This window comes from Mariniradius sediminis (assembly GCF_021491425.1).
Classification (GTDB): Bacteria; Bacteroidota; Bacteroidia; order Cytophagales; family Cyclobacteriaceae; genus Mariniradius; species Mariniradius saccharolyticus.
The window spans coordinates 1-115,343 of the sequence record NZ_JAKEVZ010000010.1; the positions used below are offsets into that span (position 1 = coordinate 1).

The window sequence follows — 115,343 nt, forward strand, 5'->3', positions numbered from 1 at the left end:
CGGCCCTGTCGAGCGCCCCGGTGAAGCCTACCACCTCACCGTTGGCAAGCGTGCTGCCGACCGCAGGCACCGACACAAAGGTCAGCGCGGGGTCGACGTCACCGTAGGTCTTGGACTTCGCATCCGCCGTCACCGTCACTGCAAGCTGGTTGATGGTCAGCAGCGCACCCGTGTAGCTTATCGCATAGTTGCCGTTGGCAACCGTGTTCTGGTTGATGGCATAGGTGCCCACGTCTTCGCCCGCGGCCCTGTCGAGCGCCCCGGTGAAGCCTACCACCTCACCGTTGGCAAGCGTGCTGCCGACCGCAGGTACCGACACAAAGGTCAAGGCTGGATCAACATCACCGTAGGTCTTGGACTTCGCATCCGCTGTCACCGTCACTGCAAGCTGGTTGATGGTCAGAAGTGCCCCTGTGTAGGTTTCAAGGTAGTTCGCTCCAAAGGTATATGTACCTTTGTTTATAGCGTAGGTTCCCACATTTTCGCCGGCTACCCTAATCAGGGACCCTGTGGCCACATCGCCACTTACTATCGTGCCTGCCGTTACTTGTGCAGTAAGGGCGGGATCGAGGTCTCCATAAATTTTTGATTTCGTATCCGCGGTTATGGTAATTGGTCTTTGGGTAACCTCCAATTCCGACCCTGTACTACTGGCTTGTGGAACTGCAAATAATCCGGAATCCCCCGCAAAAGAGGTCGTGATTTCGTAAGTTCCAACGTTTAATTTTCCCAAAGTCGGAACTGCTGTTAAATCCAAGGTCAATGAAGCAACACCGCTGGCATTGGTATTTGCGGTTCCGACCGCAGTTCCATCTAGATAAAATGTTATGGCTTTCCCTGAAATACCTGTACTTGTCTGGAAATTAGAGTAAAAAGTAGCCGTTAAAGTTACTGAACTGCCATAAATGGCTGATTTATCAGCAGAAATCAAAGCGCCGTAATTGGCATAAAAAAAAGTCTCCTGATTTCCAGGACCACTGTTAAATGACGTTGATAATGTTGTACCAGTATTGATTGTGTAGTTTAAAATTGTGTATATTTTGCTATTAATCTCAAAGCTAGAAGGAGTGTAGGAAATCCCCGAGATTGTTCTATTGTTGATACTTTGAGTCCCAAAATTTGGTGTCGTAAAAGTTCTAGATTGATTTCCAGAGCCCCCTCCACTTCCTGAAACATTGTAATTGACTGTAATATCTACACCATCTGGCAATCCTCTGGCATACAATCTAAAATTCCCATCGGTGAAATACGTTTCAGCAAAAAGACCTGAAGACTGGCCTCTAGCCATAAGATGAAAAGTTGTCCCCAGTTCCTGTTCAGAAACAAACCATTCAAAATAAATCTCCCCTTTAACATCCGCTGTAACATACTTGTATACGTGTTCGTGATCTGGTATAAAATCACCAATGTGCTCGAAATCGAGTTCGACGATTTCTCCCGGCGACCAGCCGGTTCCGGTTATGATTGCGGTTTCACCAGGAACATAGTCATCCTTGTCGGTGGTGACCGTGGCGGTTGATGTCTGGGAAAGGGCTGGAAATCCCCATAACATCAGGATCGAAAGCATGACCATGCCTTGGATCAAACTCTTCCATGGATTGGGTAAATCTGGTTTCATAGTAAAACAATTTTGGGTTATTAAAAATATAGGCGGTGATCTTTTTACTCAAAGAATCGTAACCAAAATTCGACATTTTGATGTCGTTTGTAGTAAATAAAATGCTTTTTGTTGTCAAAAAAAAGAACTACACCGGAAAATTTTTAGAAGTAAAACTCATGTGAACCGAAAAGTTTAAAATATTATTTTGCAGTATAAATTTAAAATAACCTTATTCATTCAATTCTTGAGATTAATAATCTTATTCATATATTAAATTATATTTATCCTAACAATAAAAAAAAATTGGAGTTCCTAAACCCTCGATATTATAAAATCCTTTGTGGTCTTTCGCAGTGATTTTTTCTCTCCTTTTGGAAAAACAACCTAACAAGCCCTGATATTTTTTAGACAACCAACATATGACATTAACACAGCATTGTCAGTACATATATTTATAGCCAAAACGAAGCACATAAAAAAAGACCTGCCACATGGCAGGCCTTTTAAATTTAACTAAAGCCCATTTGTTAATCTGAAATTCCGGATAATGTGTGCCAGGAAAGTAAGTAATCGCCTCACATATTGAACCTGTCAGAATTACCATTTACAAACACTCTGAATAAGTGGCCGGTCAACGGGCGCACAACATATCCCTGCCCCTATTTCTTTGTTCTAGGTGCTTTGAGGATGTCGTTTGATTCCTTTTCCCATGCATCGGGATTCACCCTTGTCACTGCCGAAGAATTAAATTCATTTGACATTTCATTAAAGACTGTAATCTCTTTTGTGATGCCGTCAAATTCAAATACTTTCCAAAGCGTCCCCGATTGCTGGGGAGCATCAAAAATTGCGATTTGCTCATCGCCGCGGAAGACCCTGACCTTTGCATTTGAGTTTGCCAAGCCGTTTGCCGTATTCGCGAAATTGTGTACCGAATACCTATAAACACCTTCAAAAGTCTGGTTTATTGTAATGGTCTCCGGCCCCGGCCCAAATAAATCGTCAATATCCAAACTTGCAAATTCTGTGAACTGGGTTATCCAGTATACATGGAATCTGAAGGGTGAATTTGGAATCGGCCCAGTAAGATGGGAGTCCAAGTCGATCGTTGGATTCCAAGTCAATACAATTCTCAATTCACCCGATTGCAGGATTGGTGAAAGTGCTATCAGGCCAAGGTTATTCGTTGCATTACCCTCAACGGCAAAATCAGGCACCGAGCTGGCGATGTACCCGGTCTTTTGGACGGTCACCTCATAATTGCCCTGCGGTACATCGATTGCAAAGTGTCCGTCGGATTCCGAGAAAACCTCAAATTGACTGCCGAAGGCAACCCGTGCCCCTTCGATAGGATTGCCGCTCAATGCATCGACGACCCGTCCGATCACCTGTCCATTTGATTCGACTACGGTGACATCAATAGAAACCGACACATCAAAAGATCTCAAGGTTACCTTGGTAGTCCCGGCTTTCAGTGCCTTTAGTAGGCCATTTTGGTCAATGGTGGCTACCGATTCGTCCTCAACGCTCCAATCTCTCTTTACGTCAGTCAATTCCTCATCAAAGAAATTGAAAATTGTCCCCCTTAATTGTATCTCCTCACCGGGTACTAGACTTGCCTCCCCTGGCTCTATTAGGATCCTTGCGGGACAAATTTTGTCTTCGATCCTGAACGCAATACGGAACTGCTGATTTTGGGCTACAGGTATCAGGCCATTTCTCAAGGTGTGCTCGGGATTGGTAACGATTCCCACATCGGCATAGCCCAAAACCTTATTTGCCACCACGACCCGAATACGATAGATCTTACCTACAACGGCCTGGGTTTCACCCGGATCCCAATTTACATAGTAGGTCTCTTCTGCTGGGCTCATGTGGACCTTGTTGGATCCACCTGCCTTTTCACCAAAAGCGGCATGAATCTGATTGAAGCTCAGATCGTCCGAGATCTCCACTTTTGGATTCAGGTTTGGATTGAACCTCCCATGGTATTTTGGGTCCTTTCCCACGGTTGGGCCTAGGAAGTAAAACTCGTCGATGCCGTCATTGGCGGCATCCTTGACACCGATTCTTCCATGTTGAGTTGCCAATGATTGGGCCAAAATGTCCAAGTCATCCACTAGATTTGTTTCATCGCTGTGATCACAGGACGACACCACTACAAATGCTAGACAAAACAATGCAGCCGTCAAAAATCTGAATAGTTTGAGGGCTGGACTAAGGCTTTGATGTTTCATACAAAAACAGGTTAAAGGTTGAAAATTTGACTAATGATTAGCCAAATTAGACCTTCCCCTTTAGGTAAAAAATACCCCAAAAGTAGTAAAACAGGACTTATAGCTACATCTAGCTATTCCAAGTCGAGCGTGCCAACTCCCAAAAAAATCCAACTACAGGGAATAGATTTAACCCGGCTCAAAATAACAAAAGTAGCCTTTTAGTTTAACCTCTGCCAATTGATGCCGCTCTTTTGCACCAAGGAAACAATTCCTGCAAGGTTCCTGACACCAAGCTTTCTGAAGATGTTCTTCCGGTGGGTCTTGACCGTCAAGGGGCTAAGGTTGAGGATATCGGCGATTTCGCCGCCTTCATATTGGTTGATGATCAAGCGGATGATCTCCACCTCTCGCTTGGATAGGCCATAGGCCCCGAATATTCCACCAAAATGATCTTGGTTTACCGAGGGCATTGGCTCTTCCAAGGGTTCATTGAAATACTCATTTCCCTTCAGTACCTCCTCTATCGCGGTCAACAGCTCCGAAACAGAAGAGTCCTTACCGATGTATCCCTTGGCTCCAAACTTGCGGACCATCTCCATGGTGCTTGGGGAATGGTGCATACTGACTACCAATACTTTGAGCTTGGGATGGTTTCGGTGCAAATGACCGAGCAACTGGGTTCCGTCCATTTTTGGCATATTCAGGTCCAGGACCATCAGGTCGATTTGCCCGCCCCGATCAATATATTCCATCACCGCTACGCCGTTTTTGAATTTCTCAACGACCTGATAGTCTTGGTTGGCACGGATCAGTTTTTCGAGCCCATCTGCAAAGAGCTCATGGTCATCAGCTATCACTATTTTTGTACTCATGGGAAATTGAAATTTGTTTGACTGGTACTGTCACGATGATGGTCGTCCCATCACTGTGTGAATCTATATGGAGGTGGCCCATCAAGTAGTCCACGCGTTTTTGCAGGTTTTTGAGGCCCAGGCCTTTTTGTGGGGATTCCAGGATGTCTTTTGGGATTCCTTTGCCATCATCAGTCACCATCAGCGTGACGGTATCATCCATTTCGTCCAAAAAAACCTGCACATCGGCTTCCTTGGCTTGTGAATGTTTGATGATGTTGTTGAGGAGTTCTTTGATGATACGGAAAAGATTGATCTTGGCTTCCAAGCCCAAAAAAGGCAGTTCCTCAATGGTATACGTGATCTTGATTTGTTTTTGCATTTTGACCAAATCAAGGACCTCCTTCACCATCGTCCGGAGGGTTTTGTCATTGGCTTCCATGGGCATCAGTTCATGGGCAATAAACCTCAGGTCCTTGCAGGCCATATCGAGCAGTTTGTCTGTCTCTGCCAGTGCAGCACGCCTTTCCGCATCCATGGTGTTTTCCTCTTCCATGCGGATGCTACCCACTTTCAGTTTGATCAATGCAAGCAAACCGCCCAAATCGTCGTGGAGATCCTTGGCAATGCGCTGCCTTTCGTTTTCTTGGGCTTCGATGATGTTGCGGTTGACCTCGCGCTCTTGCTGGATAAGTTTTTGCTCCACATATTCTTTGTCCTTTTTGAGGAAGTAGTACCGGTGGATGATACCGACCGTCAAAAGCACAACGTTGAAAATAGACCCGACCATCAAGCCGTTAGGCTTCAGCGGGTGCCAATCAATCAATCCTTGGAGGTTCAAAATGTAATTGGTAAACCCAAAAATGAGCACCAGGTTGGCCAATAGTAGATATAGCGAAATCTCCCTATTTTCGCGGATTTGCGAAATATTGACTCCCAAAACCAACAGGATATTGATCGTAGACGCAATAAATCCAAACTGCTGAAAAACCAGAATGGATCCAAAACCAATATCCAAAACTCCCGAAACCAGCATCATCGCAGTAACCAGAAAAACCCCACCAAAGTATAGCCTAACCCCCCATTGCAGCCGCTTGTTGGTTGACTTGATAAAGAAAAACTCATTTATAAACAGCAACAGAAATGTGGACATCATGACTGAAAAAAACGGAATCACCCAAGGCGTGATCCAGCCAATCTTGCTCCCATACACCCATAAAAAAAGATACCCGTCCTCTTCCAATACCAGGGCCAGGGACGAAAGCAGGTAGCCGACAAAAATCAGGTACATCTTTTCGAAGAAATAAAACCAGAGAAATATCCCCAGTAAGGTCGCCATCAGAATAAGCCCTGTGACCGTCCCAAACTTACTGGCCCGCATCGTCTCATACTCCCAATAAGAATTGGGCTCATCCAAGAAAAATGGAATGTAGGTATTCATTCCCCTGCTGTCAACCCGCATCAGGTAGGTAAATTGCTCATTCCTGGGAAGCTTGAGCTGAAAGGAATTGATCCTAGATGCCAAATCCCGCGTGGTACCTGTGTGGTCAAATCCCGTTGTCTGTGTCCTGACTAACCTCCCCTCTTGATCAAAAGTATACAAAGTAGCATCTCTGATCGTAGCGCCCGCAGGGCTAAAGATCAGCGTAATATCGGTTTCCAATCCATTCTCTATCCCAAAACCAAACCACCAAATCGACTCTGTAAAACCTTTGTTGAAAAGCCGGGGATTGTCCAATGGTAAAAAGTTTCCACTCCTGTATGCGGATAGTGCCGCTTCAGGCCCCAGTTCACCGGGACGGTCTTCCAGATACCTAATGTATTCGCCCACAGGATAATCAGGCTGATCGGTAGCAAAAAGCGTCTCCTGCGTGGCAGGAAAAAAAAGCTGTACGAAAACCAAAATCAACAAATGGGCCATAGGGTACGAAAAAGAGCAACTATTTTCCAAAAGGGAACTCAAAACATGCAGCCTCCGACGATAAATCCCGATCTCGGAATACAAAATCAGTCCTCATTAAATACAAAACGGAACTAACACTATCTAAACAAATTTATCGTTTACTGACCAAACCGAAATAGCTAATAATAGCTACAGTCCAAACTGCAATGAACAAAACAAAACACCAAGAATGGTTATGCATCAATTTACCAACTGTTCGGTTTCGTTTCAGTTTCAGATATTTCGGGCTTTTTTCTTGAATTTTCAAGAATTTTTCTTCGAATTCTTCAAAAAAATCAAATTTGGAAATCAGCTGTCAAAAACAAACCCCGATATCCTCCCGACCTGTCTTCTTAAATATTGAATTTCCGGCAAAAAAATAGGCAGGTGAAAAATCCCTACCTAATAAAATAGATTCAACTCTTGGAAACAAAAAGTCAACAGAAAAATGGCCAGATAATCTTCAATCAAATCAATTTGCTCCGGTGGGCCTTGGCTACAGCTTCACCCAAAGAATGGACGTGGAGTTTTTCGTATATCTTTTTGATGTGGTTGTTGACCGTAAAATAGCTGATGCCCAACTCGTCCGCGATCATCTTGTAGCTAAGTCCATCGGCTAGCTTTTTGAGTACCATCGATTCCTTTGGGGTCAACTGATAATCTTCCCGCTTTTCGCCGGGATCATTTCCAAAATACCGAATCACCTTCATCGCAATGGAGGGACTCATGCTTGCCCCGCCTTTGGACACTTCGTCGATACTTTGGGTGATTTGGGTCACCGAAGCGGATTTGAGGATATACCCTTCGGCCCCTGCTTTCAAAGCCGCAAACACTTTTTCGTCGTCATCAAAAGCTGTCTGCACAATGATCTTGATCTCCGGGAAGTTTGCTTTTGCTAAGCGAATACCTTCAATTCCGTTGACAACGGGCATTTCCAAATCCATCAGGATGATGTCCGGGCGCGCTTTTTTCAAATCCTCCAAAATGCTGCCGCAATGGCCATATGATCCCACACATTCCAAATCCGACTGCAAAGCCAGAACGGTCTGAAGACTATCTCTTCGTACAGGATTATCGTCATAAATCGCGACCCTTATCATCGTTTAAAATTAAGTCTATGCAACCCTTCAATCAAGGCTAAATCTAGCTATTGGAAATTCCAAAATGATGGTGGTACCCTGTCCCTTTTGGGAAATAACCTGTGTCTCCCCACCCAAATCCTTGCCCCGACGCTGGAGGTTCTTCAGTCCGTTGCCTTGGTTGACCTGCTGCATGTCAAACCCAACTCCATTGTCATGGATCTTGAGAACCACGGTTTCCCCGTTTTGCATCAGGTCCAAGCTTGCCTCTGTCGCTTTGCTGTGCTTGGCGATATTGTTGAGGGATTCTTTGATCATCAGCAGCAGGTTTTTTCGGACGTCGGGCTGCACGATTTTTTCCTCAAGTTCCTCTCCTATCGAAACATGCAATTGGATGCCCTTAGTCGTCAGCAATTCACTCGCATAGTTCAATATGCGCGAAGCCAAGGTATAGTTACCATCCTGTGGACGCTTCATACTCCATACAATGTCGCTCATCCGGGTCAGCAACTCTTTGGACTGGACTTGGATTTTGTCCACGAGCTCTTTGCCCTTTTCCGGTTCTTCGCTAAGCATGTTTTTGGCCAATTCACCATAAATCTGAAGGCTACTCAACGTCGCCCCCACATCGTCATGCAGGTCCGCAGTGATCCGCTCCCGTTCCTTTGCGAGCGTTTTTTCCTTTTCAGCCTTCAAGCGAATCAGCTCATTTTCATAGGCAAGCTTCGCAATCCTCCTTACAAATACCATCCTGGCAATGATCGCCACAACCCCTGCAAAAGCCAAAAAAGCCAATATCCTGAACCAAATCGATTGGTACCAAGGAGGGTGGATGGTGAATTCATACGAAACGGTTTCCTGCTGACTCGCAATCCTGAATTCAAATCGGTAGCTCCCTGGGCGCAAAGTGGGATATTGCACCAAGTTGGAGTTGTTGAGGTCTTTCCATGCATCATCCACACCTGCGAGTCGGTATTGGAAGGTCTGTTCGGCAGCGAGCCAAATTGGAGTTGCTGAAAGATGAAAGGTCAAGTAGTCCTGATCATAACTGAAATCACCCGGCGTGGTGTTATCCACCATGCGGTTGTTGTTGCGTACCATCGCCAAAATGGGCTTAGGCGCCGAATTGGTTTTTGGTACCTGAGCCGGATAGAAATAATCGAGGCCGCTGACACCACCCATCAGCATCATGCCATCTTCCAAGACCATGGCCGAGTTGCGATTGAACTCGCTATTGATCAAACCGTCAGATTGCGTATAGTTGGTGAAAGCCTTGGTGGAAGTATCCATGCGCGAAAGCCCTTTTCCCGTGCCCAACCACAAGTCGCCCTCCAAGTCAAAGGCCATGGAATATATCCGGTTGTCGGGCAGCCCATCGTTTGTATTGAGCACCCGGCTGAAGCCTGTCTTTTTATCCAAGTAGGCAAGGCCATTTGCCGTTGCGACCCAGAGGTATTTGTCTGAAGCTGCCAAGGCGGCATAAGTCCTTTCCGAAGGAAGGCTTTTGGGATCATTTGGCATGGGCAGAAATTGCCTGATTTCTCCAGAAGGAATATGGAGCGACAGCAAGCCCTCACTTTCGGTACTTATCCAAGCAATATCCCCATCATAGCTGAGGCTGATGGGGGTCAACTTCGGAAAGATCACCCTATTGTCCTCCAGCCTGATGAGTCTCAGTCCATAATCAACCAAGTATCTGTATTCCTTTCCATCGTGGACCGCATACTCATTAGTCCAGATATTTTTTGCATTTTGATTTTGTGAAAAATCAAGGATTTCTTTTCCAAATCTTATGGTCCAATCCCGCCATTCCAAATAAGGCAGATAATTGAAGCGGGGCTTGGTGCCCACCATTTCCGCAAGTTTTTGAGTATTGATGATCTCGGTCTTTTTGGTTCGTTGATTTATCACTGTAAATACAGAGTCCGAGAAATCATGTCGGATGATCACCCGATCTTTCTCGAATGGGTATATGCCTATCATGAAGTCACGATGCAATTCTCCATTTGCAGCGGTCATGCTTCTGAAAAAATCCTTTTTAAGGTACAGCAGGTCCAACCGCCCTCGTCTGAAACCATAAGCGAATTCCCCGTGCCTTTGTGATTCCAAAAAGCCTCCAAGGTGCGAATCGGCAATTCCCAGGCGCTGCATTTCCACGTTGACGTCAACGGGATTCTCCTTTCCCAGTTCCCAAAGGAAATATCCCGCCTCGGTCTTAAAAAGGCTAAACTGCTGGGTCGTATAGACTTCCTCTACTTTTTGACCTCCCAGTTTTTGCATCACCTCAGCGGTACGGTCTCTATTCCGAATCGTGTCCAAGACCGCCCATTTGCTCCAATCCCAGGCGTATCGGCACCACATGTTTCCATGGACATCGATAAGGGTACGAAAATAGCCTTGCCTTAACAAGGTATCGGATATAACCACATCTTCATTTACCAACCTGTACTCACCAAGGTTCCCGCCCCTTTGCACTTCTTTGAACCTTTCTGAAAGAAGAGAGTAGAACTTGCCCCCCGAATAGGTAAGAAAAAGGTTTACGTCGGGACGAATCTTATCTCCTTGTTTATCAACAATCACCATTTCGACAAACCTGTTGCTTTCGGGATCAAAGAGTACAGGTGGTAAGTTGATCCTATTGAACCATATATCTCCCTGATATTCCCAGATATTGAAAAAATACCCTTCTGCCTCCCCAGAATCTATGGGGTAAAATAAGTTTGAGAACGGATCCAATCTACCCAGTTTGGTTCGCCCGATAATGATCCAATAGCGTCCCTTGCTGTCTGGAAAAATGGCGTCGATCGACCCGGTGATTGGTTCTTTGGTCGCATGATGCCTGATCTCCACCGGATACGCCTGAAAGCCGTCAAAGCAATACAAGCCGTCATAGGTCCCAATCCAAATCAGGTTTCCACGATCTTGGCGCAAACTCAAAATCACAGGACTGTTTAGCCCCTTGTCGCTGTCTATGGATAGTATTTGCAGTTGTGATTGGGAAAAGGCCAATAAGCTTGTCAAGCTCAAGATCAACTGAAACAATAATAGCCTAGACCAATTGGGCATACGGTGGAAGATTGAGATTCTAAAATATGGTTTTGGCTGGATTTATACCATTTATAGGTGATTGAAACCAATAGAAACTGCCTTTTTCATAAAAAAACCGTCCCGGATTCGGGACGGTTTTAGGGTTATGCAGAACGAGGAGTTACTGTTTGATGATGCGGCCCTGGAGCGTTTCGCGGTCGACCTGTACTATCACCTGGTACATGCCCTGGGCGAAGTGGCGCAGGTCGACCTTTCTGGTGAAGCTCAGCTCGTGCTGGCCTTCCTCCTGGTACACCAGCCTGCCCGCCGCGTCGAAGATGCGGATCGACACGTTCGCCCCCTCCGGTATCTGTACCATCAGGTTGGTCTCCTGCATCGCCGGGTTCGGGTAGATCAGCAGGTCCGTTGGCCTGTCGGTCTCCCTGTACAGCGTGATCTGCCTGCTGATGGTCTGTCCCGCCCTGTCGGTGCTGTGTACCTTCACCGTGGTCCTTGCCTCAGGCATGTGGTTGCCCTTCCATACCAGCACGTTGTTTTCCAGGTAAACGTCCGGATGCTCGTCCATGCTGTAGCTGTGGATGTCGTCCGCGGGGTCGACCGTGTGCAGCCCGGTCAGGATCTCCCCTGCCCTCACCTTGTGCGATACCCTGTCCTTGGCGGCGAAGATGTCCACCGGAAGCGGCTTGTTCAGCACCAGTACCGGCAGGCTGATCGCAGGGCCGTTGTCGCCTTCCTCCAGGTATTCCGCCGGCAGGCTGCCCTCCATCTGGTAGAAGCCCGGCTTCAGCGGGTCGAAGTCGCTGATCGACCACTTGATCTGCTGGGCAAGCTCCATGTCGCTGCCCTCCTCGAAGTACACGTAGTCGGAGGCGATCTTGGGCAGCGGTGTGTTCCATGGCACGGTGACCAGGCTCTCGGAACCCTCGAGTTCCTCCCTGCCGTTCTTGGCGGGCTTCCTGCAGCCCACCACCAGCAGCCTGAACCTCATCTTGCCCTTGCCCACGTTGCCCGATGGATCCTTGGCCTCGAACTCTATCCAGCCGTTCTGTGCCTTCCTGAACACCTTGCCCGGCTCGGGGCACTGGTGCAGCTCGAAGCCACAGTTGTCGCTGGCCGTCACCCTGTTCCTCAGGTCCGGCATCACGAACGTATCTCCCCTGCGGATGACCTTCACATAGGGCTGCTGCGGCACCGTTACCTTCGGCTTGGTCTGGTCGACCACCCTGATCGTCACTTCCGTGGAAGCCTTGGTGCCTACGGCGTCCACCGCCGTGAAGGTGATCTTTTGCTCACCGATGTCGGCACAGCTGAAGTCGCATTCGCTCAGCTTCAGCACCACCGGTCCGCAGCTGCTGGCCGTGCCGTCGTCCACCATGGCAGTGGTCAGCCTGCCCCTGCCGTTCTTGTTCAATACCACCGTGATTTCCTGTTTGGTTTTTATCTGTATCGTGCAGACCGGGGTGACGGCGTCCACCGTCACCACCTGCAAGGCCGTTGCTTCGTTGCCGTTGACGTCGGTAGCGGTCCATTTCACAACCGTCATCCCCACGGGGAACACGGCAGGTGCGTCGTTCACGATCGAGGCTATGCCGCAGTTGTCCGTGGCGACCGCATTGCCCAGGTCTATGGCCGGTGCGTCACCGCCCTCGCCCTCGGATACCGCAATGTTGCCCGGAGCCGTTATCTGCGGTGCCTGCCTGTCGGCCACGGTCACCCGCTGTACCGACGTGGCCGTGTTGCCGTTGGCGTCCGTCACGGTCCAGGTCACCGTCGTCACCCCTACCGGGAACTGGTCCGGAGCGTCGTTGGAGACGCTGGCCCCCGTACCCGTGAAGGTCGGGCTGCCGAGCTCAAGGCCTTCGGCGAAGCAGTCGCCCTCACCGGCGTCGGTCGTGATGTCCGCAGGTGCATTTATCGTCGGAAGCTCCTCGCGGGTCACGTTCACGCGCTGTTGGGCCGTTGCCGTGTTGCCGCTGTTGTCCGTCGCCGTCCAGGTCACTACGGTCAGGCCGAGCGGGAAGACGTTCGGAGCGTCGTTTTCGATTTTCTCAATCCCGCAGTTGTCGGATGCCTGTGCCTCGCCGAGGGCAACGCCTGTGGCACTGTCCGCGTCAGGGGCGATCTGGACCGTGACGTCCGCAGGAGCGGTGACCAAAGGATCCTGCTCGTCGACCACCGTCACGGTCTGTGTCGCCGTGGCAACGTTGCCGTTGTTGTCCGTCACCGTCCAGGTGACTGTCGTCGTACCCAATGGATAGGTTTCGGGCGCATTGTTCGTGACTGTGGCAATGCCGCAGTTGTCCGAAACGGTTGCTTGGCCGAGGGCCACGTCGACCGCGTCACAACTGGTGGTTCCCGTGCTTGTCTGTACGGCAGCCGGAGCGGTGATTGCCGGAAGTTCCCTGTCTGTCACCGTTACCTGCTGGGTTGCGGTGGCGGTGTTGCCGTTGCCGTCGCGGACCGTCCAGGTGACGACCGTTGTACCAATCGGGAAGGTCTCCGGCGCGTCGTTGCTGATGCCGTCGGCAGGGATGTCCTCTCCCGTCACGCTCGGTGTGCCGAGGTCAGCAAGGGTAGCGAAGCAGTCGCCCTCACCGGCGTCGGTCGTGATGTCCGCAGGTGCATTTATCGTCGGAAGCTCCTCGCGGGTCACGTTCACGCGCTGCTGTGCCGTTGCCGTATTGCCGCTGTTGTCCGTCGCCGTCCAGGTGACCACGGTTGTGCCAATCGGGAATGTCGTCGGAGCGTTGTTCGTGACGGAAGCCACACCGCAGTTGTCGGATGCCTGTGCATCCCCGAGGGCTACGCCTGTGGCACTGTCCGCGTCAGGGGCGATCTGGACCGTGACGTCCGCAGGTGCGGTGACAATTGGATCCTGTTCGTCGACCACCGTCACGGTCTGTGTCGCGGTGGCAACGTTGCCGTTGTTGTCCGTTACGGTCCATGTCACTGTTGTAGTGCCCAATGGATAAGTCTCGGGTGCATTGTTCGTCACGGAGGCGATGCCGCAGTTGTCCGAAACGGTTGGTTGGCCGAGGGCAAAGTCGACCGCGTCGCAGGAGCTGGTTCCCGTGCTTGTCTGTACGGAAGCCGGAGCTGTGATGGTTGGAAGCTCCCTGTCTGTCACCGTTACCTGCTGGGTTGCGGTGGCGGTGTTGCCGTTTCCGTCGCGGACCGTCCAGGTCACGGTGGTTGTCCCTACCGGGAAGGTCTCCGGTGCATCGTTGCTGATGCCGTCGGCAGGGATGTCCTCGCCCGTCACGCTCGGTGTGCCGAGGTCAGCAAGGGTAGCAAAGCAGTCTCCTGCATCGGTGTCCGCATTGATGGCCGCAGGTGCCGTGATGGTGGGAAGCACTTGTCGAACCACAGTAACATTTTGCGTGGCTGATGCAGTCTTACCCCCCTTGTCAGTAACTGTCCAAGTTACAACGGTAACACCAAGAGGGAAAGAAGCTGGTGCGTTGTTTTCGATCTTTTCAATTCCACAATTGTCTGTCGCCTGAGGCTCGCCAAGTACTACACCCGTTGCGTTTTCAGCACCTGGAGCAACAGAAATAGTCAAATCGTCTGGTGCTGTGATCTCTGGATTCTCTTCATCCGCAACCACAATCGTCAGTTCAACGATACCCGCACTACAACCGTCTGAGGCATTTGGAGTAAACACATAGGTTGTTGTTTGTGAATTATTCACAATAGCAGGGCTCCAAGTACCAGTTATCCCATTCTTAGAAGTAGTTGGCAATTCTGGGACCGCTCCCCCAAAGCAAATGGGGTCGATAGGGTCAAATTCAGGAACGATTTCAGATAATCTGATCTCTGCGCTGAAGATGATTCCTCCTGGTCCACCCAGTTCTGTTTGATTGACATACAACGTATTCAATCCTTGGACCAACAACGGCGCAATGTCGTTTCTGGTGATTGTTGCTACCGAGCCAAATCCGTTGCCTCCGTCAGTTTTACCTGTAAGAGGTTGCCCATTCAAGTAAAGTCCCGGCAGCGGATTGCCGAGTTCATTATCCACAGCAAAGTTGAAAATCAGACTTGCCTGTTCAAATGGTTGGTCAATGAAAAAATCAAAAGCGTGTAAAGTCGTGTTTCCGTTCCCATTGCTCCCGGTATTGTTTATCCATTTTGCCTCAGGATCAGATGACAAACCAGTGAGCCAAGCACCTGGGAATGGAGGAATGACGAACGGACTTGACCCATTTCGGGCTGCTTCAAAATCCGAGCTTGTAAACGGAACAGTGAATGGCCCGTCATCAGGTCCCACCAACATCCTGATGGACCTGTCCACATTACCTTCGGCAGGACTTCCACTACGCAGCTTGATGATCCCATCAATTTTCGCATAAACGGTAAGTAGCGAATCGCAACCTGCTTTGTTGGTGAGTGTTTGGGTGAAGATACCGCTCTCTGTGTAGCTGGTACCATTTACTTCCACACTCTCGCAGCCCACCACATGCACTACTCCACTGGTGGCTATACAGCCGTCACCTGAAAACACCGGCGTACTTGCCGTACCAAAGGTAGTTCCATCCAAAGCAGCTCCTGTTGACGTCGCTTTGTTTTGTACTGTAAGCCCAGCCCCCGCTCCACTGCGGTTCATGTCCCAATAGCCCACAAGTCCGGTTTCGTTGCCGGTAAGTTGGCTGTTCATGTTAGCTACAATTTCAGATTGTGTTCGCACCGTGTTCCAGAGGCGGATTTCATCAAGTGTGCCATTAAAGTGGAACCCATCCTGCCGCTTACCAATGAGTAAAGGGTTGGTATTGTGCGTTATGTTGCGGGTGGTTGCCTTGCTTTGCACCAATACACCATTTTTATAGATGCTCATGGTGGTGCCACTGTATACCGCAGCAACGTGTAACCATTCATTAAGGTCTGCATTCGTCAATGGAATGGTTACCGCATCCAAACCATCATTATCCGAAACAAAAAAGTTTAGATTTGATGAATTTGGGCTGGTGGCATCAAGTCTTAGCTGATAGCCATCGCGGTCAATGCCCGGACCGATTGAACCACCTTTCTGAATGACCTGATTGACTAGGTTAAATGATGCTGGATTAATCCAAGCTTCGATGGTGATGGCCGATGTTAGGTTATAGGCGCTGTTGTTGCCGGCGTCTATGTGGTCAGTGGAGCCATTCATTTGAACATTGTTGCCGAATTGGGCGCCATAGTTCGGCGGAGTGAATTCGGATCCGTTCAATTCAGCTATTATTTGCTCAACACTTAGCGGAGTATTGAAAATTTTCACCTCGTCAATAACCCCATTGAAAAAACGGCCACCATTTGCAGTACCAATTCGTACTGTTCCAGATGGTGCTACCGGGGTGGAAGAATTTGTGAAAACTGTTGGTATACCATTAATGTACATTTGACTTACCCCATTCTTTCGAACTAATGCAACGTGGTACCAAATGTTTGGCGCAGTTAAATTACTGCCGCTGTTGTACCAGGTTACTCCACCAATACCGCTCATTAGGGCATTACCGGGGCCGGTTCCGTTTCCGTTATTTATTCCAATTGAATAGCCATTTGAAGTATTTACCGTGTTGTCAAAGCCGTTCAAAACAATATTACCCAATTGGGGCAAAACACTTGGCTTTATCCACGCCATCATGGAGTAGTTATCAGTTTGAGTAGTGGCTACGTTGGCTGTTTCTATAAAGCTGCTTGTGCCATCAAAACTATACGCACTGTTGGGATTTCCGAAACGGTCGGTTGTAAGTGTGGCTCCATTTACCGTACCATTGTTACTACCCGCTGCATCATTGGCGTTACCATTAAATGGGTAATATGCAATTGGAGAGGAAGACGGCGGCGGCGGCGTGGTGCCATTGAAATCCGCCAACACCTCTCCGTCTGAAAGTTGGGTATTGAAAATTTTGACTTCATCAATCGCGCCATTTAAATGACCCGCACCTCCCCCCGCACTTCCGAAGTGAAAATGTGTTCCTCCACTCCAGGGATCACCAGAAATATTGACGGTTGTTCCCTCCAGTTGCCCATTTACATACAATTTCATTTGGCCATTTCCGGTTGCTGAAATCGCAACATGGTACCATTGATCTTGTACAATGGAAGTCGAACCTGGCAAAAAGTACAAATTCCAGGTATATAAATAGTGTAAAAAGGAGCCACCACTCGTCCTCATCTGATGGCTCCAGCCGCCATTCGGTGCGCCCGCATCACCGCCTGGTGCCAAAACTATAACGCTCATGTCGCTCGGGTTACTGCTGTTGAACCTTACCCATGCGATGACGGTGTAAGACGAAAAGGAAGCCGATGGTACCGAAATGAAATCATCCACCCCATCAAAACTGTACGCGCTGTTGGGATTCCCAAAGCGGTCAGTCGTGAGCGTAGCACCGTTAACCGAGCCATTGTTACTTCCTACCGCATCATTGGCGTTGCCGTTGAATGGGTAGTATGCAACCGGTGTTTGTGCATGCGCTAGGGCAATTGCACAAACCATCAGTATGGTTAGAAAATAGCTTAACGTTCTCATTTCTAGTGAATTAAAAATGGAATATTCAAGTGAAAATTACGCTCGATTGACGAACTACTATAGTTGAAGTTTTTCATGGGTCTGAGGTTTAATGGTGAAAAGATGAAAGACTCGAAAACGAATTTACCCGCGCCTGCCAGCGAAAAAAATACCCCAAAAGTAGTAAAACTGCCTTTATAGCTACATTTAGCTATACCAAGCCGCATCGGTGAATTCCCTCGAAATCTTATGTTACAAAGGGATTAAATCTGAATTTTTTGGCCTAAATTCCAGACAAAAGAACAATTTCCATCCCCCTTTTGAAATCGGTTTAACTTACGGTTCTGCCTATGAGATACCCCGTTCGACTTTTCGTTTTCGCGATTGTTATCCTACTTGTCTATTGTACAAAACCATCAGAGACCACGACTGAGAAAAGTGATGTGGAAAGCCTCGAACACAACCCTCCGCGGATTACCCGCCTGTCCGACCTTCCCGATTCGCTCCAACCCAAAACCGTGTCGCTTGGCCAGTATCCCCCTCCCCGGATAATCCCCATTCCGAAGAAAAAGGGGGAATATGTCTATGACAAAATCAACATTGCAGGGGAAAAGCAAACCATTGAAGTGGAACCGCCCCAAGTTCACCAGTTTGAAGTCCTGAAAAACGAGGACGGGGAAGTGGTAAAAAACGCAGAAGAAAAGCCCTATGTCATCGGCAAAGGCGGAAAAAGCCAATTTACCAACTACACTTCGGAAGATGGCTTGGCGGCCGATGCTATCATCAGCATGCAGATTGACAAGCGGGGCGAGCTTTGGATAGGTACCTATGGTGGCGGTGTGAGCAAATTTGATGGCAGGAAATTCACAAACTTCAAGACCGAACACGGACTGCCTGATAATGCGATTACCAAGATTTTTGAAGACAGCAAAGGCAATCTCTGGTTTGCTTCCAACAACGGAGGAGTAAGCAAATTTGACGGGAAGCAATTCACCAAGCTGAGAAGCTACGAGGGAATGCCCTCTGACATTGTCTGGAGCATCGATGAGGACAACAAGGGTAATATGTGGTTTGGGACCTTCGATGCAGGCCTGGGCAAATACGACGGCAATTCCTTCACAAACCTGAGTGCAGCCGAGGGACTTCCGGGTGATTTCATTCTAGGAACAGAAAGCGATGATTCGGGAAATATGTGGTTTGGGGGGATCAGTGGACTTACAAAAATCTCCGGTGACAAGCTCACAAACTTCTCGATCGAAGACGGCCTTCCCTCCACTGCCGTGCTTTCCATTTTACAAAAAAGGGACAAAAGCCTTTGGTTTGGTACCGTCGAGGGATTGTCCAAATATGATGGAAAATCATTCCAAAACTTTACGGTAGATGATGGTTTGGCTGACAACACGGTTTGGAACATGGCTGAAGACGGAAAGGGGCAGCTCTGGTTGGCGACCTATTTTGGGCTGAGCCATTATGATGGGTCAAAAATCACCTCTTATACCAAGTCCGTCGGCTTATTGGAAAATGGTGCCCGGGATGTAGAAATTGGGAAAGATGGGACTGTTTGGATTGGAACCGAGGAAGCTGGATTAAGTAAATTTGCCGGAGAGGCGTTTACCAATTTTACCAAAGACTTCGGATTTGAACACACCGCCGTCATCAACGATATATTCCAAGATCGGGACGGGAATATGTGGTTCTCATCACTGATGGGCCTGCACAAGTATGATGGTTTTGGATTCACGATGTACAGCAGAAACCATGGAGGGCTGTTGGAAAACTCTATCGAGCGTACCTACCAAGATGATAAAGGGATTCTTTGGTTTGCCGGGGCAAAGGGCATGACCAAGTTTGATGGAAAAAGTTTCACGCATTTTGGCTTGGCGCAGGGCCTTCCCGACGAAAATATAGTAGACATGCTTCAGGACAAGGATGGGATATTCTGGTTGGCATTTAACACCCAAATCGCCCGATTTGATGGTGTTTCTTTCACATATTTCGGGTCCGAACATGGCATTCCGAGCGACATCAAGGAAATGTTGATCGACAGTTTCGGGAATTTTTGGATCACATCTTTCAGTGGTTTGACACTTTTTGAAAATGATTCATTTGTACAATACGGTCCGAAACAGGGCGTTTCGGGGGTTGTCACAGATATTCTACAGGATGAAAAGGGGAATCTTTGGCTCGGATCATACGACGGGATCCTCTTTCTGGATTCCAAACAGCTCAGTTCAATAAGCACAAATTTGGAAAAGAGGCTGAACTTCAAAACCATCACCCAAAAAAATGGCCTGGTGGATAGACACGCCTACCAACTTTTGTTTTTGCCTGAAGGAAAATTGGCCGTTGGATCGCCCAAGGGCATCCAAATTTTCGATGTACCCGATTTGGGTTCAGGTAATTTTTCGAAAATGAGTGCCAGCGAATGGTACCATACCAGCACCGGATTTCCGGTGAAAGACATAAACCCAGTCGGAAAAACCACGCTGTTTTTGGATCGGGATGGAATCATCTGGGCCGCAACGGAAAGCGGCAATACGGGCCTCGTGCGGTTTGATTACAGGAAAGTAAATAAAAACAAAACCACGCCGCAGCTTCGACTAAAGGACATCAGGCTGAACGAAGCACCTGTTTCCTGGCAAACCATTATTGACTACCCACTTGTCATCGAGCCCAAGGACACAGCCAACACCGTCCCCGCCCATGTGGAAGAAATGCTGAAGTTCGGGAAAAAGCTGAACGACGCAGAACGGGATTCCTTGGCCAGCCACTTCACGGGAGTCAAAATGAAGGATGTGACGCCATTTGATATGATTCCGCAGGAGCTTGTCCTACCCTATCGCTTCAACAGGGTGACGTTTGAATTTGGTACCGATGAACTGACCAATCCTGATTTGATCGAATACCAATATTATTTGAAAGACTATGACAAGGATTGGAGTCCCGTGACCAAAGAATCCAAAGTCACATTTGGCAACATCCGGGAAGGAAGCTACACTTTCCAAATCAGGGCAAGGTTTACCGGCGTCAGCGAAAAAGGCGCCGATGCATGGACCGAGCCGCTGGAATTCTCTTTTCAGGTTTTACCGCCTTGGTACAGGACTTGGTGGGCTTATTTGGGATATGCCCTGATATTCTTCGCAATATTCCGCAATTACATCAAACAACGGGAATGGGCATTGAGAAAACGCCAAGAGGAATTGGAGGAAACTGTGTCGATCAGAACCGCCGAACTTCGGGCGGAAAAGAAGAAATCCGATGACCTTTTACTCAATATTCTCCCTGAGGAAGTGGCGGAGGAACTGAAGGCCAAAGGCAATGCGGACGCACAATTGATCGACGAGGTGACGGTACTTTTCACAGATTTCAAAGGCTTCACCCAATTATCGGAAAAGCTGAGCCCAAAGGAACTGGTCGCCGAGATCAACGAGTGTTTCTCTGCTTTTGACTTGATCATGGAGAAGTATGGGATAGAAAAGATCAAGACGATCGGTGATGCCTATATGGCTGCCGGCGGCTTGCCCACACCCAATCAGACACATGCGATTGATGTGGTAAAGGCCGCCATGGACATTCAGGAAGTTATGAGAAAGCACAAGGAAGACCGGGAAGCACGGGGTGATCTGTTTTTTGAAATCAGGATTGGCATCCATACGGGCCCTGTAGTGGCGGGCATTGTGGGCGTCAAGAAGTTCCAGTATGATATCTGGGGTGATACGGTCAACACAGCAAGCCGGATGGAAAGCAGTGGTGAAATCGGGAAAGTCAATATCTCTGGCACCACTTACGAGCTGGTAAAAGACCGAACAGAATGCTTTTATCGTGGAAAAATCTCAGCCAAAGGCAAGGGCGATATCGATATGTACTTTGTGGAAAAGGTTGATTAGAAGATAAAAGTGAGATGAAAATCACCCTGCTTCACTACTTGTGATAAAGGAAAACAATGACTGACGAATAACTCCCTTGTCTTTTGAATTCAATAGGATCGACATTCAGACTTTTTGGATTGAGTCTAATGATCGACCCAAAACAAGGCACATGTAGAAGACAAAAACCCCGAAACCAGCCGCTTCGACTGATTCCGGGGTCTTCATGTTCTGTGTTTTGTTCAAAAAGGGGGTTTCTCAACCCACAAAGGTATATTAGGGTTCTATTCCGAGGTATTTGCAGACAGCTTCATAATCCTCCACATCAACTGGAAGATGGATTCGGGAGGATTTGCCGCCTTTTACGATGATGTACCGGGTTTGGGAATTTGGAAATGCCTGTCCAACTGCATTCACCGTGGTTAAAGGAACCCCGGTAAACAACGTAATGGAACCCGGTTGCAGCAGGAATTCAAGCCTTACGGAAAAAAAGCGCGTAGTACCATTGATAAAATCATGGGGAAGCGGGAAAGATCCAGTTGCCGTCGACGAAGTCCTCCAATATACCATGACCAAATCCTCCAGAATCGCGGTCTCTGTGATTTCGGCTGCCAGCACCGTCGTTTGGGAGCGCCGATCGGGAAAATTCGTCCAAGTGTTCGTAATCCATGCTGAAGCAAATACATTGGCAAGGCCGGGTGCACCTGGGTTTCCCGCGGGACCGGCCGGACCGGCCGGACCGGCAGCACCTTGTGGACCTTGGGGACCTGTCGCTCCTTTTGGACCTTCGGGACCTTCACAGGAAGTGATAAACAATACTGCCAGTAATATGCCTGGTATATAAATGGTCTGCAAAAGCTGCTTGATAAAATCTTTCATAAGGTTGTTGATTAAGATAGCCAATTGATTAACCGAAGGAGATCAAGGATTTATGCCGAAGTACGCGCAAACCGCTTCATAATCCGAGAAATCCAGCCGTCCCGCCGGAGTCACACCCGGAATAACCATATACCGCACCTGACTGAAGGGAACGATATTGGTAGCATCCGAACCCGCTACTCGGGAAGGCCCGTGAAAAAGGATCAATTTTTCCTTGATGGCTTTATGCTCCAAGGTGAACATCCAAGCGGCAGTACCTCCTTGATAGATTTGGGCGGGATAGGGTTTTGCCCAATTCACTGTCGCATTGTCCCGATAGTAGGCAAGGACGACTCCCTTGTTGAGAATATCGTCAGTAATTTGCGGAGCGGCAATCGTATCCCAAACGAAGTTGTCGGGCATCTTCGTCCACGTATTGGTAATCCAACTCGAAAAAAACACATTGTCAGTACCCGTAACACCTTGCGCACCGTCAGGGCCTTTGTTACCCGCCGGCCCTTGCACGCCGGCTGTCCCTTGCGGCCCGGCAGAACCGGTCGCACCTGCAGGACCCTCGGGACCTTCACAGGCGAAAGTGATGATACACAGACCAGCCAAAAGCAGGAAGCGGCTGAGGGATATATTTCTAATTTCTAATTTCTTCATAATAAAAGTTCGTTTGAATATCGCATGTTCATTTAAGGCTCGATGCCAAGGATCTGACACACTGACTCGTAATCATCCAGATCGGGAAGGCCTACCCTACCGGATAGGGCAGCGGGAACGACGACATATCTGAATTGTGCCTCTGCCAAAAGAACATTGGGTTCCAAAAGCGGATCGATGGCAGAAAATCTATTCTGAATCACACTGACCCTTCCCGCGCTGACTCCCATCAACAAATCATAAATCATTTGGTTTTCATGATAGACTGTTCTAGGAACCCGATAAACCTCGCCGGAGGCAGGCCTATCCTTCATGTAAATCAAAATCAAATCTTTGCTGACAACCTGTTCTGTAAAAGAGGAATTTTCGAACCTATGTCTATAAGTATTGTCACTGTCGCTACCTAAAACCCACGTGGCTGTAACCCAATCACTATGGATGACATTGGCAATACCTACTGGACCTTGCGGACCTTGGGTGCCCGTTGGGCCTTGTGCACCTGCGGGCCCCTGTGCACCTGCTGGGCCTTGCGCACCCGCAGGACCTGCCGGACCCTCTGGCCCCTCGCAGGAAACATACATCAACAAAACCAGCGACAAGGCCAGTGTTGAGAAAATACTCGACTTGAAAATGGATGAATTCATAATTTCCAGTTTAATAGTTAGGCTCTAGTCTTTTAGAGATTATCGTTTCGATAAATTTCTGGAAAAGGCCAAGCGAAAAAAATACCCCAAAAGCAGTAAAAATGTGCGATTATGAAAGTTTTTTACTGGAAAAATCTAATAATTCATATGACTCGGGTGGGGATTTTGATACATACACCTCCGATCGGTGATATTCTTCGATTGCGTTCAATGGGCAAAAAAAAAAGGGCCTTCCGGCCCTTTTCTTAGTTTTTGCTGGTGACTTTGTCGACCTCGGCTTTGGCCTTTCGGGCCAGTTTGTCGACCTCGTCGCTGACGTTGGAGACCTTTTTGGTAAGGTTGTAGATGTAGCCGTTGAGCTTGCCCGTCACTTCATCATAGTATTCGCCTCCTTTCTTCGCGATTTTTTTGCGGGTGTTTTCCCCCTTGTCGGGAGCAATCAAAATACCGATTTGGATGCCGACCACAGCCCCTACCAATGCGCCTAAGAGAAATTTTGTTGAGTTCATATGCTTTATCTATTTATGGTTAAACAAAAAACTGAATCTAGTTAAAACAAGCAAATAATGTGCTTGAAACCATTACAATCTACTCAAATTAGACGAAAACAAGAATTTTTTGTTCCCAAAAAACAATTTAAAATCGAATTGAAGGCGTGGGAGAATAGAGATTCGAAGAAAATGAAGGGATAAAAAAGAGCGGGTAATCGGTCTCGAACCGACGGCCTTCAGCTTGGGAAGCTGACGCTCTACCAACTGAGCTACACCCGCTTTTTGTATTCCAAATCTAACCAAGTGCCTGCAATTTCCAAAAAGGTAAACCCGCAAATCCTAAAAAATAACAGACTCGGCTGTTGATCCCAAATTAACAATCAGCGCACCGAACTCCGCACCACAATCGTGCGCACGGGATTGATGGGATCGTTGCTGAAAATGGTAATGTGTTTGTGGTCAATGCCCCTCCTACCCTTCGGATCAAAGGTGAAGGCCAACTCGGTCCTTTCGCCGGGTTGAATGGTGTCCTTGCCAAGCGTGGTCACGACGCAGTTGCAATTGGTGCTGACCTTGCGGATATGCAGCGGTTCCTGCCCTGTATTGGTCATCGAAATCGTCCGGCTTACTTTTTGGTTGGCGGATATTTCCCTCAAGTCAAACTCCGTCTCCGTAATGCCCAACCTTGGAACCATATTTTCCATGCTTTTTGGAACCGGCGGGAAATATTCATACACCACAGCCAAGACACGAAGCCCAAGGTCTTCCCCTGATGCCAATTTCAGGGAGATTTTTTCCTCAAAAAACCCAAGGTCCTTTTTAGCCTCACCGTTATACTCCATCACAAGAAGCCCTCGCTGACCCGGTTGAATCGCTTCCGGCGCAAAGGAAAGCGACAGATAATCCGAAATCCGGGCGCTTTCATCCGCCAAGCGGATCTCATCGGTACCGAAATTATGGACCTCGACATATTTGATCTTGGGCTCGTTGGTGAACACATATCCAAAATTCACCGCACTCAGCCGCATGCCGATACTTCCCATCCGATGGGGGAAGTCCATTTCGGGATTTTCGGAAAGCGGCATATTGATTCCCTCCAAAAACAGGGTGTCTCCGTAGATATCCTCGTTTGTTCGGACGATGATGCCTTTGGAAAATTCACCACCCCTTTGTTCGGGGTTAAACTGCACCTTGATGCTTCCGATTTGACCTGCTGGAATGCTGTCTTTGGAATATCCCACGGTCGTACAACCACAATCGGGCACGACGTCTGTGATCAAAAGCGGAACCTGGTTTTCATTTTTTGCAAAAAACTCCACTTCAACAGGACCTTTTTCATCCAACACAGGTCCGATGTTGATCTTTTTGGTTTCCCAGGTAAAGGTTTTGCGCTGAACAGTCTGTGCTGCAAGGTTTTCAGTGGCAAAAACGGCTAAAACGAGCGAGGCGATAAGGGTAATTCTGTTTTGCATACGGGCAAATAACGTGAAAATTCAAGCCAATTGTACCTCGAATTGTATTATTTTGCGGCAAATTTTACAACCATGGCAAGAGTCCTGACAGGTATACAAAGCTCCGGAAAGCCCCATTTGGGCAATATCCTCGGGGCTATCATCCCTGCTATCGAATTGACAAAAAAGGAAACAGACGAGTCGTTTATCTTTATCGCTGACCTGCATTCCCTCACCACCATCAAGGACGGTAACGAAAGGAAAAACAATACCTTGGCCGTCGCCGCAGCTTGGTTGGCATTTGGCTTGGATATCCAAAAGACGGTTTTTTACAGGCAATCGATGATTCCGGAGGTCACAGAACTGACGTGGTACTTGAGTTGCTTTACCCCCTACCCGATGCTTGCCAATGCCCACAGCTTCAAGGACAAATCCGATCGCTTGTCAGACGTAAACGCGGGATTGTTTACCTATCCAGTACTCATGGCTGCGGATATCCTGCTTTATAGCGCACACATTGTGCCCGTCGGCAAGGACCAATTGCAGCATTTGGAGATCGCGAGGGACATCGCACAGACTTTCAATAACAGGATGGAGGAGGAAATCCTCGTGGTGCCCGAAGCACGGATTTCTGAGGAAGTCATGGTCGTACCCGGTACCGACGGTTTGAAAATGAGCAAGTCCTACAACAATTACATCGACATTTTCCTTCCTGAAAAAGAACTGAAGAAAAACATCAACAGCATCGTTACGGACAGCACGCCACTTGAGGAACCCAAAAACCCGGATACTTGCAACGTGTTCAAACTCTATTCATTGGTAGCCAGTCCCGCACAAACGGCGCAATTGCGGGAGAAATACCTGGCGGGAAACTTCGGCTACGGCCACGCCAAAATGGAATTCATGCAGGTGATTCTGGAGAAATATGGAGAAGCCCGAAAGACCTATGATTACTTCATGAACCATCCGGCCGAGTTGGAAGCCAAATTGGCGGAAGGGGAATCCCGCGCCAAGGTGATTGCACAGGATGTATTGGGAAGGGTTAGGAGAAAGTTGGGGTTTGTGTAAGAGGTGAGACACGAGACTTGAGACTCGCGTACGATGTACAAAGTACCAAGTATCCTTAAATCAACCCCAAGAATCGAAGTGTTACGGCCGTGGATTATGGACTATTGACTATTTGAGTACCAAGTAAGAAGTACGAAGAACCAAGTATCGGGAATCCGAATCGGGTATTGATGTTTGATTGCCGAGGCTATGGACTATCGACCATAAACTATCGACTTTCTATGGACTATCGACTATAAGCTATCGACTTTCTATGGACCATGGACTATAAGCTATGGACTCCCCACCATTAACTCAGTAACCTAATAACTATTAACTATTCTCCCCTTCCCCATGAACAACCGCCAACTCTTTCTCTCCCACCTTGCCCAGACGACGGATTTTCCGCTGATGATCGAGGTGGAAAAAGCAGAAGGAGTCCATCTGTACGGACCAAACGGGGAAAAATATATCGACCTGATTTCGGGTATCGGCGTCAGCAACGTTGGCCATCGGCATCCGAAGGTGCTGCAAGCGATCCAAGAGCAATTGGACAAGTACCTGCACCTGATGGTCTATGGCGAATATGTGCAATCCCCCCAAGTCCAATTGGCCAAAGCGCTTTGCGAAACCCTCCCTCCCAGTTTGGATAATGTCTACCTCGTCAATTCGGGCAGTGAGGCCGTAGAAGGTGCGCTCAAATTGGCGAAGCGCTATACCAACCGCAGGGAAATCATCTCCTGCGTCAACGCCTACCACGGTTCTTCGCATGGTTCGCTTTCCGTCGGCGGCAACGAGATTTTCAAACGGGCTTACAGACCACTTCTCCCCGGAATTCGAAACATCCGCTTTGGGGAATTGGAAGATTTGGAGTTTATCAATGCCGATACCGCAGCCATCATTTTGGAAACGGTGCAAGGAGAGGCAGGAATCAGGATGGCTGACTATGCATATTTCCAAGCACTCAGAAAGCGTTGCGACGAAACGGGCACGCTATTGATCTTGGATGAAATACAGGCAGGCTTTGGACGGACGGGCACTTTTTGGGCATTTGAGCAATTCTGCATTATCCCCGACATTCTGGTTTGTGCCAAGGGAATGGGCGGCGGTATGCCGATTGGCGCATTCATCGCCAATAAGGAAGTCATGGGTGTTTTCAAAAATAACCCACTATTGGGCCATATCACGACCTTCGGCGGACATCCGGTGAGCGCTGCAGCTTCTTTGGGAACAATTCGCGTAATTCAAGAAGAAAACCTTTTGGCTGGCGTCGAATTAAAGGCAAATCTTTTCAAGGAACTCCTCAAACATCCCAAAATCAAATCCGTCCGCAACAAAGGCCTGATGATGGCGGTGGAGTTCGAATCTTTCGAAGTCCTCAAGCCCATCATTGACCGTGCAATCGAAAAAGGTGTGATTACGGATTGGTTCCTATTCTGTGATGACGCCATGCGAATCGCACCGCCTTTGACGATCTCGGAAAAAGAGATTCGGGAAGCCTGTGCGAAGATTTTGGAAGCGATCGAAGGCTGAACGGGATCGAGTACTTCAAAATGATTCTGTCAAAGCTTCCTATATTTCAAAAAATTATCTAATCAAAAAATGCGAGAAGCCTTGTCCCTATGGCTGCGAAAAGCTCCCAGAAACGTATTTTTGTTCGATGGTGCAGGCGCCGCAGTGTCGGGTATGCTCATTTTAGGACCGCTAAGGTTCTTTTCCGAGGAAATAGGCGTTTCAAAGGACTCGCTATCAATGCTGGGGTTCATAGCATGCCTTTTCTGCCTATACGATCTGATCTGCTTCGTTTCAGTGAAAACGAAGAAACCGACTTTATTGAAGGTGATCATGCTGGCAAATCTCTCCTATGTTTTGCTGACCATGTGGATCCTCTTTATTCAACGAAGCGAAGTGACTGCCTTAGGCTGGATTTATTTTATCTCAGAATTCCTTGTGATTGGATTCGTGATCAAAACCGAAATGGATATCCTCAAACGTTGGACAGGAGGAAAATCCGAAAATCGAGAGGCAAAATGAGCAATCGGGTGAATCTTTTTTATAGATAGCCCGTGTTTTTTGAAAAAAGATACCACTTCCGATAAATTCCCTCGGGTAGGATTTATTAACCGGCAATAAACGTCTCATCATTCAATGGGAAAGTCGCCATTTTGTGAACCATGAAAAAGAATTGACCATGATTCAAACCGTACACCTATTTCCAATTCTAGACGAAAAATTGCTTCAAGTCCTGCGGTCCCTGAATTCCGAAGATTGGGAGAGAAAAACCATTTCCCCAAAATGGACCATCAAGGATATTGCAGCGCACCTGCTTGATGGCAATATCCGCTCCCTGTCGATGCTGCGGGATGGGTATTATGGGGAAAAACCAGAGAACGTCAATTCTTACGCTGATTTGCTCGATTTTCTCAACGGGCTTAATACCCATTGGGTAAAAGCGATGAGACGTGTGAGTCCTCGGTTGTTAGTCGATTTGCTAGAAATGACGGGAAAGGCATATTGTACGCATATTGCATCTTTGCCTCCATTTGAACCTGCCGCTTTCTCGGTTGCTTGGGCAGGTGAGAATGTTTCCCTAAACTGGTTTCATGTCGCTCGGGAATACACCGAAAAGTGGCACCACCAACAGCAAATCAGGTTGGCAGTCGATCAGGAATCCGAATTGTTTCAGGCTGAACTTTACCGTCCTTATCTCGAGACGTCGATGCTGGCCTTGCCGCACCATTATCGGAAAATGGAAGCTGAAGATAATACCTTGATTAAAATTCAGGTAAGGGGTGAAGGCGGAGGCGATTGGTGGTTAATACGAAAAACCGATGCCTGGGAATTGGTTATCCATCCAGACAAAATGCCGGATGCAACGGTTTCCATTCCTGGGGAAATTGCCTGGAGGATTTTTACCAAGGGAATTACAAAAGAAGAAGCAAAGCTGCTTGTGGAGATATCAGGTCAAAAACACTTGGGCGAACACATACTGAGCATGCTGGCAGTAATGGCGTAGGTTCGTGCAGTATTCCGACTCAATTCAACCTTTCTTCCAAATACAGGACTTGTCCGTCCTGCTTCAGCTTCTGCTCTAACACTTCAAAAGGTAAGTCCTGCACGGCCCTTTTTTCATCAATTGCCATTGCAGCTGCCGTCGCTGCGGATTGTCCCAAGATCATGAAAACCGGCTCCATGCGAATTGACCCAAAGGCCGTGTGGGAACTCGAAACGCAGACAGGCACGAGGAGATTGGTACAGTCTGATTTTTTTGGAATGATGGTTCCGTAGGAAATTCGATAAGGCTCCTTTGGTTTGACGCCGATATCTCCTTCGTTCTGCACGTAGCCGTTGGGGCCAACAATCCGCTGAGCATTGTGCGAATCCAAATGGTAGGAACCCATTCCTACAGGCCTTGGAACCACTTTATCACCCAAAACATCATGTTCGGTCATGACATAATCGCCGAGCATCCTCCGTGCTTCACGCACATAAATCTGATGCGGCCAGTGCCCGTTGTCGGTGAATTCATCTTTTGCCAAGCCATATTCATTGATCTGGGCCCGGACTTCTTCAGGTACCTTGGGATCATTTGCCAAAAAGTACATTAAGCCTTTCTGGTAATCCTCATGTTCCTTGATGATTGCCCTACGTTCCTCATAGCTTGCCTCGGGATAGGCATAGTTCTTTCCAATATAGTCTGTACTGAACGGACCATGGTTGTTGGTATCGGTCTTGAGGTTTGGAATCGGGTCATATTTGTCAAAGGTTTCTCCCCATCCTGCAGCATAAACCCGCGCCAATAGTTCGTAACGCGCTGGATCGTAGTTTTCTGGCTTTGGAAACGGTACCCTGTTATTTGGGTGCTTGCTGAGACACATTCGGAAATTATAGGCTTGGATTTTGGTGTCACCCGTGCCGTTTTCTGCCACAGGCCCATCCGAAATCTCAGGCAGAAGTCCAGAACTCGGATCTCCCGCCACCACATAGGGCGAAATGCTATCCCTGAAATAATGGCCATGCTGAAAAACGCCAAACTGTACACCGTTCCACTTTTCCCCATAGGTGGCATTGGATTCCCTGCCAACATGATAGGGTACACCCGCGGCCGCCATCAAATCACCTTCGTAGGTGGCGTCGATGAACATCTCTCCTTTGAATACTTTACCGGAAAGCGTTTTGAAGGAAACGATCCTTCCTTCCTGTTTTTCAACACCGGAAGCTCTTTCTAGCCATTCGTCTCTAAAAACCTGAATATCAAATTCTTTTACAAAATCCTCAAAAACCTGCTCGGCGGCATGGGGCTCAAAAATCCACATGGTCCGGGCATCGCCATCGATCGCCGGCGTACCCTGGCCGACGTTTCCATAGTCGGCCTTTGCCTGCCATTTCCAGGATTCTTCTTTTTGGTAGTGCAAATAGATCCGATGGTAAAATTCCCTCGCCAATCCTCCAATCACCGACTTGTCACCGGTATCCGTAAAGCCCAATCCACCCGCAGAAAGCCCTCCCAAATGCCTATCCGGTGATACCACCAAAACCGACTTTCCCATTTTCTTGGCCTGTAATGCAGCGATAATTCCTGCCGAGGTCCCACCATACACGATGATGTCAGCTTGATATTCGGATTCGTTGCTTGGTTTCTGACATGCATTGAAGATCATCGCTGAAATCAAGAAAAGACATAGCATCGTGAGTTTATTCATGGCTGAGGTTGGTCGGTTGCAGATGAAATTACGATTTGATGCTTGAATGGGGAACAATTCTATGACCAAAGGCTTGTAGTTTTTTTGAATTACGGTCCGGCTGAATGTGATGAAAAACGAAAAATGAAAAAGCCGATCTGGCGTATCCAAATCGGCTTTTTCGATGGGTTGAACGAGAAAGCTATCAGACGATGTATTCGTTCAACAAATTCTCATAAAGCTCCTGCTTGCCGCTGGTTTGCTTAGGCTCGCCGACAGACAAGGCATGGGACCTAAGGTCTTCCAAAGTCAATTTGCCTTGCTCAAACTCTTTGCCCTTACCTGCATCGAAGGAAGCATAACGCTTTTGACGGAGTTCGGAATAGGCGGAATTCGTAAGGATTTCATTCGCGATCAACATGGCCCTTGCAAAAGCGTCCATGGAACCGATATGGGCCAGGAACAAATCTTCCAAATCCGTTGAGTTTCTGCGCACTTTGGCGTCGAAATTAACACCACCACCTTGGAGACCACCACTCTGCAGGATCACGAGCATCGCCTCGGTCAATTCCTGCAGGTTGAGCGCAAATTGGTCGGTGTCCCAGCCGTTTTGATAATCTCCCCTATTGGCATCGATTGAACCCAACATGCCGGCGTCAGCTGCGACTTGCAGTTCGTGTTGGAAAGTGTGTCCGGCCAATGTAGCATGGTTGACTTCTACGTTGATTTTGAAGTCTTTGTCCAATCCATGGTGACGTAGGAATCCGACTACAGTCGCGGAGTCATAGTCATACTGATGTTTGGTTGGCTCCATGGGCTTTGGCTCGATAAAGAACGTACCCTTAAAACCTTGCTTGCGGGCATAATCCCTTGCCATGGTTAGAAACTTGGCAAGATGTTCTGTCTCACGTTTCATGTCGGTATTCAAAAGCGACATATAGCCTTCGCGTCCACCCCAAAACACATAATTTTCGCCTCCCAATTTGATGGTTGCATCGAGTGCATTCTTCACCTGTGCCCCTGCCCAAGCCACCACGTCAAAGTCCGGATTGGTCGATGCACCGTTCATATAGCGCGGATTGCTGAAGACATTGGCCGTGCCCCAAAGCAATTTCACGCCCGTTGCCTTCTGCTTCTCCAAAGCATAGTCCGTGATGATTTGCATGCGCTTTTCATACTCCGCAATGCTTCCACCTTCGTCGATCAAATCGATGTCATGAAAACAATAATAAGGAGCACCGATCTTGGTAATGAACTCAAAGGCTGCATCCATTTTGTCCTTCGCCCGCTGAATTGGGTCGGGGTTGGCATCCCAGGGACGAACCATGGTACCCGGACCAAAGGGATCTGCTCCTGTCGCGCAGAATGTATGCCAATAGGCAATGGCAAACTTGAAGTGTTCCTTCATGGTCTTGCCAGCCACGACTCTGTTTTCATCATAGTATTTGAAAGCGAAAGGGTTTTTAGATCCTTTTCCTTCAAACTTGATTTTTTCGATAGTTGGAAAATAGGTTTTTGACATGTTACAAATAGGTTTTTGAGTTATTGTTTTTAAAGTTGATGGTATATAGTCCATAGACCATAGCCCGCATTTCGATATTCATGATTCGGAGTTCGATGTTCTTCATTAATTTTCTTCCGACCCGATGTTACTTTATCTTTTCCAAAGCCGCGAGCCACTGTGCATACACCTCTTGGTACTGCTTGATTTTCTTGCCACTTGGCTCTAGTGTAGATATCCGGCTTAGGCCTTGGAATGCCTCATCCTCATTTGCGTAGATTCCCGCACCAATGCCCGCACCTCGCGCTGCTCCTTGTGAACCATCGGTATCATACAATTCCAGCGATACTTCATTCATATTGACAAAAGCCTCTCTGAATAAGGGACTTAAGAACATATTGGCATGTCCAGCTTTTACCGTATTGAGGTTCATGCCCATGTCTTTCATGATCTGAAATCCATAAGTCAATGCGGCAACGATTCCCTCTTGGCCTGCACGGAGCAAATGTCGCTTGTCATGCTTCAGCAGATTCAATCCTGAAAGATGTGCGCCCACGGGTTTGTTTTCCATAATCCGCTCTACGCCGTTACCAAAAGGAATGAATGACAGTCCGTCTGATCCGACCGGAACTTCCGCTGCCAGGGCATTCATATCTTCGTACCCTATGCTGTCGCCTCCAATCAGCCTCTTCAACCAAGAATTCAAAATCCCTGTGCCATTCACGCAAAGCAATACTCCATAGCTCGGGGCCTGCCTGCGATGATTGACGTGCACAAAAGTATTGACCCGAGACTTAGGGTCATATACCGCTCGTGTACTCACACCGTAAACCGTACCTGAAGTGCCGGCGGTCGTTGCCAGTTCACCTTCCTTCAATACCTTAAGGGAAAATGCATTGTTGGGTTGATCTCCTGCCCTGTAGGTCACAGGCACCCCCACATCGATTCCCAAGAGCGATGCTGATGCCGCCGATACTTTCCCCTGTTGGGAAAATGAAGGTACGACATCCGGGATCAGCGAACGCTCGAACTTGAAGTGATCCAAAAGATCCTTTGAAAGGCTGTTTTTTTGGAAATCCCATAAAATCCCTTCAGACAGCCCGGTCTCAGAGGTCATGGTTACGCCGGTCAACTTTAGAGCGATATAATCACCTGGAAGCATGATCTTGTGTATCTTCTGATAGACTTCAGGTTCGTTTTCCTGCACCCACTTCAACTTGGAAGCAGTGAAGTTGCCAGGCGAGTTCAACAAATGGGGAAGGCAAAACTCAGCCCCGAGCGACCTGAATGCTTTGTTTCCGATACCTACTGCGCGACTGTCACACCAGATGATCGCTGGACGAAGCACCTTGTTGTATTTGTCGACACAGACCAAGCCATGCATTTGGTAGGAAATACCTATCGCTTTGAGCTCCCCTGGTTTGATTTCTCCCTCCTTTACGAGCGCCTGGGTGGCGTCTACTACATATTTCCACCACATGTCCGGATCCTGTTCCGCCCAGTCTTTTTTCGGTGCGTCGATGGGCATTTCTACTTTCGGCAACGCCTTTGAACAGACAACCCTTCCCGAATCGGCGTCAAGCAAAGTGGCCTTTACGGACGAACTACCGATATCGTACCCAATCAATAATCTTCTTATTGCCATGATCTTACCAGAAAATGATGTACAAAGCAGCGATGATACCGGCAATTAACATAGCGCCGATCTTGAAAGTGGTACTTGTCCTGAAAAGCTCCTTGTTGACTTCGATGCTCTTGGGATGGTCTTTACCTTTGCCCTCGTAAAGACTGATCGCGATGATCAATGCAGAAATGATCAAGAATACCACGCCCATCCTGTCAATGAACGGCAGGTTTGGAAGCCCGAATTTCAACACAGTGGACAATGGAATTGTCAAGATCGCAGCGGTAAGCGCAGCATTGGATGTCGTTTTCTTCCAGAATACACCAAAGAAAAATATCGCAAAAACACCGGGTGATACGAAGCCTGTGTATTCCTGGATAAACTGGAATGCCTGATCGAGATTGCCCAATGCAGGAGCAACAACGGCCGCAACTACAAAAGCAACCAGTGCGGTAATCCGACCTACTGCTACTTGTTTGGTTTCCGAAGCGTTCTTATTGATAAATTCCCTGTAAATGTCCATCGTGAAAATTGTGGAAGTACTGTTGGCCATCGACGCAAGGGAAGAAACAATCGCCGCCGTCAAAGCAGCAAAGGCAAGACCCTTAAGCCCTGTCGGCAAAATCTGCAGCAAAGTTGGATAGGCTCTATCGGACTTGATCAATCCCGTAACTGGATCGTTCATCGAAGCGATGAAATTGACATCAATACCGTTCTTCACGATCACCCAAGCCGCAATACCAGGGATCACGACGATCAAAGGCATCAAAAGCTTCAGGAAACCTGCAAAAATCACCCCGAGTTGGGCTTGGTTGAGGTCTTTGGCGGCCAAAGCCCTTTGGGTAATGTACTGATTGAAGCCCCAATAACTCAGATTGGTAATCCACATTCCACCAACCAATACACTGATGCCGGGAAGATCGAGGTAGGCGTCCCTTACCCCGCCTTTGCCGTCGGAAATCATCATTTCTCCTTTGGAAAAAATCATTGAAAAATGTCCGGGTACTTCTTTTCTCAACATTCCCAATCCTTCCCAAGCATCCCCCCCTCCAACTATTTGTAGGGCAATATAAGTCGTAGCCAAGCCACCCGCTATGAGAAAAATGACCTGTACAACGTCAGTCCATGCAACTGCCTTGAGACCGCCGTAGATCGAATAAACCATAGCAAATAGCGCCAACCCGATTATCGCAGTCGTCATAGGAATGTCCAAAATGGTATTCAAGCTCAATGCGCCCAGATACAATACCGAAGTCAGGTTTACGAACACATACAGCAAAAGCCAAAAAATTGCCATCGTCGTCCGCACCCGTGAGTCATACCTATCGAGCAAAAAGCCCGGCATGGTGTAAATGCCTTTTTTGATGTAAACCGGGAGAAAAAAGATCGCCACAACCAAGAGCGTGGCCGCTGCCATCCATTCATAGGTGGAAATCGCCAAACCCATCGCAAAGCCGGATCCCGACATCCCTATGAACTGCTCCGCCGAAATATTGGAGGCAATTAGGGATGCTCCGACTGCCCACCAGGGCAGCGCTTTGGAGGCGAGGAAATAGTCTTTGGAATCCTTGACGTGGCCCTTTTTTTCTCGCGAAACAAAGAGGCCCATCCCAATGATCAGGCAGCAATACCCGACAAAAACAATTAGGTCTAATGGTTCTAATAGCATGGGTTATGGTTTATTGTTTTGGTTTTTTGTTCGGAATCGATTGAAAAGAATATTTTTCATTTCTAAACCGTAATGTTTCCAAATATAATGTTTTCGGCAAATCCGCTAACTGTTTTTGTATATTTATCGGGAACCAAACCTGTTGAACGGAATGAAGCAATTTACCCTCAGCTTGGCCTTTTTCCTGTGCTTTTCGCTGACATTCGCAAACGACGGATATAAGCTTTGGCTGCAATATTATCCCTTCGAAAATGCAGAGCATGAGGCCTCTTGCTTGCCCTATTTTTTAAAGATTTCGGTCGTCGGGAATTCACAGACTATCTCCGTGATAAAGGAGGAAATTGAGATTGCTGCCGAAGGATTCTTTGCCAAAAAACATAAACCTGAATTCCAGCAAAACCCCGACGCACGCCTTTGGATCGGAACAATCGAATCAGTTCCCGCAAACCTTCAAGCAGCTTGGAAATCTGAATTGTCGCAAATCACGGAGGAAGGATATTGGATCAAGTCGCATGCTGGTAGGCTGTTTATTATCGGAAAAACAGATAAGGGCCTTCTCTACGGGACATTCGGCTTTTTGAAAGCGGTCCAGACCAGAACCCCGCTTGATGGATTTGAAATATTGGAAAACCCCAAAATCCAACTCCGCCTGCTCAACCATTGGGACAATCTAAACCGTACCGTCGAGCGCGGCTATGCTGGATTCAGCATTTGGAACTGGCACCGACTACCGCGCCACATTGACCAACAATACATCGATTACGCGCGGGCAAACGCCTCGATTGGCATCAACGGTGTATCGGTCACCAATGTCAACGCCAACGCCTTGGTCCTGACGCCGGAATATTTGGAAAAAGCGAAAGCGCTTGCGGATGCGTTTCGACCCTATGGCATCAAGGTCTATCTGACTGCAAGATTCAATGCGCCCATGATTTTGGATAACCTGCCGACAGCAGACCCGCTGGACCCCGCGGTGCAGCAATGGTGGAAAAATAAGGCAAAGGAGATCTACGGATACATCCCTGATTTTGGCGGCTTCCTCGTCAAAGCCGACTCCGAGGGCCAACCCGGACCACACAACTATGGCAGGACCCAAGCCGAAGGTGCCAATATGCTCGCAGAAGCCGTCAAACCTTTTGGAGGAATCGTCATGTGGCGTGCATTTGTCTACAATGAAAAAACCCCGACAGACCGTATCCGACAAGCCTATGACGAGTTCAAACCCTTGGACGGGAAGTTTCGGGAAAATGTGATCGTTCAGGTGAAGAATGGCCCACTCGACTTCCAGCCCCGTGAACCTTTCCATCCGCTATTCGGTGCGATGCCAAAGACCCCTTTGATGATGGAGTTTCAAATTACCAAAGAATACCTGGGACAAGACACCCATTGGGTGAATTTGGCAAGCATGTGGCGGGAAATACTTGACGCAGATACCTACGCCGAGGGAAAAGGCAGCACAGTCAGCAAGGTCCTGCAGGGCAAGGTCCACCCCTATTCCCTGACCGGCATTGCAGGAGTTGCAAATATCGGCACCGACCGCAATTGGACCGGGCATCCGACGGCGCAGGCCGATTGGTATTCCTTTGGCAGGCTCGCTTGGAATCCCGACGCTGATATCGATCGAATCGCCACAGATTGGCTAAAGATGACTTTTACGCAGGACCAAGATTTTGTCAATACCACAAAGGAAATCATGATGAAATCCTATCCGATTCTCGTAGATTACATGACGCCCTTGGGATTGCACCATATCATGGCGCGGAGTCACCATTGGGGGCCGGGACCTTGGGTAACGGGCGGAGGAAGGGAGGATTGGACAGCGACCTACTACCACAAAGCCTCCAAGGACAGCATCGGGTTTGACCGTACCGCCAGCGGAAGCAATGCCTTGGCCCAATATGCGCCGGTATGGACAAAAGCATGGGGAAATCCCAACACAATCTCCTTGGATTACCTGTTGTGGTTCCATCGTGTCCCCTGGGATTTCAAATTGCCCACAGGGAATATGCTTTGGAATGAAATGGCCTTGCGCTATCAGCGGGGCGTCGAGGGGGCCCGGTGGATGGAGGGGCAATGGATGCAACTCGAGGGCAAAATTGATCCCGAACGATACCAACACATCGCATCATTTCTGCGGATACAGGTTGAGGAAGCGGTATGGTGGCGGGATTCATGCCTGCTGTATTTCCAGCAGTTTTCGGGAATGCCCCTACCGCCCGGAGTCGAAAAACCACTTCGAGACTTGAACTATTACCTCAACTTCAAAAGGAATTTTGTACCGGGGATTTAGATGGTCGGAAATGACAGGAAAAATTTTGTTTTACCCTTTTCTACCGTGATCGAGAATTGCTTTCCGATATCGTAGATCACCGAGTTTTTGCGAAGCTCAAGTTCCTTTGGGTCGAGCATTTGGAAGGCATGTAATATCGATGCCTCGTAGTTTTCTGGCCAGTATTCTTCCAATTCTTTGGTTTCCTCGTTCATCTTGACCCAGCTCATTGCATAGTATACCACGTAACGCTCTCCATCCACCAATTGAAGAGATACTTCATTCAATTTCTTGGGCTTGCGAATAAATTGTGCGTCATAGTAGGCGTGGGTTGACAGCTTTACTGAATATCTACGCCGTTTCAAAAAACCCCTTTCTTCGATGCCACGCACTTCAAAAAGCGCAAAATCGGATGGTTTGTGGCTATCAAGCACATTCACCTCCTCTTTCTGTCCATCGATCTCCAACTCCAACCCCTTGGATTTCTTCCAATTTTCAAACACCTCATTAGAAATGACCTGCTTTTGGGGCGGGGTTTGATACAAAAACCAAACCTTGGATGCCCGGTCAGATCCTTTTAATTCCAGCAACTTTTCATATGCCAATCCCTCAAGGAAGGGGAACGCCGTGACGCTACCCTTTTGGTCGGCGGGAACTTGGTCATAAGCCCGTTTCAATGCGCCAATATCCAAACGAGATAGGCTCAGAATATAAGGATTTTCGGGTTCCATTGCAGCGGTTAGGATTGCTTCATAGTCGCCTGCTTGTTCAGACAGAGCCGTACCTTGCAGATTCCATGGCCCATCGTATTTTGCCGGGGTGAGCCCAAGTAAAACCGTCAAAACAAATATCGCAGCACCAAGCTGAAGCCACTTTATCCGAGCTGGGTTCGCTTGTTTCCCGATCATGATTAGTCGCCTTTTGGTTTCGGAAAAATGGAAAGCACTACCAAACCCGGCGGAGTAAGTATCATTCGCATTTACCTTGGAAAGCAAAAGCCTTTGATAATCTACCACCTTTCCGGATTGCCTGATAACTGCATCGTCCGCGAGGTATTCGTGATTAAGTTGGATATACCTTTTGTAGAGGAGAAAAACAGGGTTGAACCAAAAGACCACTTTCAAAAACTCTATCAAAATGATATCCAAAGTGTGCTTTTCCCGGATGTGGCAAAGTTCGTGACTGATAATCTCAGGCTCAAGCTGCCCGTGTTCATAGGCATCTTTGGAAAGAAACAAATACTTCCAAAAAGCAAATGGCTGAATCGGAATGCTCATCAACACAATCGTGTAGCCAGACTGATTGAGTTTCTCGGCAGTCCTGATAGTCTTTGAAATCGTGAATAGCTGGTAAGCAAATCTTCCGAAAAAGAACCCCAGACCCAACAGATAAACTCCTATCAATACTTGCGTCACGTCTAGACCAGGGCCTGGCTGGTTTATTAGTCGGTGAACTCGGTCTTCGGGAACAGATATTCCCGCGCTGCTTGCTTTCTCAAATTCGGGGGCGGCAAAACTGTAGATATTTGCTTTGAGTATTTCAACAGGCCGCTGCGGGGTGAAAGATTTTGGTAATTCAACAAATGGAATCAAAAAACCCAATGCCAGGGTAAAGAGTAGAAAATACCGATTGAACACAAAAATCTTTTCCTTTTCCAGCACCAACTGATAAAACAAAAGGAAAAGGACCAAGGCCAAGGTTGAAATGAGAATAAAGGAAATCATGGCTTCTTGGATTTAAGTTGTTCTTCGATAATGGCCTTTAGGGACTCCAACTGCTTGGTGTCCATGGCTGTCTCCCGTGTAAAGAAAGAGGCAAACTGACTAGGGGAACCATCAAAGAAGTTCTTTACGATCTCGTTGACCTTTTTGGAGAAATACCCGGATTTGTCCACAAGCGGGTAGTATTCCCGAGAATTGCCAAAGGTGCGGTAAGAAATCGCCCCTTTTTCAATCAGCCGCTTAAGCAGCGTCGCAATGGTGGTAGGTGCAGGCTTTGGCTCAGGATAGTCATCCACTATATCCTTCATAAATGCTGAACCCCTACTCCAGATAAAGTTCATCAACTGCTCCTCGGCGTTTGTTAAGTTCATGTTCTACACGTATAGATGTTATTCTACAAATATAGAATAAACATTAAACTTATTGGTGTCAGATTGAAAATTTCTTCAAAACTTTGAAAAATCAAATTAAATATAGATAATTATATACCTTTTGAAATATTCAATTAGATAGATGAATATTTTATACCAAATCATAATATTATTTTCTGATTTTTTACCCTCAATCAAATGGAAGAAGAGCAAAAAGAACACGTAGCAAAGGAATTGATCAATTCTACGAAGGAATGGATCGTCGGAGATCCGCAAGCAGGTCCAGTCAAAGTGACTTTTCTCTCGGGATTTTCGGCGGTATTCAATGGCCTTGGAGTAGGACTGCTACTCGGCATCCTGTTGGGTCTATCAGTTTCGCCAGTCGTCAGCGGCGTAATTGCGACGATTTCTTCACTTTTGGCTGTTTTGATCGGGCTTAATGAAAAGTTCCTCGACTCCCTCAAAAGCCTCCGAATCGGCTCATTTGGGCTTTTTTCAGTCGTTGGTATTTTGCTAGGTCTTTATCTGAGAGCCAACGACCCCTTTGCGCCAAGCCTCTTGGACAAAATGGAAGAATACAGGTCGATCGGCTACAGCGACGAAGAAGCCAGGGCGATGATCACGGGATTTATCAAGGCCGATTCGGGAAAAGTCGTAAGGCAAGCAAGTGTACTTTACTCAGGTACGATAGAAGCACAGGACTGCGATTACCTCAGTGGTGCTAATTCAGGCACGGAAACAAGTGAGATTATCGAAGCTTTTAAAGCGCCAGGAGGATTCTGGGCTGATTTCGCTGAGGAAGTTGATAGAAGCATCCCTGAGGCAGATAAGGGCCAAGTGCTGCTCACGATCAGAGACATCCTTTGTGTGGCGCCTCCTGCGGATTTCACAAAATTCAAATCGTCATTTGTTTCCCTCGTTGCTGGAAAGACCGAGGCTGGCTCGATCGAACAGGCCCTTTTGGGCGACCAAGCAAACTTTGGAATCCTCGTCAACCAAATGCAGCAGCGGTTCTCCGAAGAAAAAAGACTCGTCATTTACCAACTTTTAGCCAAACTCTTCAAATCATGAAAAAGCTACTCTTTTCGATTTTAATTATTTCGGTTTTCCAAATGGAGGCCGCAGCACAGTCCTTTGATCCGGATAAAGCAATCAATTCTGTCGTTCACATTTGGGTAACGGATGTCAACGGTACAAAGCAAAAGAATGTGTTGACAGGGTTTGTTTGGAAACAACCAAATCAAATCGTCACCGCTTTGCATGGCATGAGACCAGGCTGGAAGATCGAGGTAAAATATGCGAAACAGGCGGCATTCAGGGAAGCAAGAATCAAGAAAGTCCTACCAATGGCTGACCTTGTACTTCTGGAATTAGTGAGAAATGATCAAAATTTCACCAACGTAGCCCCTATTTTGAATGCCAATACCGAAAAAATCACGGCAAGCAAGGAAGTACATTGTATTGGGTTGCTGGAGGGATCTTCTGGAATACCGACCCGTACCCTGATTACTGGGCGCATACATCCAAAAGAAACACTGAATAACCTCTTGCCGGATAAAATAAAAAGGGATTTGATGGCGTCTTCAAGCCTTAACCTAGATTTGGATATTCTGTTTTTCGGTACTGGAAACCTCCTTCCAAGCAATTCTGGTGCTCCAATATTCGATAATCAGGGCAGATTGGTTGGAATCGGTAGCGGTGGTTTGGAAAAAGGTACAGTCAATATAAGTTGGGCCATCCCTGCGAAGTATATAGCGGACTTGGAAAGTTCTAGTATTACTCAGTTGCCTTCGAATGTAGCGGGCAACCGAAGCCTATTTTCATCAACTGTATTTACTAGCGAAGATGGGGATTCGATAGAAGAAATCTATCAAAATTCCAACCAGCTTCGCCCAGTGCAGACCAAGGATTTTGAGTTCTATCTTACAAAAAACAGAAGTATCGACGAACTCACCGAAACCTCGGAAGACCCCGAAAACATCATGATGCTCAGCGATGAGATCACTCGGCAGTACAACATCAACATGAATCTCAGCAACATCCGCCTCGATATCTATGAAGATATCCAAAACGGAGTTGTGGTGGTGGTTCCCGAGGGTCTCAATCTGGAGGTCATCAATGCGAGAACAGATGAAGAAGCCCTTCAGGTAAGTTTCAGGGACAATGAATTCACCTATTTGGCATTTGCCGTGGCAAAAAATGATGCCGTGGATGATATCAATTCCATGGACATCGAAGAAGTCATGACGTTTTTGGATGAATATTTCTACACCGAATTGGCCCAGGCTTTTGGTATTGCGGGATTCGAAATTGTTGAAGAGTATTCCTTTGCTGACGATGGATATGATAGTGGCAGAAAAAAATTCAACATCATGGCCAACGGTGCCGAATTGCTGGAGAGTCCAAACGACGGTCGGCAATATGGGATATTGACCTATGTTACGCTATTGGCCGATGAGGAAAACGTGATTCTGACTGCGGCCGTAACCGCCCTCCCTGTCGATTTGATCACACGTGCGCAGACTTATGGGCTCAATTGCACCGGTTCTGCAGGAAACAGTGAAGATTGCATCCGCATCAGGGATTTTTACACCGCCTTTACCGCTGCCCATTTGAGCACCTTCGCTTATTGAACCAGGGTCAAAAAAATAAAGGGGCCAAATTCTCAATTTCCCTGCAAAAGCACTTCGTCAAAGCCCAAGCCTGCGGCATTGAGCATCTTGGCGTAGGCAGCTTTTCTCTTTGCCGCAAGGTCGTTGAGCGTAGTCTGTGCGGCTATTAGGCTGACTTCCCGCGCATTGACGAGGAAAAGCGAACTCTCTCCGATTTCAAACCGCGTCATTTCGCCGGCCAATAGTTTCCTGAGACCGACGACATTTTGGTTGTATACTCCCAACTGTGATTGCACGGTCTCAAAGTTGTAAATCTCAGATTCGAGTTTGTTTTGTAGTTGGACGAGCTTGAGGTCTCGTTGGTACTGCTTGAAGTTGATTTTGGCTTTGGCCATTCCAAGGTCTCCCCTTTCCCTTCTCAGAAATAAAGGCATCGCAAAGGTGAAACCTGCTTTATAGTTGTTTTGCAGGAATACTGCCTGATTGAACTCACCCAGCGACTCCGTTAGAAAATTGTAATCAAACTTCAAGACCGGCAGCAAAAGGTTTGCTTTATACCTTCTATCTACCTGAAGGGACTCGATATCGAAGTCGGTGAGCCTGAGTTGTGGGTGATAGAAGATATAATCCCTGAGGGCACCCTTATCGTAGGCAAACTCAACTTCATCCAAAACATTCTCCGGAATGATAGTCTCCAACAAATCCAATGGACTGTCATTCTCATCCCACAGGAAAGTATTGAGCATTTGGGTGGAGCGGAAAAATTGGATTTGGGCAGACTGCAGCCTGTAAATCCTGTCCATGACCTGCGTATAGGCCTCAACCGTATCGATTGCAGGAAAATCCCCTTGAATGTAACTTTCCTTCACCATCTCGAAGCGCTCCTTGGCCAAATCCACGCCCTCCTCCAGAATCTTCACATTTTGGAAATCCGCCGACCATACCCAATAGGACTCCGTGGCCTCCATATAGAGGTCGTTAAGAATCTGAAGGCGCTCCGCCTTGGTGGCTTCGGCGTAGATTTGCGCCTGCCGCAATGCCAAGCGCCGCTTGTCCATGATGAGGTTTTGTCCCAGGTTGACAGAGGCACCGACTGCGAGAAGTCCCTCTGGCGGCAGCGCCTGCTCTGGATTTAGAAAGTTACCTGTATTGTATTCGTACAAGCCCTTCAACTCTACACCTGCCCAAGTCGGCACGCGAACACCGGTCTGTCGTTTATCGTAATAATTCGCTTCCTTAAAACGTTTCGCGTCGTAGTCAAAGTACAAAACGGGATCAAAGCCTCCTCGTGACGCCCGCAATGTTTGATCACCAAAGTCGAGCGTAATCTCCGCCTGTTTGGATACAGGATGATAAGCCTTCACCCAAGAAATGAAGTCATCGTAGCCCAAAACCGTTTGGGACCTGGCGATACCGATGGTGAGAAAAAAGAAAACAAGAAGCAAGTACCTCATCTTATTTTGCAGCTTTGAGTTCGGCCTTTTCTCTTTCAGTGTAATAGTCTGGCGGGAATCCATTGAGCTGCCGCCAAATCTCGTACCAAAGGGGCACATCATTCAACAAGGCGATGCCATCCGCACCTGACCCTATCCGCAAAGCCGGCGGCCAGGGTTTTTCCTCCGGGTCTTCGATCACCAAAATCCTGTAGCGGCCGTCGGGACCGGAGAAATTGTCGATTGCCTGTACAACACCTCCAAAGGTGCCATTGGTGATTTGCGGCCAACCTGAGAACACAATCGCGGGCCAGCCATCGAAAATAAATCTGACCTTGTTTCCGATACGCATCAACGGAAAATCTACCGGTTCGACGTACATCTCTACAGCCAATTGGGCATTTCCCGGCAAAATCGAAATAATCTCTGCTCCTTCTTTGATCGTCTCACCAATACCAACCTGGATTGCCTTTGTGATATAGCCCTCCTGGGGAGCCAAAACATGTCTGTACCCGGTCCTCACCTCATAGTTCGAGTATTGGTTTTCCAACTTGGTAACTGTCGCTTCGGTATCAAACTGCGCGGACATGGCCTCGTACATATCGGCCCTTGCCTTTGCCATTTTGTCCCGGAAGTCGTTGTCGATGGCGTTGAGTTCGATCTGGGCTGCTATTCTCGAATTGATGCTTTGCAACAACTTGTTCTCCGAAGCGATCAAACTCGCTTGTACTTCCTGAAACCGTAGCTCCCGTTGTTCGAAATCCGTCAAGGACCTCAAGCCTTCTTTGTACAGTTTGTCGGCCCGCTTGAGCTGCTCCTCCCCGATTTTGTAATTGACCTTCGCCTGTTCCAAACGGATACTATCTGAAGTCACCTGTAGCACGGCCATTTGAAGCCTATTTTCAGCCTGTTCTTTTCGAAGCACATTGTTTTCCTTCAGCGCCTGGATTTGGATTTCCAAAGCCTTCACTTTTTCAGCATAGGATTTTGCGGAGAGTGTTTTTGCCGCCACCTGCTGCTCCGTCCGCTCCAATAGCAAGGGATCAAAGTAATCATCTTTGATTTCGGAAATGGCCAAGACCGTATCGCCTTTCTGTACATAATTTCCTTCCGCCACATACCATTTCTCGATCCGCCCCGCAATGATGGAATGAACCGTCTGTGGACGTTGGTCGGGCCTCAGGGCGGTCACGTATCCTTTGGAGCGCACATTCTGAGTCCAAGGCAAAAACAAAAACAGGAAGGTTCCCAATAGAAACCAAATCAGGATTTGTACCCTTTTTTTACTCTCTTCCTTGGGAATGGTCATGTCGATGCTTTTGAATTCCTTGAAGGAGACGTTCGCACCAATCGTATTTTTCGATATACCTAACATAGACTTTTCCTTTTAAGCTTTGTTCATAGAAACATAAACACCTGCATCCCCATCATAGATAACCTTGCCATGGTCGAGTTTGATAACCCTTGGAAACTTCGCAATCGTATCCAAATCCTGTGAAATCATCATCACCGTCCAAGCCCCCTTGAGGATATAATCGATGATTTCCGCCTTTTCCTCAGGCTCAAGGAAGGCAATCATATCTTCCAGAAAAAGCGCCTTTGGCTGGGTCACGAGACACCTTGCCAAGATGATCCTGCTGCTGATGGATTTGCTCAATCCTGCGCCCTCGGGCATAAGCACTGTGTCCCAATCCTCGGTGAGCTGATAGATAAAGTCTTTCAATCCCACCAAGGCCAAAATCTCTCTTACTCTTTGGTCATCGACGTCCCTACTGAGTGTGACGTTGTCATAAATACTGCCATGGAAAATGGACTGATGGGAAAGGCTATCCCCAATGTAGCTGCGTAGTCTTTCCAGATTCATCGTGTCGATCGGAAGGCCATTCACAATGATCCTGCCTCGGTAGTCCGTGAAAAGTCCCGACATGAGATACAGCAGGGTACTCTTGCCACTGCCGCTTTTTCCAGTCAATACGGCTTTGTCTCCGGGCTTAAGTTCAAAGCTTACATCGTCCAAAATCTCTTGGGTGGTGTTTTTAGACCTAAAACTCAGGTTGCGAATCTGGAATTGGAGACTTTCATTGTTGGTTTGGAGGAATTTCTCTGTACCCTCCTGTCGTTCCATCGGGATATCCATGATTTGGCCGATCTTCTCCGTCGCAGTCAAGGTATCGTAGACAGCGTCCAAGGAAAGAATAATCTTTTCCACCGAGCTCACAATCAAGATAATGATGACTTCAGCCGCTACGAACTGGCCGATGGATATTTGGTTATCGATCAAAAGCAAACTACCCACAACCAACAATGTCGTCACGATCAAGGCTTTGAACGCAATCATGACCTTGTACTGGAACACCAGCACGCCGAAGTGTTTGTTCCGATAGTCCACATAGGATTGGAGCAACTTATCGATAGCCTTGAAAGGCAACTTGGAGTTCCCGGCCAACTTGAAGGTCTCCATCGTCCGCGCGATCTCCTCGAGCCAAAAAGCCGTTTTGTACTTCATTGTGGACACTTTCAGGTTTGTTTCCATCCCCTTGGGGCTGGTGTAGTAGAAAATCAGGATGACCAATGCAATCAGCCCAAAACTAAAAATAACGAAGAAGATATTGTACAAGGCCAATAAGATCATTCCAAAAATGATCTGAACGGTCGAAAAGGAAAAGTCGATCAATATCTTGGATATGCCTTTTTGGAGATTGACCGCATCAAAGAATCGGTTGGCCAATTCGGGAGTGTATTGCTTGCTCAGCTCATCCAACTTCAAGCGAGGAAGTCGATACGCAAATCCAAACCCCGTCTTGGTGAATATCCTCTGCTCCAATTTCTCAGTCAGGTAGAGCTGCGACACCTGCAAAAAGCCACCGAAGACAATTCCCAGGGCTACGACCATCACCATGATCAACCATGCGGTACTCACCCGGCCTCCAAGCACAAAGTTGACGATCGCCTGTATACCCAAAGGATAAATCAAGGAAACGGCACCATTGAGTATCGAATAGAAATAGATGGAATAAACCTCCTTCTTCTCTTCATTGAGAAGTTTGAAAAACCTTTTCAAGGGGGTTATTGCATAGTCAGCATTCATGGGATATAGATTTAAAAACGAGGTTGTGGAAAAAATCCATCCGAGCATCGCCGCCGGCTATACCGTCGGTCAGGCCAGGAAGATGCTTGGCATAATAGGATTGTGTAAGACTTGATTCCATCACCGTGGACACCAGGGTTTTGGGATACTGATAATCTGGATTGATTTCTTTGATAATCTCGGCAATACGCGCACCAAGCTTGTAATATTGATCGAAAAAACCCTTTTGGTCCTCCTCATCGACTTCCTTTGTCATCAATGCTTTTGCAGCTTCGTCGGTCAACAACTGCCTCAGCGCACGCGGATCAATGAAGTCATTTTTGGTAAATATGGGTCCATTTACCAAGACTTCGATTGCAATGGCCAACTTTTTCTTTGGATCATCCAAGTTGGCAGTTGCAAAGACCAGATTCTGTTCCAAAAAGCCCCAATACCAAGCATGGAGATACAGCAGCAGCTTGTGCTTGTTGTCGAAATACCTGTAGATCGCGGACTCGGTACAGCCCACAGCCTGAGCCAACTTTTTGAAAGTGAAACTCTCAAATCCCAATTCGATCAACAGCGCGACACTTTTTTGGATAATTTCCTTGCCCAAATCGGAGCTGAAAGGATCCTTCAGAAAGATATCCCCGTTGACTTCTACCCTGAGCTTTTGTAAAATCCTTTCCATAAAAAGATCGAAAAACAGATACTCTAACTGAGGCTTTGGAAAAAAGGTTTATCGAAATCACAAAAAGTTTGTAATACTCACAAACTATTTGTCGAACGGTAATTGAAAGCAGGAAACCCTGTCCAACTCTTCCATAAAAACAGTTATTCTTTCGCTGTCGGGAAAAAGGTTTCAGTTTGACATTATCAATTCTTACCTTCCAACTTCCATGCGAGTTTAAACCCAAGTAAATCACATCCACATCTACCCAATGAAAAAAAACCTACTTACAGCCTTGGCTTTTTTGGCAGTAGTCTTTGCCTATGCCCAAGGTACAATGCTCCTCAGGGAGCCGACCATCAGTCAAGACCACATCGTTTTCGTCCATGCCAATGACCTTTGGAGAGTGGCAAAAACCGGAGGTGAAGCAATCCGCTTGACAAGTAACGAAGGCAGTGAAAGCCTTCCCAAGTTTTCTCCCGATGGCAAGTGGATTGCCTTTACAGGCCAATACGACGGCAATACGGACGTCTATGTCATCCCTACGGAAGGCGGAGAACCGAAACGCCTGACGTGGCATCCGGGCCCCGATTTGGTCAGTGGTTGGACACCTGACGGTAAAAACATCCTTTTTACTTCCAGTCGGGAAAATGTGCCAACCCGGGAATCGAAGTTTTATCAGATCCCGCTTGCAGGGGGTATGGAAGAATCACTTCCAATCCCTAGGGCAGTCAATGGCGAAATCTCTCCCGATGGTAAATCCATCGCCTACCAACAGATCGCCTTTTGGGATCCCGAGTGGAGAAACTACCGGGGCGGCCAAGCCAAGCCGATTTGGATCGTGGACTTGAAGGACTTTTCCCTCAAAATGACTCCCCAGACAGACAATGAACGCCATACCCAGCCGATTTGGAACGGCAATAGGGTGTACTTCTTGTCAGAAAGAGACTATGCCAACAATATTTGGTCCTTTGACCCCAAGTCAAACGATCTCAAGCAGGAGACTTTCCATGCCGATTTTGATGTCAAAAACCTCGATGGCAACGGCACCGAAATCGTCTACGAGCAAGGCGGCTTCCTTCACCTGCTCAATCCCGCTACCGGCAAATCCCAAAAGTTGGAGATCAACGTCCGCGGGGACTTCCATTGGGCAAGAGAGAGATGGCAAACAGTCAACGGCAGAAGCCTGACAAATGCGAGCCTTTCTCCGACCGGGCAGCGCGCCGTATTTGAATTCCGAGGTGAAATCATCACTGTGCCGAAAGAAAAAGGCGATGCCCGCAACATCACCAACACCTCCGGCATTGCCGACAGGTCTCCTGTCTGGTCGCCCGACGGGCAACAAATCGCTTGGTTCTCAGACGAAAGTGGCGAATACCAACTTATGGTTGGCGATCAGGAGGGCCTCAGCAAGCCAAAAGCGATCAAGCTCCCGAACAATTCCTTTTACTTCAGACCCGAATGGGCACCCGACGGCAAGCACCTCGCTTTCACAGATACCGACTACAACCTATGGATTGTCAATGTAGCCACGGGTGCAGCCAAGATTGCCGATACGGACCGCTTCGCCCATCCCAACAGGAGCCTGAACCCCGTTTGGTCACCTGACTCAAAATGGGTAGCCTATGCCCGCCTTTTGGACAACCAATTCAAGGCAATTTTCACCTACCAGATCGAGACTGGTAAGAAAATCCAAATCACGGATAGCATGGCTGACGCCATCACACCTGTGTGGGATGCCAATGGTGAGTACCTGTATTTTCTTGCCAGCACCAACTTTGGCCTGAATACAGGCTGGCTAGACATGAGCTCGTATGACAGGCCCGTGACGCGAAACCTGTATTTGGCTGTCTTGAATAAGGCAGGGAAATCACCGCTGCTCCCCGAAAGCGACGAGGAAAAACCAAAGGAAACAGAAAAGAAAGAGCCTGCGAAAAACGGTGAAACCAAACCGGTGGTGATCGACGAAAATGGCTTGGCCAACCGTATTTTGGCAGTTGACATTCCCGCGCGAAATTATATCGGATTGGTGGAAGGGCCTGAGAATGTGGTATTTTATCTGGAAAGTATTCCCAACGAAAATGGGCTCACCCTACACCGCTACCAATTCAAGGATAAAAAAGCAGAGGCTTTCATGCCCAATGTCGGCTACGCCACTGTCTCCAAGGACCGGAAGTCGCTCTTGTATCAATCCAATGGCAACTGGGGTATTGTCGATACGGGAGGCGCACCCAAGAAACCTGGTGACGGCAGTCTCAAGGCATTGGCCAACTTCAAAGTCAAAGTCACACCCAAGGAAGAATGGGCACAGATCTACCGCGAAGGTTGGAGGTTCCAAAGGGACTTCCTGTATGTGGACAATGTACACGGCGCACCTTGGAACGAAATCTATGGCTGGTACAAGCCTTGGGTTGCCCATGTAAAGCACCGCACCGACCTCAACTACATCATCGACATTTTGGGCGGTGAGGTAGCAGTTGGACACAGCTATACCTCTGGAGGTGATTTCCCGCAGGTCGAATCGGTGAACATTGGACTCTTGGGAGCTGATTATGAAATCAGCCAAGGAAAATACCGCTTCAAAAAGATCTACAACGGCGAATCCTGGAACCCAAACCTCCGTGCGCCGCTTTCAGTACCGGGTATCGATGTGAAGGTGGGTGATTACCTGCTCGAAGTCAACGGACAAGCTGTGGACGGAAACGAAAACCTGTACAAATACTTCGAAGGCACGGGCAGCAAGCAGACCAAAATTAAAGTCAGCTCCAAAGCAAACGGCGAAGATGCACGGGTTTTGACCGTGGTCCCGGTTGAAAACGAGGGTCAGTTGCGGATGATGGACTGGGTGGAAGGTAACCGCAGAAAAGTGGATGAACTGTCAAAGGGCAAACTCGCCTACGTCTACGTCCCCAATACCGGCGGTCCTGGCTACACGTATTTCAACCGCTACTACTTTGCGCAGCAGGACAAAAAAGGAGCGGTGATCGATGAAAGAAACAATGGCGGAGGCTCCGCTGCCGACTATATGGTCGACATAATGGCCCGGGAACTGCATGGCTATTTCAATAGCCGCGCCAACGACCGAAGGCCCTTCACCACCCCGATGGCTGGTATCTGGGGACCCAAAGTCATGTTGATCAACGAGCGCGCAGGATCCGGCGGTGACCTTCTCCCCTACCTTTTCAACAAAATGAAAATCGGTCCGCTGATCGGCACCAAAACTTGGGGCGGATTGGTCGGTACTTGGGATACGCCACCCTTTGTGGATGGTGGACGCATGGTCGCGCCGCGTGGGGGATTCTTTGATATCAATGGCGAATGGGCTGTGGAAGGGGTCGGCATATCGCCCGATATCCCTGTCGAGCAGACGCCCAAAGACGTGATCGCCGGCAAAGATCCCCAATTGGAAAAAGCCGTGCAGGAAGCACTCAAACTCCTCGAAACCCAAGGTGTCGAACTTAAACCAGAACCCAAAGCGCCGATCAGGTATGCGAGGCCGAAGGGGAAATAGGGAGGTACGAGGTTGGAAGGACGAAGTTGGAAGTACGAAGTACCAAGTACGAAGTACGAAGTATGAAGTTAGAAATACGAAGTTGGAAGTTAGAAGTATGAGGGCATAATTGAACAAAACAGATCGTTCAAAGACTTTGAATGATATGGCCTTTTAAAACGTAGCTGGAAAATACCCGGAGGAATGCTTCGGGTATTTTTTTTGATGGAAAATAAATCAGAGCCACAAGTAAGGTCTAGCTATCCCCTAGTTTGGTACTACTTTGCTACTGCTTTGCACCTAGACTGGTATTACTTTGCACCTAGACTGGTGCAGGTTTGGGGTTAGGTAGGTGGTACTTTGCAAAAAGGTCGGAATCTCGCAGGCTGCGATAATAGAACTATGTTTCTTGGCCTAGTCCAAAATATCTTATCCCGGATGTCAACGAGATCTTTCTTTTCTATTCTGCACAAAATCCAACAAAACATCGTTGGAAATCAAATTGACGGTGCCAAGAGAGCAATGTCTTCTTTGGACAAATATTCGCAGTCGGCAGCGGTCATTTAGGCCAAAGGTGTAACATTACATCTACCCATCGTATTCACCTTTTTGATCAAAAACATTTCTCAAATCAATCAGGCATTTCGACCGTATTCCAAATCCCAGCGGGATTGATCTCACAGCTGAATGCAATAAATCTATTTGAACCTGAACTTTTTATCCAAATCCCAAAGGGATTGAATACCAAAGATTATTTGCCCCGGATGCCAATCAGGAGAAAACGTGAAGCGGGAATCCCAGGATGGCCCGCAACTCCCTAATTGGTCAAAATTCCCAAATCCCGAAGGGATTGAATACCCTTGGGTTATTGGCCCCGGATGCCAATCCGGTGGCAAGGAAATGGCAGATCCACAGGATATCCACCAACCACGAAAGTGGTTGAATTCAACCCTTCCAGGGTTGGAAGTACTTTGACGCCCATTTTCCCAAGTGCCTCCGGGTTGCACCCGGGGTAAATACCACTCCGTGGCTTTAATCCCGAAGGGATTGATCTCTCCGCTGAAATCCTAGAATAAACCCAAAAGCCACCCCTTTTGGAGGTGGCTTTGGATTTAAACTTACGCTACCCTAGTGTCTCTTAAAACCGTGATAGAAGATACCCGCGTAAAAAGTATTTGAATCTAGTATGATGTTACGCTATTTGACAGCCAAAGACAGCAAATGGTGCTTTTGGCTTTGATTTCGGTCTAAATGGGAAGAAAACGGCAGCTTATCCTGAGCGTATTTTTCCCTCGCGTTTTGAGGATTTCTTGAAGAAGTTTGAAAATGTAATGCCTCCAGTTTGTCGTTCTGCGCAGGATCTTATTGAATCCATAAATGGAATTAATATAACTGAATTGATCGTATTATACATTTTTTACCTATTTTAGGCTTTCCTTCAAAATTTTATGTGGCATTTGCATCTTCCGGGATTGGATGGATCAAAGTTTTTTTGGTTTCCCCCGATGCTCTTTTTACAATCTTCCGCTGTTTCGCAGTCCGAATTCAAAACCTTGGTCATTTTCGCCCTTTTCCCGGTTTTGATTGCCTTTTCCTTCCTTATCTTTGTCTTTTACCGCTCGCGGCGGGAAGCGGTCTTTAGGGAAAAGGAAACCGAACTCCAACTCCAAAAAACCGAAGTAGCGCTCAAGGCCCTCAAAGCCCAAATCAATCCGCATTTTATTTTCAACTGCCTCAACAGCATCCACCACTACATGTACCAACATCCGGTGCAGGAAGCGGGAAATTACCTCCTGAAGTTTTCCCAGCAGATCCGCTACGTACTCGAAAGCAGCGAAGTCAAGATGGTACCCTTGGCAGATGAAATCGAAGCCAACAAGAACTACCTGGAATTGGAACAGTTGCGCGTGAACCACGCCTTCGGGTTTAAGTTTGTAGTAGACCCTACCCTAGATACTGAATCCATCCACATTCCCCCGATGCTGATACAGCCATTTCTGGAAAATGCCGTGTGGCATGGTGTCGCGGGCGGTGGCGAAATCGAGATCAACATTTCCCAATGGGACGACTGGCACCTGCTCTGCCAAATACAGGATTCCGGTAATGGGGGCCATTTTGAAAATGATTTTGACCTGAAAACCAAAGTGAAAAAAACCTCCCTCGGCATGAGCTTGATGAAAGAGCGCTTTGCCATGCTGAACCAAATGAACGGGAAAAATGCCGGATTCAGCATCGAGGAAAGGACCGACGGCATATCCGGAAAGATTGTGAAACTTAGAATCCCTTTTGAAGATTGATTATGCAGACTTTTACGGCCATCATCGTCGAGGATGAACCACATGCACAGGCCCAACTCAAGCAGTTGCTGGAAAAACATACGGATATCCTGATTGCGGGACAAGCTTACAACTTGGCGGACGCCGGTAATTTGGTGGAGAAGGTAAAGCCCGACTTGGTTTTTTCCGATGTGGATCTTCCGCCGGGAAATGCTTTTGACTGGCTCGCCACATATCCCAAGCTCCCCTTCTCGGTCATTTTCACGACTTCCTATGATACTTATGCCATACAGGCTTTTCGGCTTGCTGCAGTCGATTATCTTTTAAAACCCCTCCTGCAAGGGGATTTGGACAAGGCGCTTGACCGCTTTCGTTCCCAAGAGCAAAGAAACGTAGGATTCAATCAAGTGAGGCAACTGCTGGAAAACCTGAATCAATCCCAGCAAAAGCAGAAGATCGCTCTCCCAACCTTCTCGGGGTATGTATTCGTCCCGATTGACGAGATCATCCGCTGCGAATCCGACAATACCTATACGACCTTTTATACCCTCAACCAAAAGCCCATAATCGTGTCCCGCACACTCAAGGAATGTGAGCAGTTGCTGGCCAGCCAACGGTTTTTCCGGATACACAACAGCCATTTGATCAACTTGGCCTTTGTGCGGGAGTACATCAAGGGAGAGGGTGGACAAGTGAAGATGGAGGACGGCAGCTATGTGGATGTTTCGCGGAGGCGCAAGGATGAGTTCCTTAAATTGATCCGGTAGCCGCGCCGATTTCTAGCCAAACCTAACCAAGTTCTTGGGGAAGTTTTACGTCTGCTAGTTGGCATTCGGAAAGGTGGAGGTGGTGCAGTAGTTTAAGACGATGAAAAAATTGGTGGTGAGTGCTTTTATGGAAAAAGGCAAGGTCCATTTGGTTTTGGATGGGCAGGCTTTGGAAATGGGTTTCCCGAATGAGGTCGAACTCGACGACCGGGCGCATATCTTGCAGTGGTATGTGGAAAGCCCCCTCGGCGGGCAATTCACCATCAGCATCTCCTCACCCAAGTCCGCCGAAATGCAACTGACCAAAAGGCTCGGCAAAGGCGAAAAAGATTGGGGGGGAGTGGAGGTTTGAGGGATTGGGGAGTTGGGATGTTAAAAAGGCAGGATGATTTTCTAAAATAGAAAAAAACTAAGTCTCAGCGCTTCTTTAAATAAACCTAGAAATGCAAAAATCATAAATATGGAAAATTTCACTAATGGTTCATCCGAACAGGAAGCTATGAAATCTGGGCCTGAATTAATCCCATTAGTTCGGCTCGGGGCAGAAATGGTCGGTAAATATTTGGCCATCAGTCAAGACAGAGTTCGCGGAATCAACATCGGGTCGTTTGCAGGGCTTTTTGATGCGGCACACTTTCGAAATGACATATCAGCAAATTATGTAAGGCTTTGGTACTGTTTAAATTACGACGACAATAGGTATCCTGAGTTCTTTTTGGCCTTGGAGACCTTGCATTCTCTCGATCCCGACCTCCCTGAGGATGTTACCAACATGGCCAACGATCTGATATTGCCTGTAGTAGTACCTTATCTTGGCGAAAACGATCAGTATGATACTGTTGTTGAATATCTGAAAGGTGATTTGTTTTCAAAATACATCGATGAAAAAGAAGGGAAAATAGAACAAGGACTGGTTTTGAAATTTGCATCCAACTTTCGAAATCAAATCCGAAAACACGCTTCAAACGAATTGAATCCTAAAGATCCATATGCGAAGTTTGTCGTTTCGATTTTCGCCACTAATTATGAATTTCATGAATTCATGAATCAAATGCCTGAAAAAGTCGCCTACCTTTTAGGCTACAGTAGAGACTATGAACATTACCCAAATTTTTTGAGACCAATTCTCGCCGCCGTTGACAGATCGGGCAAAATTATACCCAACACCATGAGCGAATCTGGGGGTGAAAGCTATTCACTGCTTCAAAAATCCACACCTCCACCACCGAATTCATAAAAAAACGACTTCAAGGCCAATTTCTTAAGAGGAATTGGCCTATTTGTTGTATTTTGGATTCAGGACCATGAATAACGAAGCAGTATACTTTATCAATGTTTTTTCGACCCTCTCCACCGCGACACCGCTTGGCATCGGTTTGCTGGTTGTGAAGAATGAAGCGTCTGCATTGAGGTATTTTCTTGCGTTCTTGGCTGTAGGTTTGACAGTAGACCTGCTGGGTTGGTACAATGCACATTACCCCAACAATGATTTTTATGGTGTCATCCGAAAGCTTTATTGGTTGATAGACCTCACATTTTATGCTTGGTTCCTGCGCTGGGCTACCAAGGTTAAGGTGGTGAAAGTCATCTGCCAATGGGTCTTCCTAGGTTTGCTATTGCTGTGGTTTGCCCATCTTTTTGAATACTCTTTGTTAAATACATTTAGGCTAAGCCTCGGTGTTGCTTACTCCTTTATTGCGGGCTTTGTACTATTGGAGATGATCGAAAACAAACGTGGCGATGGGTTGCCGCTGGTGTTTTGGTTGGTATTCGGTATCTTCTTCTATCATTTTAGCACGTTTTTCGTCATGGGAATGATTACCACTTCTACTGGAAACAAAATCTGGTGGCTGCATAATGCAGTCAACATCACCACCAATATCATCTACGCCCTTGGGTTTTGGGTTTGCAGGGATGAATTTGCGGCTGCGAAAGTCGGGGGTCAAAATTTATCCAATACCTGATTGTGATGACAGTCGATGAATGGATTCGGATCGTTTCGATTTTTTCTATTCTCGTCCCCTTATCCTTTGGGTGGTTGGGATGGCGGAATTTGGACAAAGGGCTTCGGTATTTTTGGGTTTTCCTGCTTTTTGCCTTTTTCGTCGATTTGGCCATTTGGTATTGCTTGAGAACAGGGAATAACGAGGTAGCTTCACTAATCTATAGCCTTTACTCGCTTACAGAAGCCTTGGTGTTCCTCGCTTTTATTCGATACTCCAGCGGAAATTTACTCCTGAAGCGGTTTGTTTCCCTGATGTGGGTACTTACCTTGCTCCATTGGCTTGGATTGACGATTTTCTCCCTTGTCAAACCTGAATCGAATTTCCTCATCAGCGCGGTATTCGATCCGGTGTACCAAGTCATCGCAGCATTTTTGGCTGGATTCTTACTGTTGGAGATCGTCGAAAAGAATGCCCATCCCCTGCAAAAGTCCGCCTTTTGGATCTTGCTGGGTATCTTTTTTTATTGCTTCTGTACCTTTTTTATCCTCGGGCTTGCCAATACCCTGCTTGGACAGCAAATGTGGTGGCTGCACAATATCTTCAATATCACAGCCTATGGCTTGTATGCTGTGGGATTTTCGTTGGTGAAAAATCGGCAAAACGAAACCGGGTGATCTAACCGAAGAAATATTGGCGGCAACCAAATTGGCGCGTAAGGAGCCAGGAAATCCCCAGGCAACTCACCGAAGCTTTCTTCTTTTCCGAAAAGCCTTCCATCTCCAGCCGCGATGTTACCCATTTCCGTTATCTAACTCCTGTCTCAAATCTCATATCTCATTCTACTTTCGCTTTTCCCAAAAAAATCATGCATTTTGGCAATTGAAAGCCATTCCGAAAATCCATGCGCCATTTCCTTTTCCTGCTTGTTTTCCTTCCTTTCCTTGCTCCGGCACAAACCGTCTGCAGCCTAGAAAGCAAAGAGCGATTGGACGGATTTCTACAAAAACTCTCTGAAACCGACAATTCCAAACAGGATGTCAATGATCTCGTAGTCGAGGTCGGAACTTGGTTTTTGAAAACTCCCTACGTGGAGAAAACCCTCGAAATCCCCGGCGATGAGCAGTTGGTTATTGACTTGATGGGATTGGATTGCACCACTTACCTCGAGACAGTAGTGACTTTGGCAAGATTGGGAAAAATGGGAACCTGCACTTTTGAGGACTACAGCGCACAATTGGCCAAACTCCGCTATATCGAGGGTGTACAAGGCGGTTATCCCACACGCCTGCATTACTTCTCCGATTGGATTGCGGATAATGCGGAAAAGGGAATACTCAAGGACATCACTGCTGATATCGGCGGTGTCGTTTACGCGAACCAACCTTCCTTTATGTCTTCCAACCCAAAGTTCTATGCCCAACTTTCCAATCCAGCCTTTGTCAATGAATTGAAAGAGCGGGAAAAAGTCATCGGTGCAAGGACCTACCATTACATTCCCAAAGACAAGATCGCTTCCCTCGAGCAAGGCATCCAAGCCGGAGATTTGATTGCCATTACGGCTTCTATGGCCAATCTCGACATCGTGCACGTGGGATTTGCGGTGAAAAAGAATGGCCGTATCCACTTGATGCACGCAAGTTCGGTTTCCAAGATGGTCGAAGTATCGGAAAAACCGCTTGCCGACTACCTAGCGCCCAACAAATCCCAATCGGGTATCATGGTCGCAAGGCTGAGTGGGAAATAGGAGACTTGCTCCAGCATAGGATAAAAGGCTTGAAAATTGTTCAACCCCGCTGGGGTTAGCCGGGGTTGTTTGTTTCGCCAATACCCCGGGTTAAAACCCGGGGCTATTCAAGGTTAAACCCCTAGCGGGGTTTTCCCGCTACCCTGTTTCTCCAGAAGCAGTATAAATGGCGGTGACGTACTGCTTTCCTAAAAGCGGCACAAGGGAGTCTCGTTTCTTGATTCTTGCTTCTTGTCTCTTTTGTCTAGTGTCTTGTGTCTAAAATCTCATACTTATAGCATGAAACCCCTCTTCTTCCTATTCCTCATCTCTATTCTCCTTCTCTCCTGCACCCAACAACAGCAAAAAACCGTCCCCGAAGCACCCATCAAACTGACTTTGGCAGAAGCCAACCGGCTTGCCGCTATGCCCATGCATTGCTTGCAGGTGGAATATCCCAACAAGCTCAACCAAACGATTGGAAATGAGTCCGAGCTCAAGGGACCCAAAGCGCTGCATCCCGCCTTTTATGGTTGTTTTGACTGGCATTCAAGCGTGCATGGACATTGGATGTTGGTGAGTTTGCTGCGGCAGTTTCCTGATTTGGAAAACAGGGAGGCAATCAAGACCAAACTCCTTGAAAACCTCAGTGCGGAGGACATTGCCGTGGAAGTGGCTTATTTCGAAGGGCCTTTTGACAAGACTTTCGAAAGAACCTATGGCTGGGCATGGGTATTGAAACTGGCCGAGGAACTCCACCTTTGGGATGATCCGGTAGCGAGGCAGATGGAAGCCAACCTGCAGCCATTGACTGATCTCATGGTGGAGAAATACCTTGAATTTCTCCCCAAACTCATCTATCCTATCCGCGTCGGCGAGCATACCAATATCGCATTCGGGCTTTCCCTCGCTTATGATTATGCCAAAACCCTCGAGAACACTCCCCTGAAGTCCCTCATTGAGTCCCGTGCCAAGGATTGGTTTATGGGCGACAAGGACTGTCCGCTGACCTGGGAACCGAGTGGATTCGATTTCCTTTCGCCGTGCTTCCAGGAACTCGACATCATGCGCAAGGTCCTGCCGCAAGCCGAATTCCTCCCTTGGCTGAACAGCTTTTTGCCAGACCTCTCCAAGGCGGAATTTTCACTCGAACCAGGAAAGGTCAGCGACCGCACCGACGGCAAATTGGTACACCTCGACGGTCTGAATTTCAGTAGGGCTTGGGTACTTTATGGTTTGATAAAGGAATATCCCGAACAATACGGTCACCTGATGACCATCGCTAATGCCCATATCAAATATTCCCTCCCGAGCATCGTCGATGACAACTATGAGGGCACCCATTGGCTGGGGAGTTTTGCCATCTACGCCCTGCAGCAAGCACCATGACCTGGAAAAAGTACATCGGACCTGGACCGGTTATCGCGGCAGCATTCATCGGACCGGGCACAGTTACCGTCTGCACGATGGCCGGGGTGAATTTCGGTTTTGAACTGCTTTGGGCCATGCTGCTGTCGATCTTGGTGACGATCGTCTTTCAGGAAATGTCCGCCCGCATCGGACTCTTTACACAAAAAGGCCTCGCCACTGTTCTTTCGGAAAAGCTTCAAAAAGGCATTCTGCGCTACTTTTCCATTGCGCTGATCCTCGCAGCCATCGTCCTCGGCAATGCAGCCTACGAAGCCGGGAATATCAGCGGGGCCGCACTCGGCCTTGAGGCTGTGGTCGAAACCAAGATTGTACCACTTGGACATCTCAAGGTTAACCTCATCAACCTGCTGATCGGTGTGCTCGCTATGGTCCTGCTGCTCACGGGCAGTTTCAAAACCATCGGCAACGTCCTCACGGGACTTGTCATTGGGATGAGCCTTGCATTTATCGTTACCGCAGTGCTTTCCAAGCCTGACTGGATGGAACTGTTGCAGGGTTTTATTCCGAATGCCAATGGCGAAAATATCTTCACCGTTGTCGCCCTGATAGGCACCACAGTCGTGCCGTACAACCTTTTTCTCCATGCGGACCTGGTAGCCAAAAAATGGCAGCGACCTGAAGACATCTGCTACATTCGGTTTGATACAATCCTTGCTGTTACTCTCGGGGGCATCGTGTCCATGGCGATCATGGTTGTGGGGAAACAAGGTGGTGCGCTAGAGGTCAGCCAATTCTCCGACCTTGCCAAGGGAATCGAAGTACTCATGGGCACAGGGGCAAAATACCTGATGGCGTTTGGGCTCTTTGCTGCCGGATTGACATCTGCGATGACTGCACCCCTTGCCGCAGCGATCGTGATTGCCAACCTATTCAGCTGGTCTTCTGACCTCAAGTCCAAAAATATGCGCATCAGCATGGCAGGCATCTTGCTGCTCGGCTTGGTGTTTTCCTCCTTCGGGATCAAGCCACTGCTGCTGATTTCCACTGCCCAAGTCGCCAATGGAGCTCTTCTCCCCCTTGTCTCCGGCTATATCCTATGGCTTGTGAATCGCAAAAGCCTGATGGGAAATGCCACCAACTCCCCTTGGATGAATATCCTCGCAGTTGGATTGTGGTTGGTTACGTTGGTTCTGGGAGGAATGGGAGTGTGGAAGGTTTTGGGGTAGGCGTTTGGTTAAGGGTTATTGAGTTATTGGGTTAATTCGTCGCTAAGCACAGACGCCATTCTCTTGCATCAGCTTCAATTGGTCATCCCGAGGGATCTAAAAGACGTTATTTGTTATTGAGTTATTGGTTCCTGAGCGAAGTCGAAGGATTGAGTTATTGCTACGCAATCCAGCAGCATTCGTATTAAGTGAGGGCTTTCCCTTCGTCATCCGGAGTTTTAAATATTCAGAGTTTACAGAAGGGTAATAACACGAAGGTTCACGCCTGGGATGCCCCGATTTCGAAGTGGGCCCGGTTAGAAAATTATTTCTGTCAAGGGTTGGCACGAGGGATGTAATTCATCGAATTGAATCCCAATTCTGATTGTTATCTTACACCAATAAAACCAAACTCCTATGTGGACGACAACATCACTTTGGTTTGAAATCGCGGTAGTCAGCATCATCTATGCCTTGGGAAATATCCTGCTGGGACATTTTGAGGAGCGGACACCAAAAGTGCGCCGGGTCGGCAAATACCTCCTGACATTGGTCATGGTCTGCGGTATCTCCGTCATGTTCGGCAGATCAGTGGCGATGATTTTTCTCTCCGCCTTCATCCTGCCTTTGGTTTATATCCACGGCTATTTCCTCCCCAAGAAAAAAGGCATTAACGGCTGGACTGGTGAACCCAAAGCCAAGTACTACGAATACCGAAAATGGGACAAGGATATTTTTTCCAAATAGGGCAAATTGCCAAACGGCACTCCCATGGTTAAAACCATGGGCTATGGGACCGGATCGCGCAGACAACCATCATTCAGAAAATGGATGAATCCATTATTGCAAAAAAAATCGCATTTCGATTTCTCTGTTCCCCACGGTTGAAACCGTGGGCTAGAATAATGATGATGAAAACACGGGCCTATTCTAAAGATTTAATTATTTTTGAACACAAACAATAGTCAATATGATTGGTATATCCGTTCCAAAAAATGCGGATGCTTCCCATCCATAGCCCACGGATTTATCCGTGGGAAATAAGGAACCGATGACACGACACACAACCGTTTTAACGGTTTAAAAAAATCTACATTTCTATGCCACATTCATTCAACAAAATATGGATTCACGCCATTTGGGCTACCAAAGACCGGATGCCACTGATACATTCGAACGTCGAAAATCAAATCCATCGGTTCATTTCCGAACAATTGAATGAACAAGGTTGTCATGTAAGGGTCATCAACGGAATGCCGGACCATATCCATTGTCTGTTTCTACTGAATCCACAGAAATCTATGGCAGAGGTGGTCAAACAAATCAAAGGCAGCAGCTCCCATTTTATAAATCAAAACAACCTAATTGGCGATAAATTCTCCTGGCAAACGGGATATGCTGCCTTTTCTGTTTCGGAATCTATCGTCGAAAAGGTGTTTCAATACATTCAAAACCAAAAACAGCATCACACAAAAAAGACATTCCAGCAGGAATATGATGAATTTTTGAAATTGTACGGATTCAGCGCCGAATAGCAATGAGACAGTTGGTTTCCCCCACCCACAACCTCGTTAAAATCTGTGGAAAGAACAAAAAACGCGGCCGCACTGCGGAGTATATTTCAAATCCATCCGGTCTTTTCATTGCCCACGTATTCATTCGTGGGAAATATCGGATCGACGACACGAGCAAAAACCGTTTCAACGGTTTCGAATAATTTGGGCTGTGTAAGAGCAAAAAAAATGGATAAATCCATTGCTAACGACTTAATCGAATCTGTTTTTTCGTTTCCCATGGTTAAAACCATGGGCTATGGGATCGGATCGCGCAGGCACCCATCATTTGGACGATTTTTAATATTCGCGTTGCCCCCCTTTGGGGCTTTTCCAACTCGCATTTACCACGCAAATAATCCCCAAATATTATTCCGAAAAAACTGGAACTTCAATCTTTTCACCTCACTGTTTCTACTTGTTTACGAAAGGTTTCGTGTTGAAATAGAAGCCATGTTGTTTTAAACCGAAATTTTGCGGCTTTTTTTGAAGTCCCTGGAATGGATTTAAACTTGTCCATTCTCCATGGTCTGGTTTTTTACAGGCATTAAACATTTTCCGCGTAAAAACGCCGGCAGGGTTGCAATTTAAAACCTATTTTTTGTACAAATGAGATGATAGTGACCAGTCCAACCGGGTCGAGACATTAACAAATTGCTAAATTTGATTAATGGGTATATTTCCAAGCATTCAGTCTCCAATTTCCCTGAAAATTATTCCACATGAAGTCGATACGAATATTATTGTTCTTTTCCATTGTGCTTTTGATTGGTCTTTCAGCCAAAACGAGAGCGCAAAATTCAGATCAAAAACCGATCACAAAAATCGCTTTCGGCTCCTGCAACAAGCAAGATGTACCCCAACCCCTGTGGAATCCAATCATCAACGACCGTCCTGATTTGTGGATTTGGATGGGAGACAATATTTATGGGGACTCTCCTATCATGGACACGCTTCGTGCCAAATACGCGCGGCAGAATGCCCACCCCGATTATGCGCGCCTCCGTGCAGAGATCCCGATTGTCGGTATTTGGGATGATCATGACTACGGCAGAAATGATGCGGGGAAGCACTACGCCCAAAAGAAAGAATCCCGGGACCTTATGTTTGATTTCCTCGGTGTCCCAGCCGAGGCCCCGGAGAGAAACCGTGAAGGTGGCTACTCGGCGCATATTTTTGGTGAGGAGGGAGAACAGGTAAAGGTGATTCTTTTGGACGCCCGCTATTTTCGGGATACGCTTGAACGTGTAAATCGCGGTTATCAGCCGAATCCCCAGGGTGGCATTTTGGGAGATGCGCAATGGAAATGGCTGGAAAAGGAGTTACGTGAAAGTCCGGCTAGGATCAACCTGATCGTGTCGGGAATCCAGTTTTTACCAACAGAGCACGCCTATGAGAAATGGGCCAATTTCCCCAATGAGCGTGAGCGCCTGCTCGATGTAATCGCTTCCTCCAGCGTCCAAAATCCAATTTTACTCAGCGGTGACAGGCACATCGCCGAAATCATGCAACTGAGGGATGCGCGTTTTCCAAAAGGAATCTATGAAATCACCTCCAGCGGGCTTACCCATACCTGGAGCGGCGCGGCAGAAGAAGCCAATCGGTTCAGGGTCGGCGAACTAATCGCCAAGCTCAATTATGGATTGGCCACGATCGACTGGAAGAATCAAGAAATAACTTTTGAAATCAAGGGAGAAGGCGGCGCAGTGTATGCCACGCAAAAGATCCCACTACAATAAAATTCCCAAAAAATACGGTGATAGAAACATTTCCATACATGCCGCGAACTTTTCAAAGGAGCACACCGGAATCACATTTTGAGAAGAAAATGTCCTTCCCGACAAATTTTGAAAAATTGAAGTATTTGCTGTCGTCCCTCGTAATCTTTTTCACTGCGGCTGTTGTCCCAGGCTTTTCACAAGAAAAAATCCCCGTAATCATTTCCACGGATATTGGTGGCGACGACCCGGATGACCACCAATCGCTCGTTCATTTTCTAATGTACGCAGATCGGTTTGAAACTTTGGGCATCATCTCCTCCCCTCCTGGAAAAGGCCGCTTGGACGATATCGAGGAAGTCTTGGATGCCTATGAAGGGGATTTCCCTAAGATGAAAGTCAGTGGATTGGATTATCCCGAACCTGGTCTGCTTCGCATGGTATCCAAACAAGGAGCAACGGAAATCCAGACCACTCTTTCACCCGAAAGGCTAAGCCCCGGCGCTGAGTTCATGTTAAAGCAAATCATCGATTTTGGCAAACCAGTCTATGTCTTGGTATGGGGATCGATGACGGATTTGGCCCAAGCCATCCATTTTCATCCCGAAATCAAACCGTTGATTCGTGTATATTCGATCGGTTCTTGGAACACGCAACAGGACCAAAAATCGCGGGATTACCTCTGGAACAATCATCCGGACTTTTGGTGGATAGAAAACAATACCACCTTTCGAGGCATGTACATGGGAGGGGTTCAGGAGGAGCCTTGGGGCAATAGCTCCTTCGTGGAAAGCTTCGTGAAGGATTTCGGCCATCTCGGGAAACTGTTTTTTGAGAAAAAACCCGATATCAAAATGGGCGATACGCCGAGTGTGCTGTTCCTGCTTCAGGGTAATCCGGAAAATCCTGAAGGGGAAAGTTGGGGAGGGTCATTTATGCGATCGAATGATAGACCAAACTATTGGACAGATAAACCTGATCCCGAATTGATTGAAAACAATCGTCCGGGCGCAAAAACCGTCAATAAGCATCGACTAGAATATTTGAAGGATTGGAAAGAGCGGATGGAAATGTTAAAATGATGCATTACCAAGGGGAAATTGTATCACGCAACATCCTTTGATTTCATCCTGAGGGTATTTTTTCTATCTTCCTTACATGAACCGAAGACCTTTTTTACAGAAACTCGCATTGGCGGGCACTTCATTAGTGACTATGCCCTTTGTGCTTTATGGGAAAATGAATTTCCCAAAGGCCACCCGTCTCAAATTCATTACTGCCTCAGATGGCCATTGGGGGCAACCGAATACAGACTTTGAAGGCTTTCACAAAAACCTTTTCGATGCCATACACCGGGAAAAGGACTTGAACTTTGTCGTCTTTAATGGAGACCTGATCCATGACAAGCCGGAGCTGTTGCCGGAAGTGAAGGATTTCTATCGGCAACTCCAGGTCCCCCACCACGTTTGCCGGGGCAATCACGACCGGGTAAGTGAACAGGACTTCCAAAAGGTCATGGGACAAACGACCAATTTCTCTTTTGAGGCAAAGGGATCGGGGATACTCCTACTCGACTGCTCCAACGAGAAAGGAGAATACCTCTGCGCAGATCTTGACTACGCAAAAAAGATTCTGGACGAGTATTCAGCCCTCGAACATGTCTTTGTATTTGTCCATATCTCCCAAAATGATTGGACTCGGCACGGCGTAGACTGCAAACCCTTTCTGGACCTGGTTACTTCCTATCCGAATGTGCGGGCGACATTCCACGGACATGACCACGACGTGGACGGGCAAATGATCTACCGCAAAAAACCCTTCCTATGGTCTGGGCATTTCGGGGGCAACTGGGGCAATCCCTTTCCCTCCTACCGCGTCTGTGAAGTGGGTGAAGACGGCAAAGTCATCAGCTATCTCAAAACTGTCAAGGATGGGACTATCCTCAATGGACACACGCTCAAGAACTGACTTTTCTTCACTTTTGAATTGATTCTGGCGATTGTCCATGGGGTAGAATTCGATTCTCTTACCTTTATGACACCATGAAACCAACCCTCACCGCATTATTGCTTTTGCTGAGCCTTGCGCTCCATGCCCAAGAAGACAGAAATAGCGCCCTTTTCCGCGCCATGCAGGTGCAGGACAGTACGTTTTTTGAGCGCAGCTTCAACCGCTGTGATATCGACTACTTGGAGGAACACATTGCCGCGGACCTGAAGTTTTTCCACGACCAAGGTGGATTCCAGGACAGGGACACTTTCTTCCAAAACGTGAAAAACAACCTCTGCGCCGGCGGACCCCAAAAGCCCATCAGAAAAGTCGATACCAACAGCCTGGAGGTTTTTCCCCTGTACCAAAACGGCCAATTGTACGGGACTATCCAGCACGGGATCCATCATTTTTACTTGCGGGAAGCGGGCAAGGAAGACCTCTGGACCAGCACGGCGAAGTTTACCCACGTGTGGATCCTAGTTGGGGAAACATGGAAACTAAGCGAGGTCCTGAGTTACGACCATCAGTCCGGCAATCAGCCGTAGGGTGTTTGAAGCGGATTTTGGTGTGGTTATTAGTTATTTGCTATAAGTTATTGGTTATTATGTTATTGGGACAAGAGCGCAGTCGAAGCATGGTTCCCGAGCGAAGTCGATGGATGGTTGAAGGAGTTCATTGTCGATAGACCATAGTCCATAGCACCGGAAATTGTAACTCAATTTCCTTAGTGGGTTCCGGAATACTTGGTACGTTGTACGTTGTACTTGGTACTTTTTAACTTCTCCCCCTAAAATCCCCTCAGTCCCTTGTTGAAAAGTGGATAATTTGATAGTTTTAATAGAAGATCGAAAGGTAGGGAAACCGGACATGGGTATTGACATTCAGTTAATAAGCCAGATAAATCTAGAAATATATAAGTTGTGGAAAATCTTAAGAGCTTGGCAAAATCACTTCCAATCATCATAGTTATAACCATGGCTTGCCATATTAGCTATGGGCAAACAGAAAGTAAAACCGAAAAAATAGTTAAAGAAATTATTGCTGTCACCGACCTATATAACCAAACTTGGGAAACGATAGATATGCTCAAGGTAGCCGAATTTCATTCAGATAGCAGCTTTAGATATTACCGTAATATGGAATTATCGGTTGGAAGCAATGAGGAATTTAAAAAAGTGTATGCCCAAATAATGAAAGGAACTAAAAGTTTTAAAATAAATGTAGAAAATCCGGTAGTTCAGGTGCTTGGTCAAGATGCAGCATTGATAGGTTTTACCGCATTTGCTGAACTGGTTACTCTTGATAACAAAGTTCTGGACATTGGCACCGGTGCCTATACCTACGTATGGAAAAGGATAGATGGTCATTGGAAAATTGTTCATATCCATGAATCAGCGAAGTAAAATATGCTGAAATCCGGTTGATGTCATCTGTTACGCTTTCGCAAGTACACCATCTACTTTGTGCGTTTCGCAAACTCCCACCCCTAAAATCCCCTCAGACCCTTTGTAAAAAGTGGATATTTTGATAGTTTTAGTAGGAGATCGAAAAGTGCGGAGAGCAGATATAGCTTTCCATATTTGATTTACACAAGCTTTCTAAATATTGGACAGACTCGATTACTTCCGGCTTTTCCATGATATTCCGACCCGGGATTATGAACTGCTGCGCGCCAGATTGGGAAGGAAATCCTTTGAAAAGGGGGAAAACATCATTGTCCCGGGACAGGTACAGCGGGAGCTTTATTTTGTCAATGAAGGTGTGCAGGTGTCCTACTTTGACCTGAAGGAAAAGCCCCAGGTCATCGCATTCACCTATCCGCCAAACCTATGCGCCATTCCTGAGTCCTTTCAGTTTCAGGCTCCTTCGAAGTACTTCCTGAGTTGCCTGACCCACAGCGAAATGGAATCGATCAGCTTTGATGCCCTGCAGGACCTTTTTGACAAATCCCAGCACATCGAGCGGCTTTTCCGGAAAATGACCGAAGCGGTATTGGCGGGGGTACTGAACAGGCACGTCGAGCTGCATTCCCTGACCATAGAGGAGCGCTTCAGGGCCTTTTGCCGACGCAGCCCGCAGCTTTTACAATTGGTGCCGCACAAGTTGATCGCATCCTATCTGGGTATCGACCCCACCAACTTCAGCAAGCTGTACAACCGCATCAAGATATGATCTTGGTTTAGACCAAGAATCGGGTCCCGGGAGGGCGCGAGATTTGTCGCACAAACAAATTCGAAAGCGATGAAAACTCCTTGGTTGGATACCTCAGAATACCCCTTTTCCCCAAACTACTTCCAGATCGACGGGCATAGGCTGCACTACATCGACGAAGGAAAGGGACAAACTTTGCTCTTTGTCCATGGCACACCATCTTGGAGCTTTGATTTCAGAAACGTGATCAAGGACCTCCGCGGGAATTTCCGCTGCCTTGCGATCGACCATATGGGTTTTGGACTTTCGGACAAGCCGGAGCGGTACGATTATTCGACCCAAAACCACAGCAAGACCTTGGAGCGTTTTGTCAGCGGCCTGCAGCTTGACAACATCACGCTGGTGCTGCATGACTTTGGAGGTCCGATCGGAATAGACTTTGCGATGCGCCATCCGGAAAAAGTCAAGCGCCTCGTCATTCTCAATTCTTGGCTTTGGAGCAGCGAAAATGATCCAGAATTCATCAAGCTAAACCGGATTTTGAAAAGCCCGCTTCTCCCCTTTCTATACCGGTACCTGAATTTTTCCCCGCGGTTTATCCTTCCGGGTTCATTTGGGGAAAAAAAGCTCCCCAAACACCTGCTGAAACAATACACAAAACCCTTCAGCAGTCCCGGCGAGCGCAATGGCGCCTTGGCATTTGCCAGGTCCTTGTTGCACGATCAAGGCTGGTTTGAAGGACTTTGGGAAAAGCGGCATTTGATCTCCGACAAACCCACGCTTTTCATTTGGGGGATGAAGGATCCTGCCGTCAAACCGCATAACCTGGAGAAGTTTGTTTCCGGATTTCCAAATTCCTCTGTCGTGAAACTTGCATCTTGTGGGCACTTTCCGCAAGAGGAAGAACCGCTGGCGGTAGTGCGGGCGATTAGGGGTTTTCATTAATTTTGGCCGGTCACCCTGCATGGTTTGTATTTGCATAGACCATTAATTTTCTACCCGTCACAAAGCCTTTCCTTAAAAAGACAAGATGGTTTCACCGTCAGGTATCGTGTACATATCTGGGAAAGCATAGCCAAATTGCCACGCCCCCTAAAAAATCTCTCCCCTTTTTTGTAAGTTGCCTTCTCATCATTATTTACTCCAATCAAATGAAAAAACTTTTAGTGGCCACTGGGGGCGGAGATTGTCCCGGCCTGAATGCAGTCATCAGAGGTATTGTCAAAAGAGCCAAAAAATCGAAAGAATGGGAAGTTTATGGTAGCATGGAAGCCTTCAACGGCATCTTTACGGATCCACTCAGGATCGTCAAATTGACTGGAAAAAAGACGGCCGGAATCCATATCAAAGGGGGAACCATCCTCAAGACCACCAACAAAGCCGACCCTTTGCACTATCCGGTTAAAGACGAGAACGGAAACATCCAACTGGTCGACAAGACCAAGATGTTTGTCGATCGCATCAAGGACTTGGGCTTCGATGCCGTAATCAATATCGGCGGAGACGGTTCCCAGAAGATTTCCAAGGCATTCTTCGACCATGGCTTGCCAGTCGTCGGCGTTCCCAAAACGATTGACAACGACCTCTCGGCGACGGATATGACATTTGGATTCCAAACGGCCGTGCAAATCGCAACCGATAGTTTTGACAAATTGGTCACGACTGCCGAAAGCCACCACCGTGTCATGATTATGGAGGTAATGGGCCGGGATGCTGGTTGGATCGCGATCCATACGGCCATAGCAGGAGGCGCGGAGATTTGTTTGATTCCTGAGATTCCCTACGATATCGAAAAGCTCGTGCAAAAGATCGAATCCCGCTACGAGAAAGGGCGTGGGTTTGTCTGTATTGTCATTGCAGAAGGCGCCAAGCCAAAGGCGGGCAGCATTGTGGCGCGTCAGGGCGAGGAAGGTTCGCGGCATGTGCGACTCGGGGGTGTGGCATTCCAGCTTTCCCAGCAATTGAAAGATGCAGGCGTGCGGGCAGAGATTCGGGAAACAGTCCTCGGTCATACCCAACGTGGTGGTACTCCGACCGCTTTTGATCGGGTATTGGCATCCTTGTTTGGGGTCAAGGCATTTGAAATGGTTATGGAAGGAGATTTTGGCAAAATGGTGGCCTTCAAAAACAACAGCTTCATTTCCGTGCCCCTGGAAGAAGCTACCCGCAACTACAACCACGTCGGCGTCGACAGCTTCATAGTCCGAGGCGCCAAAGGATTGGGAATCACATTTGGAGACTAACGCCATGAAACAGACCTTGATCTTCATGTTTGAAAGGGACTTGAAAAAGCTCAAGACCGAACTGAATGCCTATTCCAATGAAGCCGTCATTTGGCAAGTAGCGGGAAATATATCGAATTCGACGGGTACCTTGGTGCTGCATTTGGTCGGTAATCTGAACCATTTTATCGGCACGGTAATGGGGCATTCGGGATATGTGCGTGACCGGGATGCCGAATTTTCGACGAGGGGAGTTTCCAAAAAAGACATGCTCGATCAGATCGACAGCACTATCCAGGTCATTACGGAAACGATCCTGATGTTTCCGGAGGATAAGTTCAATGCAACCTATCCCCATGCCGTTTTTGGCGAGCCGATGACTTATGAGTTCTTTATGTTCCATTTGGTAAGCCACCTCAATTATCATTTGGGACAGGTAAATTATCACCGTAGGCTATTGGATGTGTAGATGATCAAAGTCAAAACATGGAATCCGCTCAAATGGGGAATGCTGATGCTCTGGATTTCCTTGGCAATTAACTTCCCCACTATGGCGCAAGACCGTCCCAATGTCGTTCTCATATTTGTCGATGACATGGGTTATGGGGACTTGGGTGCTTATGGAGCAAAGGATATGGCAACCCCAAACCTTGACCAAATGGCCGAAAACGGCGTCAAATTCACCAATTTCTACGTTTCCCAAGCAGTTTGCTCCGCTTCCCGCGCGTCCTTACTGACGGGGACATATGCCAATCGGCTGGGAATCCACGGGGCATTGGACCATACTGCCAAGCATGGATTGAATCCCGAGGAGACCACGATCGCAGAAATGTTGAAAGAGCAAGGATACCAGACCGCCATGTTTGGAAAATGGCATTTGGGACACCTCCCTCCTTTCCTTCCGACAAAACAGGGATTTGATGAATTCTATGGAATCCCCTACTCAAACGACATGTGGCCGCAGCACCCACAGACTAAAAACTACTATCCCCCGCTTCCGCTTTTTTTCAATGATAAAGTCGTGGACACGCTGCACAATGACCAAAGCAGATTGACAACCGAGTTGACTGAACGGGCCGTCAATTTTATCCAGCGGAAGAAAGACCAGCCATTTTTCCTGTATCTCGCCCATCCCATGCCGCACGTGCCGCTGTTTGTTTCGGAAAAATTCCACGGAAAATCGAAACGCGGACTTTATGGAGATGTCCTGATGGAGATCGACTGGTCGGTGGGACAGATCCTGAAAACCCTTCGGGACAATGGCTTGGAAGAAAAAACACTCGTTATCTTCCTCTCCGATAACGGGCCTTGGCTTTCCTATTCGGGGCATGCGGGTTTCGCATATCCGCTGCGTGAAGGAAAAGGCACTTCTTGGGATGGTGGCGTCAAAGTGCCGGCCTTGATGTATTGGAAAGGGAAAATCCCCGCAGGAACTTTTCAGACCAACCCGACGATGACGATCGATATGCTACCGACGATTGCGAAGCTCACGAAAGCGGATTTGCCGAAGCTGCCGATTGATGGAAAGGACATCAGTGCGATGATGCTGGATGCCAAAGCAAAAAGTCCCCAAGAAGCCTATTTCATCTATTACAACCGCAATGAACTGCAGGCAATGGTCATGGGAGATTGGAAGCTTTATTTTCCCCACTCCTACAGAAGTCTCGTACCGGGACAAACATCGAGAAGCGATGGCTTACCGATCGATTACCACATGATCAAGATGGAAGAAATGGAACTTTACCATGTGCCTAGTGATCCTTCCGAAACAACAAACGTAATCGCTCAGCAATCGCAAATCGTCGAAAAGATGCTGCGCTTGGCCGAATCCGCGCGTATCGATATGGGTGACGCATTGCAGAACCGGGATGGAAAGAACAACCGAAATCCAGGACGGGTTGAATGAAACCCGAAATAACAAAGGCGCAAAACATCACGTTCGACTTCTTGTTGAAACACTCCTCAGCATTTTGATTCCGCGCAAAAATCCATGCCGGCATCCAATAACCTTCGTTCAACAAAATAATCTTTGGCTGAACACTGGGGTTTTTCTACTTTTACTCTCAATATCAGAGAGTATCGGCATCTGTTAGGTTTTTATTTCGAACAACATCAAACCCAAATATATATGTACCAAGTGCCTAGAACGATTTTTTCGGATGAACATGAGCTTTTCCGTCAGAGTGTAAGGGATTTCATTGCCCGAGAAATCACCCCCAACAATGCTGCTTGGGAAAAAAACAAACAGGTCAGCAGGGAGTCATGGAGGAAGTTGGGCGAAAACGGCTTCCTCTGCATGCAGGCTCCCGAGGAATATGGCGGCATGGGCATCGATGATTTCCGCTATAATGCCATTTTTATAGAGGAGTTGGGGCTTTCCAGTTGCTCGGGACCCGCGATAGGTTATCCGCTGCACAGCGATATCGTATTTCCCTACCTACTGCATTACGGAACTGAAGCTGCCAAGGCAAGGTACATCCCCGGGATGATTTCCGGGGTAATGATCGGTGCGATTGCCATGACCGAACCGGGTGCAGGTTCAGATTTACAGGCAATTCGCGCGACTGCAGAGGACAAGGGTGACCATTACCTGATCAACGGCTCGAAAACTTTCATCACAAACGGCTACCTCTGCGATGTAGTCGTAGTAGCCGCCAAAACAGATCCGACACAGGGAGCCAAAGGGATCAGCTTGTTTTTGATAGACAATTCCATGGCTGGATTTTCCAAAGGAGTACCCTTTGAAAAAGTCGGTTTGCATGCCCAGGATACGTGTGAACTGTTTTTTGAGGATGTGAAGGTTCCAAAGGAAAACCTATTGGGAAATGTCGGAGAAGGCTTCAAATATTTGATGACAGAGTTGGCACAGGAAAGACTTATCGTGGCCTTGGCAGCGGTTTCGCTCGCCGAATCAGCCTTTTTGTCCACCGTTGAATACGTAAAGAACCGTCCGGCTTTTGGAAAAATGGTGTCCGATTTCCAAAACACCCGGTTCAAATTGGCAGAGATGGGAGCCAAACTCGAGCAAGGCCGTATCTACTCCGATCAGCTTGTGATGCTGCACAATGCCAAAAAACTGGATGGAGCCATGGCTTCCTCGGCCAAGTATCTGATGACCGAACTCCAATGTTGGGTTTCCGACGAATGTGTGCAGTTGCACGGCGGCTATGGCTATATGTGGGAATACTCCGTGGCCCGGGCATTTGCAGATGCTAGGGTACAGCGGATCTATGCGGGGACCAATGAAATTATGAAAGAATTGATCGCGAGGAAGATATTGCAATGAGGTAATAAATCTAACCGAAATGCAAACAACAAAGCCACCACTCAAACAGAGATCAGGTGGTTTTTTTGTTTTTTTAAACACAACAATTATCGCCTATATTTAGTCATTCATCTACAAACCTTTATCAATCAAAACCCAAAATATAAATCCTATATGCACAACTTCCCTTGGTTTAAATTTTATCCCACTGCCGTGGACGCTGAAGTCAATGTCGAAGCTTACGATTCGGTGGTCAACCTGTTTGAAGAGAGTGTCAAGAAATTTGGTGATGCCATTGCCTACGAATGTATGGGCAAGACCTTGAGCTTCAATGATGTTGACAATTATTCCAAAAAGTTTGCCTCCTACCTTCAGAATGATCTGAACCTGAAGAAAGGTACCCGGGTCGCCATCCAAATGCCCAATTGCCTACAATATCCAGTGGCGCTTTTCGGGACGCTCCGTGCGGGGATGGTCGTGGTCAATGCCAACCCGCTTTACACACCACGGGAAATGAAGCACCAATTTGAGGACGCAGGTGCGGACGTGGTGGTGATTTTGGCGAATTTTGCTTCCAATCTTGAAACGATTAAAAGTGAAATCAAGGCGAAACATATCATCATTACCGAATTGGGTGACATGTTGGGCGGCTTGAAAGGGATGATCGTCAACTTGGTCGTGAAGCATGTCAAAAAGATGGTGCCACCGTACCAGATTGCCCGAGCAATTTCCTGGAAGGAAGTGATGTCCAAAGGCAGTGCATCCAAGTTTCGAAAGGAGGAAATGAAGCTGAATGACCTTGCCTTTTTGCAGTATACAGGTGGGACCACCGGGATATCCAAAGGCGCTGAATTGACACATGGCAATATCGTCGCCAACATGCAGCAGATCTCAGCTTGGATGAAGCCCAAGTTGAGGGAAAGAGAAGAAATCGTGATCACCGCCCTTCCGCTTTATCACATATTTGCCTTGACTGTCAACTGTCTGGCAATGATGAAAATCGGTGCACATAATGTCCTGATTACCAATCCTAGGGATATGGCTGGATTCATCAAGGAACTTGGGAAACATAAATTCACAGTCATCACTGGTGTAAATACATTGTTTAATGGTTTGTTGAACCAGGAAGCTTTCGGCAAGTTGGATTTCAGTTCCCTGAAAATCGCTGTGGGCGGCGGCATGGCCGTGCAACAAGCCACGGCAGAGCGTTGGCAGAAAGTGACGGGAGTACCCTTGGCGGAAGGTTATGGATTGACCGAAACATCGCCTGTCGCCACATGTAACCCGATAGATGGCACGGAACGGATCGGCACGATTGGGGTACCATTGCCGAATACCGACGTGAAAATCATTGACGACAATGGAAATGACCTGCCTATTGGAGAGCGTGGGGAATTGTGTATCAAGGGTCCTCAAGTAATGCGTGGATATTGGCAAAGACCGGACGAAACCGCCAAAGTGATGGACGGCGAATGGTTCAAAACCGGGGATGTCGCGGTCATGGATGAAGACGGATTTCTGAAGATCGTAGATAGGAAGAAAGAAATGATCCTTGTCTCAGGCTTCAACGTCTATCCCAACGAAGTTGAAAATGCCATTGCACTTCATCCAAAGGTTTTGGAAACGGGAGTCATCGGAATGCCAGATGACAAGTCTACGGAAAAGGTGGTTGCCTATGTAGTCGCAAAAGATAAATCCTTGACAGCAGAGGAACTGATAGCACATTGCAAAACGCAACTGACCAATTACAAGGTACCGAGGGAGGTCTATTTCGCGGACGAGTTGCCAAAAACCAACGTGGGAAAGATCCTTCGTCGTAAGATCAAAGAGATGCACGAAAAGACCCTAGAGGGGTAAACACAAAGGCAGGTAGAGATACCTGCTTTTTTTATTTCCGGAAGTTTCCTAATTTTTGAATAACTCTCCATTTACACCCAATATGACCTTTGACTATATCATTATCGGCGCGGGCTCGGCCGGCTGCGTGCTTGCCAACAGACTTTCCGAGAATCCGAAAAACAAGGTTCTCCTGATTGAAGCCGGACCAAAAGACAAGAAACTTGAGATTCAAATCCCTGGAGCCTATACCAAGCTTCACCGCTCTGAAGTGGATTGGGCATTTTGGACCGAGCCACAGGAACATGTCGATGGTCGGAGGATATACATCCCAAGAGGCAAGACTCTTGGTGGCAGCAGCAGCACCAATGCCATGGCCTACGTGAGGGGAAATCCGGCGGATTTTGATGAATGGGGAGCCTTGGGCAACAAAGGCTGGTCATACAAGGATGTACTGCCATTTTTCCAAAAATCAGAGCACAACGCCGACAATAATGGAGATTATTGTGGAAAAAATGGCCCGCTTCACGTGGGTTATTCCAAGCAACCACACTTCTTGGGGCAACAATTCCTCGAAGCTTGCGAAGCTGCCGGTATTCGGAAAAATCCCGATTACAACGGGCCTGAACAGCTTGGAGCTTCCATGTTGCAGTTTACCATCAAGGACAACAAGCGCCAAAGTACCGCCACCGCTTTCTTGAAACCTGTACTCCATCGTGGTAACCTTTCTGTCAAGACAGGGATGAAAGTATCAAAAATACTCCTTGAGGATAATCGGGCGATCGGTGTCGAAGTGATCAATAAAGACAATCGCATAGAAACTTTTCGATGTGGCAAAGAGGTCATCTTGTCTGCAGGGGCGATTCAATCCCCTCAGATCATGATGCTTTCGGGAATCGGCGATCGTGCATACTTGGAAAAGTTTGGAATCGACACCAAACACGATCTCCCTGGAGTAGGTCAAAACCTCGTAGACCACGTTTGGTCAGGCCTTTCCGCTTGGTCCAATGTGCCAACCGACAATCACTACATCAAACCCCTGCAAATGGGCAAGGAAATGCTCCGTTACCTTTTGTTAAATAAAGGACCCTTCGGGAACAGCATTCTGACGGCAAATGCTTTCCTTTCATCGAATGCGGGTGATGAGAAGCAGGACATCCAATTTCACTTCGCCGTATCCGCTACGGCAGCTGACTATAGTACAGACATTTATGATATCAAGACTTTTCCCAAAAAATCAGGCTTCAGCATCTTGGTAATCCTGTTGAAGCCCAAAAGTCGCGGATTTATCGGACTCAAATCCAAGGATCCGCTGTCCCCTCCATTAATTCAGCCCAATCTACTGTCAGATGCGGCAGACTTGGAAAAGCTGCTTTGGGGATTCGAAAGGGCAAAATCCGTCATGGAAGCCCCATCGCTGCGGTCTTTCCATGAAGGGAAGCTTTATTTACCTAAGGCATTTGATAGAAATTCCCTGGAATCCCATATTCGAAGGACTCTCGAAACCTTGTATCACCCCGTTGGCACCTGCAAGATGGGCAATGACAGGTTTGCGGTGGTAGACGAAAGGCTTCAAGTCCACGGAATTAGTGGCCTAAGAATCGCTGACGCATCGATTATGCCCACCATTGTCTCAGGCAATACCAATGCTGCCTGTATCATGATCGGAGAAAAAGCCGCGGATATGATCCTGCACGGGTAGAGCGTCGCTGTAAGTCTGAGAACATTTTTTCCAACAATGTGTGAACAAGAACAAAATTGACGGGGTTAAGAAAATGGAAGAAAGTCAAATCAAGCAAGCCAACCAGCATCATGGGAAAAAATAAAAAAATCGATTTCCCCATCCAAAAAGAGGAAAGCGAATGGAAAAAAGAACTCGATCCAATGAGTTACCATATTCTCCGTGAAAAAGGCACCGAGCGGCCATTTACGGGACAATACTACCTCAATAAGGACACGGGAATTTATGAATGCAAAGCCTGCGGAAATGAAATTTTCCGCTCTTCGGCAAAATATGACAGCGGCTGCGGTTGGCCATCCTTCACGGAACCCATACGACAAGAAGCCATCCTGGTGCAAATGGATTATTCCCATTTTATGATTCGGGAGGAAATTCTTTGTGCCAACTGTGGCGGTCACTTGGGGCATCGGTTCCCGGATGGCCCTAGAGACCGTGGAGGCATCCGCTACTGTATTAACTCTGCATCGATGGATTTCAAAAAACCTGAGGAGTAACCGGCCAATTGACGCGCCGGAATTTCTATTGTTTGTCGTCAGAACTTACGTTGATGCACGGGATGCCGGTTTTCGAGTACTTACCTATTGGAGGTTCAATCCTGTATTTCTCAATCTCAGACCTTACATCAACATCTTTCATTTGATAATCAGGCGTGTACCGCAAATCATCCCAATAGGTACTTTTAGGATCGGAAAACCTTCGATCTCCCGTTTCCCTCATCCAGTTAATTAGTTTCTCGCGGAGTTCCTCCTTTACAGGGCTGTATTTTTCGCTGTATGCGAGGTTATTTAGCTGGTAGGGGTCTTTCACAACATCGTACAGTTCTTCTTCGGGTCTCAAGCCAAACGATAGTTCAAAGAAATCAAGTCCGTTGTTCTGTTTGCCCTGCATCTGCATGATGAGAAATTTTGTGATCGAATTGTCGACATCACCGTATTGGCCTACTGACTGATGTACATGGGGATCTCCTGATGGCAAGCGATCTGGCATCATATTTCGGATGTAGAGGTATCGATCGGTTCGAACACCCCTAACTGGATAGCTGAGGTTCCCCTTTCGGACATTGGCGTGCCGCTCTCTTTCCAAAAATACCTCAGCCTTGCCGGGTTGGATTGCAGCGAACAAGGGCCAAAGACTGTCTCCACTCATATTTGGAATCGGAATCCCCATCGCTTCCAAAAATGATGGCGCCAAATCGATCAAGTTAACAAAACTCTCGATTCTGGTGCCTGCTCGAATCTTCGTAGGCCACCGAATAGCTAAAGGTACCTTTACGCCAAAATCATAAAGATTTGCCTTTGATCTTGGAAAAGGCATCCCATTGTCTGAGGTAATGACGACGACAGTATTATCCAATTCGCCGATTCGCTCCAAGGTTGCGATCAAATGCCCACACTCCCTGTCAAAACGCTCAACTTCAAAATAGTAATCCAAAATATCGTTCCTTACGCAGGCAAGATCCGGTAGAAATCCAGGAACATCAACGTCCTCCAACCTCATCCCTGCCTTTATTCCGGTATTGGGCTCGTAATCCCGGTGCGGATCTTGACTTCCAAACCAAAACACAAAGGGCTTGTCTTTAGGTCTTTCCGTAAGGAAAGCGTCAAAATCTTCAAAATTCTTTCCTGCTGGATTATCCGAAAGACCGGATACCTGAAAATCTCCCGGCCCCCATCCTTTTCGTGTGGAACCTACGAAATATCCGTTCTTCTCTGCCAAGTCGACATAGGTGGGAAACTTGGCAGGCCATTCGGACCACAGGTTGCCCCCACTCTCCAATTGATGCGGATATTTTCCTGTCAAGACTGCTGCGCGTGCGGGAGAACAAGACGGAGCAGCTGTAAAGGCATTGAAAAAAACCGCCCCTTCGGTCCCAATCCTGTCAAAGGTTGGGGTCCGCGCAACCTTGTCTCCATAGATTCCTGCATGCGGGAAAGACCAGTCATCCGCAATGATGAATAAAATATTTGGCCTTGAAGTCTGACTTGACTCGGCTTTTGGCACAAACCCGGACAAAAGTATAGATATCGCAAAGAGGATTTTCATATAAGCAAGAGGATTGGATCGAAATTAAACTTTTTCGGCAATTTAGGGCGATCTCTTTGCCGTCAATCCGCGATTGTCAACCTGAAGAGATGATCTTACGGATAATGTCGACCCCTCCTGTTTGAGTAAATACCTTAGCAAAAAGTATTTAAAGTTTCGGTTTAATTTCATATGTAGAAATTTAATTTGTATTTAAAATACATTTTTTTATATATTTACAGAAATATTAATCAGAGAATAAAATCTATCTCCCATTATTCACCCATAAACCACCAAAATAATTGAACAATATTCAATTCAATTGACTGGTTTTCAATTTTTGGTAAAAATGAAGGCTTACATCGTTACACTGTTGCTGTCTTTGGCATTCATTGAGTGCTTTGCCAATACTGCCTTTTTCGTACATGGTACCAAGGGTATTTTGGCCAAAAATCATGACTCGAAAAGCGGACATGGCATGCTGATCCAAAATCTACCTGGACAAGCGAAAATAGCCTATGGATTCCATCCTGATGATAAAGCAAAATGGACCTCGATCTATGGGTCAATCACTTTGAATCAATTTGGAAAGGAATTTCCGATTGGAGGCATCAACGAGGCAGGATTGGTCGTGGAGCACCTCTTTCTGGGTACGAGTGAATATCCCGAAACAAATGCTCCAAGTATTTCAGAGCTTGAGTGGATCCAATATCAACTGGACAACTTTGGGTCGGTGAGTGAGGTAATTGCAAATATCCATCGGCTTCGCATACGACCCTTGGAAACCGTACATTACCTGATTGCAGACCCCTGCGGCTTTTCGGCGATCATCGATTTTGTAGATGGTGAGGTTAGGTTTTCCGAAAAACAGGGTGAATTCCAAGTCATGACACAGGTATCGAGCGAAGTTGCACAGAAGTTTTTTTCCCAAAGCGAAGACAAATCTGCCAAATCAGAAAATAGCTCTTTCAACAAATACATGCTTTTGATGGGGCACCTGGGTGCTATCCCTCAGATGGATGTAAACCTGAGCTTTGATCTATTGGATATTTCCGCAAACAAGGCTGGGCAACAGAAAACCCAATGGGGAGTCGTGTATGACCTTGAGGAAAGGTGCATTTATATCAAAACAAACTCATATCCCCAAACCCGGCAGGTTTGTTTGGCGGACTTTGATTTTAAATCTAATTCAATGAGTTTGGCGAGTCCCATTCAAACAAAATCCATCAATTGGAATCCTATGAACCAAGGTACACATGCAAACCTGCTCGCTTTGGGACTTAAATATGATCGATTGAGGCTGGACGAGGCTTCGCTTGTCCAACATATGATAGATCCCTCAATATCAATTTTAGATACCGTCTACACCCAATACCAAGTGGACTTAGTGGTGAAATTTGTGACAAACAAGCCTTCAGGACTCGTCAGCTATATATTCAAACCAGATCAGCAGCCAAATCAGGCCGGTTTGGGGGTGAAGTCCGGACAGTTTATTGTCGAAAAAAAAGAAACCATTCGCGTGATTTACAATATGCCGAAGGCGCAGTTAGCCATGGCCTGTTTTCAAGACACCGAATTCAAAGGTAACCTCGAGGCAAAAATTGATGCAAACTCAAACGGCTTTTCTTTTCTCAGAACACAAAGTCTCCATTCCGGGAATATCCCAAGGTATGTAGATGCAAAAATCGATTTACGAACGGCTGCTGATATCACCGTCAGAATTAAATAAGAGCCTGGTAAACGAAAATCCCACTCAAAAATACAATAGGCTGGCTTCCAAATTTATGCGGTCAATTTCCAAATTCAGCGAATGTTTGGGTTGGCAGGCAATCCGAGTTTAATTAAATTGCCATCCCAAAAACATGCAAGGAATTGGACAAGCTAGTAATCGATATCGGAGGCACTAACGTAAAGGCTAAAATTGAGGGTCCTGAGGAACGCAGGAAACTTCCCTCCGGTCCTACCATGACACCACAGATGATGGTGGACGGGATCATTGAAATGACCAAAGACTGGCATTATGACGTCATTTCAATGGGCTTTCCAGGAGTTATCAAGCACGGACTTATCCAGACAGAACCTAAAAACCTTGGCGATGGCTGGGTTGGATTTGACTTTAACAAAGCCTTTGGAAAACCGGTAAAAATCCTAAATGACGCTGCCATGCAGGCCCTGGGATCTTATGAGGGCTCAGGGGTTTTGCTTTTTTTGGGACTCGGAACCGGGCTTGGCACCGCGATCATAGCAGAAGGTACAATCCTGCCCATGGAATTGGCCCACCTCAGTTACAAAAAAGGAACCTTCGAGGATTATCTCGGGCTTAGGGGACTGAACAAACTCGGGCCGGAAAAGTGGGAAAAGCACGTTCACTCAGTGGTGGAGCGGTTTGCTGATGCATTTTTACCCGACGATATTGTGTTGGGCGGCGGCAACTCCAAATTGCTGAAAACCATTCCTCAAGGCTGTCGTCTTGGAAACAACCATCTTGCGTTTGATGGGGGGTTTAAATTGTGGGAGTAAAGGCAGATTATCCAGACTAAATCTGTTCTTTCGGTAGTCCTTTGCTGAAAATCGGATGGCCTGTGTTTTTGACTTTAGCACTTTGTCTGGTTATGGTTGGGATTTTTTCTGCTCTTTTTCCAACTTTTTGAAATACCTTCTAAAAAGGAAATTGTGCCGCATTGCTTCCATGTTGATATTGAACTCCTCCACGCCTTTTTCGATCATCATGATACTCTGATGGATGGATTCACGGGTGGCAGAATCCTTCAGAATCAAGCCCGCGGTGCCCTGCCCTGCTTCCACTTCAGCGACCATCGCTTTGATTTCCAAAATGGTACGATTTGCTTCAGCAGTGGCCTTTTCGGCATCTTCGATGGTTTTGAAAAAACTATTGCTCATGACTGAGTCCGTAAATAATCTGTTGACAAGTCCGCCTCCGTTTTCCCAGGTATGCAACATCTCGTTGGCGGTCTTCCCAAGAGTCGTTGCTTGACTTCCCGCAGCTCTGAATGCGCCCAAGGTTGACTTCAACTCCTCGCTAATGGTCGTATCCCCCAACAACTTCCAAACACCTTCGCTAAGCTTGATCCGCTCAGTGATTTCAAATAGGTTTTCAGATGTCTTGGCAATTTGACCGGAAGTCACATCCAAGGCCTTGAATATGCGATCGGGATCGACTCCAGGCTGGGCGTAGAGAATATCGCCCTCCTCGATTGGGGGTGCGTCTCCCGCCTGTGGTACGATTTGGATAATTTTGTTCCCCATCAAGCCATCGGTGTTGATGGTTGTCATGGCGTTCTTTCGGATGAAAGGCCGCATTTTATTGAGCACATAGATTGTCACGTGAATGGTAGAGTCGTTGACCATTTCTACCGACTTGACGGTGCCGACATTGATGCCTTGGAATCGGACGTCATTGCCAGGAACCAGGCCGCTGACGTGTTCGACGACAGCCACAACGGTGATGGATGAGCCAAATATGTTCTGATTCTTGCCAATGATGTAGAGCATCATTACCAGGAATATCAATCCGGCCAACACCATCGCGCCCAATTTTGCGGTATTCATCATTTTGCTTTCCATAGTCACTAGGTGAAAAACTCTTTTATCTTCGGATCATTTGATTTTTTCAGGTTTTCGAAGGTATCATCGGCATAATTTCGACCTTCAATCAGCATGATTACCCGATTCGATGTAATGCGGATGCAATTCATATCATGGGAGATAATCACAGAAGTCGCATTGTACTTCTTCTGCACGGAAACCATAAGTTCACTGATCTCTCGTCCCGTAACTGGATCGAGTCCGGTCGTGGGTTCATCGTAGAGAATTACTTTAGGCCTTAATATCAGGGCCCTCGCCAAGGCTATCCGTTTTCTCATACCACCCGACAGCTCGCTCGGCATCATATCGATGGTATGTGCAAGTCCCACATCCGTCAAGGCTTCCATCACGGCGCTATACCCATTTTTTAATCTTTCCTCTTTGGTCCAATGTATCCGTAGAGGAAACTCAAGGTTTTGTCGAACGGTCATGGAATCATACAATGCGTTGCTCTGAAACAGAAAACCGATTTTGGATCGGAGATCGTCCAAGGGTTCTTGATCCAAGCCATTTATTTCATTACCCAATACTTTGATCGAGCCAGAGTCTGCATCGATTAGCCTGATGATGCATTTGATCAAAACGGATTTCCCAGAGCCTGATTTTCCCAAGATTACAAGGTTTTCGCCTTGGTTGACATCCATGGAAAAATCCCGCAAAACGTGGTTTTTGCCAAATGACTTGTTGACTTGGCGGACTTCTATGATTGGTGCATTTTCCATCATCAGTCTAGGTAAGTCCAAGTAAATCTGTGATCTGTACTGCAATCAGGTCGATGATAAATACCAGCAACGAGGCGACGATTACCGCTGTAGTCGCGGACCGTCCCACACCCTCGGTGCCTTTTTGGGAATAATAGCCTTTGTAACATCCTATGATGCCGATCGCGAAACCGAAGAAGAAAGTCTTGATCAGGGAGGGTAGAACATCCCCGTAATTCAGGACATTGAAAACCTGAAACCAATATAAATTCCAACTCACATTTCCCCGAATGTTTGCACCAAGGTATCCACCATATAGTGAAATCGCATTTGCGAGGCTACTCAACACTGGAAGCATCAACGTGGCGGCCATCACCCGCGTCACAACCAGGTATTTGAAAGGATTCGTTCCGGAGACTTCCATCGCGTCGATTTGCTCTGTGACACGCATGGACCCGAGTTCGGCCCCGATTCCAGAACCGATTTTCCCAGCACATATCAGTGCAGTGATCACAGGGGCAATTTCCCGGATAAGGGAAACTGAAACCATGGAGGGCAGCATGGATTCGGCACCAAATTCGACAAGCGTCGGCCGCGATTGAATCGTGAGCACAAGCCCCATGATAAAACCAGTTACCCCCACAAGGATGAGCGACTTGTAGCCGATCCAAAAACATTGGTTGAGAAATTCGGCATATTCTTGTTTGGGTTTCGCTATTTCCTTGAAAAAACGCTTGGTAAATAGCGCGATCTCTCCTATTTCTTTAAGAAACGGACTCTCTTTGATATATGTACTAAGCGGGTTCATTTTTCTGCCTTTACCAAATTTGATCAATTGGCTAGCTTAAGTTACCAATGTTAATCAGCGAAAATCATGATTAAAGTCAGTTTCGGTAAATTAGTCGAGAAAAGCAAATGACCTTTGAAAATTGACGAAAGTAGGCTCAAATGGGATTTCCAATATTTTCAGGAAACCTATCGATGGTACTTCCTACGCCAACCATCAAGCCTGGATGGGACCTGCAAATTACCATGATTACAGTTTCACCCACGACCGCTTTCCAACCGCAGTCTCTCCCAATCTATCTCGTAAGGTCATATGCTTAAAAGAATTCCATTTCTCCCAATTTTCAACTTAATTTGCGGCATGAATACGACGACCAAACCTTCTTTACTGGCAAAAGCCCAGGAGATTTTAAAGGAACAAATCAAAGACATCCAGCGCCAATTGGCGGAATTGCAGGAATCATCCGAAGTGGAGGAGAAAAGCTCTGCAGGTGACAAGTTTGAAACCCACCAAGAAATGCTTCACCAAACGAGGGATATTCTGGAAAAACGACTGTCCTCCAGCAAGGCAATGCTGGCCCAATTAAATGCGGTTCCTATCAAGCAGCTAGACTCCATTCAGGAAGGAACACTTTTCGAAGTTCCGATGGGCAGAATTTGGGTTTCCATCCCCATGGGCAAAGTAGTCATGGACGGAGTGGATTATCAGCTCGTTTCCAAGGACTCTCCCTTGGTGGCTGCACTTTGGAACCTAAGGAAAGGCGAAAAGGCTGATTTCAGGGGAAAAGGAATCGAAATCAAGGAGCTTGTGTGAAACCTCACTCAAGTTCAAGAAAGGTTTTGATTTCCGTTTTTCGCTAACTTTTGAACCCAAAACAGCAGCGATATTTTTCCTCGATATTTAATCCCGACCTGTCTCGACAAGTCGGGATTTTATTTTGTCCAACGTCAAACCGTTTTTGTAAATAACTTATCCTTTATCAATGGCCCGCGCATAATTTCTAAGTCGCCTTTTTGGAAATCCTGCCAAATCCGGAAAAAAACAAGGCATTGCCAGGCCAGACAAATGTTGAGAATGCAGCTTTTAATTTTTTGCTTTGATTCTTTGAATTAAGAATATTATTCCATTTATTACTCTGAATCACCCAATTCAAAGTATTTCTTTTATCTATATATAAAATGCATAGAATTTTATATTAAAGAGCGAAATACCTTTTACAAGGAGTATTCTGCAAAATACCCGAAACAAAATAGCTGGATTAATCACCCAATTCGCCAGCTGCTGTTTGATCACCCTGCAGAATTTCCTTCCAATTGGGCTAAATGTTATGAACGGGTTCGTGGCATGACTTGACCTCATCCAAAGGGTCTTGTTAAAAATTGGATCATTATGAAAAAATTTTACGCTGTATCATTCGCTTGGGCTTTCCTCTTGCTTGGGATGCTTTCCCTTGTAAACGAAGCGGTAGCAGCCCCGATTATCCGTGACGTATTTGTTTTTTCCGAATGTGAAAAAAGGGCGTCAATACGCGTACGAAACGGTGTTGCCCCATACACCTATGTATGGAGTTATGGTGGCAACGTCATCCAAACGGATGCAAATCTGACCGAAAGTGAATTCAGTACCATCGAGCAGGCCCAAGCAGGAGATTATACACTATTCGTCACCGATGCAGCTGGCAATACCTACACGGAGGTCATCAACTTCAAGGGCAGCACCAATTTTATCCTCAATATACTTTATGAGGAAGCCCAACAATGTGCTGGAGAAACTTTTGGGATAGTATATGGAACGATCGAAAATGGTATACCTCCATTTACGATCAATTTTTATGATGAATCAAACACACTTGTCCGCACCAATATCATCAGTGGACGCAATATTGACCTGAGTGGCGTTCCTGCGGGAAAATACCTCGTTGAAGTGATCGACGCGACAGGTTGTAAAGAGCTTACAGAGATCGAGATCGAAGAAGTCGAGCCTCTTGTCTTAAATCCAGCATCTGGTGCTGGTACTTTTCCTGAAACCTGCGTCGCAAACGGTGGGGTAAGTTTTGACGCCAGTGATTTCGAAGGTGAGGTAAGGTTCAGAATCAGAAGGTCCAACGGAACCTATGTGACGGATTGGATCGTAGCTCCAGGGGGACAAATCAGGTATGACCAACTTGCCGCCGGTGATTATGTGTTAGAGATTTCGGATCGATATAGACTGCCCGACTGTCCCGAAGAGCTGGTTTTCAACATCGCAAACGAGCAATTGCTCAACATCGTCCCTTCAGCTACCGGCGTGGTTTGCTTCGGTGAAACCAACGGGACTATCAGGCTTCAAGTGAACCGCCTGTTTATGGCGTTTCCATTTCCGCCAAATGAAGTTCGTGTAGACATCATCCGACCCAATGGTACCACTGCTTACAGCAACCAAAGCATTTCGATCGGTGCCACCAATGGAGAGAGAACATTTACAGGATTTGGTGCTGGCACGCATACCATTGTAGTAAGGCATGGAGGTGGGGATTACCCTGAATGTACCTTGACTTATACAGTCAACGTGCCTGCACCACCCGCACCGCTCACCGCATCCGTCACCACGACCTCCGAAATATGCTACGGCACCAATACCGGAACCGCGAGGGTAAACCGTTCCGGAGGCTGGGGTGGATACAAATTCAGATGGAGCGATGGACAAACAACGCGGACGGCATCAAACCTTGCACCCGGAAACTACACCGTAGAAGTATCTGATGCACAAGGATGTAAAATAGTACTAAATGTAACCATCGATGGCCCTCCAGGACCAATCAGCGCACAAACAGAAGTTCTTAAGGGACTCACCTGCGCCGGATCCAACGATGGATCCGCCCGGATTTTCAACGTTGCTGGCGGATGGGGAGGATTCACCTACCTATGGAGCAATGGAGAAAGTACTGCCACAGCATTCAACCTTCCTGCCGGCACAAATACCGTGAGGGTCAGAGATTCAAAAGGATGTGAGGTAGAATATACTGTCGAAATTCCAGTTCCAGATGCTCCAGCCGTGGAATATACCATTACCGACCCTACCTGTTTTGGAGCCGCAGACGGAAAAATCAGAGTCAGAATCAACGATTCAGGAAACGGTTTTAACGTAACCGTCAACACAATAACACAAACGGGCAAAAATGTCACGTTTGACGATCTACCAGCAGGTCAGTATGAAGTCGTCATTTCCTACGGGACGAATTGCGCGATCACGGATTTTGTAGATGTAACCAATCCGCCACAATTGGTCATCAACGAGAATAACCTACAGATTACTAACATCCTTTGTGCAGGAGACAACAATGGATCAATCACTGGTCTAACCGCAAGTGGTGGTACCGCTCCCCTCAGCTACCAATGGCAAAAGGAAATTTCTGGCGTTTTCACGGATTTGGCTGGAAAGACACAGTTGGATTTGACCAACCTTTCAGGCGGAGTATATAGACTTATTGTAACAGATGCCAACGGATGTACCGTCTCAAAAGATTACACGGTAACCGAGCCGGCACCTTTGGCAGTTGGGCCACCGACCATCGTCAACGTAGTTTGTGCGGGGGAATTCTCAGGCTCGGTCAGCTTTACGATCTCAGGCGGAACCGCACCCTATTCTTATTCACTCAACGGGGGAGCCTTCACAACAACTTCAATTGGTGACGTCACCATCGGAGGATTAGGCGCATCTACCAACAACTTTGTCGAAATCCGCGATGCAAATGGATGTGTGGTTCCAAACATCAACTTCGACATTACCTCGCTCCCAGGGATTTCTATCAGTAATCCAGTTATCCAGCAAGAAACCTGTTTTGGCCAAGGAAACGGCGGCATCAGCATCACCATCGGTGGTGGTACCGGCAGTTTGGGTGTGGAATGGTTTGTTGCAGGTGATTTCTCAACTGTTATTTCCACAGATCAGAACCTTACCAACGTCGGTCCAGGTCAATATACCGTAAAGGTATTTGATGTCGGAAACAACTCCTGTTTTGTCCAGGAGACGTTCACTATTCCTCCTACACCTGAATTGGTGCTTGGCTTGGATGGACCACCTGTCAACGTGCTATGCTTTGGCGAAAGTACAGGTGCGATCAACATTGCCGTTTCCGGTGGTACTGGGTCATATACTTATGCCTGGACAGGACCTAGCGGATTCACCTCTTCCCAGAAAAACATCAATGGTCTGGCTGCAGGTCTTTACAATGTGACCGTCACCGATGCCAACGGATGTATAAAAGAGCTAAAGGACATCCTCGTTTCAGAACCTCCAAGTGCGATTGTCATCAACCTTTTGACCAAAATCGAGCCGAAATGCTTTGATTCCACAGACGGCAGGATCGAGGTACAAATCGGTGGCGGCGTGCCGACCTATTCGATCCAATGGCAAAAGGAGACAAGTCCCGGCGTTTTTGACCCGATCCCGGGCACGAGCCCTACCCTATCAAATATTGGGTCGGGAACCTACAAAATACTTGTAACAGACGCCAACGGCTGTACCAACGAACGGATCATAGACCTCGCCGCACCCGCACCTTTGGTAGTAACGCTTGTGTCAAAAGATGATGTCACTTGTCATGGCCGTAATGATGGCCGAATCACAATCAACGTGGCCGGCGGTACAGGCTTGTATTTCTTCAGTTGGGATCATGGATTTATCAACCAGAATCCTTCAAACCTCAGCGCAGGAATTTACAGCGTAACGGTCACAGACGCCAATGGATGTAGCACCAGGTTGGAAAACATCGAAATCATCCAGCCTGATCCTCTTGATATCAACTTAGTGAATATATCTGGTCCAAGCTGCGCTTACACTGATGGCAGCATCGAAGTAGATTTTGTGGGATGGATTCCGGGCTTGAGTACGAGCAGGTGGATCAAATTGGCAGACAATTCGATTGTGGCAGAAAACACCAACACGATCACAAATCTGGCTCCGGGCTTCTACAGAGTAGAGTACAGCCTTTCTGGCGCATGTACAGTAACCAAAACCTACAGCGTTCCCGGACCAAGCCAGCCCTTGACTTTGTTTACCAATCCACAGGACGCAAGCTGTCCTGGTGAATCTGGTATCCTCTTCATCAATGCGATTGGCGGCGTTCCTTCCTACACCTACTCGATATTTGTGGGTGGCGTTTGGCAAGTGATTACCAACTCAATCCTTTCCGGATTGACTGCGGGTACTTATGACGTCAAAGTAACGGATGCTGCAGGTTGCGAGGATTTCTCCACCATCACAATCGACGAACCAAATCCACCTGTTTTCGATGCTGAAGTAGAAAAACATGTGACCTGCTTTGGGGGGTCTGACGGAGCGATCAGGTTTGCAGTATCTGGTAATACCACAGGAATCGTGGTTCAGTGGTATAGAAGGCCAATCATAGGCGGGCTTATTCCAATAGCTGAGGCAGATCTGGGTAACCTGATCGCTGGCACCTATTTCATGGAAATCACCTACGCCGGTGGCTGTAAAATCAACTCTCCAGACTATATCATCAACCAACCTGATGAAATTGTAATCAATACCTCCATTGTGCAGCCAGTCTGTGAGGGAGACTTGGGAAGATTCACCCTGAACCTCGCCGGAGGATCGCTCGGTAAGACCATTCGTGTCACTTCGATCAATGGCTATTTGAAGGAATTTGTCAATGAAGATGCCGGAAGCTTCCTATTCGAGAACCTCCCAGCAGGTGACTACGAATGGTTGGTCGACGATGCCGGCTGTCCAGACAGGATCGGCACGTTTACCATCATCAATCCAATCAAACCAACTTTCACGGTCACATCCCAAGATGTAAGCTGTTTCGGTGCAAATGACGGCCTATTCCAAGTTGTCAATCCAACGGTACAGGGCGGCAGAACATACACTGTATTTGTGAACGGGGTGTCCCAAGCCACCCAAACTTCGTTCATCAACATTGCTCCAGGAAATTACCTAATCAAATTGGTCGACAACCTTGGTTGCGAATCCGATCCGGTTTTGGTCGTTGTTTCCCAACCATCCAGACCTTTGGAGATTTCTGATTTGGTTGCCGAAAATGTGAACTGCTTCGGCGGAAATGTCGGTGCGATCAGGTTCAAAGTACTTGGTGGCCGACCAAACTACACCGCATTGCTGACTCCGCTTTCAGGTCCAACACAGTCACTATCAGCGATGGCGGAGGATACGGAGTATTCCTTCTCTGGATTGGTTGCCGGTTCCTACACGCTAGAAGTGCGGGACAAAGATGGCGTCTGCTTGGCGACTGAGACGGTTACCATTTCACAACCATCAACCTTGGCCGTTGCTGCCACTGCGGGCATGATCGCTTGTGTGGGAGGTACTACATTTATAGATCTCACCATTTCAGGTGGAACAGAACCGTACACGATTCTTTGGGAAAAATTCAATGCTGGTACCAGCACCTGGGAAACCTTGACCGAGACAAACAGACGCATTGAAGGCGTAACGGCCGGTCAATATCGGTACACGGTGACTGAGGCAAATAATTGTTCCGTCGTCACAGACACCGTCACAATCGCCGATGGAATACCTGTAACGCTGACCTCAGTGGCCAATCCGATACTCTGCTTCGGCGAATCCGCCCAAGTGACCTTGACAGCGTCGTCCGGAAGCTCTACCAATTTCACCTATTTCGTCAACGGTAGCCAGATTTTCGGCAACCAGTTCCCTGCCAAGGCAGGATCCTACATCGTCTATGCGGTAGACAATGTCCGCGGCTGTAAATCAGATGACGTGATTATCAACGTGACGCAACCGGCTTCTCCGTTGAGCCTGAAATCTATCGTGACAGAAGACCTGAGCTGCTTTGAGTCTGCCGACGGCAGCATTACGCTTACCCTCACCGGAGGGACGGCGCCTTACACCATTACCTTCCAAGGAAATACCTATAGTGCCCTAGATGATCAAGCCCTAGTGTTTGGTAACCTGCTGGCAAATGTAACTTATACATTCAGTGCTGTTGATGCCAATGGCTGCTCGGTGAATATTCCTCCGAGAACCCTTGGCCAACCGCTGCCATTGCAGGCTACCGCAAACCTCCAGTCCATCGTTTGCTTCGGTGGTACTGGAGGTATTTCCCTCCAAATCACTGGTGGAACCAAACCTTACATAATCGAATGGTCCTATTCTCCGGATAATTCAGCCTTCTCGGTTGTACCGGCACATGCTGACAAAACCTCAATTAGTGGGCTCGTGGCAGGATTCTATCGTTATAAAATATCCGACGGAGGATGTGCGGATATTATTGAGACCGTTGAATTGGCTCAACCGCCACAGGTAATCCTCGCAGCAGTACCTACAGATGTTTCTTGTTTCGGAGGAAACGACGGAACAATCACTTTCTCTCCATCCGGCGGGGCATTTTCTACCTATAGAATTTTCTTCAATGGCCAGGAAATTGCCGGCAACACGGTCACTGGGCTCACAGCAGGTGTTTACAACGCCTTCGCTATGAACGGAACCTGCCGATCCGATGTCATTCAAATTGTTATCGCGCAGCCTGCAGCTCCTTTGTCAGCGACTGTGACCTATCTCGATGAGGTACCTTGTTTTGGGGACGTTTCAGACATTGGACTAAAAATCATTGGCGGTAACGGAGGATACAGGGCTTTCTTGAATGGAACTGAAATCCCTGTACCAGTCAGCGGCGATGTGACCTTCTCTGACGTGGCGCCTGGATCCTATACCATCAGGGTCGTGGATTCAAAAGGCTGTGAATGGACCACTGCTATCTCGATCGAAAATCCTGATCCTGTGGAAATCCTTCTTGAAGAAATCATCGATATCTCTTGTTTCGGCGGATCGGATGGACAAATCAAGGTAAATGTCCTTGGTGGATCCGGTGGATACAGATATGAGTGGCGAAACGCCACGGGTCAAGTTGTCGGGAATGCTGAAGACTTAACCGATGTACCCGCTGGACTCTACACGCTGACAGTAACGGACGAAAACAATTGTGTTGCCTCCGAAACCTATGAGGTCAAGGATACCACTCCTGTTGACTTTGTTCTAAGTAGCACGAATGTCAATTGTTTTGGCTCCCAAAACGGAACCATCAGTGTGGTGGCGTCGGGCGGAAAGCCAGGCTACACATTGGTTATTGATGGAATTCAATATGGTAGCTTGACAGCAACAGGACTTAGACCTAAGAAATATTTTGTCTTTGTCATGGATGCAAATGGTTGCTCCTCTCCTATCCAGGAAGTGGAAATCACGCAGCCGCCTGCGCTGAATCTTTCTGTAAATTCTGCTGACATCACTTGCTACGCGGCAAACAACGGCGAGGCTTCCATTACAATCTCCGGCGGTACGGCCCCATACAGCGTAAGGTGGTCTGACGGAAATGTAAGTGAATCCAGAACAGGCCTAGCTCCTGGAAACTATGAGGTGGTCGTCACTGACGCCAATGGCTGTATCATCAGAAGCAATGTCGTCATCAGACAGCCAGATCCCATTTTTGTAACCGCAACCTCTATCCCGGTGAGTTGCTTTGGTGGAAGTGATGGTGCGATGAATCTCGAAATCACAGGAGGAAATGGAGGATTCTCATTTGTTTGGACTGACAAAGCCACAGGCGCGGTCGTCAGTACTCAACAAAATCTTCAAAATGCACCCGCCGGGGTTTATCAAGTCGTCATTAAGGACGCGAAAGGTTGCGAGGTTATCCGAGAATACATCGTCACGCAGCCTGCAGAACCGCTCACTGTAACTGGAATTGTCAGTGACGTGAGATGCGCCGGTGAAGGCAATGGCGGCATCGAGTTGATCGTAACGGGCGGAACGGGTCCTTACACCTATAGCTGGTCATCGGGCGAAACCACGAGAGGAATTTCCGGTAAATCCGGCGGTTCGTTTACCGTAACGGTTGTCGATGCCAAAGGCTGCTCTGTTACGCAAACCTACGACATTGACGAGCCTAAGCCATTGATCGTAGATCTGGTGGACTTGGTAGATGTTTCCTGCAAGTTCGGATCCGACGGTCGCATTAAATTGAACATTACAGGAGGAACGGGCAAATACAATATCCAGTGGAGCAACGGTCGCAATACTCCAGAAATCACAGGTTTGAGGGCTGGACTTTACACGGTATTTGTCATCGATGAGAACTCTTGTTTTGTCAGCATCCAATACGAGGTAAAAGAACCCGCCGAGGAACTGTCTGTCAAGGGATTCACCTCAAGTGAGTTGTGTAAGTTTGACGGCGTGATGGAACTGGTACTTGAAGTAAAAGGCGGCACCGCTCCATATACTTATGCTTGGTCCAATGGCGCCACCACCAAAGACTTGTTTGGATTGCTACCGGGTGTTTACTCGGTCGTCGTAACAGACGCCAAGGGTTGCGTGGTCCAAGGCACCTACAATGTTCCTGTTCCTTCGCCTCCGATGAATCTGCAATTCAGCGGGAAAATGGCTGTTTGTACCGCAGGTGAGCGTGGACAAATCATCGCCGATGTCACAGGTGGCGTGGGTCCTTACAAATACCTTTGGTCGAATGGAGATACTACCTCCACGATCACTGATTTGCTACCTGGTACTTATGAATTGGTAGTAACCGACGCAAATGGCTGTACCGTCATGGGTACCGCAGAAATTGCTCCGCCATTGAACCTGAGGGTTGGCTTGGTTGCGATCAAATCGGTCTCCTGCTTTGGCGGACAAGACGGCATGATCCAAGTTGAGATAACTGGCGGAAGGGCTCCTTACAAAGTATCTTGGAGCCATGGACTCAAGAACCAATTAACAGCAACAAACCTTGCGGCTGGTATTTACACAGTGACGGTCGAAGATGAAGTCGGCTGTATCGTCACAGGAACTTACAACATCCGTGAGCCAGAATTACTCAACTTCCGCGAGACCGTGGTGGATGTAAGATGCTTTGGTCAAAACAATGGCTCGATTACACTTACAGTGACCGGTGGGGCTGCACCTTACTCCTACAAATGGTCAAATGGCGCCAACAGCCGTGTGGTTAGAAACTTGGCTCCAGGTACTTACAGCGTCATCATCACCGACAGAAACGGTTGTACCACTGGTGGTAGCTTTGCGATCAACGAACCGGATCCCTTGCAGATCATTGATGACTACAGCGACATTTTGGATTGCCATGGTGATCAAAACGGCTACATCAATATCAACGTAGTGGGCGGTATCCAACCATATAAAATAACTTGGTCCGACGTTCCTGGCCTTGAAAGCTACAATAGGTCCAATCTTGGCGCAGGAACATATACAGTGAAAGTCGAAGATTTCAATGGGTGTGTAGTCACAAAAACATTTGAAATCAAAGAACCACCTGTCTTGGAAGTGAGGCTGTTCACGCGTTGGGATGTGGATTGTGAGAACAAGTTGTTGACTGGCGTTGCTTGGCTGCAAATCAAAGGCGGAACCCCTGACTACAAAATCGAATGGAACACAGGATCTGCCAATGTGTTGGAAACCAACTTCTACGACGCTGGTGAAATACGCGCTGTGGTCACTGACAGAAATGGATGTCTAGTCGAAGTATCCAGAGTTGTGGATAAGCCGCTGGCATTTACCGAAGCAGAATTCACCTACACAATCATCTCCTTGGGCACGTTCGGCGAAATTCTCGTCAACGACCCTGTACAGTTCGTGGACAAGACCCTAGGAAATGTCGTGTCGTGGGAATGGGATTTCGGTGACGGCAATACCAGCACCGATCAAAACCCTGTACATACCTACAAGAAACCCGGGGTCTACATCATCACCCTCAAGACCTTCGACGCCTTGGGCTGCTCTTCCGAATCGAGTCTTGTGGTCGAGGTATTGGCTTCCTACAGAATCCTTGTTCCTGATGCCTTTACACCAAATGGCGACGGGCTAAACGACTACTTCATGCCGAAGATGAGAGGTATCGATGAATTTGAGATGTTGATCTTCAACAAGTGGGGCGAACTCATCTACACCACTACCAGCAAAGAAATAGGCTGGGATGGTACACTCAACGGCAAATTGAGCCCTAACGGAAATTATGTGTACAAGCTGGTCTTCAAAGCCATGGATGGCGAAAAAGGCAGTCAGACAGGAGTATTCACCTTGGTATTGTAGTCACCATGCAATACCAAGGCTTTCTATATGATAAGTTCAAATGATTGGTTCTACCAAACAGTTTTTGGTTATGATGAAGCGAATTTTACTTACAATCCTCGGCATCTGGCTTGGCTACTTCGCTAAGGCCCAAGATGTCCAATTTTCGCAGTTCTATGCTGCGCCCCTGTTTCTTAATCCCGCATTCACGGGCAATACCGAATTGACGCGTATTGGGGCAAATTACAGGAATCAGTGGCCGGGTTTGGACCATTCTTTCAATTCCTACTCCGCCTACATGGACCACTATATGTTTGACATCAATAGCGGCATTGGTTTGATTTTCAATGGAAACAGGGAAAGCAAAGCAAAGCTGAGTACCAATGAAGTCGGACTTACATACTCCTACAGACTGCAGTTGGGATTTGAATCTTTTTTGAGGTTTGGCGGGCAGGCAAGTTTCATCACCCGTGACGCCTATTTTGGGGATCTGGTTTTTGGTTCGCAGCTTGACATCAATCGGGGCGTAATCAATCCAATCAGCGGCGAACTCTTGACGGATGATTACAGGCACTCCTTCATGGACTACAATTTCGGGATGCTTTTCCACAACGAAATCTTGTGGCTCGGCGTGGCCGGTCACCACCTTACCCAACCAAACACCTCCTTCATTGACGGGAACATCAGCAAGCTCCCGATGAAACTTTCCGGCCATGGCGGTATCAAGATTGATTTAGGCGAGGGATTTATTAACAACTATTTCAGCAACTCGCGTCAGGAACGTGCACTGTTTTTAGCGTTCAATTACAAACATCAAAATCCATTCAATCAGCTGGATATCGGGACACAATTCTTTATTCAACCTTTGGTGGTCGGTGTATGGTATCGCGGATTTCCGGTGAAATACAATTTGCCCAACCAAGAGGCATTGATCGGGCTTTTGGGATTGACACTTGAGAGTGGACTGGATATTGGATACAGCTTCGACTTTACGACATCCAAGTTAGGTCTTTCCCAATCCGGTGGCGCACATGAGGTTTCTATTCGCTACTCCTTCCTTTTCGGTGATCCAAACCAGCGCAACAGAAGGAGTACGATTATTCCTTGTTTCAGATTCTAATTGTTTTCCCGTCGGAAGGATGAAATTTTCCAGATTAGGGCAAAATGATTCCGAAGAATTTTCCAACAATGCAGAATTATGCTAACAGGCTAGAAGTTTCATTGCCATCTGTTTAAAGAATCAAAAATTCACAAAATTGCTGACGATTAGGCCCCTGTTATATTGGAAATAATTTTTTCCCCCAACCAATCTTCCGAATTGGAGAATTTGGCTAAAATATCCTGCTTCCAGTCTGTATTTTCCTGAAAACCTGACTCCTGCGACTGCTGCAAACCGGTTTTGGTCAAATACGTTTTGGTTCACATTTTTCCCAAATCCGATTAATATCTCGTCATAAACTGCCAAATATGGCTCCTTATCGTCCAAGGTCGGGCCTTTGAGAGGTAGATCAGCGCGCAGCATGTAGCGCATTCTGTTGCTATATACCCATTCGTCAAATTGGGTGGCATTGGGATCCAAACTCCTGCCTACCCATCTTTGCTCGAGCATCAGACGATGCGAAAGTGCGACCCTCCCGATTGGATTATTGATAAGAAGCATTTGATAGGCCCGATGTTCTGGAAAGCGTATCCCGTTTGACTGGATAGGCTCGGAACCATAGTTATAGGTGTCGGCAAAGGCATAACCTGCTCTGAACGTCCCCTGAGGATGGATTTTATAATTGATTCCTGTCCTGTAGAGATTTTGTTGCGGAGATGCAATCCATTCTGTGCGACGCAGTTGTACTTCACCGTGGATACTCCATTTGTCATCGACTTTGTATGTCATAAAAAGGCCGTACCAACCGATTGCATTTGATTCGCTGGCGCGGTTGTTCTGTGCAAAGGATGAATGCGAGAACGCGAATAGGATGAGGGCAAAGAATACCCTGAAGGCGTGATTTTTCACTGGTGAATTTTTGCCACAAATGTAAGCCTGCCCACCCAACCAAAAGTAATCTAAATCACAAACGGCGCAGTATTTCTTCGGAAGTTGTAATTGTCGCCCCGGCGGCTTGCATTTGTTCGATCGCTTTCACTTCATCGGCAGGATCAAGATTTACCGCGCGGCAGGCGTCTTTCACCAAATGAGTGTCAAATTCCAGCGAAACTGCATCCAAAACGGTGTACTTGACACAAAAATCCGTCGCGAGCCCACAGACAAAAACAGAATCCACGCCTGCCTTTTTCAAAAATTCCCCCATGCCGGTGTTACCTCTTCTTCCGTTGTCAAAAAAACCGGAATAGGAATCCACGTCCCTATCGGTTCCTTTCCTAAAGACACGTTTCCAAGTGTCCCTAACCAAACCAGGATGAAACTCGGCGCCATTCGAGCCTTGGACACAATGTACCGGCCAAAGCACCTGCTGCAGTCCATGCAAATCAATCAACTCTCCCGGCTGTTTTCCTGGGTGGTTTGCGGCAAAGCTACCATGGTCAGCGGGATGCCAATCCTGTGTAACGACGATGAAATCGAAGTGTCGTTGAAGACGATTGATAATCGGTACCACTTTGTCGCCATCCCTGACGGCAAGGGCTCCGCCCGGAATAAAATCATTCTGTACATCAACGATGATCAATGCTTTCATAGGCTTTAAATTAAAAATCAGGACATTCTCCCGGGTTTTCTCCCCTTGAAAAGTATCCTGATTCGTGTTTGGTTTATTTCGCCTTGCTCCTCTCGAAATACTCCAAAGCAATCGGCATTTGTTTGATCAATTCCTCCTTACGTTTGTTTGGACCTGGGTGTGTAGAGAGGAATTCCGGTGGAGCCTCCCCTTCCTTACCCTGATTCATCCTATCCCAAAATCCAGGCGCTTCTCTTGGATCATATCCAGCCAACGCCATGAAATTTAGCCCGAGTTGGTCTGCCTCAAGTTCGTGTTTTCTACTAAACGACAACATTCCAAGTTCGCCACCGGCTCCGAAAGCCTGTAGGAAGATGCTCTGAGTCAGGGTTGGGTTTTGTCCCATCGCTGCTTGGGCAGTTCCCAAAAGTCCATTCATCACCATGGCATTGGACATTCTTTCCCTTCCATGGTGCGCTATCGCGTGCGCGACTTCGTGCCCCATCACCACCGCAATTCCGGTCTCGTCTTTGCAAATTGGGATAATCCCGGTATAGAATGCTACTTTCCCTCCTGGCATGCACCAGGCATTCACGATAGCATCTTGAATCAAGTTGAATTCCCAAGCAAAGCCCTGCATTTCCTTCTCATATCCGTTTTCCTTCATGTATTGGTCCACAGCCGCGGCAATTCTTTTTCCTACCCTTACCACCATCTGACCATCCGGCGTGTTGGTGATTACTTTGTTTTCCTTCAATACTTGATTGTATTGCTGATAGGCCATTGGCAACAGCTCCTCATTGCTTACCAAGGCCAATTGTGACCTTCCGCTCATGGGCACCTTTGCACAGGCATAGATGACCAATCCCAATAGCACGATTGCAAAAATTCTCCGAATCATATACGCTTATTTTTAGCCCGAAATTGCCCAAAAAAGATGCCATTTCAAAAATGAGTTTGGGTTTTTCTTTATCTTCAAGTTTCATAAATAGACAAAACGATGACCGAAGCTGCCAAAAAATACCGCTCACGTATGCTCAATCCCTTTATATTTTGGTGGGCCATGTTTATCAAATTGCCTTCGGCAGTTTTTTGGCGGCTTAAGGTCAAGGAGATCAGCGAGGAAAAATGTGTGGTTACCATTCCCTATTTTTGGCGCAGTCAAAACCCCTTCAAATCCATCTATTTTGCGGCATTGGCCGGGGCAGCCGAATTAAGCACCGGCGCTCTTTGCCAATTTTCCATGGCTGGAAAAGGTCAGTACAGCATGCTTGTGGTCGACTTCAGGGCGGAATACCACAAAAAGGCAAACCAAAAAATCAGCTTCACCTGCAACCAAGGCAAAGAACTATTCGCCCTGATCGATGGGTTGGCTGCAGGACAGACAGGAAGCCTGACAATGGTATCAGAAGGAAAGAATCCTCAAGGTGAAACAGTTGCAAAATTCTACGTCACCTGGTCATTCAAGCGGAAGTCCTGATATTTTGCAGTACAACTTGGAATATCCACGTGCATCGGGGCTGATTTTCAAGCCCATGCTAATTTGAATTCCACTCGCTACTCCGATTATTTCCACAACAAAATTCAATCACAACCATAAAATCATTCAATATTGAAAAGCTGGCCTTTTGCGTAACTTAGGCATGAAGAAGACAGTTTGAGAAAGTATGAAACACGCTTACCCCCAAGTCCTGCTTTTAGTTTTCCGATAGGTGGCTTTTGAGCCTATTGAGGGGCAGGCACCAATTGTACCCCTTCATGTTGTGTTTTGTTTGGTCAAAAGGCTGTTCCGGAAGAACAGCTTTTTTATTTTCAACTATCGCAAAGGAATACACCTTTTTCCTTTAGCAAATCGCCAAATAAGCTCCTTACACATTCGTCAGAGATACCCCCAAAGGTGCATGCCCTCACAGCAATCCTTGGGTGTATTTTGAAACAAAGTTGCATTTGCTCTTGGAATCCCGCGCTCCCCGATCTACTTTTGCAACACAGTTTCAAAAATGACCCTACGACTCTTCCCAATACTACTGCTATTCCTACTTCCATTCCTGACAAGTGGGCAAGTAGATTGCAAATATGTACTTCGGGGAAAAGTCGTCCATTTGGAAAATAATGAGCCGATAGAAGGCGCATTGGTTTGGTTGGTTGAGCATGAAATCAGTGCTGTGACTGACGTGCAGGGCAATTTCCGAATCGGTGGCCTCTGTGCAAAAAAAGATCGGGTAAAAATACAATACATCGGCCATCAAGAGCATCTCGAGCAGATCGAAATCAATGGAAACCTGAGTCTCACTTTTCGATTACAGGCTGAGGATATCGATTTGGAAGGTGTGGATATCCATGGACACCAAGAAGCCTTGATGACAGCCAACACACTAGGCATACTTAGGGGAGATGATTTGAAAGCCTCTCGGGGGGAAAGCTTGGGCGAAACGCTTCGCCGAATACCAGGGGTGACTTCCTACAGCACCGGTTTTACCATCCAAAAACCCGTGATCCATGGCTTGCACAGCAACAGGATACTGATTCTCAACAATGGAGTAAGGTTGGAAGGACAACAATGGGGCGCTGAACACGCACCTGAAATTGACCCTTTTCTCGCGAAAGAAATCACAGTCGTCAAAGGTGCTGAATCCGTGCGTTTTGGACCGGATGCGATGGGAGGCGTAATTCTGGTAAATCCGGCACCTTTGCCTGTTTCCGCTGGACAAAAAGGAGAGGTCGATTTGGTTGGTTTTTCCAACGGTCGCGGTCTTGCAACAGCCGCATATATTTCCGGAGGTTCTGAAAAGATCAGAGGATTAGGCTACCGTGTACAAGGTTCCGGTAGGGTCGCAGGCAATTTGCATACGCCGGAATATATGCTGGACAACACAGGTATTCGGGAATTGAATTTTTCTGGAGCGGTCGGTTACAGCAATGACAGACTTGGCACTGAGGCTTATGTGAGCCATTTTCAAACAAACATAGGCATCTTGGCAGATGCACATACCGGCAACCTTTCTGATTTGGAAAGCATCATTGAAAATGGGAGACCGTTTAGGGAGGCTGATTTCACCTATTCGATCCGAAATCCCCAGCAAAACGTCAGCCATCAAATCCTGAAGTTGAAGGGCCACTTCCACCTCAGTCCTGCTGCGAAAATCAATGTCCAGTATGCTTTTCAAAGAAACAACCGGCAGGAATTTGATAGAAGAAGAGGTGAAAGAAACGAACGGCCATCGCTAGACTTGGAGCTCTTCACCAACACATTGGATGCTTTCATCAGCCATCAGACCAGGAAAAACTGGAGCGGTTCCGCTGGACTTCAAGTTATCCAACAGGCTAATTCAAATATTCCCGGCACTGGCGTAGTGCCTTTGATTCCCAATTATGACATGGTCAATCTGGGGGCCTTTGCAATCCAAAAATTTACCAAAGGGCCATTGGAAGTCGAAGGAGGCCTACGGTACGATAGAAGGTGGCTGGAAACTGCCCGGATTGTCAGAGGTGAATTGCAGGAGAGTGACCTGCGATTCGAGAACTTCTCGGCATTTCTCGGCGGACTGTATGCCCTGTCCAGAAACATTACATTCAATTCCAACTTGGCCTCTGCTTGGCGCGCGCCCAACGTGAACGAACTCTTCAGCCAAGGTCTTCACCACGGGCTTGCAGCTGTAGAGATTGGGAATCCGGATTTGGTTTCCGAAAAATCATTGAAATGGATCAACACGCTTCAATACACTGATAAAAACCTTGTCGTCGAACTTACCGGATACGCGCAGCAAATTCGTGATTACATTTATCTCAGTCCAAGGGACGAGCAATTTGTTTCTCTTAGGGGGACCTTCAATGTCTTCGAATACCTACAGGCGGATGCCCGTTTTTTGGGAACCGATTTGAACCTGAATTGGACATTCATGCCAAAATGGGAGGTGTTTACCCGTGGCTCAATCGTCAGGGCAAAGAATCTTGAGTCAGATACTTACTTTCCCTTTATCCCTTCAGATCGAATCGAATCTGGTTTGGGTTTTCTCCTTCCCCAACATAAACGGAGAAAGGAAAGCCGCATCTCGATCAGTAATCTCCTGGTAGCGGAGCAAACCCGTGTGCCAGACTTTGACTTTGCCCCTACCCCACCCGCCTATAGCCTTTGGAACATTGCCGCACAGACGGGATTTCAGGCCGGCAAAAACAACCTGACACTCGGACTACAGGTCAACAATCTCTTTGACGTTTCTTATCGAGACTACATGAACCGTTTCCGATACTTCTCCCATGAAATCGGGAGGAATATACTCCTGAAAATCAATTTTGAATTTTAAAACCAAATCAACTAATACAATGAAAAAAGCAAATCTAGCCTTTATCCTATTATTGTCATTCACCGCAATGATGGTGTTTTCCTCCTGCAAAAGCGAAGATCCAGAAGAAGAAAACGAAGGTGAAGTAATCACGGAGGTTACCCTGAGATTCACTGAAGTCGATCCAGTGGCAGGCCTTGGTACTCCGTTCGAAGTGAAGGCATCTGATCCGCAAGGCTTGGAAAGTGGTTCTGCACCTACGATCGGTACGATTAATTTGACAAAGGGCAAAACCTATCGTCTGGAAATCAGCCTATTCAACGGAATCGCCAATGAGGACATCACCGAGGAGATTGAAGAAGAAAAAGAAGAACACCAATTCTATTTCCTAGGTACAGCCTTTGTGGGATCACCTGTTGGTGCATACACTTACGGTGACGAGGATGCCAATGGTAATCCTGTCGGACTACTCGGAGCGGTTACGCTTATCCCCACGCCGGGATTCAACAACGCCACTTTCCGGTTGATCCTGAGACACGACTTGGACAAAAATTTCCCTGGCGCAAACAATCCGCACTGGCAGAATTTTACCCAGGCGGGAGGCGAAACGGATCTTGACATCTCATTTCCATTGGTGCTGAACTAACCTAATTCACAAGGGCTGTTTTTATAAAAGACAGCCTTTTTTTAACTTGACAAAAAAAATAAAATGGAAAAGTTTAAGAAACCCTTTCTACTGCTACTTTCTGCGGGAATCATGGCGGCTTGTAGCCAAGAAAAAAAGATCGAAGGAAATCCTGAAATCTATGCCGAAGCCAATGATTACCACCAGAAATCACTAGACCTACGTGAAGAGATTCTTGAGCTCGAAAAGCAGGTAAAGGAAGCTGGCATCGACTATTCAGAGCTAAAGGACCAGCTCAAGACTTGGGATAAGGACATCATTGAGGTGCCGGGCTATGAACATTCCCATGATGACCATGAAGGGCATGACCACGAACATGGTGAGGCACACGAAGGGCACAAGGAGCGAAAATACCATGTCCATAATCCTAGCAAACCTTTCAGTGACGCGGAGCACTTGGACTACCAAAAGGTACTGTATGAAGAAATGGTCCTTATTCACGGGAAATTCAAAAGGCTTTTGACGCCTGAGGTGATGGAAAGCGATAGTGCAAGCACCTCCAAGCAATAAATGAAAAAGGCTGCCCAATCGTTTGGACAGCCTTTTTTATTTCTAGTTTGAAATCCATTAATCTTCCATGAAACACAAGGCAGCTGCTCCGAGCGTACCGGCATTATTCTCCAACGTCGCTTTCATCAAGTTAAGATCTTTCACATAATAAGGTGTCAAATATTGCCTGACTGTCTTGTCCAAGGATGGCATCATGAATTCCAACCCTGCGGAGATCCCCCCTCCAAAATAGACATTTGTCACATCCAAAACTCGGATCGTTGAGACGATGGCTTCACCCAAAATCCTGCCGACTTCCTCAAAAACCATCAGCGATACCTCATTGCCCGCCTTGGCGGTGTCCACCAAAAGGTGCGTTCCCAATTCCTTGTCCCGCAAGTCACCCGCGAGTCTAGGATAGCCTTGGATAAACCGCTCCATGATACGAAGGATTCCGTTTCTGCCGATCAGCTTTTCGAGGCCTTCGTTTCCCCGGGAAAGCATGTGGCCCATTTCCAAAGCATTTCCGCGCGCACCTTTGAATATCTCTCCATCCAACACCAAAGCAGAACCGATGCCTGTCCCCATGGTGATGAACAAAAAGTCGTCAGGCGGATTATTCTTCCCAAATCTGTATTCTCCTATTGCCGCGGCAGCGGCGTCATTTTCGAGGTAAAATGAGATATTTGGATACTTTTCTTTGAGCGCACCTTTGAGATTGAATCCATTCAAGTCGGGAATTGCGGGGATTTCAAGTGTAGTAGTCCTGTTTTTACTGATGAGGCCTGGGAGGCCGATTCCGACCTTTTTCACTTCTGGGTATTTGGCCAAAATACTGCCCATTCCCTCAGTAAAGCGGTTGCTGAAACCCGCCTTATCATCGCGATAGGGAGCGGTATCAATTTTCTCAAAGGAAATAATCTCTCCCTTTTTCGAAACCAAACCAATCTTTAGATGGGTCCCACCGACATCCACACCCAAAAAGTGCTGTTCTCCTTTATCCATGGTTATTATTTAATAGGTTTTGCGCCCTAAAATAAGAAAGAGATTGCATTTACTTTCCATATTGACTACCAAAGTCCTGAAATATTTCAAACACTGCTGGACAAACCAATGTATTCCTGAGCGTTAGATTCAGGATGCCGTGCATGTTTTTTCGATTGGTGTGAGGGTATTCCCTACAGGCTTTTGGTCTTTCAGCATACACCAAACAGGTATTGTCGGCATTCAAAAACGGACAAGGGGATGAATTCAACACATAGTCCCCCACCTCGTCCCGGTGCAGATAGGCATCAATGAACTCGGAAGGTTTCATTCCAAACACCCTGGCGAGGCGCTCTATGTCAGTCTGTAGAAAAATCGGACTGGTCGTTTTGCAGCAGTTCGCACAGGTGAGGCAATCGATCTTTTGAAACTTTTTCTCATGGGCTTCTGCAAATTTCCCATCCAGTTGTTTTCCCTTCAGTAGCTTGAGTTTCGCTACCAACTTCCTGTTTCCGGGATACTCACTGCTGCTTTTTTGCCTAAATAATTCCAAGTCAATCATGGATAAAATCTATTCAGTCTGATATTACATGATGTTCAATCTCAAATATTCTTGGTATTTCTACCAAAATTTACTACCTTATCTAGCCTAAAATCAGACAGTTATGAAATCACATCCCAACGAACTGTTTCTGTATTACAATCCGAGTCATTCGGTGGACAAACAGATGAGGGCTTACGCCAAGGCCGTTTCGAATCATGTCAATGAGATCAATATCGAAAAGGAACCTATCACAAGCACAGGTTGGCAGACGATCCTTGACAAATTACATCTTAGGCCAAAGGACCTTCTCAACCGTGCCCATCCCGACTATCAAAACCTGATAGCTGGGAGGACTTGGGATGACGAAGGATGGCTAAATATCCTGATCCGGAATCCGCACTTGCTCAAGGCACCGATAGCGATCAAGAGAGAACGCGCGGTGCTTTGTCTTACCCCCAACAACCTGTTGGAGTTGGATTAGACAAGCTCGATTCCGTCATCCTTGATAAGAATCATTTTTGCCTTGTACAACTGACCGATCGACTGTTTAAAGTGTTTTTTACTCATTCCCAGCAACTCTTTGATAGACTCAGGGGATGATTTATCGTGAAGGGGCAAAAATTTCCGGACTTTTAAGACTTCCAGGATTTTTTCAGCCCCTTCTTCATATTTCTCTCTTCCCATCGGTGTGAGCTGAATATCCAACTTCCCGTCATCCCTCCTCTTTTTGACATAAGCCTTTACCACATCACCGATTCTTAAAGGCTTGAAAACCTCATTTGCATAAATCAATCCCTCGAAGCTTCCTTCTATCAGCGCCTTGTATCCAAGATCAGTAAGTTCAAAAATCAGCACATCGACCTGGTCACCCGGCTCAAATCCCTGTGTATCCCTGTAAATAAAGTCCTCATACTTATTTGAGCCTATGAGGCGATTGGTACGGAAGTCCATGCAGACCCGCACCAAATGCTTTTGTCCTTCTTCCATGCGACGACCAATCTCGGCATTGGGAACAAAAAGATCCTTTGGCAATCCCCAATCCACAAAAACCCCAAACTTCGTCACCTGCTTTACTTCCATCACGGCAAATTCATCCAATAGCGCCTTGGGCATCTGGGTGACTGCGACGGGACGATCTTCGCTGTCAGTGTATACAAAAACCTCAATCTCCTCTCCCTCCTTTTCATCTCCCCGCAGATATCCCTTAGGTAACAGCACTTCCCCACCTTCCTGCAGCGCAAGATAGGCGCCATTGGGAGAAAACCTCGTGATGACAAGCGAACTGATTTTTCCTAGTTCTTTCATGCGCCAAATGTAGCCAAATTAAGTGATTTGGAGGTTGGAATTGCTTTCAATTCGGTATAGATTTGGCCATCAGAAATCCAAAAAGAGGCAAACGTCGGGTCAATTTTCGCCTTTGCTATTGATCCTCAATCATATAAACCCAAATCTTTATGCAGTACATTTCGGTAATTGGTTCCGGGACAATGGGCAACGGAATCGCACATGTTTTTGCCCAAAACGGATACCAAGTCAGCCTGATTGACATCAATGCCGCAGCATTGGAAAAGGCGATCCAGACCATTTCAAAAAATCTGGACCGTCAGGTCGCCAAAAGCCTTCTGAGCGAACAGCAAAAGGTCGACGCCCTGGGTCGAATCAAAACCTTCACGGTTTTGGCAGAAGGTGTTTCCAATGCGGATCTCGTCGTCGAAGCGGCGACAGAAAACATGTCCATCAAACTAGACCTCTTCAGACAGTTGGATGCAGCTAGTCCAGCGCATGCCATTCTCGCGAGCAATACTTCATCCATCTCCATCACCAAAATCGCGGCGGTAACCAAAAGGCCCGAAAAGGTCATCGGAATGCACTTCATGAACCCCGTACCCGTGATGCGGCTCGTAGAAGTAATTCGAGGGTACGCGACAAGTGATGAGGTCACCAAAACTGTGATGGATCTTTCGCAAAAGCTCGAAAAGGTACCGGTAGAGGTTAATGATTATCCAGGATTCGTTGCCAACAGGATTCTGATGCCGATGATCAACGAGGCGATTTACACGCTTTACGAAGGAGTAGCGGGTGTCACGGAAATCGACACCGTGATGAAACTCGGCATGGCACATCCAATGGGTCCTTTACAACTAGCAGATTTTATAGGCTTGGATGTGTGCCTTTCCATCCTGAGGGTACTGCATGAGGGATTTGGCAATCCAAAATACGCCCCTTGCCCGCTGTTGGTGAATATGGTGGAAGCAGGCTTCAAAGGCGCCAAAACCGGAGAAGGGTTTTACCAATATACCGCGGGAAGCAAGGATTTGGTGGTGTCCCCGCGCTTTGTCAAAAGATAGTGTTATCAATTACACCCAAGTCAAGAAATTAGAGAATCATGCATATTGCGGTATCCGGAAACATCGGAAGTGGAAAAACAACCCTCGCCATCAAGCTTGCCAAGCACTACGGCTGGCAGGCGGAATTGGAAGCCGTGGAAAACAATCCCTACTTGGAGGACTTCTATGAAGACATGAAGCGCTGGTCTTTCCACCTGCAGGTCTTTTTCCTCAACAGCCGATTCAATCAGATCAAGCGCATCCGCGAAAGTGGTCAATCAGTCATCCAAGATAGGACGATTTATGAAGATGCTTACATTTTCGCGGCAAATCTGTATAAATCAAAACTGATCTCCGATCGGGATTACCAAAACTACCTGGCGCTTTTTGATTCGATGATCCATTTTGTGAAAGCGCCGGATTTATTGATTTATCTTAAGGCCGATATCCCAAAACTGGTCGGACAGATCGAAAAGCGTGGAAGGCACTACGAAAACGCAATTCGGATCGACTACCTCAAAAACCTCAATGCCCACTATGAGGACTGGATCGGTGGATACGACAAGGGGAAGCTCCTCATCGTCGATGTCAATCAAATGGACTTTGTGGAATTCCCTGAGGACTTTTCCTCTATCGTACAGCGGGTCGATCGGGAGATTTTTGGGTTGTTTGCGTGAAAATACGAGCCAACAAAGGTCACTGCTGGACTTTCCTTATAAACCAATTTCTTATCCCTGTTCGATATTCCTCTTTGGGATGTAAAAGCAGGTCATCGATTTTTTTGAGCGAGCCGCCGATCATGATGTTTTCGTAAACAGGAATCCGCACCAGTTTAAATCCGTGAAGGCGACTTACTAGATCATACTGCACATCATTGTAGGCGTTCAACTTCCAGCCCGCGGAACCATTGCCAGATAAATCACCTGGGTCCTCACTTTTACCAAAAACCTTAGCTGCAATCGGCGGGCCGTTCCATAAGCGCTCTTGCATGCCAGTTTTCAGACAATCCTTTTCATGATTACGGCAAAGGCGCTTGTAAGCCTCCACCCAAGGAAATGAGAAAATATTATAAATATCTGATTTAAAAGTATTTAACCGATATCGATTGAAGTGGGCTTCATCATCATACACGAATACTTGGCGGCCGATTTTGAAGTCAAATTTCAGTGTATCCAATATTGGGACATCTCCCTTTCCTCCAAGCAAATCGAGGACATCTCGAAGTAGGTTTTGCTCTTTTTCACGAATGTATTGTGCATGAACTTCCACCCTGAATTGGTAGTCCAATTTTAAATTCGCCTCTTGGAGGACTTCAAGAAGATTGTCAACTTTCAGTTGATGCATCAGTAGGTCCTTTTCGGATAATATCCCAAGTATGGTCAGCCAGCAGCTTGACCTCTGCAATAAATTTCGCAAATCTTTTCTTTCTTCCCCACTCTTCCGGCGAAACCATGCTCATAAAGTCCGTTCCGTCCTCCTTTTCATACAAAAAATAATGGTGGTTGATCAGGGGCTCGAAAGAAATGGAGGTGCGGTAGATACGTTCGGAAATCTCCACCCGTTTTTGGATCATTTTTGCTTGCTCCGCCAACAGTTGCATTTGTTGGTAAATCTGACCCATCTGCATTTCGGTTTGGGAATGCATCGCCGCCACGGCCCTTCCTGTGATTTTACCCTTATCCTCCGGCTTGATGATACCGCTTCCAGCATGGTGGGCATAGGGCAAAAGCCCGGGCTGATCGGTGGTTTTTTCCTTCATCCGATCCAAGTCAATGCTTTCAATGTCGATTTTTATTGGTTTCATTTGACTGGAATGGAATCAGAAGGTGCTATTCTTTCTTTCAAATTTCCTTTTGAACCAGGAAAGGTGGTCCTTCTGGATATATCCAGCCCGATGAGGACCATGCCCAAAAGGAATACGATCGCCAAAATCAAAAAGATGACTTTATTCTTTTTCATACAGCTATAACTGATCGATCAGCCAGTTGTTTGTGGGTGTAAAAATAGCGAATCCGTAACTTTCAGAAAGACATCTTGTGGCAAATCTGCCTTTACTTCAAACAGTGAAACTGCCATGCAAAGAATGATTTCAAAAAAAACTCGTGAAACAAAAGAATATTCCTTTGAAATACATAAATTTGAATGTTATATACATTATTCAGATATTTAACACTTTATGTATCAGCTAATTAGCCCACAAACAATTTTTCAGTATTTTGGAGACGATGACAAGGAGATGTTGGAGGAAATGATTCAGATTATTTTGGACACGAATCTTCAAGAGCTGAAGCACATGGAATCTCTCTATGACACGTCAGATTGGGCTACTATCAAGAAAAAGTGCCACAAGGCAAAACCAAGCCTCAGTTATATCGGTGCCATTCAGACAAGGAAATTGTTGGAAACTATTGAAGGAGACCTGGAAAATTCATTCGGTCATTACCAGGAATTGACCCGCGAGATCGGAATCATTGAAAACGAGCTCCGTTCGTTCCTTGCCTCCATCTGAACCTACATCATTTTTTAACCTCTCTACATTTTTATATTTTACTTCCGCAATCATCGGCCAAATTTGTTCCCAAGAATCAAGACAAACCTTATGAAGAGAATCTGGATACTTCACATCCTTTTGTTTGCAGTTTCTATTACGGCAAACTCCCAACAACTCAGTGTGGAGAAAATCATGCGGGACCCAAAATGGATGGGTACTTTTCCGACTGATATTCAGTGGGATGACAAGGGTCAGACGATTTACTTCAGATACAATCCCGATCGGAATCCAGCGGACTCGCTGTATAAAATCTCGTTGCAAAATCCTAGCGATATCCAAAAAGTCAGCCTTACCGAACAGCGGTCGCTGACGCCTAGGAACGCACGTTATAATCATGCAAAAACGAAAAGGATCTATTCCCAAAATGGTGAGTTAATGATCCTGGACCTTGTTACGGGCAACAAGCAAAGTGTGCTGAAGTGGGGCGAGAGAATCGGAAACCCCAATTTTTTGGCCAATGAAAATCGAGTTTCCTTAGAGTCAGGCAACAATCTCTACGTCCTTGATATCCAATCCGGAAAGCTCCAACGTCTCACACGAATCCAATCTGGAAACAAAACCAGCGACAAAGAAGATAGGGCGGCTGACCGCGAAAAATGGTTGAAAGAAGACAACCTTGCCTTGCTTTCGGTAATCAACGAACGCGAGCAAAAAGAAGCTAAATCGAAGGCTTATCAAGAAGCAACACGGGAAAAAGAGCCGTATTCATTCTATATAGGATCCAAGGCTATTTCAAATCTACAGCTTTCACCGGATGAAAATTTCGCGACAATATTGTTATTCACCCGGGCGGAAAACAAATCCACAATCGTCCCTGACTACGTCGACGCCTCAGGATACACTGTCAACCTGCCCACCCGAAGCAAAGTTGGAGACAACCCTCCCACGCTTGAATTGGCGGTATATGACCTGAAGAAGGACACAGCCTATATGGTAGGAGTAGCGGACCTGCCGGGGATTACCGACCTACCAGATTATGTGAAAGACTATCCGGAAAAAACCTGGGAACCGAAGGAGCGAAAAGTGACATTTGGCGCGCCTGTATTTTCCAGAGACGGAAAATATGCCGTGGTCAACATCCGTGCGATTGACAATAAGGATCGTTGGATTGCACTGATAGACTTGGCTGAGGGCAGATTGAAATCCCTTGACAGGCAGCGGGACGAGGCTTGGGTAGCCGGACCTGGAATTGGTGGTTTTGGCGGAGGCACTTTGGGATGGCTTCCTGACAACAAGCATGTTTATTTCCAGTCTGAGCAATCCGGATACTCCCATTTGTACATTCTCAACGTCGAAACGGGTGAAAAGAAAGCCCTCACCGCAGGGAAATTTGAAGTCTTTGACCCGTTTATCTCGAAGAATGGGAAATACTGGTACCTAACGACTTCAGAGGTACATCCCGGTGAAAGGCATTTTTATATGATGCCATTGATGGGTGGGAAAATGGAAAAACTCACCACGATGACGGGCAACAATGAAGTAAGTCTTTCACCTGATGAGAAAAACCTGGCGATTCTATATTCCTACAGCAACAAGCCTTGGGAGCTTTTCATCCAAGCAAACACACCCAAATCCCAGCCCAAACAAATCACATTTGGTCAAAGCGAGGAATTCAAGGCCTATCCATGGCGCGATCCGGCTTTGGTGACTTTCAAGGCAGCTGACGGGGCTGATGTCCCGGCCAGGCTCTACACCCCCGATCCTGCAAAGAAAAACGGCGCGGCAGTAGTTTTTGTCCACGGTGCCGGGTACCTGCAAAACGTGCACAAATGGTGGTCAAGCTATTTCCGTGAATACATGTTCCACAACCTGTTGGCCGATATGGGCTACACCGTCCTCGATATCGACTACCGTGGCAGCGCGGGATACGGAAGGGATTGGAGAACGGGAATCTATAGGCATATGGGTGGAAAAGACCTTTCAGACCAGGTCGATGGAGCGAAGTTTCTTGTCCAAAATCACGGCGTCAATCCGGGCAAAGTCGGCATTTACGGGGGCAGTTACGGTGGATTTATTACCCTGATGGCATTATTTACCGCTTCGGATACCTTCAAGTCCGGTGCCGCACTGCGTTCTGTGACGGATTGGGCACATTACAACCACGGGTATACTTCCAACATTCTCAACGAGCCATTCAATGACCCAATTGCCTATCGAAGGTCCTCTCCGATTTATTTTGCAGAAGGATTGAAGGGAAATCTTTTGATCGCACATGGAATGGTGGATGTCAATGTGCATTTTCAGGATGTTGTTCGGCTCGCGCAGCGACTTATCGAATTGGAAAAAGACAATTGGGAAATGGCAATTTATCCAGTTGAGGACCATGGATTTGTGGAGCCTAGCAGCTGGACAGACGAGTACAAAAGGATCCTCAAACTCTTCAACGATACGCTTTTGAAATAACATGAGAAAAGCCCTCTTCCTAAAGTTCACAGCGGTATTCCTTCTTCTGTCGCTTTCCTTTTGTACCGTACAAAAGGACCCCCAAGAAGCGAATCGCGGCCTTATTACCGAGAAGGGAATGGTGGTATCCGCCCGTATCGAGGCTTCTCAAATAGGCATGGAAATCATGCAAAAAGGTGGAAATGCCTTCGACGCGATGGTCGCAACCGAATTGGCCTTGGCGGTTGCATTCCCTTTTGCGGGAAATATCGGAGGAGGCGGATTCATGGTTTACCGTCAAGCCGATGGCTCGATCGGATCATTGGATTACCGGGAAAAGGCCCCATTCGCTGCACATCGCGACATGTACTTGGATGAGGAAGGAAACGTGGTTCCGGAATTAAGCACACTCGGAGCGCTTGCGGTGGGTGTGCCAGGAACTGTAGCTGGCATTTTTGCGGTTCATGAAAAATTTGGAAGTATTCCATTTGCCGATATCATCGATCCGGTGATCAAACTGGCAGAGAAAGGAGTCGTCGTCACGGAGAATCAGGCACGCAGTTTCGCCAACAGCCGTCCAGCGATCATCAAAGTCAACGGTCCGGAATCGACATTTGCAAGGGAATTTCAAGCCGGCGACACGATCAAATACCCTGCATTTGCAGAGACGCTGAGACGTATTGCCTCCAACGGAAAAGATGAGTTTTACAGAGGCCAAACCGCCCAAGCATTGGTTAGTTTTCTCGCAGAAAAAGGCGGCATCATCACGATGGAGGATTTGGCGCAATACGAGGCCAAATGGAGGGAACCAATCATATTCAACTACAAAGGCCATAGGGTCATATCTATGGCGCCACCAAGCAGTGGCGGTGTCACCTTGGCCCAGATACTGGGTATGCTCGAGCGATTTGATCTGAGTTCGATGGGACACAATTCGCCAGAATATGTCCAGGTGCTGACAGAAGCCGAACGCCGGGCCTATGCCGACCGAAATTACTTTTTGGGCGATCCCGATTTTGTGGAAATCCCGGTTTCCGACTTGATCTCAAACGAATACCTCCAGGAAAGAATGTCTACTTTCAATCCAGATAAGGCTACTCTTTCCTCGGAAGTCTCCGCAGGCAATATCCAATTTGTCGAAAGCGACGAAACGACCCACTACTCCATCGTGGACCCATTTGGCAATGCCGTCTCTGTGACAACGACTCTCAACGGAGCCTTTGGATCCAAATTGTACAGCGAGGAATTGGGCTTTTTCCTGAACAACGAGATGGATGATTTCAGCGCAAAAGCAGGCGTGCCCAACATGTTCGGGTTGATCGGCGCCGAGGCAAACAGTATCGCACCAGGGAAACGCATGCTAAGCTCCATGACACCGACGATTGTGGAAAAAGACGAAAAACTATTTATGGTTGTTGGAACGCCCGGCGGGTCGACGATCATCACTTCGGTGCTACAAACAATCCTGAACGTCATCGAATTTGATATGACCATGCAGGAAGCGGTCAATGCCCCAAGATTCCACCACCAATGGCTACCTGACCTGATTAATTTTGAACCGGAGGGATTTTCTCCCGAGGTATTGGCAGCATTGAAGTCCAAGGGTTACCTCATCAATGAAGGCAACAGCCCCATCATAGGAAAAGTCGACGCTATCCTGTTGCTTCCAAATGGCCGAATGGAAGGAGGCGCGGATCGTCGTGGGGACGACAAGGCGGCCGGTTATTAGCTTCCCTTGTACTGCTCGAGGTACTTTCTAAAACTCCTCATCACCCATAGGTGGATTTTGGCCTGTGTGAGGATATAGACAAACCAAGGCAGCCTGGGTACAAACTCGTGGATCGCCGAAATCACGTATTTCCCACCCAATACTTCCCTGAACTCCAGCCATCCATAATCGAAGCGTTTGACAAGCCAACCGCCTGAAATGTAAAAAAGCTGTCTCTTAATGTCGCTGCGGTCCGGAATCCAGGTGAGTTGGAGCATGGGCTTTTTCCCATAGGCAAGAAAGAACCCCAAGTCTCCCCTACTGTTTTCCTCAGCCCTTATCAAAAACCGGAAAAAGGTCGGCAGCCAAACTTTGTACCTATTGGCGATCCATAGTGCGCTTTGGTGGCGGGTATTGGGAAGTCTTTGGATGCTGCGGACGGTATTCTGAATGCGCTCGTTCTTTTTGAATCTCGGAAGCTTTGGGATGTCGTTTTCGAATGCCAAGGCATACCGCACGCTCTCAGAATAGCTATCATAAGCGATTTCTTTCAAGTCAAACCGATACTTCGCGGCGACAAGCATGTCGTGTTTGAGGCTTTCGATCAGCGGTGCGACCAACTTTGCCGGACTTTCTCCAAAATAGCCAACCCAAAGCTTCGAAAAACCGACGCTCAGGAAGGGCACTGAAAATATGAAGCGCTTTTTCCCCAACACATCCGCGGTTTGCTGTAACATGGATTTGTAAGTGAGCACCTCGGGGCTACCGATTTCATAGATTTTTCCAAATGCTCTTGGATTCCCAAGGCAACATTGGAGTATGTCAAGGGTGTTTTGAAGTGAAATGGCTTGGGTTTTTGAGCCTGTCCAACTTGGACAGACCATGATGGGCAACTTTTGGACAAGCTTTTGGATCATGCTGAACGAAGAGCCACCCGGACCAACGATTATTCCCGCACGTACTGCGGTCATTGGCACTGATCTGCTTCCCAGGGTTTTTTCGACCTCCAATCTTGAACGCAAGTGGGCCGAAAGATCCTCCTCTTTCTTGCCTTCAGGAATGATGCCTCCCAGATAAATGATTTGCTTCAGTTGGTTGATTTCGGCTGCCCGGACAAAATTGTCTGCGAGCAATAGGTCTGTATCCTCAAAACTTCCTTGGTTGAGACGGGTAGTGGCGCCCATCGAATGGATCAGGTACAGCGCAAAATCCACCCCTTGCAGCGCCTCCGAGGTTGAGGTGATCGAAAACATCTCCACCTTTCTCCACTCTACCTCGCTGTCAACCGACACCGCCACATCCGAACGGCTAAGCGCAACGATACGGTAGCGGTCCTTGAACCGATCGATGAACCATCGGCCTACATATCCCCCGGCACCCGCTATGGCTACAGTCGGCTTCAAATCAAAAAGTGGGTTGGAGTGCC

86 protein-coding genes and 1 tRNA gene (1 of these 87 running past the window's edge) are annotated in these 115,343 nt (G+C 47.2%); 49 read left to right on the forward strand and 38 right to left on the reverse strand.

Annotation, left to right across the window (positions count from 1 at the left end; genetic code table 11):
• From L0U89_RS13380 to L0U89_RS13410, 7 genes are all read right to left on the reverse strand, one after another.
• Window positions 1–1,618, reverse strand: a 1,618-nt coding sequence (locus L0U89_RS13380) for an MBG domain-containing protein (RefSeq protein WP_305067154.1), incomplete at its 3' end; no start/stop codon positions are given.
• 641 nt (window positions 1,619–2,259) lie between these two features.
• On the reverse strand, window positions 2,260–3,837 hold the full coding sequence (locus tag L0U89_RS13385; RefSeq protein ID WP_234861984.1) for a carboxypeptidase regulatory-like domain-containing protein: 1,578 nt from the start codon (window positions 3,835–3,837) through the stop codon (window positions 2,260–2,262).
• Window positions 3,838–4,037: 200 nt separating this feature from the next.
• Window positions 4,038–4,691, reverse strand: coding sequence for a response regulator (locus L0U89_RS13390; RefSeq protein WP_234861985.1), 654 nt, complete (start codon window positions 4,689–4,691; stop codon window positions 4,038–4,040).
• Window positions 4,666–6,591, reverse strand: coding sequence for a sensor histidine kinase (locus L0U89_RS13395; RefSeq protein ID WP_234861986.1), 1,926 nt, complete (start codon window positions 6,589–6,591; stop codon window positions 4,666–4,668). Before L0U89_RS13395 ends, L0U89_RS13390 begins: the two co-directional genes overlap by 26 nt.
• A gap of 488 nt (window positions 6,592–7,079) precedes the next feature.
• Window positions 7,080–7,712, reverse strand: coding sequence for a response regulator (locus L0U89_RS13400; RefSeq protein WP_234861987.1), 633 nt, complete (start codon window positions 7,710–7,712; stop codon window positions 7,080–7,082).
• A 27-nt stretch (window positions 7,713–7,739) separates the two neighbouring features.
• Window positions 7,740–10,757 (reverse strand): sensor histidine kinase, encoded by a 3,018-nt coding sequence (locus L0U89_RS13405; RefSeq protein ID WP_234861988.1) that lies wholly within the window; start codon window positions 10,755–10,757, stop codon window positions 7,740–7,742.
• 142 nt (window positions 10,758–10,899) lie between these two features.
• Complete coding sequence (locus tag L0U89_RS13410; protein WP_234861989.1) at window positions 10,900–17,250, reverse strand: LamG-like jellyroll fold domain-containing protein; 6,351 nt, start codon at window positions 17,248–17,250, stop codon at window positions 10,900–10,902.
• A gap of 329 nt (window positions 17,251–17,579) precedes the next feature.
• Between L0U89_RS13410 and L0U89_RS13415 the strand changes: the two genes are divergently transcribed.
• Window positions 17,580–21,116, forward strand: a complete 3,537-nt coding sequence (locus L0U89_RS13415) for an adenylate/guanylate cyclase domain-containing protein (RefSeq protein WP_234861990.1) — start codon at window positions 17,580–17,582, stop codon at window positions 21,114–21,116.
• 255 nt (window positions 21,117–21,371) lie between these two features.
• Here the strand turns inward: L0U89_RS13415 and L0U89_RS20530 are convergent, their stop codons facing one another.
• The 6 genes from L0U89_RS20530 to L0U89_RS13445 form a co-directional block, all read right to left on the reverse strand.
• A complete protein-coding gene (locus tag L0U89_RS20530; protein WP_305067155.1) occupies window positions 21,372–21,974 on the reverse strand; it encodes a hypothetical protein in 603 nt (200 codons plus the stop codon).
• Between the two features lie 42 nt (window positions 21,975–22,016).
• On the reverse strand, window positions 22,017–22,619 hold the full coding sequence (locus L0U89_RS13425; protein ID WP_234861991.1) for a collagen-like protein: 603 nt from the start codon (window positions 22,617–22,619) through the stop codon (window positions 22,017–22,019).
• A 32-nt stretch (window positions 22,620–22,651) separates the two neighbouring features.
• Complete coding sequence (locus tag L0U89_RS20535) at window positions 22,652–23,263, reverse strand: hypothetical protein (protein WP_305067156.1); 612 nt, start codon at window positions 23,261–23,263, stop codon at window positions 22,652–22,654.
• A gap of 245 nt (window positions 23,264–23,508) precedes the next feature.
• Complete coding sequence (locus tag L0U89_RS13435; RefSeq protein WP_234861992.1) at window positions 23,509–23,772, reverse strand: YtxH domain-containing protein; 264 nt, start codon at window positions 23,770–23,772, stop codon at window positions 23,509–23,511.
• 188 nt (window positions 23,773–23,960) lie between these two features.
• Window positions 23,961–24,033, reverse strand: a tRNA-Gly gene (locus L0U89_RS13440).
• Window positions 24,034–24,134: 101 nt separating this feature from the next.
• On the reverse strand, window positions 24,135–25,226 hold the full coding sequence (locus L0U89_RS13445; protein WP_234861993.1) for a DUF1573 domain-containing protein: 1,092 nt from the start codon (window positions 25,224–25,226) through the stop codon (window positions 24,135–24,137).
• A 72-nt stretch (window positions 25,227–25,298) separates the two neighbouring features.
• On the opposite strand from L0U89_RS13445, the gene trpS reads away from it, so the two are divergent.
• From trpS to L0U89_RS13465, 4 genes are all read left to right on the forward strand, one after another.
• Window positions 25,299–26,273 carry a tryptophan--tRNA ligase gene (gene trpS / locus L0U89_RS13450; RefSeq protein WP_234861994.1) on the forward strand — a complete coding sequence of 325 codons (975 nt, stop codon included), beginning with the start codon at window positions 25,299–25,301 and terminating at the stop codon, window positions 26,271–26,273.
• A 333-nt stretch (window positions 26,274–26,606) separates the two neighbouring features.
• On the forward strand, window positions 26,607–27,785 hold the full coding sequence (locus L0U89_RS13455; RefSeq protein ID WP_234861995.1) for an aspartate aminotransferase family protein: 1,179 nt from the start codon (window positions 26,607–26,609) through the stop codon (window positions 27,783–27,785).
• 69 nt (window positions 27,786–27,854) lie between these two features.
• Window positions 27,855–28,286 carry a hypothetical protein gene (locus tag L0U89_RS13460; protein ID WP_234861996.1) on the forward strand — a complete coding sequence of 144 codons (432 nt, stop codon included), beginning with the start codon at window positions 27,855–27,857 and terminating at the stop codon, window positions 28,284–28,286.
• A 157-nt stretch (window positions 28,287–28,443) separates the two neighbouring features.
• On the forward strand, window positions 28,444–29,268 hold the full coding sequence (locus L0U89_RS13465; RefSeq protein ID WP_234861997.1) for a maleylpyruvate isomerase N-terminal domain-containing protein: 825 nt from the start codon (window positions 28,444–28,446) through the stop codon (window positions 29,266–29,268).
• Between the two features lie 19 nt (window positions 29,269–29,287).
• Here the strand turns inward: L0U89_RS13465 and L0U89_RS13470 are convergent, their stop codons facing one another.
• The 4 genes from L0U89_RS13470 to L0U89_RS13485 all read right to left on the reverse strand — a co-directional run bounded on the left by L0U89_RS13470 (window position 29,288) and on the right by L0U89_RS13485 (window position 35,728).
• On the reverse strand, window positions 29,288–30,913 hold the full coding sequence (locus L0U89_RS13470; RefSeq protein WP_439651568.1) for an FAD-dependent oxidoreductase: 1,626 nt from the start codon (window positions 30,911–30,913) through the stop codon (window positions 29,288–29,290).
• A 226-nt stretch (window positions 30,914–31,139) separates the two neighbouring features.
• Complete coding sequence (xylA, locus tag L0U89_RS13475) at window positions 31,140–32,456, reverse strand: xylose isomerase (RefSeq protein WP_234861999.1); 1,317 nt, start codon at window positions 32,454–32,456, stop codon at window positions 31,140–31,142.
• 127 nt (window positions 32,457–32,583) lie between these two features.
• Complete coding sequence (locus L0U89_RS13480) at window positions 32,584–34,074, reverse strand: xylulokinase (RefSeq protein WP_234862104.1); 1,491 nt, start codon at window positions 34,072–34,074, stop codon at window positions 32,584–32,586.
• A 10-nt stretch (window positions 34,075–34,084) separates the two neighbouring features.
• Complete coding sequence (locus L0U89_RS13485; protein ID WP_008630556.1) at window positions 34,085–35,728, reverse strand: sodium/sugar symporter; 1,644 nt, start codon at window positions 35,726–35,728, stop codon at window positions 34,085–34,087.
• Window positions 35,729–35,879: 151 nt separating this feature from the next.
• Here L0U89_RS13485 and L0U89_RS13490 point away from each other — a divergent pair, with 151 nt between their 5' ends.
• Entirely contained in the window at window positions 35,880–38,018 is a 2,139-nt protein-coding gene (locus L0U89_RS13490) for an alpha-glucuronidase family glycosyl hydrolase (protein WP_234862000.1), read from the forward strand.
• Here the strand turns inward: L0U89_RS13490 and L0U89_RS13495 are convergent.
• Window positions 38,015–39,721 carry a M56 family metallopeptidase gene (locus tag L0U89_RS13495; RefSeq protein WP_234862001.1) on the reverse strand — a complete coding sequence of 569 codons (1,707 nt, stop codon included), beginning with the start codon at window positions 39,719–39,721 and terminating at the stop codon, window positions 38,015–38,017. The two genes, L0U89_RS13490 and L0U89_RS13495, sit on opposite strands and share 4 nt — an antisense overlap.
• The gene (locus L0U89_RS13500) at window positions 39,718–40,089 is read right to left on the reverse strand and encodes a BlaI/MecI/CopY family transcriptional regulator (protein WP_234862002.1); all 372 of its coding nucleotides are present in this window, start codon (window positions 40,087–40,089) and stop codon (window positions 39,718–39,720) included. The genes L0U89_RS13495 and L0U89_RS13500 overlap by 4 nt, the downstream gene beginning before the upstream one ends.
• Window positions 40,090–40,287: 198 nt before the next feature.
• Here L0U89_RS13500 and L0U89_RS13505 point away from each other — a divergent pair, with 198 nt between their 5' ends.
• Together L0U89_RS13505 and L0U89_RS13510 are read left to right on the forward strand one after the other, a co-directional pair.
• Window positions 40,288–41,160: a hypothetical protein gene (locus L0U89_RS13505; protein WP_234862003.1), complete on the forward strand. Its 873-nt coding sequence runs from the start codon at window positions 40,288–40,290 to the stop codon at window positions 41,158–41,160.
• Entirely contained in the window at window positions 41,157–42,722 is a 1,566-nt protein-coding gene (locus tag L0U89_RS13510) for a S1 family peptidase (RefSeq protein WP_234862004.1), read from the forward strand. The genes L0U89_RS13505 and L0U89_RS13510 overlap by 4 nt, the downstream gene beginning before the upstream one ends.
• A 32-nt stretch (window positions 42,723–42,754) precedes the next feature.
• Here the strand turns inward: L0U89_RS13510 and L0U89_RS13515 are convergent, their stop codons facing one another.
• The 4 genes from L0U89_RS13515 to L0U89_RS13530 are packed head-to-tail and all read right to left on the reverse strand — an operon-like array spanning window position 42,755 to window position 47,892.
• Window positions 42,755–44,155 (reverse strand): TolC family protein, encoded by a 1,401-nt coding sequence (locus L0U89_RS13515; protein ID WP_234862005.1) that lies wholly within the window; start codon window positions 44,153–44,155, stop codon window positions 42,755–42,757.
• A 1-nt stretch (window position 44,156) separates the two neighbouring features.
• Window positions 44,157–45,509, reverse strand: a complete 1,353-nt coding sequence (locus L0U89_RS13520; protein ID WP_234862006.1) for an HlyD family secretion protein — start codon at window positions 45,507–45,509, stop codon at window positions 44,157–44,159.
• A 12-nt stretch (window positions 45,510–45,521) separates the two neighbouring features.
• Window positions 45,522–47,222 carry a peptidase domain-containing ABC transporter gene (locus tag L0U89_RS13525; protein WP_234862007.1) on the reverse strand — a complete coding sequence of 567 codons (1,701 nt, stop codon included), beginning with the start codon at window positions 47,220–47,222 and terminating at the stop codon, window positions 45,522–45,524.
• Window positions 47,212–47,892, reverse strand: coding sequence for a TetR/AcrR family transcriptional regulator (locus L0U89_RS13530; protein WP_040481196.1), 681 nt, complete (start codon window positions 47,890–47,892; stop codon window positions 47,212–47,214). Before L0U89_RS13530 ends, L0U89_RS13525 begins: the two co-directional genes overlap by 11 nt.
• 250 nt (window positions 47,893–48,142) lie before the next feature.
• Here L0U89_RS13530 and L0U89_RS13535 point away from each other — a divergent pair, with 250 nt between their 5' ends.
• The 26 genes from L0U89_RS13535 (at window position 48,143) to msrB (ending at window position 77,621) form a co-directional block, all read left to right on the forward strand.
• Complete coding sequence (locus L0U89_RS13535) at window positions 48,143–51,382, forward strand: S41 family peptidase (protein ID WP_234862008.1); 3,240 nt, start codon at window positions 48,143–48,145, stop codon at window positions 51,380–51,382.
• 1,427 nt (window positions 51,383–52,809) lie between these two features.
• On the forward strand, window positions 52,810–53,658 hold the full coding sequence (locus L0U89_RS13540) for a sensor histidine kinase (RefSeq protein WP_234862009.1): 849 nt from the start codon (window positions 52,810–52,812) through the stop codon (window positions 53,656–53,658).
• 2 nt (window positions 53,659–53,660) lie between these two features.
• On the forward strand, window positions 53,661–54,404 hold the full coding sequence (locus tag L0U89_RS13545; RefSeq protein ID WP_234862010.1) for a LytR/AlgR family response regulator transcription factor: 744 nt from the start codon (window positions 53,661–53,663) through the stop codon (window positions 54,402–54,404).
• A 100-nt stretch (window positions 54,405–54,504) separates the two neighbouring features.
• The gene (locus L0U89_RS13550; protein WP_234862011.1) at window positions 54,505–54,756 is read left to right on the forward strand and encodes a hypothetical protein; all 252 of its coding nucleotides are present in this window, start codon (window positions 54,505–54,507) and stop codon (window positions 54,754–54,756) included.
• A 108-nt stretch (window positions 54,757–54,864) separates the two neighbouring features.
• Window positions 54,865–55,641, forward strand: coding sequence for a hypothetical protein (locus L0U89_RS13555; RefSeq protein ID WP_234862012.1), 777 nt, complete (start codon window positions 54,865–54,867; stop codon window positions 55,639–55,641).
• 67 nt (window positions 55,642–55,708) lie between these two features.
• Window positions 55,709–56,368, forward strand: a complete 660-nt coding sequence (locus L0U89_RS13560) for a hypothetical protein (protein WP_234862013.1) — start codon at window positions 55,709–55,711, stop codon at window positions 56,366–56,368.
• Between the two features lie 2 nt (window positions 56,369–56,370).
• Window positions 56,371–57,024, forward strand: coding sequence for a hypothetical protein (locus L0U89_RS13565; protein WP_234862014.1), 654 nt, complete (start codon window positions 56,371–56,373; stop codon window positions 57,022–57,024).
• A gap of 227 nt (window positions 57,025–57,251) precedes the next feature.
• Complete coding sequence (locus L0U89_RS13570; RefSeq protein WP_234862015.1) at window positions 57,252–58,094, forward strand: N-acetylmuramoyl-L-alanine amidase-like domain-containing protein; 843 nt, start codon at window positions 57,252–57,254, stop codon at window positions 58,092–58,094.
• A 279-nt stretch (window positions 58,095–58,373) separates the two neighbouring features.
• Window positions 58,374–59,462, forward strand: a complete 1,089-nt coding sequence (locus tag L0U89_RS13575; RefSeq protein WP_234862016.1) for a DUF2891 domain-containing protein — start codon at window positions 58,374–58,376, stop codon at window positions 59,460–59,462.
• On the forward strand, window positions 59,459–60,670 hold the full coding sequence (locus L0U89_RS13580) for an Nramp family divalent metal transporter (protein ID WP_234862017.1): 1,212 nt from the start codon (window positions 59,459–59,461) through the stop codon (window positions 60,668–60,670). Before L0U89_RS13575 ends, L0U89_RS13580 begins: the two co-directional genes overlap by 4 nt.
• 396 nt (window positions 60,671–61,066) lie before the next feature.
• Entirely contained in the window at window positions 61,067–61,396 is a 330-nt protein-coding gene (locus L0U89_RS13585) for a hypothetical protein (RefSeq protein ID WP_234862018.1), read from the forward strand.
• 353 nt (window positions 61,397–61,749) lie between these two features.
• Complete coding sequence (gene tnpA / locus L0U89_RS13590; RefSeq protein WP_234862019.1) at window positions 61,750–62,184, forward strand: IS200/IS605 family transposase; 435 nt, start codon at window positions 61,750–61,752, stop codon at window positions 62,182–62,184.
• A gap of 740 nt (window positions 62,185–62,924) precedes the next feature.
• Window positions 62,925–63,941, forward strand: a complete 1,017-nt coding sequence (locus L0U89_RS13595; protein WP_234862020.1) for an alkaline phosphatase D family protein — start codon at window positions 62,925–62,927, stop codon at window positions 63,939–63,941.
• Between the two features lie 116 nt (window positions 63,942–64,057).
• Window positions 64,058–65,002, forward strand: a complete 945-nt coding sequence (locus L0U89_RS13600; RefSeq protein WP_234862021.1) for a DUF1593 domain-containing protein — start codon at window positions 64,058–64,060, stop codon at window positions 65,000–65,002.
• Window positions 65,003–65,078: 76 nt separating this feature from the next.
• A complete protein-coding gene (locus L0U89_RS13605) occupies window positions 65,079–65,888 on the forward strand; it encodes a metallophosphoesterase family protein (RefSeq protein WP_234862022.1) in 810 nt (269 codons plus the stop codon).
• A 74-nt stretch (window positions 65,889–65,962) separates the two neighbouring features.
• The gene (locus L0U89_RS13610) at window positions 65,963–66,457 is read left to right on the forward strand and encodes a nuclear transport factor 2 family protein (protein ID WP_234862023.1); all 495 of its coding nucleotides are present in this window, start codon (window positions 65,963–65,965) and stop codon (window positions 66,455–66,457) included.
• 393 nt (window positions 66,458–66,850) lie between these two features.
• Window positions 66,851–67,315 carry a nuclear transport factor 2 family protein gene (locus tag L0U89_RS13615; RefSeq protein ID WP_234862024.1) on the forward strand — a complete coding sequence of 155 codons (465 nt, stop codon included), beginning with the start codon at window positions 66,851–66,853 and terminating at the stop codon, window positions 67,313–67,315.
• Between the two features lie 202 nt (window positions 67,316–67,517).
• Complete coding sequence (locus L0U89_RS13620; protein WP_234862025.1) at window positions 67,518–68,084, forward strand: Crp/Fnr family transcriptional regulator; 567 nt, start codon at window positions 67,518–67,520, stop codon at window positions 68,082–68,084.
• Between the two features lie 69 nt (window positions 68,085–68,153).
• Window positions 68,154–69,008 carry an alpha/beta fold hydrolase gene (locus L0U89_RS13625; RefSeq protein WP_234862026.1) on the forward strand — a complete coding sequence of 285 codons (855 nt, stop codon included), beginning with the start codon at window positions 68,154–68,156 and terminating at the stop codon, window positions 69,006–69,008.
• A gap of 206 nt (window positions 69,009–69,214) precedes the next feature.
• Window positions 69,215–70,306: a 6-phosphofructokinase gene (locus L0U89_RS13630; protein WP_234862027.1), complete on the forward strand. Its 1,092-nt coding sequence runs from the start codon at window positions 69,215–69,217 to the stop codon at window positions 70,304–70,306.
• 4 nt (window positions 70,307–70,310) lie between these two features.
• Entirely contained in the window at window positions 70,311–70,754 is a 444-nt protein-coding gene (locus tag L0U89_RS13635) for a DinB family protein (RefSeq protein WP_234862028.1), read from the forward strand.
• On the forward strand, window positions 70,755–72,191 hold the full coding sequence (locus tag L0U89_RS13640) for a sulfatase family protein (protein ID WP_234862029.1): 1,437 nt from the start codon (window positions 70,755–70,757) through the stop codon (window positions 72,189–72,191).
• Between the two features lie 222 nt (window positions 72,192–72,413).
• On the forward strand, window positions 72,414–73,571 hold the full coding sequence (locus tag L0U89_RS13645) for an acyl-CoA dehydrogenase family protein (protein WP_234862030.1): 1,158 nt from the start codon (window positions 72,414–72,416) through the stop codon (window positions 73,569–73,571).
• A gap of 153 nt (window positions 73,572–73,724) precedes the next feature.
• The gene (locus L0U89_RS13650) at window positions 73,725–75,407 is read left to right on the forward strand and encodes an AMP-binding protein (RefSeq protein WP_234862031.1); all 1,683 of its coding nucleotides are present in this window, start codon (window positions 73,725–73,727) and stop codon (window positions 75,405–75,407) included.
• Between the two features lie 82 nt (window positions 75,408–75,489).
• A complete protein-coding gene (locus tag L0U89_RS13655; protein WP_234862032.1) occupies window positions 75,490–77,088 on the forward strand; it encodes a GMC family oxidoreductase in 1,599 nt (532 codons plus the stop codon).
• Between the two features lie 110 nt (window positions 77,089–77,198).
• A complete protein-coding gene (msrB, locus tag L0U89_RS13660) occupies window positions 77,199–77,621 on the forward strand; it encodes a peptide-methionine (R)-S-oxide reductase MsrB (protein ID WP_234862033.1) in 423 nt (140 codons plus the stop codon).
• Between the two features lie 25 nt (window positions 77,622–77,646).
• Here the strand turns inward: msrB and L0U89_RS13665 are convergent, their stop codons facing one another.
• Window positions 77,647–79,170, reverse strand: a complete 1,524-nt coding sequence (locus tag L0U89_RS13665) for a sulfatase family protein (RefSeq protein ID WP_234862034.1) — start codon at window positions 79,168–79,170, stop codon at window positions 77,647–77,649.
• 328 nt (window positions 79,171–79,498) lie between these two features.
• Between L0U89_RS13665 and L0U89_RS13670 the strand changes: the two genes are divergently transcribed.
• Window positions 79,499–80,878, forward strand: coding sequence for a linear amide C-N hydrolase (locus tag L0U89_RS13670; RefSeq protein ID WP_234862035.1), 1,380 nt, complete (start codon window positions 79,499–79,501; stop codon window positions 80,876–80,878).
• A gap of 143 nt (window positions 80,879–81,021) precedes the next feature.
• Window positions 81,022–81,669, forward strand: coding sequence for an ROK family protein (locus L0U89_RS13675; RefSeq protein ID WP_234862036.1), 648 nt, complete (start codon window positions 81,022–81,024; stop codon window positions 81,667–81,669).
• 90 nt (window positions 81,670–81,759) lie between these two features.
• Here the strand turns inward: L0U89_RS13675 and L0U89_RS13680 are convergent, their stop codons facing one another.
• The 3 genes from L0U89_RS13680 to L0U89_RS13690 are packed head-to-tail and all read right to left on the reverse strand — an operon-like array spanning window position 81,760 to window position 84,264.
• Complete coding sequence (locus tag L0U89_RS13680; protein WP_234862037.1) at window positions 81,760–82,719, reverse strand: MlaD family protein; 960 nt, start codon at window positions 82,717–82,719, stop codon at window positions 81,760–81,762.
• Window positions 82,720–82,739: 20 nt separating this feature from the next.
• Window positions 82,740–83,480, reverse strand: coding sequence for an ABC transporter ATP-binding protein (locus L0U89_RS13685; RefSeq protein ID WP_234862105.1), 741 nt, complete (start codon window positions 83,478–83,480; stop codon window positions 82,740–82,742).
• A gap of 4 nt (window positions 83,481–83,484) precedes the next feature.
• Window positions 83,485–84,264 (reverse strand): MlaE family ABC transporter permease, encoded by a 780-nt coding sequence (locus tag L0U89_RS13690; RefSeq protein WP_008630487.1) that lies wholly within the window; start codon window positions 84,262–84,264, stop codon window positions 83,485–83,487.
• A gap of 339 nt (window positions 84,265–84,603) precedes the next feature.
• Between L0U89_RS13690 and L0U89_RS13695 the strand changes: the two genes are divergently transcribed.
• From L0U89_RS13695 to L0U89_RS13705, 3 genes are all read left to right on the forward strand, one after another.
• Entirely contained in the window at window positions 84,604–85,056 is a 453-nt protein-coding gene (locus tag L0U89_RS13695; protein WP_008630485.1) for a hypothetical protein, read from the forward strand.
• Between the two features lie 576 nt (window positions 85,057–85,632).
• Entirely contained in the window at window positions 85,633–95,319 is a 9,687-nt protein-coding gene (locus L0U89_RS13700; RefSeq protein ID WP_234862038.1) for a T9SS type B sorting domain-containing protein, read from the forward strand.
• A gap of 73 nt (window positions 95,320–95,392) precedes the next feature.
• Window positions 95,393–96,418 carry a PorP/SprF family type IX secretion system membrane protein gene (locus L0U89_RS13705; protein ID WP_439651569.1) on the forward strand — a complete coding sequence of 342 codons (1,026 nt, stop codon included), beginning with the start codon at window positions 95,393–95,395 and terminating at the stop codon, window positions 96,416–96,418.
• A gap of 120 nt (window positions 96,419–96,538) precedes the next feature.
• Here L0U89_RS13705 and L0U89_RS13710 read toward each other — a convergent pair whose 3' ends face one another.
• The 3 genes from L0U89_RS13710 to L0U89_RS13720 all read right to left on the reverse strand — a co-directional run bounded on the left by L0U89_RS13710 (window position 96,539) and on the right by L0U89_RS13720 (window position 98,865).
• The gene (locus tag L0U89_RS13710) at window positions 96,539–97,306 is read right to left on the reverse strand and encodes a DUF2490 domain-containing protein (RefSeq protein WP_234862040.1); all 768 of its coding nucleotides are present in this window, start codon (window positions 97,304–97,306) and stop codon (window positions 96,539–96,541) included.
• A gap of 55 nt (window positions 97,307–97,361) precedes the next feature.
• Window positions 97,362–97,985, reverse strand: coding sequence for a bifunctional nicotinamidase/pyrazinamidase (gene pncA, locus L0U89_RS13715; RefSeq protein WP_234862041.1), 624 nt, complete (start codon window positions 97,983–97,985; stop codon window positions 97,362–97,364).
• Window positions 97,986–98,058: 73 nt separating this feature from the next.
• Window positions 98,059–98,865, reverse strand: a complete 807-nt coding sequence (locus L0U89_RS13720; protein ID WP_234862042.1) for a M48 family metallopeptidase — start codon at window positions 98,863–98,865, stop codon at window positions 98,059–98,061.
• 99 nt (window positions 98,866–98,964) lie between these two features.
• Between L0U89_RS13720 and L0U89_RS13725 the strand changes: the two genes are divergently transcribed.
• The 4 genes from L0U89_RS13725 (at window position 98,965) to L0U89_RS13740 (ending at window position 103,442) form a co-directional block, all read left to right on the forward strand.
• Window positions 98,965–99,444: a DUF4442 domain-containing protein gene (locus tag L0U89_RS13725; protein WP_008630478.1), complete on the forward strand. Its 480-nt coding sequence runs from the start codon at window positions 98,965–98,967 to the stop codon at window positions 99,442–99,444.
• 520 nt (window positions 99,445–99,964) lie between these two features.
• Entirely contained in the window at window positions 99,965–102,268 is a 2,304-nt protein-coding gene (locus L0U89_RS13730; protein ID WP_234862043.1) for a TonB-dependent receptor, read from the forward strand.
• 19 nt (window positions 102,269–102,287) lie between these two features.
• Window positions 102,288–102,893 (forward strand): hypothetical protein, encoded by a 606-nt coding sequence (locus L0U89_RS13735; RefSeq protein ID WP_008630475.1) that lies wholly within the window; start codon window positions 102,288–102,290, stop codon window positions 102,891–102,893.
• Window positions 102,894–102,956: 63 nt separating this feature from the next.
• The gene (locus L0U89_RS13740; RefSeq protein ID WP_234862044.1) at window positions 102,957–103,442 is read left to right on the forward strand and encodes a hypothetical protein; all 486 of its coding nucleotides are present in this window, start codon (window positions 102,957–102,959) and stop codon (window positions 103,440–103,442) included.
• 57 nt (window positions 103,443–103,499) lie between these two features.
• Here the strand turns inward: L0U89_RS13740 and L0U89_RS13745 are convergent, their stop codons facing one another.
• Together L0U89_RS13745 and L0U89_RS13750 are read right to left on the reverse strand one after the other, a co-directional pair.
• The gene (locus tag L0U89_RS13745) at window positions 103,500–104,426 is read right to left on the reverse strand and encodes an ROK family protein (RefSeq protein WP_234862045.1); all 927 of its coding nucleotides are present in this window, start codon (window positions 104,424–104,426) and stop codon (window positions 103,500–103,502) included.
• A gap of 49 nt (window positions 104,427–104,475) precedes the next feature.
• A complete protein-coding gene (locus L0U89_RS13750) occupies window positions 104,476–104,967 on the reverse strand; it encodes a YkgJ family cysteine cluster protein (RefSeq protein WP_008630472.1) in 492 nt (163 codons plus the stop codon).
• A gap of 103 nt (window positions 104,968–105,070) precedes the next feature.
• Between L0U89_RS13750 and L0U89_RS13755 the strand changes: the two genes are divergently transcribed.
• On the forward strand, window positions 105,071–105,430 hold the full coding sequence (locus L0U89_RS13755; protein WP_234862046.1) for an arsenate reductase family protein: 360 nt from the start codon (window positions 105,071–105,073) through the stop codon (window positions 105,428–105,430).
• On the opposite strand, the gene L0U89_RS13760 is transcribed toward L0U89_RS13755, so the two are convergent.
• Window positions 105,427–106,254 (reverse strand): CvfB family protein, encoded by an 828-nt coding sequence (locus tag L0U89_RS13760; RefSeq protein ID WP_234862047.1) that lies wholly within the window; start codon window positions 106,252–106,254, stop codon window positions 105,427–105,429. The genes L0U89_RS13755 and L0U89_RS13760 overlap by 4 nt on opposite strands.
• Before the next feature lie 149 nt (window positions 106,255–106,403).
• Between L0U89_RS13760 and L0U89_RS13765 the strand changes: the two genes are divergently transcribed.
• Entirely contained in the window at window positions 106,404–107,297 is an 894-nt protein-coding gene (locus tag L0U89_RS13765; RefSeq protein ID WP_234862048.1) for a 3-hydroxybutyryl-CoA dehydrogenase, read from the forward strand.
• Window positions 107,298–107,335: 38 nt separating this feature from the next.
• Window positions 107,336–107,953: a deoxynucleoside kinase gene (locus L0U89_RS13770; protein ID WP_234862049.1), complete on the forward strand. Its 618-nt coding sequence runs from the start codon at window positions 107,336–107,338 to the stop codon at window positions 107,951–107,953.
• A 19-nt stretch (window positions 107,954–107,972) separates the two neighbouring features.
• Here the strand turns inward: L0U89_RS13770 and L0U89_RS13775 are convergent, their stop codons facing one another.
• Genes L0U89_RS13775 through L0U89_RS13785 form a run of 3 tightly spaced genes read right to left on the reverse strand, consistent with a single transcriptional unit; the run spans window position 107,973 to window position 109,235 of the window.
• Window positions 107,973–108,620, reverse strand: a complete 648-nt coding sequence (locus L0U89_RS13775) for a DUF7255 family protein (RefSeq protein WP_234862050.1) — start codon at window positions 108,618–108,620, stop codon at window positions 107,973–107,975.
• Complete coding sequence (locus L0U89_RS13780) at window positions 108,601–109,080, reverse strand: DUF2452 domain-containing protein (RefSeq protein ID WP_234862051.1); 480 nt, start codon at window positions 109,078–109,080, stop codon at window positions 108,601–108,603. Before L0U89_RS13780 ends, L0U89_RS13775 begins: the two co-directional genes overlap by 20 nt.
• Window positions 109,077–109,235, reverse strand: coding sequence for a hypothetical protein (locus L0U89_RS13785; RefSeq protein WP_008630465.1), 159 nt, complete (start codon window positions 109,233–109,235; stop codon window positions 109,077–109,079). The genes L0U89_RS13780 and L0U89_RS13785 overlap by 4 nt, the downstream gene beginning before the upstream one ends.
• 217 nt (window positions 109,236–109,452) lie before the next feature.
• Between L0U89_RS13785 and L0U89_RS13790 the strand changes: the two genes are divergently transcribed.
• The 3 genes from L0U89_RS13790 to ggt all read left to right on the forward strand — a co-directional run bounded on the left by L0U89_RS13790 (window position 109,453) and on the right by ggt (window position 113,938).
• The gene (locus tag L0U89_RS13790) at window positions 109,453–109,785 is read left to right on the forward strand and encodes an Hpt domain-containing protein (RefSeq protein ID WP_234862052.1); all 333 of its coding nucleotides are present in this window, start codon (window positions 109,453–109,455) and stop codon (window positions 109,783–109,785) included.
• Between the two features lie 90 nt (window positions 109,786–109,875).
• Entirely contained in the window at window positions 109,876–112,230 is a 2,355-nt protein-coding gene (locus L0U89_RS13795; protein WP_234862053.1) for a S9 family peptidase, read from the forward strand.
• Window position 112,231: 1 nt separating this feature from the next.
• Window positions 112,232–113,938: a gamma-glutamyltransferase gene (gene ggt / locus L0U89_RS13800; protein WP_234862054.1), complete on the forward strand. Its 1,707-nt coding sequence runs from the start codon at window positions 112,232–112,234 to the stop codon at window positions 113,936–113,938.
• Here the strand turns inward: ggt and L0U89_RS13805 are convergent.
• The gene (locus tag L0U89_RS13805) at window positions 113,935–115,320 is read right to left on the reverse strand and encodes a Rossmann-fold NAD(P)-binding domain-containing protein (RefSeq protein WP_234862055.1); all 1,386 of its coding nucleotides are present in this window, start codon (window positions 115,318–115,320) and stop codon (window positions 113,935–113,937) included. The two genes, ggt and L0U89_RS13805, sit on opposite strands and share 4 nt — an antisense overlap.
• Window position 115,321: 1 nt before the next feature.
• On the reverse strand, window positions 115,322–115,343 hold the 3' portion of the coding sequence (locus L0U89_RS13810; protein WP_234862107.1) for an NAD(P)/FAD-dependent oxidoreductase. Its footprint extends 1,229 nt past the window's final position; the window shows 22 of its 1,251 coding nt (coding positions 1,230–1,251); its start codon lies beyond the right edge, outside the window; its stop codon occupies window positions 115,322–115,324.

Excerpts from the sequence above, each read along its gene's own strand:
- L0U89_RS13785 (WP_008630465.1), bottom strand. The coding sequence starts at position 109,235 with ATGAAAAAGAATAAAGTCATCTTTTTGATTTTGGCGATCGTATTCCTT.
- L0U89_RS13490 (WP_234862000.1), top strand. The coding sequence starts at position 35,880 with ATGAAGCAATTTACCCTCAGCTTGGCCTTTTTCCTGTGCTTTTCGCTG.
- L0U89_RS13395 (WP_234861986.1), bottom strand. The coding sequence starts at position 6,591 with ATGGCCCATTTGTTGATTTTGGTTTTCGTACAGCTTTTTTTTCCTGCC.
- L0U89_RS13745 (WP_234862045.1), bottom strand. The coding sequence starts at position 104,426 with ATGGATAAAGGAGAACAGCACTTTTTGGGTGTGGATGTCGGTGGGACC.
- L0U89_RS13520 (WP_234862006.1), bottom strand. The coding sequence starts at position 45,509 with ATGTTAGGTATATCGAAAAATACGATTGGTGCGAACGTCTCCTTCAAG.
- L0U89_RS13630 (WP_234862027.1), top strand. The coding sequence starts at position 69,215 with ATGAAAAAACTTTTAGTGGCCACTGGGGGCGGAGATTGTCCCGGCCTG.
- L0U89_RS13390 (WP_234861985.1), bottom strand. The coding sequence starts at position 4,691 with ATGAGTACAAAAATAGTGATAGCTGATGACCATGAGCTCTTTGCAGAT.
- L0U89_RS13625 (WP_234862026.1), top strand. The coding sequence starts at position 68,154 with ATGAAAACTCCTTGGTTGGATACCTCAGAATACCCCTTTTCCCCAAAC.
- L0U89_RS13535 (WP_234862008.1), top strand. The coding sequence starts at position 48,143 with ATGAAAAAAAACCTACTTACAGCCTTGGCTTTTTTGGCAGTAGTCTTT.
- L0U89_RS13560 (WP_234862013.1), top strand. The coding sequence starts at position 55,709 with ATGAATAACGAAGCAGTATACTTTATCAATGTTTTTTCGACCCTCTCC.
- L0U89_RS13700 (WP_234862038.1), top strand. The coding sequence starts at position 85,633 with ATGAAAAAATTTTACGCTGTATCATTCGCTTGGGCTTTCCTCTTGCTT.
- L0U89_RS13720 (WP_234862042.1), bottom strand. The coding sequence starts at position 98,865 with ATGATTCGGAGAATTTTTGCAATCGTGCTATTGGGATTGGTCATCTAT.
- L0U89_RS13425 (WP_234861991.1), bottom strand. The coding sequence starts at position 22,619 with ATGAAGAAATTAGAAATTAGAAATATATCCCTCAGCCGCTTCCTGCTT.
- L0U89_RS13575 (WP_234862016.1), top strand. The coding sequence starts at position 58,374 with ATGAAACCCCTCTTCTTCCTATTCCTCATCTCTATTCTCCTTCTCTCC.
- L0U89_RS13730 (WP_234862043.1), top strand. The coding sequence starts at position 99,965 with ATGACCCTACGACTCTTCCCAATACTACTGCTATTCCTACTTCCATTC.
- L0U89_RS13685 (WP_234862105.1), bottom strand. The coding sequence starts at position 83,480 with ATGATGGAAAATGCACCAATCATAGAAGTCCGCCAAGTCAACAAGTCA.
- L0U89_RS13775 (WP_234862050.1), bottom strand. The coding sequence starts at position 108,620 with ATGCATCAACTGAAAGTTGACAATCTTCTTGAAGTCCTCCAAGAGGCG.
- L0U89_RS13780 (WP_234862051.1), bottom strand. The coding sequence starts at position 109,080 with ATGAAACCAATAAAAATCGACATTGAAAGCATTGACTTGGATCGGATG.
- L0U89_RS13705 (WP_439651569.1), top strand. The coding sequence starts at position 95,393 with ATGAAGCGAATTTTACTTACAATCCTCGGCATCTGGCTTGGCTACTTC.
- L0U89_RS13550 (WP_234862011.1), top strand. The coding sequence starts at position 54,505 with ATGAAAAAATTGGTGGTGAGTGCTTTTATGGAAAAAGGCAAGGTCCAT.
- L0U89_RS13770 (WP_234862049.1), top strand. The coding sequence starts at position 107,336 with ATGCATATTGCGGTATCCGGAAACATCGGAAGTGGAAAAACAACCCTC.
- tnpA (WP_234862019.1), top strand. The coding sequence starts at position 61,750 with ATGCCACATTCATTCAACAAAATATGGATTCACGCCATTTGGGCTACC.
- L0U89_RS13515 (WP_234862005.1), bottom strand. The coding sequence starts at position 44,155 with ATGAGGTACTTGCTTCTTGTTTTCTTTTTTCTCACCATCGGTATCGCC.
- L0U89_RS13495 (WP_234862001.1), bottom strand. The coding sequence starts at position 39,721 with ATGATTTCCTTTATTCTCATTTCAACCTTGGCCTTGGTCCTTTTCCTT.
- L0U89_RS13445 (WP_234861993.1), bottom strand. The coding sequence starts at position 25,226 with ATGCAAAACAGAATTACCCTTATCGCCTCGCTCGTTTTAGCCGTTTTT.
- L0U89_RS13790 (WP_234862052.1), top strand. The coding sequence starts at position 109,453 with ATGTATCAGCTAATTAGCCCACAAACAATTTTTCAGTATTTTGGAGAC.
- L0U89_RS13460 (WP_234861996.1), top strand. The coding sequence starts at position 27,855 with ATGCGAGAAGCCTTGTCCCTATGGCTGCGAAAAGCTCCCAGAAACGTA.
- pncA (WP_234862041.1), bottom strand. The coding sequence starts at position 97,985 with ATGAAAGCATTGATCATCGTTGATGTACAGAATGATTTTATTCCGGGC.
- L0U89_RS13755 (WP_234862046.1), top strand. The coding sequence starts at position 105,071 with ATGAAATCACATCCCAACGAACTGTTTCTGTATTACAATCCGAGTCAT.
- ggt (WP_234862054.1), top strand. The coding sequence starts at position 112,232 with ATGAGAAAAGCCCTCTTCCTAAAGTTCACAGCGGTATTCCTTCTTCTG.
- L0U89_RS13505 (WP_234862003.1), top strand. The coding sequence starts at position 40,288 with ATGGAAGAAGAGCAAAAAGAACACGTAGCAAAGGAATTGATCAATTCT.
- L0U89_RS13470 (WP_439651568.1), bottom strand. The coding sequence starts at position 30,913 with ATGATCTTCAATGCATGTCAGAAACCAAGCAACGAATCCGAATATCAA.
- L0U89_RS20530 (WP_305067155.1), bottom strand. The coding sequence starts at position 21,974 with ATGAAAGATTTTATCAAGCAGCTTTTGCAGACCATTTATATACCAGGC.
- L0U89_RS13605 (WP_234862022.1), top strand. The coding sequence starts at position 65,079 with ATGAACCGAAGACCTTTTTTACAGAAACTCGCATTGGCGGGCACTTCA.
- L0U89_RS13610 (WP_234862023.1), top strand. The coding sequence starts at position 65,963 with ATGAAACCAACCCTCACCGCATTATTGCTTTTGCTGAGCCTTGCGCTC.
- L0U89_RS13510 (WP_234862004.1), top strand. The coding sequence starts at position 41,157 with ATGAAAAAGCTACTCTTTTCGATTTTAATTATTTCGGTTTTCCAAATG.
- L0U89_RS13795 (WP_234862053.1), top strand. The coding sequence starts at position 109,876 with ATGAAGAGAATCTGGATACTTCACATCCTTTTGTTTGCAGTTTCTATT.
- L0U89_RS13555 (WP_234862012.1), top strand. The coding sequence starts at position 54,865 with ATGGAAAATTTCACTAATGGTTCATCCGAACAGGAAGCTATGAAATCT.
- L0U89_RS13735 (WP_008630475.1), top strand. The coding sequence starts at position 102,288 with ATGAAAAAAGCAAATCTAGCCTTTATCCTATTATTGTCATTCACCGCA.
- L0U89_RS13465 (WP_234861997.1), top strand. The coding sequence starts at position 28,444 with ATGATTCAAACCGTACACCTATTTCCAATTCTAGACGAAAAATTGCTT.
- L0U89_RS13525 (WP_234862007.1), bottom strand. The coding sequence starts at position 47,222 with ATGAATGCTGACTATGCAATAACCCCCTTGAAAAGGTTTTTCAAACTT.
- L0U89_RS13435 (WP_234861992.1), bottom strand. The coding sequence starts at position 23,772 with ATGAACTCAACAAAATTTCTCTTAGGCGCATTGGTAGGGGCTGTGGTC.
- L0U89_RS13695 (WP_008630485.1), top strand. The coding sequence starts at position 84,604 with ATGAATACGACGACCAAACCTTCTTTACTGGCAAAAGCCCAGGAGATT.
- msrB (WP_234862033.1), top strand. The coding sequence starts at position 77,199 with ATGGGAAAAAATAAAAAAATCGATTTCCCCATCCAAAAAGAGGAAAGC.
- L0U89_RS13595 (WP_234862020.1), top strand. The coding sequence starts at position 62,925 with ATGAAGTCGATACGAATATTATTGTTCTTTTCCATTGTGCTTTTGATT.
- L0U89_RS13410 (WP_234861989.1), bottom strand. The coding sequence starts at position 17,250 with ATGAGAACGTTAAGCTATTTTCTAACCATACTGATGGTTTGTGCAATT.
- L0U89_RS13765 (WP_234862048.1), top strand. The coding sequence starts at position 106,404 with ATGCAGTACATTTCGGTAATTGGTTCCGGGACAATGGGCAACGGAATC.
- L0U89_RS13635 (WP_234862028.1), top strand. The coding sequence starts at position 70,311 with ATGAAACAGACCTTGATCTTCATGTTTGAAAGGGACTTGAAAAAGCTC.
- L0U89_RS13500 (WP_234862002.1), bottom strand. The coding sequence starts at position 40,089 with ATGAACTTAACAAACGCCGAGGAGCAGTTGATGAACTTTATCTGGAGT.
- trpS (WP_234861994.1), top strand. The coding sequence starts at position 25,299 with ATGGCAAGAGTCCTGACAGGTATACAAAGCTCCGGAAAGCCCCATTTG.
- L0U89_RS13655 (WP_234862032.1), top strand. The coding sequence starts at position 75,490 with ATGACCTTTGACTATATCATTATCGGCGCGGGCTCGGCCGGCTGCGTG.
- L0U89_RS20535 (WP_305067156.1), bottom strand. The coding sequence starts at position 23,263 with ATGAATTCATCCATTTTCAAGTCGAGTATTTTCTCAACACTGGCCTTG.
- L0U89_RS13485 (WP_008630556.1), bottom strand. The coding sequence starts at position 35,728 with ATGCTATTAGAACCATTAGACCTAATTGTTTTTGTCGGGTATTGCTGC.
- L0U89_RS13750 (WP_008630472.1), bottom strand. The coding sequence starts at position 104,967 with ATGATTGACTTGGAATTATTTAGGCAAAAAAGCAGCAGTGAGTATCCC.
- L0U89_RS13640 (WP_234862029.1), top strand. The coding sequence starts at position 70,755 with ATGATCAAAGTCAAAACATGGAATCCGCTCAAATGGGGAATGCTGATG.
- L0U89_RS13670 (WP_234862035.1), top strand. The coding sequence starts at position 79,499 with ATGAAGGCTTACATCGTTACACTGTTGCTGTCTTTGGCATTCATTGAG.
- L0U89_RS13680 (WP_234862037.1), bottom strand. The coding sequence starts at position 82,719 with ATGAATACCGCAAAATTGGGCGCGATGGTGTTGGCCGGATTGATATTC.
- L0U89_RS13690 (WP_008630487.1), bottom strand. The coding sequence starts at position 84,264 with ATGAACCCGCTTAGTACATATATCAAAGAGAGTCCGTTTCTTAAAGAA.
- L0U89_RS13570 (WP_234862015.1), top strand. The coding sequence starts at position 57,252 with ATGCGCCATTTCCTTTTCCTGCTTGTTTTCCTTCCTTTCCTTGCTCCG.
- L0U89_RS13740 (WP_234862044.1), top strand. The coding sequence starts at position 102,957 with ATGGAAAAGTTTAAGAAACCCTTTCTACTGCTACTTTCTGCGGGAATC.
- L0U89_RS13405 (WP_234861988.1), bottom strand. The coding sequence starts at position 10,757 with ATGCCCAATTGGTCTAGGCTATTATTGTTTCAGTTGATCTTGAGCTTG.
- L0U89_RS13530 (WP_040481196.1), bottom strand. The coding sequence starts at position 47,892 with ATGGAAAGGATTTTACAAAAGCTCAGGGTAGAAGTCAACGGGGATATC.
- L0U89_RS13400 (WP_234861987.1), bottom strand. The coding sequence starts at position 7,712 with ATGATAAGGGTCGCGATTTATGACGATAATCCTGTACGAAGAGATAGT.
- L0U89_RS13650 (WP_234862031.1), top strand. The coding sequence starts at position 73,725 with ATGCACAACTTCCCTTGGTTTAAATTTTATCCCACTGCCGTGGACGCT.
- L0U89_RS13665 (WP_234862034.1), bottom strand. The coding sequence starts at position 79,170 with ATGAAAATCCTCTTTGCGATATCTATACTTTTGTCCGGGTTTGTGCCA.
- L0U89_RS13580 (WP_234862017.1), top strand. The coding sequence starts at position 59,459 with ATGACCTGGAAAAAGTACATCGGACCTGGACCGGTTATCGCGGCAGCA.
- L0U89_RS13540 (WP_234862009.1), top strand. The coding sequence starts at position 52,810 with ATGTGGCATTTGCATCTTCCGGGATTGGATGGATCAAAGTTTTTTTGG.
- L0U89_RS13645 (WP_234862030.1), top strand. The coding sequence starts at position 72,414 with ATGTACCAAGTGCCTAGAACGATTTTTTCGGATGAACATGAGCTTTTC.
- L0U89_RS13725 (WP_008630478.1), top strand. The coding sequence starts at position 98,965 with ATGACCGAAGCTGCCAAAAAATACCGCTCACGTATGCTCAATCCCTTT.
- L0U89_RS13760 (WP_234862047.1), bottom strand. The coding sequence starts at position 106,254 with ATGAAAGAACTAGGAAAAATCAGTTCGCTTGTCATCACGAGGTTTTCT.
- L0U89_RS13385 (WP_234861984.1), bottom strand. The coding sequence starts at position 3,837 with ATGAAACATCAAAGCCTTAGTCCAGCCCTCAAACTATTCAGATTTTTG.
- L0U89_RS13545 (WP_234862010.1), top strand. The coding sequence starts at position 53,661 with ATGCAGACTTTTACGGCCATCATCGTCGAGGATGAACCACATGCACAG.
- L0U89_RS13415 (WP_234861990.1), top strand. The coding sequence starts at position 17,580 with ATGAGATACCCCGTTCGACTTTTCGTTTTCGCGATTGTTATCCTACTT.
- L0U89_RS13455 (WP_234861995.1), top strand. The coding sequence starts at position 26,607 with ATGAACAACCGCCAACTCTTTCTCTCCCACCTTGCCCAGACGACGGAT.
- xylA (WP_234861999.1), bottom strand. The coding sequence starts at position 32,456 with ATGTCAAAAACCTATTTTCCAACTATCGAAAAAATCAAGTTTGAAGGA.
- L0U89_RS13585 (WP_234862018.1), top strand. The coding sequence starts at position 61,067 with ATGTGGACGACAACATCACTTTGGTTTGAAATCGCGGTAGTCAGCATC.